At 60.4% G+C, this 115,343-nt stretch carries 89 protein-coding genes, 2 pseudogenes and 1 riboswitch; of the genes and pseudogenes, 52 read left to right on the top strand and 39 right to left on the bottom strand.

Features of this window, described 5'->3' with window-relative positions; all coding sequences use genetic code 11:
- Nucleotides 1-94 precede the first annotated feature (94 nt).
- Both glmS and ACTJKE_RS21665 read left to right on the top strand, forming a co-directional pair.
- Complete coding sequence (gene glmS / locus ACTJKE_RS21660; protein ID WP_440692306.1) at nt 95-1,918, top strand: glutamine--fructose-6-phosphate transaminase (isomerizing); 1,824 nt, start codon at nt 95-97, stop codon at nt 1,916-1,918.
- 258 nt (nt 1,919-2,176) lie between these two features.
- A pseudogene (locus ACTJKE_RS21665) lies at nt 2,177-2,296 on the top strand (IS630 family transposase); the annotation flags it as partial.
- Between the two features lie 504 nt (nt 2,297-2,800).
- Here the strand turns inward: ACTJKE_RS21665 and ACTJKE_RS21670 are convergent.
- Nucleotides 2,801-3,445 carry a methyltransferase domain-containing protein gene (locus ACTJKE_RS21670; RefSeq protein ID WP_440692308.1) on the bottom strand — a complete coding sequence of 215 codons (645 nt, stop codon included), beginning with the start codon at nt 3,443-3,445 and terminating at the stop codon, nt 2,801-2,803.
- 562 nt (nt 3,446-4,007) lie between these two features.
- Here ACTJKE_RS21670 and ACTJKE_RS21675 point away from each other — a divergent pair.
- Both ACTJKE_RS21675 and ACTJKE_RS21680 read left to right on the top strand, forming a co-directional pair.
- Nucleotides 4,008-4,244, top strand: a complete 237-nt coding sequence (locus tag ACTJKE_RS21675) for a hypothetical protein (RefSeq protein WP_113399096.1) — start codon at nt 4,008-4,010, stop codon at nt 4,242-4,244.
- Nucleotides 4,245-4,271: 27 nt separating this feature from the next.
- Entirely contained in the window at nt 4,272-6,482 is a 2,211-nt protein-coding gene (locus ACTJKE_RS21680; protein ID WP_440692310.1) for a hypothetical protein, read from the top strand.
- 213 nt (nt 6,483-6,695) lie between these two features.
- Here ACTJKE_RS21680 and ACTJKE_RS21685 read toward each other — a convergent pair whose 3' ends face one another.
- The 5 genes from ACTJKE_RS21685 to ACTJKE_RS21705 all read right to left on the bottom strand — a co-directional run bounded on the left by ACTJKE_RS21685 (nt 6,696) and on the right by ACTJKE_RS21705 (nt 16,678).
- Complete coding sequence (locus ACTJKE_RS21685) at nt 6,696-8,750, bottom strand: polysaccharide pyruvyl transferase family protein (RefSeq protein WP_440692312.1); 2,055 nt, start codon at nt 8,748-8,750, stop codon at nt 6,696-6,698.
- A 72-nt stretch (nt 8,751-8,822) separates the two neighbouring features.
- Nucleotides 8,823-11,627, bottom strand: coding sequence for a glycosyltransferase (locus ACTJKE_RS21690; protein WP_440692314.1), 2,805 nt, complete (start codon nt 11,625-11,627; stop codon nt 8,823-8,825).
- Nucleotides 11,628-11,729: 102 nt separating this feature from the next.
- On the bottom strand, nt 11,730-12,686 hold the full coding sequence (locus ACTJKE_RS21695; protein ID WP_440692316.1) for an NAD-dependent epimerase/dehydratase family protein: 957 nt from the start codon (nt 12,684-12,686) through the stop codon (nt 11,730-11,732).
- Between the two features lie 277 nt (nt 12,687-12,963).
- Nucleotides 12,964-13,767: an ABC transporter permease gene (locus ACTJKE_RS21700; protein ID WP_440692318.1), complete on the bottom strand. Its 804-nt coding sequence runs from the start codon at nt 13,765-13,767 to the stop codon at nt 12,964-12,966.
- 85 nt (nt 13,768-13,852) lie between these two features.
- Complete coding sequence (locus ACTJKE_RS21705; RefSeq protein WP_440692320.1) at nt 13,853-16,678, bottom strand: glycosyltransferase; 2,826 nt, start codon at nt 16,676-16,678, stop codon at nt 13,853-13,855.
- 1,344 nt (nt 16,679-18,022) lie between these two features.
- A riboswitch (TPP riboswitch) is annotated at nt 18,023-18,125 on the top strand.
- 246 nt (nt 18,126-18,371) lie between these two features.
- Between ACTJKE_RS21705 and thiD the strand changes: the two genes are divergently transcribed.
- Nucleotides 18,372-19,181 (top strand): bifunctional hydroxymethylpyrimidine kinase/phosphomethylpyrimidine kinase, encoded by an 810-nt coding sequence (gene thiD, locus ACTJKE_RS21710; protein WP_440692322.1) that lies wholly within the window; start codon nt 18,372-18,374, stop codon nt 19,179-19,181.
- 156 nt (nt 19,182-19,337) lie between these two features.
- On the opposite strand, the gene ACTJKE_RS21715 is transcribed toward thiD, so the two are convergent.
- From ACTJKE_RS21715 to ACTJKE_RS21755, 9 genes are all read right to left on the bottom strand, one after another.
- The gene (locus tag ACTJKE_RS21715; RefSeq protein ID WP_440692324.1) at nt 19,338-20,639 is read right to left on the bottom strand and encodes a glycosyltransferase family 4 protein; all 1,302 of its coding nucleotides are present in this window, start codon (nt 20,637-20,639) and stop codon (nt 19,338-19,340) included.
- Nucleotides 20,636-22,855, bottom strand: a complete 2,220-nt coding sequence (locus ACTJKE_RS21720; RefSeq protein ID WP_440692326.1) for a hypothetical protein — start codon at nt 22,853-22,855, stop codon at nt 20,636-20,638. Before ACTJKE_RS21720 ends, ACTJKE_RS21715 begins: the two co-directional genes overlap by 4 nt.
- A gap of 11 nt (nt 22,856-22,866) precedes the next feature.
- The gene (locus ACTJKE_RS21725; protein WP_440661804.1) at nt 22,867-23,598 is read right to left on the bottom strand and encodes a hypothetical protein; all 732 of its coding nucleotides are present in this window, start codon (nt 23,596-23,598) and stop codon (nt 22,867-22,869) included.
- A gap of 10 nt (nt 23,599-23,608) precedes the next feature.
- Nucleotides 23,609-24,871 (bottom strand): glycosyltransferase family 4 protein, encoded by a 1,263-nt coding sequence (locus ACTJKE_RS21730; protein WP_440692328.1) that lies wholly within the window; start codon nt 24,869-24,871, stop codon nt 23,609-23,611.
- Nucleotides 24,868-25,713 carry a class I SAM-dependent methyltransferase gene (locus ACTJKE_RS21735; protein ID WP_440692330.1) on the bottom strand — a complete coding sequence of 282 codons (846 nt, stop codon included), beginning with the start codon at nt 25,711-25,713 and terminating at the stop codon, nt 24,868-24,870. Before ACTJKE_RS21735 ends, ACTJKE_RS21730 begins: the two co-directional genes overlap by 4 nt.
- Nucleotides 25,710-27,962, bottom strand: a complete 2,253-nt coding sequence (locus ACTJKE_RS21740) for a glycosyltransferase family 2 protein (RefSeq protein ID WP_440692332.1) — start codon at nt 27,960-27,962, stop codon at nt 25,710-25,712. The genes ACTJKE_RS21735 and ACTJKE_RS21740 overlap by 4 nt, the downstream gene beginning before the upstream one ends.
- Nucleotides 27,963-28,029: 67 nt before the next feature.
- Entirely contained in the window at nt 28,030-28,689 is a 660-nt protein-coding gene (locus ACTJKE_RS21745) for a calcium-binding protein (protein WP_057249444.1), read from the bottom strand.
- 291 nt (nt 28,690-28,980) lie between these two features.
- Nucleotides 28,981-30,399: an HlyD family type I secretion periplasmic adaptor subunit gene (locus tag ACTJKE_RS21750; protein ID WP_440692334.1), complete on the bottom strand. Its 1,419-nt coding sequence runs from the start codon at nt 30,397-30,399 to the stop codon at nt 28,981-28,983.
- Nucleotides 30,396-32,141: a type I secretion system permease/ATPase gene (locus ACTJKE_RS21755; protein ID WP_057249448.1), complete on the bottom strand. Its 1,746-nt coding sequence runs from the start codon at nt 32,139-32,141 to the stop codon at nt 30,396-30,398. The genes ACTJKE_RS21750 and ACTJKE_RS21755 overlap by 4 nt, the downstream gene beginning before the upstream one ends.
- A gap of 232 nt (nt 32,142-32,373) precedes the next feature.
- Between ACTJKE_RS21755 and ACTJKE_RS21760 the strand changes: the two genes are divergently transcribed.
- From ACTJKE_RS21760 to ACTJKE_RS21790, 7 genes are all read left to right on the top strand, one after another.
- Nucleotides 32,374-32,946, top strand: a complete 573-nt coding sequence (locus ACTJKE_RS21760; RefSeq protein ID WP_057249450.1) for a MarR family transcriptional regulator — start codon at nt 32,374-32,376, stop codon at nt 32,944-32,946.
- A gap of 45 nt (nt 32,947-32,991) precedes the next feature.
- Complete coding sequence (locus tag ACTJKE_RS21765; RefSeq protein ID WP_440692336.1) at nt 32,992-34,245, top strand: glycosyltransferase family 4 protein; 1,254 nt, start codon at nt 32,992-32,994, stop codon at nt 34,243-34,245.
- Nucleotides 34,246-34,419: 174 nt separating this feature from the next.
- Nucleotides 34,420-35,892, top strand: coding sequence for a DUF6212 domain-containing protein (locus tag ACTJKE_RS21770; RefSeq protein WP_440636251.1), 1,473 nt, complete (start codon nt 34,420-34,422; stop codon nt 35,890-35,892).
- Nucleotides 35,879-38,560 carry a glycosyltransferase gene (locus tag ACTJKE_RS21775; RefSeq protein ID WP_440692337.1) on the top strand — a complete coding sequence of 894 codons (2,682 nt, stop codon included), beginning with the start codon at nt 35,879-35,881 and terminating at the stop codon, nt 38,558-38,560. Before ACTJKE_RS21770 ends, ACTJKE_RS21775 begins: the two co-directional genes overlap by 14 nt.
- 38 nt (nt 38,561-38,598) lie before the next feature.
- On the top strand, nt 38,599-39,777 hold the full coding sequence (locus ACTJKE_RS21780; protein WP_440636247.1) for a polysaccharide pyruvyl transferase family protein: 1,179 nt from the start codon (nt 38,599-38,601) through the stop codon (nt 39,775-39,777).
- A gap of 152 nt (nt 39,778-39,929) precedes the next feature.
- Complete coding sequence (locus ACTJKE_RS21785; RefSeq protein WP_440636245.1) at nt 39,930-41,102, top strand: polysaccharide pyruvyl transferase family protein; 1,173 nt, start codon at nt 39,930-39,932, stop codon at nt 41,100-41,102.
- Nucleotides 41,103-41,133: 31 nt separating this feature from the next.
- Nucleotides 41,134-42,222: a glycoside hydrolase gene (locus tag ACTJKE_RS21790; RefSeq protein ID WP_440692405.1), complete on the top strand. Its 1,089-nt coding sequence runs from the start codon at nt 41,134-41,136 to the stop codon at nt 42,220-42,222.
- A 47-nt stretch (nt 42,223-42,269) separates the two neighbouring features.
- On the opposite strand, the gene ACTJKE_RS21795 is transcribed toward ACTJKE_RS21790, so the two are convergent.
- Complete coding sequence (locus ACTJKE_RS21795; RefSeq protein ID WP_440692339.1) at nt 42,270-42,524, bottom strand: hypothetical protein; 255 nt, start codon at nt 42,522-42,524, stop codon at nt 42,270-42,272.
- Between the two features lie 342 nt (nt 42,525-42,866).
- Here ACTJKE_RS21795 and ACTJKE_RS21800 point away from each other — a divergent pair, with 342 nt between their 5' ends.
- On the top strand, nt 42,867-44,321 hold the full coding sequence (locus ACTJKE_RS21800) for a TrkH family potassium uptake protein (RefSeq protein WP_440636241.1): 1,455 nt from the start codon (nt 42,867-42,869) through the stop codon (nt 44,319-44,321).
- 602 nt (nt 44,322-44,923) lie between these two features.
- On the opposite strand, the gene ACTJKE_RS21805 is transcribed toward ACTJKE_RS21800, so the two are convergent.
- The gene (locus ACTJKE_RS21805; RefSeq protein WP_440692341.1) at nt 44,924-45,835 is read right to left on the bottom strand and encodes a LysR substrate-binding domain-containing protein; all 912 of its coding nucleotides are present in this window, start codon (nt 45,833-45,835) and stop codon (nt 44,924-44,926) included.
- A 44-nt stretch (nt 45,836-45,879) separates the two neighbouring features.
- Between ACTJKE_RS21805 and ACTJKE_RS21810 the strand changes: the two genes are divergently transcribed.
- Complete coding sequence (locus ACTJKE_RS21810; protein WP_440636237.1) at nt 45,880-47,088, top strand: acyl-CoA dehydrogenase family protein; 1,209 nt, start codon at nt 45,880-45,882, stop codon at nt 47,086-47,088.
- A gap of 286 nt (nt 47,089-47,374) precedes the next feature.
- Here the strand turns inward: ACTJKE_RS21810 and ACTJKE_RS21815 are convergent, their stop codons facing one another.
- From ACTJKE_RS21815 to ACTJKE_RS21855, 9 genes are all read right to left on the bottom strand, one after another.
- Nucleotides 47,375-49,696, bottom strand: a complete 2,322-nt coding sequence (locus ACTJKE_RS21815) for a polysaccharide biosynthesis tyrosine autokinase (RefSeq protein ID WP_440636235.1) — start codon at nt 49,694-49,696, stop codon at nt 47,375-47,377.
- 113 nt (nt 49,697-49,809) lie between these two features.
- Nucleotides 49,810-50,715: a UTP--glucose-1-phosphate uridylyltransferase gene (locus ACTJKE_RS21820; protein ID WP_440692343.1), complete on the bottom strand. Its 906-nt coding sequence runs from the start codon at nt 50,713-50,715 to the stop codon at nt 49,810-49,812.
- Nucleotides 50,716-50,719: 4 nt separating this feature from the next.
- Nucleotides 50,720-51,736, bottom strand: a complete 1,017-nt coding sequence (locus tag ACTJKE_RS21825; protein ID WP_113512399.1) for a glycosyltransferase family 2 protein — start codon at nt 51,734-51,736, stop codon at nt 50,720-50,722.
- Complete coding sequence (locus ACTJKE_RS21830) at nt 51,733-52,659, bottom strand: glycosyltransferase (RefSeq protein ID WP_058326909.1); 927 nt, start codon at nt 52,657-52,659, stop codon at nt 51,733-51,735. The genes ACTJKE_RS21825 and ACTJKE_RS21830 overlap by 4 nt, the downstream gene beginning before the upstream one ends.
- A complete protein-coding gene (locus ACTJKE_RS21835; protein ID WP_440692345.1) occupies nt 52,656-53,654 on the bottom strand; it encodes a glycosyltransferase family 2 protein in 999 nt (332 codons plus the stop codon). The genes ACTJKE_RS21830 and ACTJKE_RS21835 overlap by 4 nt, the downstream gene beginning before the upstream one ends.
- Entirely contained in the window at nt 53,651-54,856 is a 1,206-nt protein-coding gene (locus ACTJKE_RS21840) for a hypothetical protein (protein ID WP_058326911.1), read from the bottom strand. The genes ACTJKE_RS21835 and ACTJKE_RS21840 overlap by 4 nt, the downstream gene beginning before the upstream one ends.
- 100 nt (nt 54,857-54,956) lie before the next feature.
- Nucleotides 54,957-55,739 carry a glycoside hydrolase family 16 protein gene (locus ACTJKE_RS21845; protein WP_113512393.1) on the bottom strand — a complete coding sequence of 261 codons (783 nt, stop codon included), beginning with the start codon at nt 55,737-55,739 and terminating at the stop codon, nt 54,957-54,959.
- A gap of 2 nt (nt 55,740-55,741) precedes the next feature.
- Nucleotides 55,742-56,863 (bottom strand): acyltransferase family protein, encoded by a 1,122-nt coding sequence (locus ACTJKE_RS21850; protein ID WP_440636418.1) that lies wholly within the window; start codon nt 56,861-56,863, stop codon nt 55,742-55,744.
- A 408-nt stretch (nt 56,864-57,271) separates the two neighbouring features.
- The gene (locus ACTJKE_RS21855; protein WP_440692347.1) at nt 57,272-58,756 is read right to left on the bottom strand and encodes a lipopolysaccharide biosynthesis protein; all 1,485 of its coding nucleotides are present in this window, start codon (nt 58,754-58,756) and stop codon (nt 57,272-57,274) included.
- 122 nt (nt 58,757-58,878) lie between these two features.
- Here ACTJKE_RS21855 and ACTJKE_RS21860 point away from each other — a divergent pair, with 122 nt between their 5' ends.
- Both ACTJKE_RS21860 and ACTJKE_RS21865 read left to right on the top strand, forming a co-directional pair.
- Nucleotides 58,879-59,844 (top strand): glycosyltransferase family 2 protein, encoded by a 966-nt coding sequence (locus ACTJKE_RS21860; RefSeq protein WP_440692349.1) that lies wholly within the window; start codon nt 58,879-58,881, stop codon nt 59,842-59,844.
- Nucleotides 59,845-59,929: 85 nt separating this feature from the next.
- Complete coding sequence (locus ACTJKE_RS21865; protein WP_440661064.1) at nt 59,930-60,877, top strand: polysaccharide pyruvyl transferase family protein; 948 nt, start codon at nt 59,930-59,932, stop codon at nt 60,875-60,877.
- 42 nt (nt 60,878-60,919) lie between these two features.
- Here the strand turns inward: ACTJKE_RS21865 and ACTJKE_RS21870 are convergent, their stop codons facing one another.
- Entirely contained in the window at nt 60,920-61,930 is a 1,011-nt protein-coding gene (locus ACTJKE_RS21870; RefSeq protein WP_440661062.1) for a glycosyltransferase family 2 protein, read from the bottom strand.
- A gap of 224 nt (nt 61,931-62,154) precedes the next feature.
- Entirely contained in the window at nt 62,155-62,439 is a 285-nt protein-coding gene (locus ACTJKE_RS21875) for an exopolysaccharide production repressor protein (RefSeq protein WP_058320938.1), read from the bottom strand.
- 733 nt (nt 62,440-63,172) lie between these two features.
- On the opposite strand from ACTJKE_RS21875, the gene ACTJKE_RS21880 reads away from it, so the two are divergent.
- The 4 genes from ACTJKE_RS21880 (at nt 63,173) to ACTJKE_RS21895 (ending at nt 67,515) form a co-directional block, all read left to right on the top strand.
- Nucleotides 63,173-63,853 carry a sugar transferase gene (locus ACTJKE_RS21880; protein ID WP_058326915.1) on the top strand — a complete coding sequence of 227 codons (681 nt, stop codon included), beginning with the start codon at nt 63,173-63,175 and terminating at the stop codon, nt 63,851-63,853.
- A 73-nt stretch (nt 63,854-63,926) separates the two neighbouring features.
- Entirely contained in the window at nt 63,927-65,198 is a 1,272-nt protein-coding gene (locus ACTJKE_RS21885) for a polysaccharide biosynthesis/export family protein (RefSeq protein WP_058326916.1), read from the top strand.
- Nucleotides 65,199-65,206: 8 nt separating this feature from the next.
- Complete coding sequence (locus tag ACTJKE_RS21890) at nt 65,207-66,490, top strand: O-antigen ligase family protein (protein ID WP_113512385.1); 1,284 nt, start codon at nt 65,207-65,209, stop codon at nt 66,488-66,490.
- A gap of 23 nt (nt 66,491-66,513) precedes the next feature.
- Nucleotides 66,514-67,515: an acyltransferase family protein gene (locus ACTJKE_RS21895; RefSeq protein WP_440692351.1), complete on the top strand. Its 1,002-nt coding sequence runs from the start codon at nt 66,514-66,516 to the stop codon at nt 67,513-67,515.
- Between the two features lie 47 nt (nt 67,516-67,562).
- Here the strand turns inward: ACTJKE_RS21895 and galE are convergent, their stop codons facing one another.
- Nucleotides 67,563-68,549, bottom strand: coding sequence for a UDP-glucose 4-epimerase GalE (gene galE / locus ACTJKE_RS21900; protein WP_057249491.1), 987 nt, complete (start codon nt 68,547-68,549; stop codon nt 67,563-67,565).
- Nucleotides 68,550-68,883: 334 nt separating this feature from the next.
- Between galE and ACTJKE_RS21905 the strand changes: the two genes are divergently transcribed.
- The 7 genes from ACTJKE_RS21905 to ACTJKE_RS21935 all read left to right on the top strand — a co-directional run bounded on the left by ACTJKE_RS21905 (nt 68,884) and on the right by ACTJKE_RS21935 (nt 76,407).
- Entirely contained in the window at nt 68,884-70,521 is a 1,638-nt protein-coding gene (locus ACTJKE_RS21905) for a TIGR04028 family ABC transporter substrate-binding protein (RefSeq protein WP_440692353.1), read from the top strand.
- A 67-nt stretch (nt 70,522-70,588) separates the two neighbouring features.
- Nucleotides 70,589-71,533 carry an ABC transporter permease gene (locus ACTJKE_RS21910; protein ID WP_440692355.1) on the top strand — a complete coding sequence of 315 codons (945 nt, stop codon included), beginning with the start codon at nt 70,589-70,591 and terminating at the stop codon, nt 71,531-71,533.
- Nucleotides 71,530-72,414, top strand: coding sequence for an ABC transporter permease (locus ACTJKE_RS21915; protein ID WP_058326921.1), 885 nt, complete (start codon nt 71,530-71,532; stop codon nt 72,412-72,414). Before ACTJKE_RS21910 ends, ACTJKE_RS21915 begins: the two co-directional genes overlap by 4 nt.
- The gene (locus tag ACTJKE_RS21920) at nt 72,411-74,048 is read left to right on the top strand and encodes a dipeptide ABC transporter ATP-binding protein (protein ID WP_440692357.1); all 1,638 of its coding nucleotides are present in this window, start codon (nt 72,411-72,413) and stop codon (nt 74,046-74,048) included. Before ACTJKE_RS21915 ends, ACTJKE_RS21920 begins: the two co-directional genes overlap by 4 nt.
- A 30-nt stretch (nt 74,049-74,078) precedes the next feature.
- Complete coding sequence (locus ACTJKE_RS21925) at nt 74,079-75,125, top strand: putative FMN-dependent luciferase-like monooxygenase (protein ID WP_440692359.1); 1,047 nt, start codon at nt 74,079-74,081, stop codon at nt 75,123-75,125.
- Between the two features lie 39 nt (nt 75,126-75,164).
- The gene (locus ACTJKE_RS21930; protein WP_440692361.1) at nt 75,165-75,782 is read left to right on the top strand and encodes a CMD domain protein; all 618 of its coding nucleotides are present in this window, start codon (nt 75,165-75,167) and stop codon (nt 75,780-75,782) included.
- A 22-nt stretch (nt 75,783-75,804) separates the two neighbouring features.
- Nucleotides 75,805-76,407, top strand: coding sequence for an alkylhydroperoxidase domain protein (locus tag ACTJKE_RS21935; protein ID WP_058326925.1), 603 nt, complete (start codon nt 75,805-75,807; stop codon nt 76,405-76,407).
- A 93-nt stretch (nt 76,408-76,500) separates the two neighbouring features.
- On the opposite strand, the gene ACTJKE_RS21940 is transcribed toward ACTJKE_RS21935, so the two are convergent.
- The 4 genes from ACTJKE_RS21940 to ACTJKE_RS21955 all read right to left on the bottom strand — a co-directional run bounded on the left by ACTJKE_RS21940 (nt 76,501) and on the right by ACTJKE_RS21955 (nt 79,680).
- The gene (locus tag ACTJKE_RS21940; protein ID WP_440692363.1) at nt 76,501-76,635 is read right to left on the bottom strand and encodes a hypothetical protein; all 135 of its coding nucleotides are present in this window, start codon (nt 76,633-76,635) and stop codon (nt 76,501-76,503) included.
- A 316-nt stretch (nt 76,636-76,951) separates the two neighbouring features.
- On the bottom strand, nt 76,952-77,362 hold the full coding sequence (locus ACTJKE_RS21945; protein ID WP_058326927.1) for a DUF983 domain-containing protein: 411 nt from the start codon (nt 77,360-77,362) through the stop codon (nt 76,952-76,954).
- Between the two features lie 185 nt (nt 77,363-77,547).
- A complete protein-coding gene (locus tag ACTJKE_RS21950) occupies nt 77,548-78,945 on the bottom strand; it encodes an aminotransferase-like domain-containing protein (protein WP_192495724.1) in 1,398 nt (465 codons plus the stop codon).
- 114 nt (nt 78,946-79,059) lie between these two features.
- Nucleotides 79,060-79,680, bottom strand: a complete 621-nt coding sequence (locus ACTJKE_RS21955) for a LysE family translocator (RefSeq protein ID WP_440636207.1) — start codon at nt 79,678-79,680, stop codon at nt 79,060-79,062.
- A 126-nt stretch (nt 79,681-79,806) separates the two neighbouring features.
- On the opposite strand from ACTJKE_RS21955, the gene ACTJKE_RS21960 reads away from it, so the two are divergent.
- The 3 genes and pseudogenes from ACTJKE_RS21960 to ACTJKE_RS21970 form a co-directional block, all read left to right on the top strand.
- Nucleotides 79,807-80,676, top strand: coding sequence for a LysR family transcriptional regulator (locus tag ACTJKE_RS21960; RefSeq protein ID WP_440692365.1), 870 nt, complete (start codon nt 79,807-79,809; stop codon nt 80,674-80,676).
- 239 nt (nt 80,677-80,915) lie between these two features.
- Nucleotides 80,916-81,620 carry a pentapeptide repeat-containing protein gene (locus ACTJKE_RS21965; protein ID WP_440636416.1) on the top strand — a complete coding sequence of 235 codons (705 nt, stop codon included), beginning with the start codon at nt 80,916-80,918 and terminating at the stop codon, nt 81,618-81,620.
- A 55-nt stretch (nt 81,621-81,675) separates the two neighbouring features.
- A pseudogene (locus ACTJKE_RS21970) lies at nt 81,676-81,834 on the top strand (hypothetical protein); the annotation flags it as partial.
- 290 nt (nt 81,835-82,124) lie between these two features.
- Here ACTJKE_RS21970 and ACTJKE_RS21975 read toward each other — a convergent pair.
- The 3 genes from ACTJKE_RS21975 to ACTJKE_RS21985 form a co-directional block, all read right to left on the bottom strand.
- Nucleotides 82,125-82,271, bottom strand: a complete 147-nt coding sequence (locus tag ACTJKE_RS21975; protein ID WP_440692407.1) for a HipA N-terminal domain-containing protein — start codon at nt 82,269-82,271, stop codon at nt 82,125-82,127.
- A gap of 35 nt (nt 82,272-82,306) precedes the next feature.
- A complete protein-coding gene (locus tag ACTJKE_RS21980; RefSeq protein WP_440636201.1) occupies nt 82,307-82,537 on the bottom strand; it encodes a helix-turn-helix transcriptional regulator in 231 nt (76 codons plus the stop codon).
- A 282-nt stretch (nt 82,538-82,819) separates the two neighbouring features.
- Nucleotides 82,820-83,395 carry a nucleoside 2-deoxyribosyltransferase gene (locus ACTJKE_RS21985; protein WP_440636199.1) on the bottom strand — a complete coding sequence of 192 codons (576 nt, stop codon included), beginning with the start codon at nt 83,393-83,395 and terminating at the stop codon, nt 82,820-82,822.
- Between the two features lie 215 nt (nt 83,396-83,610).
- On the opposite strand from ACTJKE_RS21985, the gene ACTJKE_RS21990 reads away from it, so the two are divergent.
- Nucleotides 83,611-84,054, top strand: a complete 444-nt coding sequence (locus ACTJKE_RS21990; protein WP_440692367.1) for an acyl-CoA thioesterase — start codon at nt 83,611-83,613, stop codon at nt 84,052-84,054.
- Here ACTJKE_RS21990 and ACTJKE_RS21995 read toward each other — a convergent pair.
- On the bottom strand, nt 84,042-85,001 hold the full coding sequence (locus ACTJKE_RS21995) for a LysR family transcriptional regulator (protein ID WP_440636197.1): 960 nt from the start codon (nt 84,999-85,001) through the stop codon (nt 84,042-84,044). The genes ACTJKE_RS21990 and ACTJKE_RS21995 overlap by 13 nt on opposite strands.
- Nucleotides 85,002-85,143: 142 nt before the next feature.
- Here ACTJKE_RS21995 and ACTJKE_RS22000 point away from each other — a divergent pair, with 142 nt between their 5' ends.
- From ACTJKE_RS22000 to ACTJKE_RS22040, 9 genes are all read left to right on the top strand, one after another.
- Nucleotides 85,144-85,926, top strand: coding sequence for an ABC transporter substrate-binding protein (locus ACTJKE_RS22000; protein WP_440692369.1), 783 nt, complete (start codon nt 85,144-85,146; stop codon nt 85,924-85,926).
- A gap of 77 nt (nt 85,927-86,003) precedes the next feature.
- A complete protein-coding gene (locus ACTJKE_RS22005) occupies nt 86,004-86,651 on the top strand; it encodes an amino acid ABC transporter permease (protein ID WP_058326939.1) in 648 nt (215 codons plus the stop codon).
- A 14-nt stretch (nt 86,652-86,665) separates the two neighbouring features.
- Nucleotides 86,666-87,325: an amino acid ABC transporter permease gene (locus ACTJKE_RS22010; RefSeq protein WP_065375936.1), complete on the top strand. Its 660-nt coding sequence runs from the start codon at nt 86,666-86,668 to the stop codon at nt 87,323-87,325.
- Entirely contained in the window at nt 87,322-88,086 is a 765-nt protein-coding gene (locus ACTJKE_RS22015) for an amino acid ABC transporter ATP-binding protein (protein ID WP_058320917.1), read from the top strand. The genes ACTJKE_RS22010 and ACTJKE_RS22015 overlap by 4 nt, the downstream gene beginning before the upstream one ends.
- An 8-nt stretch (nt 88,087-88,094) precedes the next feature.
- Nucleotides 88,095-89,732, top strand: a complete 1,638-nt coding sequence (locus tag ACTJKE_RS22020) for a N,N-dimethylformamidase beta subunit family domain-containing protein (protein WP_440692371.1) — start codon at nt 88,095-88,097, stop codon at nt 89,730-89,732.
- 12 nt (nt 89,733-89,744) lie between these two features.
- Nucleotides 89,745-91,112, top strand: coding sequence for an aminotransferase family protein (locus ACTJKE_RS22025; RefSeq protein WP_440692373.1), 1,368 nt, complete (start codon nt 89,745-89,747; stop codon nt 91,110-91,112).
- A gap of 10 nt (nt 91,113-91,122) precedes the next feature.
- On the top strand, nt 91,123-92,067 hold the full coding sequence (locus tag ACTJKE_RS22030; RefSeq protein ID WP_058326943.1) for a 3-keto-5-aminohexanoate cleavage protein: 945 nt from the start codon (nt 91,123-91,125) through the stop codon (nt 92,065-92,067).
- A 71-nt stretch (nt 92,068-92,138) separates the two neighbouring features.
- Nucleotides 92,139-92,633, top strand: coding sequence for an N-acetyltransferase family protein (locus ACTJKE_RS22035; RefSeq protein WP_440692409.1), 495 nt, complete (start codon nt 92,139-92,141; stop codon nt 92,631-92,633).
- A gap of 30 nt (nt 92,634-92,663) precedes the next feature.
- The gene (locus ACTJKE_RS22040; RefSeq protein ID WP_440692375.1) at nt 92,664-93,689 is read left to right on the top strand and encodes a histone deacetylase family protein; all 1,026 of its coding nucleotides are present in this window, start codon (nt 92,664-92,666) and stop codon (nt 93,687-93,689) included.
- A gap of 75 nt (nt 93,690-93,764) precedes the next feature.
- Here the strand turns inward: ACTJKE_RS22040 and ACTJKE_RS22045 are convergent, their stop codons facing one another.
- A complete protein-coding gene (locus ACTJKE_RS22045) occupies nt 93,765-94,793 on the bottom strand; it encodes a LysR substrate-binding domain-containing protein (protein ID WP_440692377.1) in 1,029 nt (342 codons plus the stop codon).
- A gap of 186 nt (nt 94,794-94,979) precedes the next feature.
- Between ACTJKE_RS22045 and ACTJKE_RS22050 the strand changes: the two genes are divergently transcribed.
- The 11 genes from ACTJKE_RS22050 (at nt 94,980) to ACTJKE_RS22100 (ending at nt 113,522) form a co-directional block, all read left to right on the top strand.
- On the top strand, nt 94,980-100,919 hold the full coding sequence (locus ACTJKE_RS22050; RefSeq protein WP_440692379.1) for an Ig-like domain-containing protein: 5,940 nt from the start codon (nt 94,980-94,982) through the stop codon (nt 100,917-100,919).
- A gap of 105 nt (nt 100,920-101,024) precedes the next feature.
- The gene (locus tag ACTJKE_RS22055) at nt 101,025-102,776 is read left to right on the top strand and encodes a type I secretion system permease/ATPase (RefSeq protein WP_440692381.1); all 1,752 of its coding nucleotides are present in this window, start codon (nt 101,025-101,027) and stop codon (nt 102,774-102,776) included.
- Nucleotides 102,773-104,086 carry an HlyD family type I secretion periplasmic adaptor subunit gene (locus ACTJKE_RS22060; RefSeq protein ID WP_440636183.1) on the top strand — a complete coding sequence of 438 codons (1,314 nt, stop codon included), beginning with the start codon at nt 102,773-102,775 and terminating at the stop codon, nt 104,084-104,086. Before ACTJKE_RS22055 ends, ACTJKE_RS22060 begins: the two co-directional genes overlap by 4 nt.
- Before the next feature lie 318 nt (nt 104,087-104,404).
- Nucleotides 104,405-105,967, top strand: coding sequence for an ABC transporter substrate-binding protein (locus ACTJKE_RS22065; RefSeq protein WP_440692383.1), 1,563 nt, complete (start codon nt 104,405-104,407; stop codon nt 105,965-105,967).
- A gap of 58 nt (nt 105,968-106,025) precedes the next feature.
- Entirely contained in the window at nt 106,026-106,997 is a 972-nt protein-coding gene (locus tag ACTJKE_RS22070; RefSeq protein ID WP_113512345.1) for an ABC transporter permease, read from the top strand.
- A 10-nt stretch (nt 106,998-107,007) separates the two neighbouring features.
- A complete protein-coding gene (locus tag ACTJKE_RS22075) occupies nt 107,008-107,958 on the top strand; it encodes an ABC transporter permease (RefSeq protein WP_058326948.1) in 951 nt (316 codons plus the stop codon).
- A 3-nt stretch (nt 107,959-107,961) separates the two neighbouring features.
- The gene (locus ACTJKE_RS22080) at nt 107,962-109,155 is read left to right on the top strand and encodes an amidohydrolase family protein (RefSeq protein ID WP_440692385.1); all 1,194 of its coding nucleotides are present in this window, start codon (nt 107,962-107,964) and stop codon (nt 109,153-109,155) included.
- Complete coding sequence (locus ACTJKE_RS22085; RefSeq protein WP_440692387.1) at nt 109,152-110,636, top strand: amidohydrolase family protein; 1,485 nt, start codon at nt 109,152-109,154, stop codon at nt 110,634-110,636. Before ACTJKE_RS22080 ends, ACTJKE_RS22085 begins: the two co-directional genes overlap by 4 nt.
- Complete coding sequence (locus ACTJKE_RS22090) at nt 110,633-111,619, top strand: ABC transporter ATP-binding protein (RefSeq protein WP_058326950.1); 987 nt, start codon at nt 110,633-110,635, stop codon at nt 111,617-111,619. Before ACTJKE_RS22085 ends, ACTJKE_RS22090 begins: the two co-directional genes overlap by 4 nt.
- On the top strand, nt 111,616-112,596 hold the full coding sequence (locus ACTJKE_RS22095) for an ABC transporter ATP-binding protein (protein ID WP_440692389.1): 981 nt from the start codon (nt 111,616-111,618) through the stop codon (nt 112,594-112,596). Before ACTJKE_RS22090 ends, ACTJKE_RS22095 begins: the two co-directional genes overlap by 4 nt.
- Nucleotides 112,597-112,871: 275 nt before the next feature.
- Nucleotides 112,872-113,522, top strand: coding sequence for a DUF480 domain-containing protein (locus ACTJKE_RS22100; RefSeq protein WP_113512337.1), 651 nt, complete (start codon nt 112,872-112,874; stop codon nt 113,520-113,522).
- Between the two features lie 72 nt (nt 113,523-113,594).
- On the opposite strand, the gene ACTJKE_RS22105 is transcribed toward ACTJKE_RS22100, so the two are convergent.
- Nucleotides 113,595-114,329 carry an aspartate/glutamate racemase family protein gene (locus tag ACTJKE_RS22105; protein WP_113512335.1) on the bottom strand — a complete coding sequence of 245 codons (735 nt, stop codon included), beginning with the start codon at nt 114,327-114,329 and terminating at the stop codon, nt 113,595-113,597.
- 302 nt (nt 114,330-114,631) lie between these two features.
- Between ACTJKE_RS22105 and ACTJKE_RS22110 the strand changes: the two genes are divergently transcribed.
- Complete coding sequence (locus tag ACTJKE_RS22110) at nt 114,632-115,318, top strand: GntR family transcriptional regulator (RefSeq protein WP_058320906.1); 687 nt, start codon at nt 114,632-114,634, stop codon at nt 115,316-115,318.
- Nucleotides 115,319-115,343 lie beyond the last annotated feature (25 nt).

The raw sequence follows: 115,343 nt of genomic DNA on the forward strand, positions 1-115,343 counted from the left end.
GACAAATGCTTTACCAAGGCAGCGCAACGGGCGGGACATCCGCCCTCATCGGCTGAGGCGCCACGACGGGCGCGGGGACAAATCGGAGACGACTATGTGCGGTATTGTTGGCATCGTTGGCAACCAGCCGGTATCGGAGCGCCTGGTCGATGCGCTGAAGCGCCTCGAATACCGCGGCTATGATTCCGCCGGCGTTGCGACCATCAATGGTGGAGCGTTGGAGCGCCGGCGTGCCGAGGGCAAACTCGTCAATCTCGAGATCCGGCTTCGCGAAGAGCCGCTCGCCGGCACGATCGGCATTGCGCACACGCGTTGGGCAACCCACGGCGCGCCGACAGAGCGCAACGCCCATCCGCACTTCACCGACGGTGTCGCCGTCGTCCACAACGGCATCATCGAGAACTTCGCGGATTTGAAGGACGAACTGATTGCCGACGGCGCCAAGTTCGAGACGGACACCGACACCGAGGTCGTGGCACATCTGCTCTCCAGGTTCCGCCGCGAGGGCCTTGGCCGGCGCGAGGCGATGCATGCGATGCTGAAGCGGGTCACCGGCGCCTATGCGCTCGCCGTGCTCTTTGAGGACGACCCGTCGACGATCATGGCGGCGCGCAACGGACCGCCGCTGGCGATCGGCCACGGCAAGGGCGAGATGTTCCTCGGCTCCGACGCGATCGCGCTTGCGCCCTTCACCAACGAGATCACCTATCTGATCGATGGCGACTGGGCGGTGATCGGCGCAAACGGCGTGCATATCTTCGATCTCGCCGGCAATGCCGTCGACCGTCCGCGGCAGATCTCGTCGGCCGCCTATATGATCGACAAGGGCAACCACCGGCATTTCATGGAGAAGGAGATCTATGAGCAGCCGGAGGTGATCGCGCACGCGCTCAGTCACTACGTCGATTTTGCCGGCAACCGCATCAAGGCACTCGGCGGCACGATCGATTTTGCCAAGGTCCCGAGTCTCGCAATCTCCGCTTGCGGCACGGCCTATCTCGCCGGCCTCGTCGGCAAGTACTGGTTCGAACGCTATGCCCGCCTGCCGGTGGAAATCGACGTCGCTTCCGAGTTCCGCTATCGCGAAATCCCGTTGTCGCCGCAGTCGGCAGCACTGTTCATCTCGCAGTCGGGCGAAACCGCCGACACGCTTGCCTCGCTGCGCTACTGCAAGGAGCTGGGCTTAAAGATCGGCGCCGTCGTCAATACGCGCGAATCGACGATCGCCCGCGAGTCCGATGCCGTGTTCCCGATCCTCGCCGGTCCGGAGATCGGTGTCGCCTCCACCAAGGCCTTCACCTGCCAGCTCGCGGTGCTGGCGTCGCTCGCGATCGGCGCCGGACGCGCCCGCGGCACGCTCAGTGCAGACGAGGAGCAGGTGCTGGTTCGCTACCTCTCGGAAATGCCGCGTATCATGGGCCAGGTGTTGAATGCCATCCAGCCGCAGATCGAGCTTCTGTCGCGCGAGTTGTCGAAGTGCCGCGACGTGCTCTATCTCGGGCGCGGCACCAGCTTCCCGCTGGCGATGGAAGGCGCGCTGAAGCTCAAGGAAATCTCCTATATCCACGCCGAAGGTTATGCCGCCGGCGAGCTGAAGCATGGACCGATCGCGCTGATCGACGAAAACATGCCGGTCATCGTCATTGCGCCGCACGACCGCTTCTATGAGAAGACGGTTTCCAACATGCAGGAAGTGGCCGCGCGCGGCGGCCGGATCATCCTGATCACCGATGAAGAGGGCGCTGCCGCCTCGAAGCTCGAAACGATGACGACGATCGTGCTGCCTGACGTCGACGAGGTCGTCGCGCCGATGATCTTTTCTCTGCCGATCCAGCTGCTTGCCTACCACGCCGCGGTGTTCATGGGCACCGACGTCGACCAGCCCCGTAACCTCGCCAAATCGGTGACCGTTGAGTGAACTGGCTTGACCATTGAAGGCATCGTGGCTCAATCCATCCAACGGGCCATGAACTGTCAGTATGCGGGTTTCGGTAATTCGCGGACAGGGTTTCCATTAAATCCCGGACAGCGATTTCACTAAATCCGGGACAGCATTTCCGCTAATTCCCGGACGGCGATTCCGGTAAATCCCGGACAGTCTTTCGGCGATTAAAACATCGACTTTCGCACGCGCCGTTTTGCCATTCTGGACTCCGATTTGAGAGGGGTGCGGAGAAGGAAGGCGGCTGAGCGGACCGTGTCTGGTCTGTGGGACATGATTGGCAAGCTCGTCCATCTCGTCGCGCCAAAAGAATGCAGAAACTACTTCAACTCATGCGGATACGATCCAGCATGAAAGGGAAATGCTCTAGTGAAACGACTGTCCGGGATTTACCGGAATCGCTGTCCTGTTATTCCGAAATCCGCAGTCAGTACGCTCCCCGCAGAGCCGGCGGTACTTTTCGGGGGGCGAAACTTGGTAAAATCCGAAGGTAATCGACCTTCTTGCGAGGCATCAAAAATAGGCACCCGCAAAACGCAAGTGGCTCAACGTAAACGGTCCTCGCTAAGGGCTCGGGCGAGGTCTGCTTGAGCCGTAACCGCTTCAAGTGCGCCGAGAAGACCTGCAATGCCGTGTTCAGCGTCACCTCAGGCACCGCCCACCTGGGTCCTCCTCATGAAGTTGCGAGAGGTTATTGCTTGACGCAGGGAGGAGATGGTGCGCGACGGGGAGGTCGAGATTGACGGCAAGCACGCTAGCGGCCACATCCGCCCGGAGGACAAGGTCGAGGTCGCATCGACCGCCGCCTTAAGAAGTACCAGAACATGGCGCTTGAGGCGGCGGCTGCGCCGAACTGTACTATTCAGGTTTCTGCATAAGGGAGATAGCGTCAGAGTCGGGCTCCGCCCACGGGAATACCTGATGTTCAAGCAAATCGAGACCAGCTCTCTGAGCGAAGTGCCGAAACAAGTCGGACGTCATGTAATTTCGCCATCCTGGAGCTAGGTTGAAGTCCTCGTCAGGCTGTTTCGAATAGTTTGAATGATGAAAGAGCGCCCGTCCGCCTGGTCTAAGCACACGGCTGGTCTCTTGCAGGTATGCAAAAACCGTCACGGGCTCAAAATGCACCATCGCGTCGTAGCTGAATACCGCAGTCGCCGAACCGGTCGGAATGAACCCGAGGCTTTCGCCGCCTTCTGAATGGACGCATTCGATGTTCTTCTTTCCGCTGAAGCGTTTGCAGGCGAATTTGATGGCGTCCTTGGAGGTGTCGACCAGCACGAGTTTCCCGCATTGATCAGCGATCTGGGCCGCATGACGGCCCTTGCCACACGCTATCTCCACCACGGAGGTTAGGTCCAAAGTGTCGAACCGTTTTCTGAAGATGCTACCGGAGACCCAAAACGATCCAAGCTTATCCTCGACCTCATCGAAATAGCCAAAGTCAGGGCTCCCTTCGTTACGCCATTTGTCGATGACTTTCTCTTTGTGATCAACAGTCATGATTGTCTTCCTTCAGAAGTGCATGTGGTAAAACCAACACGTTTTAATGGTGCAATCAACTAGCTAGATTCCACAACATTGGGGTGACGAAATGGCTTGGGAAACACTTTCCATTGATGGCCCTTGAACTCATGTTTGGGGTTGTGGGCCGCTATTGTATCCGTGTATGAGCGGGGCGGCTGCCGTCGTGCGGCATCACGCTGAGGGAGCCGGCCGCGCGCGACGTCGCTTCGTTCTCAAAGCAATGACCAAGATGGAGGCCGAAGATATCTACCGTCTATTGTGACCGGGAGCGGTGGCGACCTCCAATCTCCCGGGCTCGACTAGGCCGCGTTTGACTTCGGCGTGAACCTCGGGCCGTCGCGCGACGTGAACACGCTGCAGGGCAGCGTCGGCGCTCGAGAGGATGGCCACGTCGGAGTGCAAACGCTTGCCGCAGTGGGACGCAAGGTAAACTCGGCGCTCGGTCGTGGATCTCCCTCAATTGTCCCAACAGCCTTTGCGTCGGTAGAAAGCTTCCTTGCGAATTGAATAAGTGATCCGGATCTGGAGAAAGATTCTGTTGCTCCAGGTTCGCCTGCGTCGCCTCGATCTCCCGGACAAGCGCTATCTCGCACGTTCCGAGGTCATCGGCGTCAAGTCGGGGATAGAGACCAGAACGGGTCTGCGACTGTTAGCCTTTGAAGTCCTCGGTGCTGACGAGCGTTTGGTGTTTAGAGTGGACTTAAGTGAATTATTGGGCGATTCACATAACATCGGCTTTCCCGACCATGCCGGTAGCGCCTGCTTTGGTGGTTGAAAGATCACCAGCATCTGGGGAGATTTCATGAGGCGGCGATCTTTGCTACAAATTGGCCTCCTGGCGGCTGCTGAAGGAAACGTTTCACCTTCGGACGGCAAGCCCCCCCTCTACACTGCCTTGAACGGCGATGAAGGCAGTTTCAAATGCGGTCTCTATCCAGTCCCTAGCGGCACCCGACAAACCGGCATTCTTGTCGGTGATGGCGGAGCGGTCTATGGACCCTTCGCATTCAAGATCTTCAACATTGAAGATGTGAAGGTCTATGTCCGGGCGCAAGGCGCCGAGCGTTTCGTCGAGGAGGCTGTAACGGTCGTTAAGTCGGCTGGAGAGGCCCTCGATTCATTCACGATCCAGTTTGCGGCTGACATCCCAGTGACAACGGAATTCGTTGTGTCATCCGAACGCCTGGCGGAGCGCTCCGTCGGTATCGGCGAGGGTATGCAGATCAACATCCCTGTGCTTGAAATGCAGCTTTCGAAATTAACAACTGTATTGCAGGAAGTGCGCCGGGACCTTGGCCGATCGGTGCAATCCGACATTGGAAGTCCGGCGCTACGACTGCCACATTTCAGGGCCGGGACGATCCTTGGCTGGAAGGATGACGGCACGCTTGAAAATAAGGATGCCTCGCATCTCGTCAACGGAGCCGGCCTAGCGACGGCGGCCCAGGGGGCGCTGGCCGACAGCGCGTTACAGCCGGATACGGGACTATTCTGTATAGTCAGTTTCGACGGGGCGTCGGGCTCCATTGTTCCTTCAAATGCCCGGCAGGTTTTCGTCGAGGATAGGCGCAGAACCTTCGTTAAGGTCGGGACCGAGCCAGCGCATGGTCTCAAATTCCAGAATGCTGGGGCATGGTTTGGAGTCGATGATTTGGGTATTGATCCTCTAGCGGCTGGGGCCGTTGGGGATGGGCATTTGGGCGCCACCGCTGTGGACGATAGTGCCGCATTACAATCAATTTTGAGCTATTTCAAATTCACGCGACCGTCGCTTCCCCGCCAGCGCGACAACCAACGAAGCCTTGATTTGCGGGGACGGCAGTATCGCGTAAGTAAGCCGCTATCACTCGAGGGCTGTGATGGACTGGAAATCCGCAATGGGACGCTGATTGTTGATCCATCAACACCATTTGCCCCAAACCGAGCGGTGTTGGAACATGATGTCCCGGACAGTGAGTTGTGGGGTTTTTCACTGAATAGTGTGACTATTCAGTGTAACCAAGTAGCCAATGGTGTTTTGATCAATCGTCCGCAGGAGGGCTTCTTTACAAACCCGACCGTACTCGGTTGGGGCCAGCGCGAGTATGGTATCCGGCTTGGACCCGTTGGCTATAGCGCTGACGTAAAGCTACAAAATCCACGTGTTTCGGGCTTCGCTGTCAGCTATGAAGATAATCCATGGGCTACCCGAACAGGGATTGGCGTCGATCTCCAGATCGCTGACAGCGAAATCCTTGGCGGAAGTGTCGATACAGGGCTGATACCCATTCGTATCCATTCCTCCGGATCTGTGATGAATGGCCATATCTGGAATGGCCAACCTGGAAACGAGGGTAGCGTTGGCGCGAACCCGATAGCAATCGAATTCATCGACGGACATAGGGCTCCATCGCTAATTTCCGGTAATATCGTAGACAACGCGTGCATTATCCTAAATGGGCAATCGCTATACAAGCAGATTGTTGGCAATAAGTTCTATGGCAACCGACAGAACCTCGAAGCGGGCGTGATCATCAAATCTACGGCCGTTGGGCAAGTGATCGCCGATCTGATGATTCAGTCAAACCAGTTCCATAGCTTTTACACCCGCCCAGTTCTAGTCGATGAGACCGTGGCCCCATACGCTGCGCTTAATCGCGTTCTCGTTGCCGACAACCCACTGCGCTCATTTATTCCCACGAACGCTTCATTTACAGAGAGCCTCGCCGCTACAAGAGGATCGCTGCAGATCATCGTTGAAACTGAGAATTTCGATGCAAAAAACATTGTACGATTCAACCTTGGAAAGCGCGGCCTGTTGCTGCCCGCTTATGACGCGGCACTACAGGTCAACGTTGCGCACATGCGGAACTCCCTGTTTGACCTAGAGGGTTCCAGTGTTGCCTTTCAGGGCTGGTGGTACGATAAAGGCACGGGAATTCTACATATGAAGTTCTCGGCCGCCTTCGACGGACGCCTAAAGATCGATTTCGATCAGAGCTATATGTCACGTTTCTGGAGCCCTGAGCCTTAATCAGTCAGCAGATCCCGGTCATGCGTGCTCTCGCCAATTCGACTTGAAGCGATATCCGCCGGGGCTCTAGTCGCCGCTGGATGAAAGTTCAGTGGCAGGTCATGCTGAGCGCAGGCTTGCTCGGATCATCGAGATCCCCCGGTTTCGCGAGGCCAGACATTCAGCAAACCGCGATTGACGCCCCAACGTCGGACGACGGCCGAGATGCCCAAGCTAATCGTACGCAAAGTTCGGCACCTGAATCGGTGTTTCTTGATTTTTTAGTTTAGCTACGCAGAATTGGCTCGCCTGCCGAAGATTGATTATCGTGTGCGCGACAATGTCCAAATGCTGCGACACTAGACCTGCGAACTCCGTAGTTGTCCACTCAAAAACGTGGGATGTGTTGGTCGGTGGACCCATTCTGCTAGACTGGCCGCGATCCGCTAGAATTTCTAGCGCTGGAGTGGATAAGACAAACACTTTAGCGCTCGATGCGGACATAGCACTTAGCAGGCGGTCCGGTTCAAATAAGTGCTCGATTACATCAGAGCAAATTACAAGGTCTCCGCTAAACGTATCCGGCGTTACATATTCGCCGCTAACCCATTCCCTGTCGGGATAAACAGTGCGCAGCTGCGAAAGTGCGGGTTCGATTTCTACGCCTACAGTCTCAAAGTTGGCAAAATATTTCATAAGTTTAAAGCCAGAACCGCAACCGAAATCGACAATCCGGCGAAAGTTGTTCGCCTCTGCTAAGCGCATTGCGTTAATGTAGACTTCACGTTGCCATTGTTCTTGCATGCCGCGGTCGTCGTAAGCCATCGGTGTATTTTGATGCGAGTACGCGTTGGCTACTCCTTGCCGCGCCCTCCACGATACTCGCACTTGTGGAGGCACTTCGCCCAGTCGCTCAGATCTGGGGGTGACAAATTCAGCGCGATCGACTGCTTCGCCTTCATCGCGCGTTCTTAGAGGCAGCGCGCGCCGCATGCGCTCCATACTGTGTTGTTCTGGAGTAAGTCCCAAGGCGTCGGCATCCCGATCGAACCTCCGAATTGCGGCCTGAGAATCGTGTTCTTCGCCGTGGAGGTGGGCTTCTGTAATCGACGCTTGGTCACGTAAAAACGACTCGGTTGGCTGGAGACCGTTCTTGCGCAAAAAGGCTATAAATCTTTGTTTCTTTAGAGGAAGGCTTTTCAAAAATAACGTGGGATCAGCGAGTTCGTAATATGATTCTGGAGTAATACGCGCGTCAAAGTCAGTAAAGCGCATGTGAGGCATATTATAGTATTGGGCCAACTCCTCAGTCCGCGTATCCAGAGTCAGCAACAACGTGCGTGCGCCTTCTATGGCCGCAACAACGTTTCCATGGAAACGAGAACCAATCGCTAAGTCCACTCGGCTCATCGCAGCGCGCCACGTTTGTAAATCTAAATAGAATTCCGCGCGCTCGCTCAGCCATCGTAGCAGTTTCCAAGATTGAATATGATCCTCGGAATAGTGGCGCAACCGATACTGAAGGCCAGCATCCATTTTGCGGCTATTCGCAAACTGAAGCAGAGAGACTTCCGACTGTTCGACGAAGATCGCGTCATTCTCACAACCGAAGCGAAGCAACTCATTAATGGCATCGCGATAGTGGCCGTGCCATGTAGTGTGAACCGCAAGACGAGGCGATGCGCCAGATGGCACTGACCGAAACTGGCCATCAATCATAAAAACGGAAGGACAGCCAACAACATCGACGTTTTTAACACCGAATCCGTCAAGAACTTCAGCAGTGTAGTCGCCGCGTACGCCAATTGATGTGGATCGCTCTGCGATCAGGTCGAGGAAACGACGAGTCCCGCTAGACAGGGAGATTGGCTCACCACGCGTTTGCGCTTGGGCACCGGCACCAAGCACAACGATTTTCTCAACATTGGATTGTTCTATTGCGTGTGCATGGTCCCCTAGATCATTATCAGGCGATATCCAGTTCCCCATGCTGAGGACAAGTGTCTTTACCTCGGAGGGGATGTCGTAAGCGTCCTTTATTCTGATCGAATAATTGAAAAATCCTGCCAGGGAGTCCCAGAATAGAACGTTTCCAGTATTTCCGGCAAGTCTAATAATGTGGGACGCGACATCGTCGCCCTTTGCCAAGGTCACGTCCGGATGGAAGAATGCCGTAGTGTCCACGTTACGTTGTGACTGCCGGACAACACCTGCTTCGTCAGCCTTGATGTTTGAATGTTCTGCTCCCGAAGCCGACGTTTGCCTATGGTTCGTTTGTTGTTCAATCATTGGGACGTCCTCGCTTGATACGATGAAGAGGAACCTGCGTTGAGTAGCGGAGATCGAAGGCGGATCAGCCCATTATTTTTCGCCAACCAACCGGTCAAAATCGGTGCGTAGCTGCCACGGTCGAATTTCGCGCCCATTGCGTGTGCCAACCGCAACCGCCAAACGTCGCAAGACTTCAAAACCTTCACGACCTTCTAGGAATCCGTAACCTTGGTAATGCTTTAGGCCATGCTCACTTGCTCGACTTCCGAATGCGTCCTGCAGATCCTTATATCGCTCCACATACTCTTTAGCTTCAGTCGCTGAAATAAACGCCAGGCTCGTTCTTGCTGCTTCAAGTCGACCGGCTGCAATATCAAGTGCAGTAAGTGCGCCCTGAAGTTTCAAAGCCAGGTCCTCTGTCGTTGTTATTGACGAGAGTGCATCAGACAAGCTTGCCGCCTGGCTCGCCTTCAACTCTGGCGAACTAGCGAGAGTGTGGGCGAATTCAATCGCGAACTCGTTTGCTTCACCCGTCCGCTCGAGGAAATTCGCAAGTTCAGCGGAAGCGTCATCGAAACGACGCAATGCCCAAAGCGTCACGAGTTCGGTAGTCGTAGAGATTTCGCCGGTGTCATGGCGCGCAACCCAGTGGGCAAATGTACCTGCCACTGGGCGTGCTCTTCGCTCAATCATACTTTCGCTGTTGGCCTCCGGTTTGCAAAGGGCCTGTTCCCAAGCTAGCGCGGCTGACGGAGCGCTTATCGCAATCGCATATTCACGAAGGGCCTCAACGTGGTCCGGCAAGCTGTTTCGTGTTGAAGCCACTCGGGTGAGCAAGGCAGCGTGCGGCGAACTTGAGGTCAGCCAATGCGCCATGTTTTGCTCGTCTGAGATCGCCTCGATGCCTGCAGCGAGTTCAAGCGCATCAATCCATTCGGCTGCGTGTGGGGCTACATCAATTGCGTTCGTAACTCGTTGCTTGTTCACCAACCGCGACGTGCTAGAAATCATACTCGGTTTACCGACTTCGTACAGGTACAGAGGTTCGGGTACAATAGTCAGATTTCCGCCTTGCTGCGCCGCACGCAGGTAGAACTCGTAGTCCTCGTAACCGACTCGCTTAATCTCGGTATAGCCACCAATCTTATCGAAGAACGATCTCTTAATAAGGGCCGTTGCCGCTCCAAAATGGTTCGCTAGATGCGACAACGAAATTGGGCCACCGGTGGGAACGTAGGACACCTTTGTCTTCAAGCTTTCTGGGGCAAGTTCAAACTTGCTTCTGTCGCTAGCCTCCAAGTATAGATTCAAACAATTAACGATATCGGCGTCAGTGTGGCCTGCAACCTCGACTAGCTTTTCCACCGCGCCCGGCAGCAAAAGGTCATCATCATCAAGGAAGATCACGTAGTCAGACGTGGTTTCCTTGACAATCGTGTTACGGGCGGCTCCGAGGTAGCCGTTCTCTCGCTGAATGAACCGCCCTCCGGTTCGCTCAACCAACTGTTTTAGGTGGGGTATGGCTTCTTTTGTTTCGTTGGAGCGTGAGCCGTCGTCGACGACAACGAGTTCAATATTCTCGTACGTTTGCCGCAGGACAGACATCACGGCTCCGATGACCTTTCGGGGCCTTTCAAAATGCGTAATGCCGACCACCACCTTGGGCTTCGCGGTGAAAGGACCTGCGACGCCTTCAACAGGCTGATAAGTCGAATGGAACTCCAGCCATTGTGCTGATATATCTTCCGGTGTTTCGGCGAATTGTGGAACTAGTGCTCCTTCACGGAGCAATCGTTTCAGCCGTTCGGCTATCGCCTCCGGTTCCGCGTCGACAACTGCGTCGCGATGGTAGTCCGAATGAATAAGCTCTTTTCCTCCACCAGATCGGGAGGTTAGAACGGCCCGCCCGGCGGCCAATGTTTCGACAACTGTATACGGAGAGTTCTCAGCCGAGGAAGGGATGACTACTAGTGTCGCAGGGCGGGATGCGAGAAACGCGAGTGCCTCCAAGCGGTCGAGGTCAATTCGCGCTTCGATTGGGAAGCCCCATTTGCGCGATCGTTCGCTCAAAAAGACGCCTGACGACCAGCCGTTGACTTCGCCCAGGCCACCAAGGAAGCAGACCGAAGTTCCGGTTTCAGCTAGCACCGGTTCGATCAGATCCAACGCATCACAAAAAGTAACAATACCCTTTCTGGCTTCGTGCCTTCCAAAAAAGATAAGTTGGCGTATCTTCGTGCGTTCGCCCGTGGCATGGCGATTGCGGTGAATGCGCACACTTTGGCTACACACATTTTTGATCATGTGCACCCGCTCGTCTGCGGGTAGCTTGAAGCCGTTCTCCCGGAGCCATTCGATCAGGTAGTTACTTGGGCTCACGACATGATCCGCAAGCCGAATCGCTTCACGTTCCAAATAGTCGATCAGAATCTGATTGGAGTGGGTGAAGAGTGCTCGATTGGCGTGGAGTGCCCAGCGGGTTGGGCCATGCAATTGAACAACCAGCGTTGTATCCGCAAAGGCAATACCTTGCCGTTTCGCGGAGCAAGAGAAGAACCCAAGCCCTTTATAGTCGTGGAAGTGTATAAAGTGGTAGTTTTTCTTAGCTTCCTTAATATATCTGTAAACACTGTAGGATCTATTAGCAACGTCTCCAGTATTCCAGACATATTTTGAAGGATCGATAAACTCCAGCTTTACCCCGCGATCAGCAAAGGCGTCGACAGCACGGCGACGCCTTGCATCATCGAAGTTCTCATTAGGTATATAGAGAATATCGACACGGTGTCCATTTTCGGCAAGCATAATTGCCATCTCGTAGATCGCCGCACCAATGCCGCCAGATTTTCCGTAGACGGCCAGTTCCTCGGTGACAAGTGCAATTTTGAAGGTCATCTTGGTATCCACTTATTCAATCCTCGCACGACTACATTTGTTGCAGTCACGCAGCGAAGGGTTAACTGCGTGCGATCTCTTTAAGTTTGGTTGAGCCCACAGCTATTCATTAGACTTAGATTTTTTGGCGAATGTCGCAAGCAACAGCGACAGTCCGTCTCTAAGAGAAGTGTGGCATTCATAGTTAAGCGTTCTACGTAGGTTCTTGACGCAACCCCTCGAATACTTGACCTCTCCGGCTAGGTTGCCATGATATTCGATCTTTGAGCGGGAGTTGGTTTCGCTGATCATCGCTTGTGCGAGCTCGTTAATGGATGTCTCAATCCCACTACAAACGTTGATGACGTTAGCCCCTGTGGCGGCAGCAGATGCCGCACGAATCAAGGCTTCAACGATGTCATCGACATAAACGAAGTCGCGCGTCTGACTCCCATCGCCAAAAATAGTGATGTCTCGACCATTCGTAACTTGTTCGGCAAATTTTGTGATGACGCCGGAATACGGTGACAGGGGATCTTGTCCCGGCCCATACACATTGAAAAATCTAAGACCGGTCGTGGTGATACCGAAGACCTCATAAGCTGCACGCGCGTGCAGTTCACAAGAGAGCTTGTCGACTCCGTAAGGCGACAGGGGAATGCACCTCCTTTCTTCTGAAAGGGGCAGGTCCTCAGTTCCTCCGTAAACGGCCGCCGAAGAAGCGTACACTAATGGTATGGGCTTACCCGAACGGACAATTTCTTCGACGATGCACAAAAATCCAGTAATGTTGGTCTGGTGTGAGAGTTTGAGCTGCTTGTTGCATTTTTCTACCGACGCCACCGCGGCAAGATGAATACAAGCATCGACTTCAGTAAGTGCTCTTTGGACGGCGTGGCTGTCCAAAACAGACCCCTCAATGAAAACGGCAGCTTGGGGAATCTCAGCAAGCTTTCCGGAACTTAGATTATCCAGAATTACGACATCGTATTCGAGTTCAACTAATTTCCGCACGAGGTGTGTCCCAATAAAACCGGCACCCCCTGTAACTAATATCCTCTTCAAAGTATCTTCCTTCAAATTCAAATCTCTCAACGAAATTATCTTCAAGGTGAGCGAGTACACCCAACTTTTTACTCGCGAAACGCGCCGAGCCGAAGGAACAGCAAACGCAATACCGTCGGGTGTTATCGTTCTGATGCTAGGTCGTCAACCGGTTGCTGCACTTTCGCGGAGTATCCTGCGTGGTAGGTTTGCGCAGCGGTGCTGCATGAGCGGTCGAAGGAACTCTCTCACGCGCGATTTCTGGTTGCTAGCCGACCCAGAGGTTTGTCAGCAACCCATCAGTTTATCACGGCTAGCTCTCGAGCATGATTCTTCTGCAAACTCGCTCCAACAGCAGTCCTCCGAACAAAGCTGTGAGTGCGAAGCCGACGAGATAGGAACGATCTAAGAGGCGATCAGGATATGTCTCGAAGTAAGCGGTTCTCATCCATTCCACAGCCTGAGTAATCGGATTCCATGATAGCGGAATTGCGATAAGGTCGGGAAGATAAGCTGTAACAAACAGGGTGCCCGAGGAGACGTATGCCAAGATCATCAGCAAGGCGTAGATAGTCACTGCGAAGTTGAAGAACATAGCGATCACACCGACTAAGATGCCTACGCCGACGGCGAGCAATGCGGTTGAGAGGTACGCGAGCACGGCTTCTTCCGGATTCGCGGGCCAAGGGTTCTCGCCAAGCAAAAAAAGTATGGTAAACATGAAAAAAAGTGTGAGCAACGCTGCAGTTATTTCCAAATAAGCTCGGGCCATGAGAATATCTAGCACCTGAACTACGGGAAAGGCTAACATCGGCCTATTCAAAATTACTGAAAGGGACATGAAGCGCGAAACATACATGAACAGCAATGTTGGAATTAGGCCCGTGGCAAAAAAAACGTTGAGACTGTCTCCAAAGGGAGCCTGGCGCCCAGCAAAATGATAAATGCCGAGGAGAATGATCATGTGTGCTAACGGCCATAGAGCTACTATGAGAAAACCGAGCCCGTGATCAAAAAAACGCGTCCGCATGTCCCTGAGTACAACCGCCTTCATCACGTTGTACTTTTGGCGTAACGCGTAAGACAATGTTGTGGGGTCAGTTTGATTGCTTGTCATGAATTGCACTTCTGTTCGTGACTAGAGAAGGAGGGCGCAATCGCACTGGAATCGCAAGTTCATTTCTATGCCAAACGTTGCCTGTCTAATAGAAGTAAACGTCGACGGATATGCCGAGCGGCAAAAAAATGTCGACAGCCTCTCTTCGCCGGTCCAAGCAAGGTATTACAAAGTGCTTTCTGTAAGATTGTGGTGATCCAAACTCTATCGCCTTACTATTCCACTTGACCGCTACGTCCACACCATGACCGGTGACGATTTCCATTTCTCCCTCCCAACTCCCGTCCTGAGGCAGCGGGACGCGAATTGCGTCACATGCAACCATATTATCAATGTGCCCTTTGAGTTGTGACTCTCCACATAGTAGCTTTGCATGACCGGATTTGGGCATCGCAATCTTTGCGCTTCTCGCAAAGGTAATTTTGTCTAGCAGCAGTTCACTTCGCTCTCGCTGTAGCAGTGCCTTCACCCCCAAATTAGTAGAATCGTCCAGACCCAGAGCGCGTTGCACGTCAGGTCGCTCGTAGCGCTCCACTAACAGCGGCTTGAAATATTCATGGCCAAACAACATTGCTTTTGGATTCCGTGGGTGACCGCACCGATCGACAAGCCACCCTCTCAGGATGTAGCATTGCCCGCGATCACCCGTCCGAATTGTTTCGTGTTGCAGTTCCTGCCTATGAAGGCGCGGTTTTAATTTGCCTTGCGATGCTTGGCGCACGAGCTCCTCGCGCTGCCGGCCCACGCTAATATTAATAGCATCGCGAGTCCGGCCGAGCTTCACGGCGAGTTCCGCAAGTATCTCGCGCGCTTCAGAGGAATTAGGGTCGACACTCATCAGCCTGCGGTGATGATCGGCCGCGCGTTCTTTCGAGAGATTGTGGCACGTTAGATTGGTAATCTGCTCGGATAGATCTCCGCTGATGGCGTATCGAATAATGTCGCCATCCGCTGTTGATTTCACGCCGTCGACAGCCTCAAAAATTCTTTGGAAGTTTTGGGCTGTATCGCCTGTCGCCAACATACCGCCGCTACTGACGCGGTAGTGAAATAGTGGCTCCGGGACAATCCCTAGCTTGTACCCCATCAAATGGGCCCGCAGAAACAGTTCCCAGTCTTCGAAGCCGACGCCACGCAATTCGGTAAAGCCGCCAAGCTTAGCGAAGACGCTTCTCTTAATAAGAGCATTTGCGTCACCAAAGCGGTTCCGAAAATAAGAAAAAATTCCTCCGATCCCGATTGGGTAAAATTCAATGGATCTTCTTTCTTGTCCCACAATGTCGTGTACAAATGGACCTCGCGCGTCATCGGCACGGAACACGAAAGCTTGACAGGTCAACACATCGGCCCCTGAGCTTAGCGCTGCTTTGACGAATACTTCAATTTCCTGCTTTTCGGCGACATTGTCGTCGTCATGGAAAAGCAGGTAATCCCCTTTGGCATGACGTGCCGCGGTATTGCGTGCGGCCCCTAGATATTTGTTTGGTTCCCGTAGAATTTTAACTGGGAATCGAAAATTAGTTCGCTCAATAATATCGAGTTCTTCATGTGACTCTTTTGTTCGGCTGCCATCATCAACAATAACTATTTCAACGTTGTCGTAACTTTGCGCCTCAAGCTGTTGGAGTGCCAGTCGAAGAAAATTTGGACGCTCATAGTGGGTAATGCAAACACTAACCAAGGGCCGCGAAGAATCTACTTCAACCATTTCTTCAGCATTTTGCTGCAGCGCCGCATGTATTTCAGCCCATGCTTCTTTGATCCGTCGCGGGACGAGTGTCGACTCTAGCCGATCTATCCCCAAAACTGCTGCACGCTGAATCGCCTCGGCGAGCGCCTTGGGTTCTGCTTCCGGTAGACAAGCTTTCCGGCTATCGGGCGCTATGAGTTCCGCTATTCCCCCTACATTAGTTGCGATGAATGGCGTGCCTATCGTGAAGCATTCACCTACGACGCATGGGCTGTTTTCAACCACGGAGGGCATCACGCAGAGTGCACTCTTGGCCTTCCGAATGAACCGGAGCGCGTCTTGTTGATGTAGATCGTTAACGAAATCGATTTCCCCGCCGTATCCACTTAGCTTTCTAAGGGCGGCAGAGCCAGAGAATTCCTGGTTAAGGCGATCAAAACGTCCGAGGAAGACTAAATTCGGTTGAAAACTCTTGGGGAACACCGCTGCCGCGCTAAGGAAGAGTTCAAAGCCCTTTCGACGTTCATGCCTCCCAAAGAAGATCAGGGTGTCTATACTGCCAGGGGCCACAGGTGCACAACTTAAGGGTTGTTCGCCGTCGAACCCATCATTAAACCATTGGGGTAGCAACCAATTGCACACCCTTGATTTTGGGAGCCGAATTCCTGAAGCGGTGTACCAATCTAGAAGATATTCGCTGGGGCTGATCACTAAGTCCGAATTTTCGATTTGGCTCTTCTCGATTGCTTCTGTCTCAAACTCTTCAAGGCGCGGAAGGTTCTTATTGTGCCTCCGAACCCACTCGGAACTACCGTGCAAATGGGTTACGATTACGCTGGATATGAGGCCTTGGCGACGTGCCATTGCCGTATAGAAGCCTGAACCGAGCCAGTCGTTGAAATGCACTACGTGATAGTTCTGCGATTTGATATATCGATAGACGCAATATGACTTCGATATAGCGTCAACAGGCTGTGATACAACATCATCTGCGTCAACGAGATCTCGAAGAAATCGAACTGTAAAGCTGCTGAAGTTTCTCAGCTGCTCTCGCTGTGTTGCTTGACTGCAGTCCAGATCAGTTATTAAAACGTCGACTTGGTAGCCTAGCGACCGCAGGTGTAAGCTTTGACCCAGCGCGCATGCGCCAATCCCACCAGATCTGTTTAAGCCTGCAAGCTCTTCGGTGACTATCAAAATCTCGCCAAGCCGCGATGACATACTTGATTTCCTTTATTAACGTCGGCAATTCAAATGAGCACACATAGATCAAACATGATTGACCCGCTGTTCTACGTTGAAATGCAGCTTTGGTGCTGCCAGGCTCAAGTAACTTTCGGATGCTGCAGCATTAGATAGGAAACCGAAAGGATGGCTGGGCTGTAGCTCACAATAGGCGTTGCCTGCTATTACTTGCCAGTCTCGATGGGGTAGGGGATCTGCTCCGTACAGCCCGACGGGAGTGCAGCTCGTGCAGGAGCCCGTATTCCTTGAATCGCATATCGTGCCTTACTTCGCGTTGTTTCGACGGCAAACGCGAGTCCGTTGTTGCGGCCGGTCAGCACACAACGTGAACTGATCACTTTAGTGGCTTGCAGGTACATTCTTCTCTCCGGTTTGTCCACAACACCCTGGGCTGCGTCCCCGGGGAGTTCGCCCGAGCGCGCAGACCGTGTTGTCCGGACGGCAGTTACATTTTGGGCTGCTGTGCGACGGGCTGATTGTCGGTCGAGTACTTCTGATGTTCCGTCGACATCCGAACGTAGATCGCCGCCCGAACCTTGAGTTGCTCGTCCGAGGGTGGTTGTTCGCAGCCGTTCTCAGTCCAAACGATGACCACCGGTATATATCACGTGTGAATTGAGGTCAGAATGCCGAAGTATAGACCGGGGAGGTGGGCAGTATGGTTCAGAATACGGGCACAATTGTTCCAGCATCAGCGCGCGCCGCCAGAGACGATTACGTTGCCGCGCCACGTCACGAATTGGGTGGGAGAGGCCATGCGATAAAGACGATCATGCGCTGGACAGGCGCGAGGGGCCGAACGGCGAGGTATCGGCTAGCCGGCGATCGCGGCCCCGACGGATGGCACCTCATTCTGCTGGCCAGACACTGAAGTGTTGCAGGTTGTACTCGCAATGGCGCACCGCGATATTCTGTCTGTCACACGCGAACTGCGCGCAGCCGAAGCGGCCTTGGCCCGAGAAAGTGCAAGTCTCAAAAGCATTGCGGTGACATTGATGCGATGAGGCGCCTTACATCTATCGTTCTGCTTGGAAGGCGCGTCGCCACTGAGTGAAACGCAGTGCTGCCGACCAAATCACTCCGGGATTGCATAGGCTCGCGTTCGAAATCCCCTTGCCTTAACGGCCTTCAGGTGGATAGTCTGCCAAGGTCTGTGAAGTCGAACGCTCAGACGGAAGGCTCCTTATGCTCTCGAGGCAAAAGGGGCCTTTTTGCTGGTTGTTTCCTTTCAGGTCCTCCGTCTTCCGCATCGAGCCGACGCATATACGGGCCTGCTAAACTCAAGCAATTGACATCCCCTGTCACGCTCCCATAGCATTCATGCCTGCCGAGGGGCGCACCTGACGGTGCTGAGATGGCGGTGAGCCAGACCCTTGAACCTGATCCGGATCATACCGGCGTAGGAACGGCAAGGGCCTCTCTGGCACCCCCGCGTCTCCGCCGTTCATCTGGATCTCCGTGATTTTGGTTTCGGGAGATCGTTGGTGCCAATACGCTGTTCAGAATGTAGCGACGAAGAACTGCAGGGAGCGAGGCGACCGACCCATCGGCTCAATCTATCTTCCAGGTTGCCCGGAAGACCTGCCTCAGTTTGCGCGTGTTTGAGCCGGTGGCTTGAGCGCGCTTTCGCCATCATTGGACCCGGTTCTACATTTCAGCGGAGCCAGGCATGACCACTATCGCCGTCACTATTGCGGGCTCGGATTCCGGTGGTGGTGCCGGCATCCAGGCGGATCTGAAGACGTTTTCGGCGCTCGGCGTCTATGGTGCCAGCGTGATCACGGCCATCACCGCGCAAAACACCCGCGGGGTCACGGCCGTCGAGGATATCTCTCCGGCTGTTGTCACAGCTCAGATCGATGCGGTGTTTTCGGATCTCGCCGTTGGCGCGGTGAAGATCGGCATGGTGTCCCGTCAGGAGACAATTGCGGCGATCGCGTCCGGTCAGAAGCGATACGGGCATTTGGCTGTCATCGATCCGGTCATGGTCGCTACTTCAGGTGACGTATTGTTGCGTCCGGATGCGATCGCGACGCTCAAGGAGGAGTTGCTGCCGCTTGGCCTCATCGTGACGCCCAACCTGCCCGAAGCGGCGCTGTTGACGGGCCGCGCGATTGCCGAGAACGAGACGGAAATGGCCCGCCAAGCGGAGATGCTCCTGAAGCTTGGTGCGCGCGCCGTGCTAATGAAAGGCGGGCATGCCAAGGGAGATGAAGCTGTTGATATCCTCTTCAACGGGGATACCCCCTTGCGCTTGTCGCGCCCGCGGGTCGAGACGAGGAACGATCATGGTACTGGCTGCACGCTATCTGCCGCGATCGCGGCTGGTCTCGCCCGTCGCCTCACGCTCGAGGAAGCGGTTGTAGCCGCCAAGACCTATCTGCATGACGCGCTTGTTGCCGGAGCAGCGCTCAAAATCGGGCAGGGGCGGGGACCGGTTCATCACTTCCATCGATGGTGGGCACCGAACGGCGATTAATTCCATTCCGGCGCTTGGCGCCGGTTCCACCGTTCAAGTTGACCTTTAAAAAACCAGGACATCCCATTGCCCGATAAGCAATGGAATGTCCGTCGAGTCGGGAATTCGGTCGCTTGTAAATGCGATGTGAGAGACGAGGACAGAGCGCTTTTCGGTTCAGGCCACAGCGGCGCTGGGGTGCACCGGCTGCTCCTCCTTGAGCAGTTTCCGGTAGAGCGCGACATGTTCGCGGCCGCAGTCGACATGGCTTATCGGGCGCCTGAGCGTTGCCCTGAGGTTGTCCCATGACCTTGGCGTGCTCAGCACGTCTATAAGGCGATCGGCAAGGTCTTGTGCGCTGCCGGTCCGGAAATGATAGCCGTCCAGCCGGTCGCGGACTTTTTCGGCCATGCCGCCGATGTCGGAGCAAATAATCGGCCGGCCATGGTGCAGCGCTTCCTGGATCACGATCGGCGAGTTTTCCCACCAGACAGATGGCATCACAACCCAGTCAACCGATCGCATCAGCCGCGGCATGTCCTGGTTTTGGTAGGAGCCGTAAAAGCGGACGCGGCGGCCGGCGTCTTCGATCAGTTTCGCTACGCGTTCCTGATACTCGATCGGCTGACGCTCGAGGTTGCCGCCGAAGATCATCAGCGTGGAATCGTCACCCCAGATATCGTCGGGCACGCGCGATACCGCGTCGATCAGCACATGAACGCCCTTGAAGGGGGTCATCTGCCCGAAATAGGCAAAACGATTGCGACGTGCCGTCGGCGCCTGCAAGTCACGCGAGGGCGTCTTTTCACCCAGGACGATGCCGTTTTCGATCACGAATATCTTCTCAGCAGCGATGCCCCACTCGACATAGCGATTGGCGAGAAAGGCGCTCGGGGCGATGAAGGCGTCGGCAAGGTTTAGCATGCCCCGCACGAACTGCTCGCGGCGCACGAAACGCGACACCGGGATTTCGGGGAAACACGTGTGGCAACTGATTGGCGAAGCGCCATTGCAAAGCTGGCCCGAGGGCCGCTTCACCATTTGCCCGTGGTTGTGACAGATCGGCAGGTACTCGTGGAAGGTCACGACGATGCGCGCTTTCGGCAGAGCGTCGCGCACTGCATAGAGGGCTTCCAGTCCGAACCCGATGATATGGTGGAAGTGGACGATGTCGGGCTTGATGTCTCCCACAAAGCGCAAGAGGTCGCGACGGATCGCGTCGGTATCGCCGTTGGACAGGAAGAAATGATCAAAGTCCTCGGCATGGTAGAGCACCTCGTCCATCGCCAGGCGAAGGCTCATCAGCGCCGACGCGCCGTGGCGCGGCACGGGATTGCCGACGCGGGCGAGGTAGATCGATTCGATCCCCGGCAGGCCGTTCAATGCCTTGTGCAAACCATGGGAGGCGATCTCGGCGCCGCCCAGCGAATGGATCGGGTGGCCGTGCGAGACGACCAGCACGCGGAGTTTCTCACTCATGCCGAAACCTCATTGTGGGTCGTGGTGTCTGGCTCGACGGTCTGCATCCAGCGGCCACGGAAGAGCGTCTGATCGACACGCTCCACGTACCTGGCCGTGGCTGCCGAAACGGCACCGGACGCCTCATCCGACCCGAGCATCTGCAAGGCGGGCAGCCAATAGGATTCGTAGCCCTTGCGGCTCAGCCTCAAGGCAAGATCCAGCCCATTGAGAGACGCACCGAGATAAGCCGGCGAAGGGCAGGTATCGTCGAGAAGCGCCTTGCGAGGCATGATGCAGCACTCGAGCGACGCGGTCGCCACCCGCGTCAGCTTCAGGCGGTTCACAGCGCCGACCGGATAACCGGCATACCGGCTCGACTGCAGATGATCCGCGCGATCGAGCGACGAACTGCCGGCCCAACGGATCGAATGATCCTCATAGGCAAGGGTCGGCGAAATGATGCTTCCGCTCCTGGTTTCATAGTTCGCAACAAGCGTCTGGTACCAACCGGGATTGGCGGGCGTCAGGGACGCAGACAGCAGGATGACGGTTTCATTGTCGATGGCCTGCGCCGCAGTCCGCGCAAGGTCGCTGGCATCGCCTGAACCTTCGACGGACAAAAGGCGCAGCGGCAAGCGATAGAATTCCGCAAGTCGCCGGATGCCGGCGGCGCGCCGGCGAAACTGTTCCGATTGCAGGACGAGCACGATCGGCGCCTTCCGCGTAAGTGGATCGAGCGCTAGAAGTCCTAACAGGGCAGCAAAATCCTCCTCGGCCTCCCCCGCGGCGACAAGGATTGCCGCCCCCACAGCCTCACCGAAGCGGCCAATGTCGATGACGGTCTCGATGGTCGGAGCATCAGTGCGAGCCGCAGTGATGAACGGAACAATCTGGCGATCGACGATATCGGGCAAGGCCCAACTGGTCGGATCGATTGCGTTCAGCAGCCGCAGCGCCGAATGCCTTGCCGACAGCCGTGTCGGGTGAAGCGGCATATAGGCGCGACGAGAATCGCGAAGGGTGACTTCGAGGTGAAGGGGTGCCGCCGGATCGCCGACGAGGCCATCCGCGAAAGCGATGAAACCGTGCGTACGGCGATGTCCGGATATCGCGCCCTTGAATTCCGGCCGGTCCACGAACGCTTCTTCCACGTCGAGCCGCTCGGTGCGGGTCCAGGCGCCATCAAGTCGCGCCCCGGCGCGCCCCCGGCGCAGCCGGACGCTCTGCACATGATCGTCCGGATCGAGCATCCAGCCTGAGATCAGGAAGGCGCCTTCATCGCCCTGATAGAGTGCGTCGACGCCGAGCCGGACCGGAACGGGGAGGCTTGAGATCGTTTCTGTACCGTCAAAGCCGTTGGCCGCCTCGCGCAGGCGCAACAGCACCTGCGGCGAGCTCTGGCTTTGGAGCAGCATCGCGCGAAGATGACCCGGCGTTTCTAGGGGGCCCGCAACGAACTTGCGCTCGTGGACCGGCGCATAGCGCCAGGCGCCACGCCCACGATAGAAAATGCCCTGGATGTCACGCGCCCGCGGAAGATCATCCGCAGACAGGAGGCCCAGAAAGCCGACCGCGTCTTCCGGTGCGTCGTTGCGCGGGAAAACCGCGATGCTGCACTCGGCGACCGATGCGTTTTCTGCCTTGATGATGGCGCGGCTAACGCCCGCGGCAATGTCATTCGCCCAGCCCTTGAGTGCAATCGCATCATCGTGACTTTCGCCAAGCAGTTCTATGTAGCCGTCCTTCACGGTTCCCGCCTTGAGGAGGACTGTGATCGCCGTGAGCTTCCGCGCATCGAGCGGCGGCTTCATCAACACGTCCACTAGGCGGCCAAGCACGTGAACGACCTGCGGGCCGGCGAGCTCCTTCAGCATGGCGGCGACATCACCTGTCGACACGGCACGTGGCGCAACGACGTAGCGTTTGCCGCCGCCTTCCTTTCCGAAGCGCAGCGTTGCCGGCATGCCACGCGTGCGGTCGACAGGGACGAGCGCGGCGAAACCATGGGTGGCGGATGTCTGTGGCGCGGAAAGCCGCCAACCGATGATGGAGCCGATCGCCTGGGTATCGGGGTCTTCATCGATCTCGACAGGCAACTGATCGGCCAACGGGCCGCCAGCGCCAATCACCAGCAGCAGCGCCTCGTCGATCGGGCACACCACGACCCGTCCGCTGCGCATGATCCGGGCAAGCGGTGCAGGGTTCGGCGAAAGGGAAAGCTCCTGATTGGGCATGATGCGTCCCCTTAGGTCCGCAGGAGAAGCGTCAGGATCGCACCTGCGGTGAAGCCCGCAAGCACAAAGAGAAGCAGAAATGCCGGCTTCAAGTCTCCGTTCGAGCGTTGCTTCAAGGCATTGAGGCTCTTTTCCATGCCCGCCACAACTCCATCGAGACGCATCAGGTGCACATCGAGATCGGTCAATCGTTGGGTGATTTCTGTCCGCAGGCTCGCGACGTCGTCGCTGACAGCAGCAAGTCCCGCCGCTTCGCCTTCCTCGCCGTCGTCGAGCTTCTGGCGGATGGCCGAGCGCTGAGAGACCTGGAGTTGACGTTGTGCCGCCATCAGCACATCAAGCTTGTCGAGCACTTTTGCCAACGGAGCGGCGATCAGGGCTTCGGCCGCCTGTTCGTCGGGTTTGGGAACGCGAAGCGGCAGCTCGCCGCCTTTTTCCGTCGAGGCCATGACAACCAGTTCGGCCGCGCGGGCGCTTGCCGTGTCAGGCAGGGCTATCTCGAAGGCATGGTTGCCATCGCCGATCCCGTTTCGCTTGAGATCGGATCGGTTGCGGTCAGCCAGAGCTTCGGCGATCACCTTGCCATCGAGCAGCACGCGAATGGCGAGCCGTTTCTCTGGCGTCTCGGGGTCGAATGCCCAACCGAAAACGCGGCCTTGGTCGATCGCGTCCACCCGGCCCTTCAAGGGTTTGGCGTTGTTTTGCTCCGGTGCGACATCCGGCTTGTCGGTTGCTACAGACATGGTCATTCCTCTAGGCCGCGGCGGTTCGTGCCGGCTCTATCGTGTCGATGAGCGTGAGATAGCGGCGGGCAGTGGCGTCGATATCATCGGGTTTGCGGGCGTTCGCCGAAAGGCGGCGCCTGAGATCCGGGTTTTCCGCGATGCGGCGCATGGCGGCGGCAAGCGCCCGCGGGTCGTTGGGTGTAACAGTCAGGCCGCTCACGCCGTCCTGAACCATTTCGGCCATGCCGCCGATATTGCTCGCGATCACGGGCTTGCGCTGGGATTGCGCCTCGCCGATGACGAGTGGCGCATTCTCCCACCAGATCGACGGCACGATGGTGCAATCGACCGCGGCGATGAGGTCGGTAATGTCGTCACGCCGGTAGGCACCGCGCTGCTGGACGGTGGGGGCGGTCTTCTTGAACAGGCGAGCGATCTCGTCCTTGAAGCTATCGCTCTGGAACGGTACGCCGCCATGTACCCTGAGCTCGAAGCGCAGGCCCTCGTCGATCAGTTGTCGCGCGGCCTCAAGCAGGACGGTGGTGCCCTTCCAGGGATTGAGGTTGCCGAAATAACCAAAGATCGGCCGGTCGTTTTCCTGCCGATCCTTCCGCGTCGGAAGGTCCCGCCGTGGCAAGCCATTCGCGATGACATCGATCTGCTCCCCGTCCAGGCCCCAATCGATGTATCGCTGCCTCAGGAACTGGCTCGGCGATACGAAACGGTCCACCGTGCGCAACAGGGCTTTAAGATGCTGCTCGCGAAGCACAAAGCGGTCGAGCGGGATATCCTTGAAGCAGGCGTGGCAGCGGTCGGGCGTCGACTTGTGGCAAAGCTCCTTGCCGCTGGTTCGCACCATCAGTCCGTCATGGTGGCAAAGCGGATAGTAGTCATGCAGCGTCATGACGATGCGACACTCGGGCAAAGTCCGGCGCACGATGTGCGGAAACTCGGCGCCGAGCAGCAGCAGGTGGTGAATGTGGACCACGTCCGGCTGGAAATCGCGCAAGAGCTCGGTCAGATCAGGAACGACGCCATAGAGGTCGATCTGGCTCATGAAGAAGCGGTCGAAATGACCGGACCACAACAGCACCTCGTCGCCCTCAGGGCCAATCGCCTGGAAGCTCGTGCCTGGGCGCACCTGCCGATGGGTCTGGTTGGTGGCGCCGAGGAAGAGTACCTCATGGCCGGCGCGTTGATAGGCGCGGAAGAGGTCGTGCGCGAAAATCTCCGTACCGCCCGGATGGAGCGCCGGATGATTGTGCGCCGCGACCAGAATGCGCTTCTTCATCCGTTTGCACCCCGGCGTTCGGCAACGAAGACATCCTGGTAGTGGCCGGCATCGTGCCCGCGCCAATGGCCGAGTGATTTCAGGATAGTTGAAAAGCCCGCCCGTTCGAGCGCCCGATCGAGAAAGCCGTCATCGAAACCGACAGCGGCAAGCGGCGGTAGGCCCGGCACGAACCAGCAGGGACCATCGCCGCTGCGATTGAAGCCAAGGCGCGGATCCCGCCTGCCGTTTTCATTCTTCGCCGCCACGCGATCGACCACGAACGCCGTCACGAAAAGCCGGCCACCGGGCTTCAGCATTCGGCTGACTTCGCTGAAATAGACAAGCACTTCGTCCGGCGGGAGGTGCGTGACGATCGATGTCATGATCGCGAAATCGAACGTTCGATCCGGATAGGGGAGCTTCAGCGCCTTGCCGTTGATCTTGCCCATGGGATTGTAGAGCTCGTGGGCAATGTCCACATGCTCGAAAGTGAAATTTGGGTAGACCGGCGTGACGGACTTGCGGCACCACGCGACACCGCCTTCCACGGGATCGACGCCGACGTAGCGGGCGCGATCGGCGTCGAGATACTGTGTGAGCGGAACGGCCATCCGGCCGATGCCGCTACCGATGTCGAGCACGCTGCTTTCCGGCTGCAATCCGCCCATGCGGATGAAATGGCCGAGAAACTCGGCGCCAACCGCCCGGTAGTTACCGTCTCCGACGAACACGCTGTTGCTGTCGGGCTGTGGCAGGAAACGATTGCTGAGAACCGTTTGAAGCATCCCGTCGATGCGGTCCTCGTTCGGCTGCCAGGCCGTTTGCAGGCTATCTGCGTGGCGAAGTGCGGGTTGGTTCATGCGGCGCTCCTGGCGGCAGTCTTGTGACCGCTCGGCGCTGCCGCCTCTTCGGCGCCGAGGTAGGCTGGCATCAGCGCGCTGATGTCGTCGTTCCAGCGTTCGGTGTGCAGCCATGCATTGTACTGGCTCGCAACACCGCGCGTGTAATCCTGGCTGCGGCTGATCGATCGCCGCTCCAGATGATAAAGGCAGGCAGCCGGCTCATAGACGATGTCGAAGCCGGCCTGCCGGATCTTGAGGCAGAGATCGCTGTCTTCGTAGTCGCCGATCACGAAGTCCTCGGCATAGCCGCCGACGAGTTCCCAGACCTCCCGGCGCATGACCTGACAGGCACCGGTGACCCCAGGCACGACGCGCGTTTTTTGCGCGGGCGCATAGGCACCGGGCATGCCCTTGTAGAAATGATGGTTCAGCCAGATGTCCTGCTTGTTGCGGGCAAAGTAGAGACCCGCGTGCTGCAGCGAACCGTCCTCAAAGAGAAGCTTCGGGCCGATCGCGCCGAGCGACTTCTCTCGGAGCACCGGGAGTGCAAGCGTCTCCAGCCACCCCGGCCCGCAGGGCACGACATCCGAGTTGAGCATGACGACGACGGAACCGCGGGCATAGCGTGCGCCTGCATTGCATGCACGGGCATAGCCACCATTGCGGTTCATCACCACGAGCTTCATCGAAAGCCCATGCAACAGGTGAAAGCCGCCGAGCAGGTGCTCAGTCTCGTCGTGGATTTCAGGGGAATCCAGCACATAGATGATCTCGGCATTGGCGGCGACAAAGGGGTCGGTGGCGAGGCCTGAGAGCTGAAAGCGCAGGAAGTCGAGAACGCGGTAGAGTGGCACGACGATCGAGACCAGAGGCGCCTCCAGCATAGGACCGAAGTCCTTCGTCTGATCGACCCTGATCGTCTTTCCCAGTCTTTGCTCCACGTCCTTAAGCGCGGGCGCGAGGATCGTGCGGAACGCCGCATCGATGGCGTGCTGTGGCGGAACGGCCCGCAGGATGCGGTTGCGTTGTGTCGCGGGATCGAAGGGCTGCGGCTTCGGCACCAACGGTTTGACGGCGCCGGAGGCAAGCCGCATCTGGAAACGGGGCTGAAGTAGGGCGCCGAGCGGTTCTCGCATCGGCAACCAGCTGACGAAGCCTGTCACATCAGTCTTCGAGCCTTCTTCCGCGCCACGGGCCCAGCCGGGGAATTCATACCAGTTGCCGTCAAGCGGTAACGCAGTGCCGTCTTCCTGAAGATAGTCGATCCCCGAGAGCACGCCGGACGGGTCACGGGTCCAACCGCCGACCAGCAGCCCATCGGGTAGCGCGAGCGCCAGATCGATCTCTGCACCGGGGTGGAGAGGGGATTTTCCGGCCTGGCGTGCCGGCAAGGGCGAACGAAGCTGTAGGTCGGTTGCGAGCGCCGTCCCGCTTTCAGGGATCGCAGAGAGGCAACGGACGACGAACTCCCTGAGGCCCAGCGCGGCGCCGTGTTCGGGCCACCATTCCTGGATGTTCTGGTAGCGCGAGCCGCGATGGGCGACCTCGCGGATGGCAACGCCACGCTTGCCCATGATCATGAGAGAGAGCGACTGCGGCGCCCGTGGCGTTTCGAGCACGAAGTGGCAACGGCGCCAGCCGCGCTCCGCCCGACCGGTGATGGCAAACTGCTGCGGCAACGGCAGGACCGCGTCGGCGCTCAGCGCATAGATTGCACTGATCTCGCCAAACTCGGCGCTGACGGTCGTTTCCGCAAGGTATCGGCCATGGGCAAGCCGGCAGGCGATCGTCGCGGGGCGCTGGCCAAGGTTCAGGGCATGGATCGCGTCGTCGACCAGACCGGTAAAAAACTCGTCGCGGGAAAGCCGGAATGCGCTCCGCCAGACGGTGAGCAGGGTGTTGAGAAACTTGAATCGCCCCTCGGGCATCAGACCGGCGAACTGTGCCGCCATATCGAGGAACGGAAGCCGGCCAGTCGGTTCGAGGACGACGGTCTGAAGGACATCGCGATCGACTGCGATTTCCGCAAGCTCGCGCTCGTTTCCGGGCCGCATTGCCCAGAAGACGCGTTGCCCGCCGTCGGCGCGCGGGAGGGTCATGCTGACAAGAGGAACGAGGGATCGCGATGCAGAAAGCGCATATTTGGTTTTCGCCGGCAGGTCTGCGGGGGCGTCCCAGATCAGCACAGCAACATCAAGGCTGAGCCTGAATGCCACAGCAGTTGCGAATTCGTCGCTGAGGCTCCTGATGCGGTCGTCTGCCGTCACGCGCTACTCCTGAAGGACGAAAAGGGAGGGCGCCCCACCGGGAGGAAGTGGGGCGCGCCGGTCAATCTCAATGGATCGTGAAGTAGTGGTTCGGGTTTGCCTGGATGTCGTCGGCATCGGCATTGACAAGCGTCAGCGTGTCGCCATGGCCGAAGTCGATCACGACGTTGCCGCCAACCTGGGTGACGCGCGATGCCAGATCTTCCGGAGAAGAGATGTCGAGGCCGTTGATGTCCTTCGAAACCTGCAGCAGGTCTTCGCCGGGCGTGAAGTCGAGGATAACGTCGTTACCGCCACCGCCGTCAAAGACGAACACATCGCTGCCTTCGCCGCCGCTCAAGACGTCGTCGCCTTGGCCGCCGTTGATAACGTCGTTGTCGGCGCCGCCGAACAATACGTCGTTACCCCTGCCGCCGAACAGCAAGTCACTGCCGCCGCCGCCAAGGAGAATGTCGTTCCCATTGTCGCCGTTGAGCACGTCATCACCCTGGCCGCCGAACAGGACGTCGTTCCCGTTGTCGCCATGGATGAGGTCGTCGCCCCAGCCGCCAAACAGGGCATCGTTTCCGTTGCCGCCGAACAGCAGATCATCACCTTCGTCACCGAAGATGGTGTCGTCGCCATTGCCTCCGTTCACGAAGTCATCGCCGCTGCGTGCATGGATGAAGTCGTCGAAGCGTGAGCCAAAAAGGGCGTCATCATACGCGCCGCCTTCCAACGTGGCCATATGCTACTCCTCTGAGTTGTTGCTTACGCCCATCTCTGGCCTCAAACCTTGGATGAGCGCCGCGACATTGCACTGCAAAAAAACATATGGCAACAGCAAAGACAAAATAAATACAGATGTACTGTGCTGTTTCCTGCTACCTCAGATGTATATTGTGTGTCGTTTTGATGATTATCCCTGGGATATAAGGGGTAAGTATCTTCGTTATTACTTGGAATTCAATTCAAATTTAGAAATAAATTGCCGGCGAAATTGAATTTCGCCGGCTTCGTATAGTGGTTAAGTTCTAGTTCAGTCTTCGCGGAAGGCACGGTTCAGGCTATCCGCAATCGGCGAGACCATGTAGTCAATCGCCGAGCGTGGCTTGTGGACGATCAGGACCTCGGCAGGCATGCCGGGATAGAGCCGAATGTCGGGGTTGGCACTGAGCGACGAAGCCGCGATGCGGGCACGCGCCACGTAGTAGGAGACATTCGATTTTTCATCGACCGACTGGTCGGCCGCAACATAGCTGATCTCGCCGTCAAGAGGCAGGTGCGTGCGTTGGTTGTAGGCCGTCAGCCTGATCTGCGTCTTCGAACCGATACCGATGCTGTCGATGTCACGGGTGCCGACATGCATTTCTACGAGCAGTGGCTCGTCCTCGGGCACGATATCGAGAAGCGGTTGCCCCGCCGAGACGGCGCTGCCTGCTGTGCGTAGCTGAATGTTGGTGACGATCCCGGCCTGTGGTGAGCGGATGTCGAGGCGGGTCAGGATGTCTTTGGCGGACACCAATCGTTCTTCGACATCGGAAAGCTCAAGGCGGGCCGTGGTGATTTCGCCGGCAATCTCGGATTGGAACTCATTCTCGATACCGGTCAACCCGAGTTCTGCTCCGGCTTCCGCCTTTTCGGCCTGGGCCTTATTACCGGCGAGCTCGCCACGGGTTGCCGCCAGTTCGCTCAGCTTGGCATCGATCTCGATAAGCTTCGAGCGCTGGGCGAACTCCTTCGCGACGAGAGTGGCGATCGCAGTCCGCTGCTCGGTAATCAGTTCGATCTGTCGATCGGTCGCGCGGATCTGCTCGGCGAGCGATTTGGCTTTCTCCGAAAATTCTTCGATGGTCTTGCCCTGAACATCGAGGCGACCGGCTTTTGCTTCGCGCCGGCGCTCGAAAAAGTTCGTTTCGGCCTTCACCGCATCATCGGCTGCCGGATCCGGCGCGCCCTTCAGATCATCGGGGAACGTGATTTCTTGTGAATCCGTCTGCTCCGCCCTCAGGCGGGCAAGCTTCGCAATCAGACCGAGGCGACGGCTTTGCAGCGCCTGCAGGTCGGAGCGGGCGCGAGTATCTTCGAGCTTGACGAGTGGCTGTCCGGCCGCAACGCGATCACCCTCCTGGACGAGCAGGCGCTTGAGAATGCCCCCCTCGAAGTGGCTGACAGTCTTGCGCTTCGAATCGACCACGATCGTGCCGCTTGCGACCGAGGCGCTGCTGAGCTCCGTCGAGAAAGCCCAGCCGAAAAAGCCGCCAAAGGCGACGAGGATGGTCGTGAGACCGGCAAGGACCACGCCACGCAACGGGGCGGAGGCGCTGCCTTCCGCATCGACATCCAGCCCATGCAGGGGATGAGGCCGGTCGATGATGGCAGGTAGGTTCTCCCCGCCACGCGTTGTCACCGCGTTCTTTGCATCGCGCGCGATCGGTAGATTGGGTTTCTTTGTCATGCGGAAACGCCTTCCCGTCTCGGTTCGCCCGGGGTCATGGATGCGACCACGTCGGTGCGCGGTCCGAACTGGGTGATTCGGCCGTTTTCGAGGACGAGCAGCTTGTCTGCCGCCTGCATGATGGTTGGCCGGTGGGCGATCATGATGACGATCGCGCCGTCGTTGCGGGCACGCTCGATCGCACGGATCAATGCTCGCTCGCCGATCGCGTCGAGGTTGGCGTTCGGCTCGTCGAGAACGATCAGGCGGGGGCGGTCATAGAGGCACCGGGCAAGTGCGATGCGCTGCCGCTGGCCACCGGAAAGCGTCAAATGGCCGTCCCCGACGGGCGTATCGTAGCCAAGTGGCAACCGGCCGATCATGTCGTGCACGTCGGCAAGGCGGGCGGCGTCGAGCACTTTTTGAGGCTCGCCTTCCTCCATGCGCGAAATGTTATCGCGGATGGTGCCTTCGAGCAGCGAGACCGATTGCGGCAGGTAGCCGGTCATCTGCCCGAACGAAGCGCGCTCCCAGAGATAAACGTTGTTGCCATCGAGGAAGACGCCGCCCGTGGTCGGTTTCAAAATGCCGACAAGGAGGCGGGCAAGCGTCGACTTTCCCGCAGCCGACGGCCCGACGATGCCGAGCACCTCGCCCGGCGAAAGCGAAAATCCGATGCCCTTGATGATCGGCACATCGAGGCCGGGGGCGGCATAGACCAGTTTGTCGACGACGAGATCGCCTTGCGTGCGCGGCTGCGGCATCGTTTGGCGTACGGCGAGATCTTCCTTGAGTGCCGCCTCGATCCGTCGCCAACTGGCGATGGCCAGCACCCATTGGCGCCAGTTTTCGATCATCGAATCAAATGGGGCGAGAAGGCGTCCGACCAGAATGGTCGTGGCCATCATCGCGCCGGGCGAGATCTCCTGCTTCATCACGAGGATAGAACCCGTCGCCAGCGCTGCCGCCTGGATCATGAAGCGCAGCGAGCGCGTGATGGAGGCCATCGCCTTGCTTCGGCTGCCGCTGACTTCGAGCGCATCCAGCGCATGCAGTTGCGCCGCGCGCCAGCGGCGGGCGAGAGCCGGGAGCATTCCCATTGCCTCAATCGCCTCGGCGTGGCGCAAGCTCGCACCAATTTTCGAGACGGCCTCGATATTGGCTTGATTGGCCTCTTTCATCAGCCGGCGAGTCAGCAAATCAGTCAGCAATCCACAACACACGAGCAGGGCAATGGAAATGGCGCCAAGAAGGCCGAACATCGGGTGCAGCGCAAAGAGCACGCCGAGGAAGATCGGCGACCAGGCGGCATCGAGCGGTGCACTGACGGCGGAGGTCGTGAGAAAGCTGCGCAACTCAGCCAGGTCTCGTAGAGACTGGGTCGCGCGGGTCAGCCCTTGATCGGCCGCCGCCTGCACTGCCGCGGTCAACACTGGCAGGTTCAGCCAACGCACGACCGCGCTTCCCATCGCCTGGAACGTCAGCGCACGGATATATTCGAGCACGCCATAGATAATGAGCGCCCCGATCACCAGAATCGTCAGCATGGTAAGCGTGTCCATGCTCTGGCTATTCAGGACGCGGTCGTGGACCTGCATCATGTAAAGCGGCGTGGAGAGCTGCAAGATGCCGATGCAAGCGCTCAGCAGCGCTGCATAAATAAGTGCCAAAACGAACACGCGGCGCGCCTTCAAAATAAGCAGCCGTGGATCGTTTGCTCCATTTTGCGCCGTCTTTGGCCCAATTTGGTTCTTGCTAATCATATTGCCTCGTTTGCTGTCACGCGTGGCGAATTTCTGGATAAGTTCGTTGGGGTCTTGAGGAAGCTATTTTGTTTGTTATCACTTAAATCACAGTGTTGCCGTGATAAGTGTGACACAATAATGGTGGGATGCTCAAGATAATCATATTCGGGGGGAGTAAAGGGGGCGAAAAATTGCTTCAAAATTTGAAGTAATTTTTGAATATCGTAGTAATGCTTAGTTGGAGAGAGGGATGAATCAAAAGATTCTCTATCCGTTCGCAGATTTCGGCGGCGCTGTTGCCATCCGCCCCGGGGATGACGCAGTTGGTAGTGCCGCTGAACACGAAGATATTGGCCAGGAGAGCGAAGCCTCCGTGGTCTCGTATTTCGAACTGGCGCGGATGATGGAGCGAGCAAGCAGACGGTTTACCGGCCTGTTGCGCGCCGAATTGACAAAGCTTGGCGTCGACGACATTGGCCCGGCGCAAGCCATGGTCTTGCTCGCGATCGGCGATGCAGAGGTGTCCGTGGCTGAGCTTTTGGATCGCGGCCACTATGTCGGTTCAAACGTGTCCTACTATCTGAAGCAACTGGGCGATGGGGAATATATCGACCGGGCTGCATCGCAGCGCGACCGGCGCTCGGCTCGCATTCGGCTTTCGGAAAAGGGCAGGCAGCTCTGCGATTCGCTCAGGAAAGCTGCCGGTGCCTATGAACGGGTGCTCAGCCACGGCGAGCAGGACCGGCGCAATCTCGAAACCGCATTTCAAACGCTGCACCGGCTTGAGCTGGTTTGGGGGAATGCAACGCGTTACGGCATCTGAGCCGCGGCGCGAACGCTGTCCTTTCATCGGTAAAAGGCTAGGAACATGCACGTAGCATTTGTACACCGGCGCGGCTTCTGCCAATTCGCCGCTCTCGCGGCCCATTTGGCGCAGACGGGAAATGAAGTAACCCTCGTGACGGAAACCGTCGATCAGCGGATTCCGTCCACGCGGGTCATCCGCCACAGGGCGGAACCGGGGCCGCAGGCCAATGCGCAAATGGCAAGGCATTTGGGCGTCCCGGACCATCACGTCCGCATAGGTCACCGGGTCGCAGAGACCTTCGAGGCGATGGCAAAGCAGGGCCAGGTGCCCGACGTCATCGTCGGACACACGGGCTGGGGCAGCATGATGTTCGTCAAGGACGTGCTGCCGAACGTTCCAGCGCTCGGCTATTGCGAATTCTTCTATCGCGCTGAAGGGGCGGACATCGGTTTTGCCCCTGACGACCAACCCGATTCGGACACGCGAAAGCGGCTGCGTCTGCGAAACATGGCGCAGCTGCTGTCGCTGGAGGCAATGGATGGCGGCATCAGTCCGACCCATTGGCAAAGGAGCCTCTATCCGACTGAGCACCGCGGACGCATCGCCGTTTGCCATGAGGGTGTCGATACGCGCGTCTTCCGTCCGGATGCATCGGCCTCCCTCAAGCTTCCGGATGGGCGGGTGCTGAAAGCCGGCGATCCGCCGATCGTCACTTTCGTGGCCCGCGACCTCGAACCATATCGCGGCTTTCCACAGGCGCTTGCGGCGGCGGCGAAAGTCGCGCGGGAACATCCCAATGCGCTCTTCGTGTTCGTCGGAGGCGATGGCGTCAGCTACGGCGCTCCGCCGCCGGGCGGAGGCTCCTGGAGGGATCACCTGCTGCAGTCCCTGGAGGTGCCGGCGGACCGGTTCCTGTTTCCGGGCGTCGTGCCACATGCCGTGTTGCGACAGCTCTTCCAGATCTCGGCGGCGCATATCTACCTGACCTATCCCTTCGTGCTTTCCTGGTCGGTGCTGGAGGCCATGGCCTGCGGCGCACTTGTCATCGGGTCGGATACCGCCCCCATGCAGGAAGTCGTGAGTTCCGGTCGCAACGGCCTGCTTGTGCCATTCTTTGATACGGACGCGCTCGCGGGCGCGCTTTCCGATGCGTTGCGTCACCCGGAACGGTATACCGAGATGCGTGCAGCCGCCCGCCGAACGATCGAACAGCGGTTCCGGTTGGGTGATTGCATCGCGCGACAGATGATGTTGTTAGACAAGGCAACAAACAGTGCCAAGACCTCTAATATCTCACTGGTTTCATCTGCATAATACTTCAAAATCCGAAGTATTATTTCACGAAAAACACAAATATCACTTATTGTGCAGTGCAAATAACCTTGATATGATTTTCGTATGAGCTTGAATTCGCCGATGTATTTCATTTCGGCGAATTCAACTTCAGAGGGAACTTGTTCATATTGAAGGTGGCGCGTGCAAGAGTTGATGTCTTCTGGCGTGAGGTATTCGCAAACGAAGCGAAAGCTGGTGGTGGCATCTGATCATGACAGGGCGAGTGTCGAAGGTAGCGGCATCGAGCACCTGGTTCATTTCCTTCCCAAGGGCGATCGGGCCCAAACCACTCTCGAAAACGTATTCCCGCTGATCGGGCTTGCCTTCTCAAAAGAGGGTGAGGAGGATCTTGCGGAACGGCTCGTGTCCTTGCGTGCGCTTGGCACCGTACCGGATTTCCCGGTCAAGCGGTTGAGTGCACACACGGCGGCAGAAAGTGCCGTAATCATTCAGGCGCTGGTCGACGGCGGTGTCGGGCGTCTTGCGCGGTTTTCGAGTGCGATCACTTCGGAGCTCGCGCTATTGCGCCGCGAGCGCGAAACGCTGCTCGAGAATTATCGTGCGCTCGAAGACGCCTTCCAGGCGCGCAACTGGGAGCCGGTCACCGAGGTCTTTGCGCACGATCCCTATGTCGACCCCAAGGACGAAGGCATCGGCCATCTGATTGCCAATGCTTTCGTCGAGCAGCTCCTGCCGGTGTCCAGCCATGGCGTGGCAGGCATCGCGCTACACTTCAATTCCGTTCCGAGAGACGGTGGCGAACTGGTCGTCGTCCTGAGCTATGTCGAAAGCGGCGAAGGCGTGGCCGAATGGTCTGTGCCGTTTTCACAGCTGGTACCTACCTGGAACTTCTTCGCCTTACCGCGCACATGCGGAGGCGGAGCGAGGACGTTGCGGGTGAGGGTGTCGACGACGGGCTCGGAAACCATTGGTCTTTCGCTCGGCTACCCCATTGCCAGCGAGCACTACACCGCGCGCTCTGAAACGCGTCATGCCGACCTCGATCTGCGTCCGCTCGCGTTCCGCATCTATACGGGCCTTCCCGGCGTCAAGCCAACGCGCATGCCCAACATGATTGCGCCAACGGCTCTGCTCGACGGTCACTTCATCGAGGATTACCGGCTGTCGGTGGATCTCTTGAGCCAGATCGTCGACGTTTCGGTCACGCCGGTGGTTCCGGAGTTCCAGACCGTGCGCTACCTCGAGCACGAACACGCAGTCGTCTGCCACCCGCTGCCGAGCGGCGTGTCGGCCGGTGCCATCGGTCGGGCGGTCGAGCCCGGAACCATATCGTTCTCCGCAAGTGCCATCGTCGATCATCCGAAGGGGGCGCCTGCCGCCGTCAGCTTCCTGCTCGCGCCAGCCAATTCGAACGCGCGCTCGGAAGTTGCCGAACTCGCCCGCAAGGGCTCGGTCAAGCCTTCGGCCTTTTTCAGCGGCTGGCGCGAGGTCACGAACCAGCAGCCGATTAATATCAATTTCCAATTGGACGAGCCGGTGCGCCATCCCATGGATCTGGTGATCCTCAGCCGCGCGGTCACCGACTCCGTCGATTTTTCCTGGCTCAAGGTGTCGGGCTTCCGGATGGTAAAGCAGTCGGGTGGTGCATCTCATGTCCAGCAATAGCGATCCACGCGATCTGATCGCGATTGCCATGCCGCTCTACGGGCACGCGGCGTTGGCACTCGAGGCAATCGAGTCCGCACTGGCTTCGGCGCTTTCGGATTGCCGGATCGCCATCGTCGTCTCGGTCGATGGTGACCCACGGCACGAGACCTTCGATCAACTGCTGTTGTTTTCTGCGGCTCATCCGGACATCCACGTGGTCTTCGGCCGCAATGCAGGGCCGGGCGGCGCGCGCAACCGCGCCATCGACTATGTGCTTGAAAACCTGTCTGAAGCGAAGGCCGTCTATTTTCTCGACGCTGACAATCGCGTTCTGCCGGGCACGATCGAAACCCTTTACCGCCAACTGCGTGAGAGCGGCGCCGGCTGGGTCTATACCAATATCGACACCTTCTCGGTGAGCTGGCGGGCGCACTACGGCAACCACTATTCCAGGTTGGTTCACTGCATCACCGACAACATCTGCGACACGGGCTCGATGATCTCCATCGATGTCTTCCGGGAGGGCGTTCGTTTCAACGACGACCGGCAGAACGGTTTCGAAGACTGGGAATTCTGGCTCTCCTGCGTGGAACATGGCTTCGTCGGCACGCCTTGCCACGAGACGACCTTTGAATACCGCCTGCGGGCGGAAAGCCGGTTCAAGGAAGCCAACCGCGATCGTGCGACGTCCGTAAGCTTCCTCAGGAAGCGCCACAGAGCCCTGTTCCAGCGGCCGATGCTCGTCGACTTCGAGCACGAGGAGTGCCCGCGCTATCTCTTCGCGCGCACAGAAGACGCGGCGATCTCGTTCTTCACCGACCCGACCAAGCAGCCGAAGCGGCTGCGCCTCGACGATATCATTCCGGCCTTCTGGGCAAATACCGGTGAGCCGGACAACGTGCACTTTCCGCCATTCGTGATGGCTGGCAGCGGGGCGACGATCGATTTGCTCTTGCGCTCGCGCATGTTGCCGAACGTGCTTTGCCACCTGGAGCGGCTGAGCGAGAAGGCGAATGTTGTCTTCGTCCATCTCGGCAATGACGCCACGCAGCGCAAGATCGAGCCGACGTTCCTCGATGCCGGATCCGAGCACCTCGGCCAGCCGGATCTCATCTTCATTTCGACGGCGCTTTTGCGCGATGTCATCCGCAACAACGCGCTCGACTGGTTCGCCTCGATCGGCAGCCAGCAAGTCTGGCCGACGTCGGCGGTCCTCAATGTGCGGTTCCCGTTCCCAAGGGCCCTGCCGCGCCGGACGCTCATCACGCCGCAACAGGTCATGATCAACTGCGTCAACGCGATTGCCACGAGCCCGCTGCGCCGCACCGCCGGGCGCCGCTGGACGTGGCGCCCGCCGCGGCTCATGCCCTATTCCGATCTGCATAAAGCCTTGCGCACGGAAATCGGCGGTTCGCCGGTGCTGCCGCTCGGACACAGCGAGGCCGGAAAGAAAACGGCAGCACTCCTCGTGCCGAACGCCTCCTTCGGTGGCGCCGAGAAGGTGATCTATGCTGCGTCCCGCGAACTGCGGGCCGCCGGCTATGAGACGCACCTGTTCGTGCTCGGCACCAGCCGGATGGACGTGATCGACGAATTCGATGCGAGCTTCGATTACGTGCATTTCTGGGATCAGGGCATTCCGGCCTGGGGCGGCTCCGGCTCGTTCCTGGGACACGACTTCATCGCCGAACATCATGAGGTCGATTGGGGCGCATTGAAGGGCCAGCTTTCTGGCTTCGATCTGGTCATCAACAACCACGTCATGGCGATGCACCCGCTGATCGCCCGACTGCGTTCTGAAGGTACGCGCACAGCCTGCTATCTGCATGTCGTCGACAACACGCCGTTCAAGCGCCCGGCCGGCCAGCCTTTCGCAGCGATCGCGCACGAGCATTGCTACGACGCCTTCCTGACCTGCTCGGAACAGCTCAAGTTCTATCTGCACAGCTTCGGCGTACCGCTTGAAAAGATATTTGCGGTTCCGAACGGCGCAAGCTTCTCGGTCCCGCCGAAGGTGCTTGCGGAGGTGCTGCAGGTGCGGCGGATCGAACGCAAGGACGATCGGTTGAGGCTTCTCTACATGGGCCGCCTCGACCAGCAGAAAGGCATCGACCGGCTCGCCGCGACGATTTCGGAGCTGCGCGCGGCACGTGTGCCGTTCGACGCCCGGGCGATCGGCGGCGAGATCCTGGCTGACGCCAGCTTCTCCTGGACCGACCGGCTGAAAGAGCTCGGCGTCGACGTGCGTCCGCCTGTCTTTGCCAGCCGGGATCTGATCAAGGCGCTCGGTTGGGCCGATGTGCTTGTCATGCCGTCGCGCTGGGAAGGTGCGCCCTTGATGATCGCAGAAGCGCAGCAGCTCGGCTGTGTTCCAATCGCGACCGCCGTCGGCGCAGTCGACGAGCTCATCGTTGATCGTGAGGACGGCATCCTGATCGACGCCCCCTCCGACCCGCAGGTGGTGCGAGACATGGTGAAGGCAATCGCTGAGGTCGCGCGCGACCGCAACCTGCTTGCCCCCATCATGGAAGGCTGCCTCAGAACGGCGGCGCGCCGGGCCTGGCCAAACTCTTTCGCGGAGTTCCTTGGCTGGTGTGACGGCTCCGTGAACAATTCATCTCTTTCGCGCGCCAAGGTTATTCGTGCGCGTGAGACATCCAATACCGGCGTTGCAGCAGCAGTTTGAGCGCGCCGGGCGACTTTTCAACTAGAAGGGACTTACGCATGCGTCCAAGAATCCTCCTGACGGGCATTCCTGGCCATTACACGCGCCTCGCCAATGGCGCGAATGGCCTGTCGGTTTCCTATTCGGAACGGCAGAAACAGCCCGAATCCAAGGACGAGTTTCTTCAGGAGCTTCGCAACATCAGCAACACCGGCAACTATCTGATCGGTGAGGGAGCTCTACGTGCGATCGCGCCGCATGCCAAGCAGATCCCGTTCTGGCATCTCTACAACAGCCACAAGAACGGCAGCGGGTTTGACGAGTTCAACAACAACTTCGACATCTGCGTCTTCACCTGCGCAAATCTCCTGCGCAAGGGGCTGTCGGCGGATGCTGAAGCCGATGTCCTGAGCAAGCTCAAGATGCCGATCGTCATGCTCGGCATCGGCCATCAGAACCGCAAGGATCTGGAAACGGGCCTGCCGGAGGGAACGAAGCGTCTGCTCGACGTGCTCAAGGACCGCGAACACTATTTCCTGACCCGCGGCTATGAGACGGCTGGTTACCTGAAGGACCAGGGCTTCAAGTACGTTCGACCGACTGGCTGCCCCTCGGTCTACTTCGCGCCGAACAACATGCGCGCGTCGATGAAGAAGCTGCCGAGCGTCAAGATCGGCCAGGCAAAGACGATCTTTTCGGGTTATCTCGGCGCCAATCACGATTGCATCGTCGATGCGATTGCGCTGAACCCCGAGGGAGCCAAGCCGCAATACGTTATCCAGGACGAGTTCCTGCACTTCGACATGAAGGTCGAGCCGGATGCCGATGGCAGAGTTTTTGACTCCTGCTCTGGAAAGATGCTCGGCGATCTCGCCTTTCCGGGCGCTGAGCGCCAAAAGGTCCCGTTCGACGTGCGCACCTTCTTCGATACCAACCAGTGGCGCGCCTGGGCCTCGCATATGGACTTCAATTTCGGCCGGCGGTTCCACGGCTCGATCATCGCCATGCAGGCGGGCGTACCGAGCCTGATGGTGGCAGTTGACGACCGGATGCGCGAAATGCTGGGCTTTACCGGCCTGCCGTCGGTCGAGGTGCAGGAACTCGAAAAAGCCGAAAACCGCGCGGAATTCGTCGCCAGCCATCTGGCCGGGCTGAATGCATCCGAATTGGTCGACCGCTACTCCGATCGCGAGCGCAATTTCCGCACGGTGCTGCGCGAAATCGGCATCGGCCAATAAATCGCTGACGCCTCGGGTGCGTACAACCCGAGGCACGAATGCGATCGATTTCACAATGTTCGGGCGGGATGAGGAAGACCCCACACACATCTCCTCATCCCGCACTTGCTCTTCGTCAACTCTGTCGGCCAGCCGATTAATCAGGTGTATCGATGCGTATCCTGCTCACCGGAATCCCTTCTTATCTCCAGCGTACCGTCTCGCGTGTTTCCGGTGCGACGGTCCTTCACAAGCCTTACTTCGACGATATCCGAAGCAAGAAGGAACTGATCGATCAGGTCAAAAAGATCGCCAACACCGGTAACTACCTGATCGGCGAGGGCGCAGCTTACGCCTTGCGCGGACATGACGTGACCTATGTGCCCTTCTGGCACCTGGTCAACAGCCGCGGCGCCAACGATGTCTATGATGCCCTGAACAAGGAATTCGACATGTGCGTGTTCGCCTCGGCGAACCTGTTGCGCCCGGGATACTCCGCCGATCTCGAAGCCGATGTCTTCGAGAAACTGAAGATGCCCGTGCTGGTGATGGGCATCGGTATCCAGAAGCGGGAAGGGCTCAAGGAGAACCTGCCGGCCGGCACATTGCGGTTCCTCGAGGTGCTGAAGCAGAAGGAGAGCTTCTTCCTGACCCGGGGTTACTTCACCGCGGAGTTCCTCAGGACAGAGGGCATGAAGTTCGTCAAGCCGACCGGCTGCCCGTCGCTCTTCTTCGCACCGAACGAGATGCGACGCTCGCTGACGTCTCTTGCCAATGCCGACCTGGCATCGGCCCAGAAACTCGCGCTCGGCGGTTATCTCGGCAGCGTCGCCGACACGATCGTCGATGCCCATGCGCTGCTGAAGCCCGATAGCGTCGCAAGCTACGTCATCCAGGACGAGGTCGTTGCCTATAACCTTACGCTCCCGGTGGACGACAACGCTCCGGTCTACGACCGCTCAAGCGGTCGCATAACCGGCAAGACCGAATACAAGCATCAGGAGAAGTGGCAGAGAGAGAACGAGCTCATGGTGTTTTTCGACACCAACCAGTGGCGCGCCTGGTCGTCGTCGAGAGACCTCTGCATCGGCCGGCGGTTCCATGGTTGCGTCATCGGCATGCAGGCGGGTACGCCGTCGCTCATGATCGCCGTCGACGACCGCATGCGGGAGATGCTCGAATTCATCGGCTTCCCCTATATCGAGGCGGGCGTGTGGAACCGCGAAAGCGACAAGCGCGCCCATCTCGCCAACTTCCTGTCAAAGATCGATGCCCAGGCCGTCACTGAGCGGTACTCTGCTTGCGAGGCGAACTTCCAAAGTGCGCTCAAACAGGTTGGGATCTAATCGCCTCTTGACGAGAGCAGCGCCATGGGCGCTGCTCCTTGCCGCCCAGCTTTCCCTGGCGGCGATCTTTGGCGCCCTGCCAGCCCTGGCCGGGGACGCCGCTTTTGCGCGCTACGGGGTCAATCGGCTCAATCTCGCCTGGCTCGACCGCGCCGAGCAGGAGCGTGTGCTCAAGGAGATCGCCGATAGCGGCGCTACACATGTGCGGCTCTCCCTGTCTCGGCCGGTCGAAAAGAGCATCGACGCGGTCGGCATAGCCAGCCGGCTCGGATTGCGTATCCTGCTCGAAATTCAGCTTGCGAACAAAAGCTACTATGCGGATGCGGTGCTTCCCCGCAGTGGCCAGGGGCGCATCTGGGACATCAACCGCCTGTCCGATCTGGATCTCGATCGATACCGCTTGGGCCTTCGCGAAGCGCTCATGCGCCTGGATGCTCTCGGTGTTCGCCTCGAAGCTGTGGAGCCTGGAAACGAGATCAACCTTGCCGGCTACAACGGCGACCTTGCCGTCTATCAGAAGCCCGGTGAGCCGACGCCGCGAACCGTCGCGGATCTCAAGGATCGCGCAGCTTTCGAAGAGGGCCTCGACCGCTACATAGAGGTGCTAAGGATCACCCGTGATGAGGTGCGCAAAAGCGCCAAGAGCAGTGGCGCCGCCATTGTCTCCGCCGGGCTCTCTGACATGGGCGCCAAGGAAGCGGACCGGCAAGGCATGGAGCGGCTCGATCCAGCTGAGGTGATAATGCTTCTGCGGGAACGGGGAATGGACAAGCATGTCGACGCCTACGGCATCCACATCTACCCCGCCCGCAAGGATCCGAAAGCGATCACATCCGTCGTCACCAAGCTCCTCGGTTTCTGTGAGCCATCGGAGAGCGGCCGGCCATGCTGGGTGACGGAATGGGGGATCGCCAACACGGCCCGAACCTGTCCCGTCGATGATCGTCAGCGCGAGGGGGCGATGGCTGCCATGCGCAGCGTCTTTTCCGACTACGCGAAGACAAAGCGACTGGATGCGGCCTACTACTATGACTGGGATACACAGCAATCTTACCGGCTCTGGCGCTGCGGTACGCTCAGCCCTGCCGGTGCCTTGGCAATCGCCCCGGAGAAGCATTGACCTACCCCGCGCAGAGCTCCGCTTGGATCAGCGCCCGGCTGCGTCGGTTAACGGCGCGTAGCGCGGCTTGTTGCCGGTCCAAGGCCTTTGCCACGATATGTGACGGGGATGCCGAGTTCCTCGTGGGTGCGTGCCAGCGTCTCCAGCCAGGTCGCCAATTCGTCCGGCACCTGCTCTTCACCGGTCTCCATCGCCTCGATCCACGCCAGGTTGCAATGCAGGGCGCTCGCCAGATTGATCGGCGTCCAACGAAGAACGAGAAGGCATTGGGTGAAACGGGCGGGTGTCGTCGGTTTGCTCAAGGTTGCATGTGGAATGGATGCAGCAGGCTTTACACGCTGAAATAAGTCAAGGTGATGACTTGTCGCGCCCGAAAGGCCTGATCTTTTCGTGAGTTAGAGTTGAATGGGCAAAATGCCGCAGAACGGCTGTGGAAACCGCAGCTTATCGGCTTTTGCCGGTGCTGCTCGTCCCGCCGGCAGTGATGAAACGCGCCGAATGTAAGATAGAAAGCGGGCTCTCGGCCTGCGTCCGATGGACTTGCCGGCAGCGGCGGGTGCGAATCGCGCGTCTTTCGGATTGAATGGCGCCGATCCCAACAGCCGATTCGGGCTTTCGGACAACTGCGCTGGGGCCGTCGACCATTGCATGCATCTCTCTACCAATCCGCTATCAACATTGCCGCGAAGGCAGCCTTCTACCTGTCGCTCACGATGCTTCTTCCGGCGGCGGTGGACCTGTTCTATGGGCATCCGGATTGGCGGATATTTGCTGTGTCGGCCTTCATTACCGGGGGCGTCTCACTTCTGACGATGGCCGCGACGCAGGGCGGCCCTCCGCCCTTCAGCCGCAAGATGGGCTTCCTCGTCGTCAACTTGCTCTGGCTCGTCATCTCGCTCGTAGGTGCGGTGCCTTTCTGGTTCTCGTCGCTGGAACTCGATTTTGCCAAGGCCCTGTTTGAATCCGTCTCGGGCATTACCACGACTGGCTCGACGGTGATCACCGGTCTCGATTTCGCTCCGCCGGGCATTCTGCTCTGGCGCTCGCTGCTGCATTGGCTGGGCGGCATCGGGATCGTGGCGCTCGGGCTCTTCGTCATGCCTTACTTGCGTGTCGGCGGCATGTCCTTCTTCAAGATGGAATCCTCGGATACGACCGAAAAGCCCTTCGCCAGGATCGTCACCTTTACCCGTGCCTTCATCCTCATCTACGTGGTGCTGACGGTCACCTGCGCGATAATCTACTCCTACCTGGGCATGAGCCGCTTTGACGCGCTGAACCATGCAATGTCGACGATCGCGACCGGAGGCTTCGCCACGCACGACGCCTCGCTCGGCTACTTCAAGAGCCTGCCGATCCTGTGGGTCGCTACGTTCTTCATGACCTTGAGCAGCCTGCCGTTTTCGGTGCTCATTCTCTTCATCGTTCGCGGCCGGCTCGATACGCTGAAGGATCCGCAGATCATCGTCTTCCTGTCCTATCTGACCATACTTGCGCTTGCCGCAAGTCTTTATCAGCGCCTTGCCAATGGCGTCACAGCGAGCGATGCGCTTGCGCATGGGTTCTTCACGGTCTCGTCAATCCTGTCGACGACCGGCTTTGCCAGCGACGATTACATGCTGTGGGGGGAGTTCATCGTCGCCCTTGCTTTCGCCGCCACCTTCATGGGCGGGTGCTCCGGCTCGACGGCCGGCGGCATGAAAGCCTACCGTTTCATCATCATTTTCAATTCCATTCGGGCGGGCCTCTTCAAGCTGATCTATCCGAATGCGGTCCACACGGTGCGCTACGGCAAGGGCCTCGTCGATATCGATGTCCAGCGCACGGTCTTCATGTTCTTTACCGCCTATATGTTCATCTGGGCGTTCGGCAGCCTGGCGATGGGCGCCATAGGCTACGATCTCGTCACTGCTGCCTCCGCCGTTGCCACAGCGCTCTCCAATGTCGGCGCCGGGCTCGGGCCGATCATCGGACCGGCTGGAAACTTTTCGACCTTGTCGGATCCAGCCCTATACCTTCTGTCGGTGATGATGCTGTTTGGCCGTCTCGAAATCCTGACGGTGCTGGTCATCCTGACCCCGCTCTTCTGGAGGGATTGAGCTGCGCGGATGGAACCAGTCGTTGATAGCGCACTTCTCGCGATCGCCGCAGGCATCATCAACGCGTGAGTACGGCGATTGAAACCCGTCACCTAACTACCGGCGTTTCGTATTTCTCTGGCCACGCCGCTGTTTTCTCCGCAGCATTCGGTGGCGATGGCCAAGCAGCGTTGCCGCTCCAACGCAATCGCCTCGGCAATCATCATCGTAGGGTCGCGTTGTCCGCGTGCGAGATGCCTGGCTGAAATGGTCCACGCCGCCGCGGTAATTTCGTCTGGAATCATAACTCGCCTCAAATGTTATTCAACTGAGCGTAGGCGTACTCGCTTTCGTGAAACGTGTGCGTGATCCTAGCTAGTGGTCAGACTCAGACACTTCGAACCCTCAGAGCGGCTGACGCGGGGCGGCTTGCGTAGGGCAGCTTTGCGGACGAACCTGCCGTAGGACGATACGCCGTTCAGACCTACACCGATCATTCACTGGGAACCGACTTGCTGCAGCACCACTGCGGCATTCCTGCCATTCGGGGTCGGCGCGAAGTATCGATTGAGGTCATCTTCTGTGCGTGGGAGCCGGCGCACGCGCATGTTTGACAATCGGCTTCACGCGGAGGCTTGTCGCTGCATCCAGCGAAGCAGGGCTTCCAAGGCCCCGCGCCTCGGGTGCTCGGCCCGATAGACAAAGTAGAAGCCGTAGCCGGGCAGAACGATATCGCTGACTCGCAGAAGACGGCCATCGCGAAGCTCCCGTGCAACGAGCACGTCACTACACAGCCCAAGACCCTGTCCGGCTACGATCGCTTCGATCCCGTGGTGCTCTTCGTGGATTTTCAGTTGCGGTGGCCGGACGGTGCCGCTGATTCGGTAGCCTGCCGCTCGGGCCGCAGTCTCCCAGTGACGCCAAGTGGGCGCACCTACGTCGGCCAGGGGCCAGCCGACCTCGACACGTGGCAGATCGAGGATCGCCTGAGGCTCGATCATGCGGACGCCTTCCTGAAGAATCGACGGCGCCGCAACGACGTGGAAGGTATCGCGAAGTAGCTCCACCGCGACTCCGTCTGTCGGGGATCGCCGCGCATAACGGATCGCAACGTCAACTTCGCCCGTGCGAAGGTTCAGTACCGTATCCGTTCCCACAAGGTCGAGCGTCGATCCCGGCGCTTCCGCTCGCCAGCTTTCCAGGCGCGGCAGCAGCCAGCGCGCGGCGAAGGCGCTGGTTGTCGTCACCCGAAGATGGCCGATCGGGCTGCCAGGGGTAAGGCGCGCAAGCTCGTCCGAGATCGACAGAAAAGCGTCCCGGACAACCGGCAGAAGCTGTGCGCCCGCAGTGGTGAGTTGCAACGGCCTCGGCTGGCGCTGAAAAAGGGGCTGGCCGCAATAGCGTTCCAGTAGCCGTATCTGGTGGCTGACGGCTGTGGGTGTGACGGACAGTTCCTCGGCCGCCTTCCTGAAGCTCAGAAGGCGGGCCGCGGATTCGAAGGCCTGAAGCTCTCGAAGAGGCGGAAGGCGGTGCATGCGTCGAATTCTAGATGAATTGTACTCACCTTGCCCCGAATTCTTTGCTGTTGCCGCGCATCTCATCGAGTCCGATCATTCCGGCATTCTGGAAGGAGATCATCATGCTGGACGGACAATCGGCATCGACCGCTGCAACCATGATCGAAAGGTTCGAACAGATCCGCCCTTTGCTGGCAGAGCAATCCGGGCGCTTTGACGCGGATCGAAGGCTGTCGGACGAGGTGTTTGGTGCCTTGAGCGAAACGGGGTTCTTCCGCCTCCTGCTGCCAGCTCAACTGGGCGGATGCGGGCTTTCGCCCCTCGACTTCATGACCGTGGTCGAGCATGCCGCAGCAGTTGATGGAACAATCGGCTGGCTCGTCGGAAACGGAGGCGGCATTTCGCGCGCTGGCGGCTATCTGCCGTTGGACGCCGCACAGAAGGTGTTCGGGAAACCGTCGGCCTTCGTCGCCTCAAGCACAGGCGCGATTGGCAAGGCGGTCCCTGCTAAGGGTGGATACCGCATCACTGGCCGGTGGCCTTTCGCCAGCGGCGCGCCACACGCCACGACCTTTGCCCCGCTTTGTGAAGTGAACGAAGGAAGCGGGCGGATCGTTCTAGCGTTCTTGCCCCGTGAGGCCGTCAATCTGATCGACAACTGGCATGTGTCAGGGATGAGAGGCACCGGAAGCTGGGATTTCGAGGCAGACAACGCGTTCCTGCCAGCCGAATTCGTTTGCGACTTTCAGCCAAATCCTACCCACGCCGGTGTCGTCTATCGCCTTCCGGGCATTTCCGCCTTTGTCTGGACTGTTGCCACAGTGCCGCTTGGGATCGCGAAGGGCGCAATCGACGCGCTCATCTCGTTAAGCTCCGGCCACCGTCGTCAGGGCATGACCGTCCCCGTCGCAGAACGCGAACTGGCTCACGCAGAGATCGGGCGCTGCCTTTCGCAGTGCAGGGCGGCTGGCGCCTACATGCGGTCAGCCATGTCGGACTTGTGCGCGTCCGTCGAAAGCGAGGGCTCTGATCTGGTTGCGGCCCGGATCAACTATCGGCTTGCCTGTTCTCACGCCGCTGAAGTCGCAGTGAGCGTCGTACTGCGGGTGAACGATCTGATCGGAGCCCGGGCCCTTGCCGAGTCCCAGCCCTTCGAGAGGCGCGAACGCGACGTTCGCGCGGCGGCCAAACACATCGCCATAAGTGCCGAGCAGTTTGTGATCGGTGGCCGCTACGCTCTTGGCGGCGATATCAGCGGCGCAAGCTTCTAACGATTAGCGCGCGCTGGTCCCGACGTAATCCGCCGCGTCGGTCCGCTATAGAGCTGCCGGGGCCGGCCGATCTTCGTCGGGTCCGTGATCATCTGTTTTCACTGGCTGATCCAGCCCACCGTCCGTCTGATCGCGAGGATCGCCGTGCCGTGCAATCATCTTTTTCGGGCTTTCGCTCGACAGTGGATGGCATTCTCAGCCCTGTTGGCCTGCGACCACCCACAGTGAGAGGCCTCGGACCGTTTCCGGTCCGAGGCTTCGTGTCTCGATGAGAAAGGCAGCGCGGTCAGGCCGCCTCTGTCCTGCGGTAGGTCCCGGCGTTCTCGACGTAGTACTTCTCGAAACGATGGCGATAGTGCTCAGCGCCGCCGAAGTCGCTGTACTTCGCCAATTCGTTCATGTCCGTCTTGTTGAGGATCACGCCAAGGATCTTGCCGTTGATCTGCGGTTCGGAGTTGAGCAGATCACGCACCAGACGCGACGGCGTGCGACCCCACTCTGCAACGTAGATGAAGCCATCGGCGAGCGGCGAAAACGCCTTGCCATCGACCACCGGGGCGAGTGCTGCAAGATCGACAATCACGTAGTCGAACGATTTGCGGGCATTGTCGATAAGGTCGGCCATCGCCGGGGAGGCGAGCAACTCGTGGCTGTCATAGGGCTCGCTCTTTGCCCCGGCTTCCCCGCCAACCGGGAAGATTGCCAGTTTTGTCTTCTGGTCGATCTTGATGCCGGCGGGCCAGGAAGATTCGCCGATCAGCGCCTCGACGAGGCCGGTCTTTGGCGGCGGATTGATCATCTTGCTCAGCCCCGGCTTGCGGATGTCGGCGTCGATCAACAACGTTTTCTTGCCGCTCGCCGCGAGCAGTGCGGCAAAGTTTGCCGCGATGATCGACTTGCCCTCGTCCGGAACGGCAGAAACGATGCCGATCACCCGCGAACCGTTGCCGTGCAACATCCGGTCACAGGCGAGCTTGGCGTTTCTGAAGGTCTCGGCGAAAGATGAGCGCGGCGCGTCGAGCACGATGCGACTGACCCGTTCAAACGGCAACGGCTCTGCGGCCTGTGTCGTCGGCTGGGGCGTCTTGCCCTTCATCAGCCGCGCGCGAACCCGGTCGGTCGTGGTCAGTTGACGTGGGCCGATCAGCGGAACATAGCCGAAAGACCTGTGTCCGAGGATTGAACGCACGTCGCTTTCGAGCCGGAAGGTGCGCTCGCGGAACTCCTGGAAAGCTGCGAACGCACCGCCTGCCATCATGCCGAGCACCGCCGAAAGTGCCAGAACCAAGGTTTTCTTCGGACTTGAGGGCGAGGTCGGAACGCCAGCGGTGGAAATCACTCGGGCCTTGGCGATCGGGAAGGAGCGCTGCTGCGAGGCCTGCTCATAGCGGTTCAGGTAGGTCTCGTAGAGGGTCTTCAACGCTGCCGACTTCTGCTCGAGCTCGCGCAGATGCACGAGCGACAGGTTCGCATCGGAGTTGCGGCCCGTTGTGCCTTCGATGTTTTCCCTCAGCGAAGCCTCGCGCGAGCGGGCGACCTCATATTCGTTGCGGTAACTTGCGGTGAGTTGCTCCAGTTCCTGGAAGATCTGGCGGCCGACATCGGACTTTTCCTTGCGCAGCGATACTGCCTGCGGATGGTCGGCGCTGAAGCTCTGCGTCACTTCCTGCTCACGCTTGCTGACGGCCAGGTAACGGGTACGCAGTTCGCGGATGACAGAGTTGTCGCCCTCCTTGGCGGAAATCGTTGCGTTCTTGACCGCGGTTTCAGGCCCTTGGTCGACGATCGCCTGGAACTGCTTGAAGCGGGCGGACGCGCTTGCCGTGTCGGCTTGAGCGATGATGAGCTGGCTGTTGAGATCTGCCAGTTGCTGTTCGGACATGAGCTCGCCGCGGGCGAGCGTCAGGCCGTTCTCGCTGCGGTATTTCTCGACCTCGAGCGAAGCCACCTGCGAGCGTTGCCTCAGATCGGCAAGACGCTCCTGCAGCCAGACGGAGGCGCGCTCCGTCGCATCGAAATTGGCGTTCAATTGATCGTTGAGATAAGCATCTGCATAGCCGCGCACGATAGCGGCGGCGAGCTGCGGATCGCTGGAACGGTAAGCAAGCGCAACAACAGAGCTTCGGTTTACGCGCTCGACGGCCAGCCCCTGCTGGATGAGCGCGGCCGCCTTCTGACGTCGGCCATTGCGGGCCGCCTCTTCGGAAATATCGGATCCAAACGAAAAGACGCCGGTCACGGATCGCAGCCAGTCCTTGAAGACGCCGAAGGGCGAGCGTGGCGGATTGAGGACCGTGTCATTATCATCGAGTTTCATCTTGTCGACGACCCGCAAGGCGAGCTCGCCAGACTTCAGGATCTCGACGGCGCTTGCCATCTGGGTGTCGAGCAGCTGGCTGTTTTGTGGCGTTGCTTGCTCCTCGGCATATTTCGAGAGGTTCTCGTCGAGCAGGATCTGCGTCATCGACGTATAGAACGACGTCGCGAAAACGAGGTAGACCGCGCCAAGTGCCATGAACAGCACGACGAACGCGCCAACCAGCCTGGCGCGGCGAACGATGACCGAGAAGAGCCGGTCAAGGTCGATGAACCTATCGGGTTCCTCCATTTCCCTCGGCACAACGCTATTGAAGGGGAGACTTCTTTGGTTCATTGGGTCGCTCTGTCCGTTTCCCTTTTGGTCCGAAGGCTGGAGCCTCGATAAGAGGCGCCAAACCAGCTTTATGCCGCGCGGATGCGGCCTTCATGAGACAGAACCATGTCCTTGACCGCGGCATAGACCATGTCGCCGAGGTCAGAGCGCGCGAGCGCGAAGGCGACATTGGCGGCGATGAAGCCTTCCCTGGAACCGCAGTCGAAAGTGCGCCCTTCATAGGGATGGGCGTGAAACGCTTGATTTTGCGAGAGTTTCAGCATCCCGTCGGTCAACTGGATTTCGTTGCCGGCACCCCGTTGTTGGTGCGCGAGAATGTCGAAAATCTCGGGCTGAAGGATGTAGCGGCCGTTCAGGTAAAAATTCGACGGTGCTTCGCCGGCACGCGGCTTTTCGACCATTTTCGTGACTTCGAAACCGTGGGGAACGGTGGCACCCTTGCCGACGATGCCATATTTCGACGCATCTTCCGGAGCGCATTGCTCGACCCCGACGACGTTGCCGCCGGTCTGGCGATAGAGATCGACGAGGCCGGCCATGCAGCCGCGTGCCCCGTGACACAGCATATCCGGCAGGAGCAGCGCGAAAGGCTCGTCGCCGATCACGTCGCGCGCGCACCAGACGGCGTGGCCAAGGCCGAGCGGCGCCTGCTGCCGCGTAAAGCTGACCGAGCCGGCACGAGGCAGCATCTCCTCCAGTTCGGAAACCTGGGCGTTCTTGCCGGAACGGGTCAGCGACGAGATGAGCTCCGGCGTGTCGTCGAAGTGGTCCTCGATTGCCTGCTTGTTGCGGCTAGTAACGAAAACGATGTGCTCGATGCCCGCCTGGCGGGCTTCATCGACCGCATATTGCACGACCGGACGATCGACGATCGTCAGCATCTCCTTGGGTATCGCCTTTGTCGCGGGGAGGAACCGCGTTCCATTGCCGGCGACCGGGATCACAGCTTTCCTGACGGTCCTGATACGGTCCATGGCTTTATCCTTTACGTACGTGAGGGCTATTGCCCGAGGTGGATCGTTCAGCCGCCACCGTCGGTGTGGCGGACTTCAATTGTGCGAGCGGCGCAAGCAAACGGCGCAGCCGCACGGCGATCGGCATTCTGAGGTGCCGAAGCGCTCGGGGGTCGGACAAGGCCACCTGGGCGGCCCCAACCAACGATCTGGATTTCAGATGACCGACGAGGCGCAGGAAGGCATGCGCCTCGCGCAGGCTCCTGTCGCGGCGACGCTGCATTGTCATCGCTTCGGCATCGATCGAGTGGTTTGCGAGGAAATCCTTGTCGGCTGCGATCATCGCCTCGATATGGCGAAGTTCGAGCACCCGGGAGATCGAGCCCTCGCGAATGTGGTAGCAATAGCCGGCTGAGGGATCGACGATGCAGCGTCCGCCATGGGCGAGCGCAGATGCGAGCAGGATGTAGTCTTCACCAATCCGGATGGACTGCTTGAAGCGAAGGCCGTGCTCCTCCAGGAAACGGCGCTCGAAAATCGGCTTCAGATAGCCAAAATTATAGGTCGAGCGGAAAAGCACGTTGGATTGAATGAAGGCCGCAAGCGTCAGCACCCGGTGATGTTCGAGCAATGTTTCCGGAAACATGCGCTCGACGCGCCCGTCGAGGTTCGCGACGTCGATGTTGTCGACGGCAATCTGGGCGCCAGCTGTCGACGCCAGCGCGATCATGCGGGAGAGCCGTCGGGGGCCGATGGTATCGTCCGCGTCGAGAATGGCGATCCAGTTACCGCGTGCCGCTTCAAGCCCGGCATTGCGCGCTCCGCCGGGCCCACGGTTTTTCGCAAGCCGCAACAGCCGCACACGGGGATCCGCGATCTCTTCGACCACGGCACAGGTGTCGTCGGTGGAGCAATCATCAACGACGATCACTTCCAGGTCGACGTTCTCCTGCGCCAGCGCACTCTCTATGGCGCGGCGGATCGTGTCGGTGGCGTTATAGGCCGCGACGACAAAACTGACGTCTGGTGCTGGGAGCGTCATCCGGCGGTCGCGGCCCCATACTGCTGGAGTTCACGCACACCGAGAAGCCCACTGACGACACCCGCATGCATGATGGCGCGCAGGGCGTAGCGCGAACGGGCGACCGGCGATCCAAGAAGAAGCAGGCTCGCTGCAGCGCAATAGCCGGATTTGGCCATCGCTCGGGCGATTTCCACCACCTGCCTTGTGGGTTGGCCCGGCCCGCTTAACAGGCGCCCGTGGGTCTGGCCCGAACGGAAGCGGCGCTTGGCAAGCCAGGCAAGGCGCGCGCGTTTTTCCGGAACCGGTTCGAAGACCAATGCATCCGGGGCATAGGCGAGACGTCCGCCGGCCGCATGCATATGGCGGAAAAATTCTGTGTCCTCACCACCAGTCCGCCCAAGAGCCAGGTTGAACCGTCTGTCGAAAAGAACCGGCCGCGTGAGATCGAGCAGCACATTGCAGGTGTAGCCCGTGCGGATCTCGCCATCGACCCATACGGGGCGGGTCGAATGAAAGTCGCCGCGGCGCATCCAGTTCGGCGCGGACAACGCGTATTCGGCGCGAACCGGGCCGAGCACGACATCGGCCCCGGTCGTAGCGGCCGTGTCGAGCAATTGCAGGAGCCACGTCCTCGATACGGTCTCGTCGTCATCGACGAAAGCGAGATAGTGACCGGCGCTATTGTCGAGACAGGCATTGCGGGCGATCGAGATGTTCGACGCCGGGCAATGCACGTAGAGGATCTCGAAGGGCATGGTCGGGCGCATCTGGTTGACCAGCGCCTCGGCACTCGGCGTCGTGTCGTTGTCGGCGACGATGACCCGAATGTCGACATCGGCGGGCACCGTGATGAGCGCCAGCGAATGCAGCGTTTCCGCAAGTTCCGGACGGCGGAAGGTGCAGACCGCAATATCGATCCGTTTTCTCGCGAGATCGGTCATGGCGCCAGCCTTCGGTTTCGCGCGGTAAGAAGCTCGCGCCAGAAGCCGGCCGACCAGGCGAAATGCATCACCATCGCCGAAAGGGCTGCAAGCGGGCCGTAGGGGTTCCTCTGTCCAAGCGCCATCCACATTCCGTAGCCGATGCAGGCGGCGGCCCAGAGCGCCACCGGCACGACGGCGAGCCAGTTGATGACGGCGAGCAGAGCGCCAATGGCGACAGGCGCCACGGCGAGCGGCAGAAGCTGTCGGAGGTTCGGCCAGGCGCGGTGCTTCAGGACATTGCGCGCGCGCCCCCGTCCATAGGCGAAGTATTGGCGAAAGAGCGGGCCGACCTTGGCGCGCGGATAGTAGACCATGCTCGTCCGGTCGGTCATCCAGATGCGATGGCCCGCCTGGCGGAAGCGGTAGTCGAACTCCGCGTCTTCGTTGTGACTGAAGATTTCGTCATAGCCGCCGATTGCCTGAAAAGAGGAGATCCGCATCAGCGCATGGTGCCCATGATCGGCCCAGTGGCTCGTCGCGCCGATCCGATGCTTGGCGCCGCCATTGCCGAGCTTGGAATTCTGGGCGTAGGCCGTCGCCTTCTGGAAAGGCGTGAAGCCGACCGTCTGCATTGCGACGACGACGGAGTCCGCACCGGTCTCAAGCGCCTCTTCGATAAGACGCTCGCAGTAGTCGTCTGGATAGGTCCCGTGAGCATCGATGCGGATCAGGTAATCGTAGGACGCTCCGTATTCGGCGACGGCAAGATTGATCGCCGCACTCTGGATGCGCTTCGGATTGTCGAGGGCAAGCACCGAGGCATGCGCCTTGGCGAGGCGAGCAGCAATCTCGCGCGTGCCATCCGTGCTGCCGCCGTCGACAATCAGAATGGCGCCGTTGAGATGCGCCGCTGCCGGTCGCAGCCCCTCAACCAGGCCTTCGATATGCTCAGCCTCGTTGAGGCAGGGAATGACGATAAGGGTTCGTGTCGAAGCCAGCGTTTTGTTGTTCATGACAATCCGCCTTCGTTCTGGGGAGTTGGGGAGAGGTTAGGCGCGATCCGCGGCGGAGCCTCCGCCGTGACCGCCGAAAGCCGCCGGACAAGGCTTTCGCAGTCGCTGCGGCTGAATATCCAGGTATCGGTCGCGCAAGTCGCGATCCGGCCGGATGCCTCAATGTAGCGCTCGGGGTCGATCGAGCCGAGCAGGGCGGCAAGCGCCTCCGGCTCCGCTTCGTCGAGCAGCATGCCGAGGCCGCGGATGGCAAGGAACCGTGCCGTCTCGGTACCGCGGAGCGCAATCGGCACACGGCCGAAGCGGCAGCCCTCGTAGAGCCGGTTCGGCAACAGCCATTTCGAGTTCTGGCCTTCCTCGAAGAAATCGATCGCCCAGGTGAAGTGCACGTCGGAATAGATGTCGCTCAGTTCTTCCGGGCTGCGGTAGGGCCCGTGGAACTGCATGAAGGGTTCATCGCGCACGAAGCCCTCGAAGTCATCGAACTGCGAATAGGCCGGCCGACCGCGTAGCACGATCTCGAAGCGTCCTTCCATTTTGCGGGAAAACGCCGACAGCAGCGCCAGCGATTTGCGGCAGCGCAATGCGCCGAACCACCCGATCCGCCACCGACCATCCTTTGGCGGCGACGCTGCGGGAACCAGCGGTCGCACCATGGTCTCGTTGAGCTCAAGCACCTTGTTTTCCAGCATCATTGTCGGCGCCGAGATGCCGGAAAGCGGGCGGAAATAGTGCTCGACGAAGGCTGGAGAACTGGTGATCAGGAGCCGGGCATCACGCCCGAGGAACGCTTCACTCGCCCGCAACGTCTTGCCAGCGATGTCAGGGCGCAATAGCAGGCGGTGAATGTCGAGACATTCGTAGACGATTGGCACGTCACCGCCGAACACACTCACAGCCTTCTTGGCGATCGCCAGCATGTCGAGATTGCGCGCGATGATCAAGTCCGGGCGTTCGACATTGCGCAGCGCCTGCCTGAGCGAGAAGCAGCCCTTGGCAATCGCGCCGATTCGTTGAACGAAACGCCCGTCATGCGTTGTTCCGAGCTCGATGGGCTCGATGCCTTCGATCGCCGCCAGCGGGTTTGCGTCGCGCCTGAACCCCGCAAGCTTGACCCTTGCGCCCCCGGCAAGGAGCATCAGGACGCGCCGGCGAACGGCGGGGTCAGCAAGATCCTGTGCGAAATAAAGTACCTGCAGCATGTTTATCCGGTTCTCTGCTCGGCCGTCGCCGAGCACGGTTTGAAACGTTGGGCGTCGCGGTTTGAACGCGTCGCTTAGGAATGCGGCTCCTGGCCGCCGCTTAGTTCGTTCGGCAGGCGATCGATTCGGCAAACTGGCATTCGTCTCCCGGCGCGGTGTACGCGATCCGGTCGACCTGCATGGTCGACGGTCCCTTGTAGGAGAAGGCGCCCATCCAATCCGAAAGCGTGTCGGTTCCCCAAAGGCTGAAGAAGATCTTCTGCGGGTTGGCGGGGATCTTCGCAGGATCGGTCACTTCGTGGACCAGTTCGCCATTGACGTAGTAGCGGATACGCTCCTTCTCCCAGACAAAGGCGTAGTCGTTGAAGCCCTGGTTGGCGCCGCCGGGTACGTCGACAAGCTTTTCGTTGCCGCCCTTGGCAGAGACATATTGGTTGATCTGAACCTTTGCCGGGTTCTTGCCGAGGACTTCGAAATCGATCTCGTCGTGCGGCTTTTTGTCGGCCGGGCCGATATAGGTGAAGAACGCCGAATTCAGCCCGGAACCATCGGCCGTCTTGATGCGGGCCTCGTAGGTCCCGTAGCTGAAGCGCTTGCGTGTCTGGATCTCGCCGCAGGCGTAGTTGCGTTCGCCAAGCTTTCCTTCGGTGAAGGAGAGTTCCGCGATGCCGTCCTCGACCTTCACCTGCTTCTTGGACCAGGTGCAGTTCTGGTGGGCACCATTGTTCCAGCCATCGGAGACGTACCAGATGCCGGTGTCGAGGGTATCGAAGTCGTCGATGAAGGACTTTGCCTTCGCTGTGTCCCCGGCGTTTGCCGGGCCGGCAAGGCCAATCGCGACAAGGCTCAACAGGGCGAGGCGGTGAGGTCCAGAAGATCTCATGGTCAGGTCCTTTGCTGTGGTGAAAGTTCGGCGCGCTGTTCCGCCGGCCGCACCTTCGCGCCTCGGGCGGCGCCCGCTCGGCTGCCGGTCAGGATTGCGGTCAGGTTCGGAAGCCAGCGCCCGGCGAGACCGTAGGCGGCGACAAGGATTGCGATCGTGATGAACGGAACCGTGTAATAGAAGGCCGGGTAATATCCGAAGCCTGCGCGGTTCCAGATCATCCAGAAAAGAACCAGCAGCGGATAGTGCGTACAGAAGATCCAGAAGCTGAGCCCGCCACCGCGCGCCAGAGATGCCCCGACGTTCGTTCGGACCAGCAGCTCGGAGACCGCCCAGGAGCCGAGAATGCCAGAGAGGGCGGTCAGGCTGCGCAGCATATCGACCCAGACCGGGAAGTCGGGTCCGTACTGATAGAGCACGAGCGAAAGCAGCACCGAAGCGCCAAGGACGGCGATGGTAATCGGCCAGGAAAAGCGATCGAGACTGCGCACGTCAACGCGATGCAGGCTCATGTATATGCCGGCGCTGAAGCCAAAGAGGATCGACTTCTTGAGGAAGATGCCGTTTGGCAGCGGCAGCACGGCATAGGCGAGCAACAGGGCGAGCGTCTGCATCGGATAACGCTTGATCAGCCAAGCCAGTACCGGCGAAAGTACGATGCAAAGCAGCAGATCCCGCAGGAAGTAGAGCGGCACGTTGATCGGCAGATCCTGGAGCGCCACGGCGAGGTTCAACCATTCCCGTGCGCTTGCGCCCACGATATCTGGCAGGTAGCCGAAGCTGATACCCTTGCTTTGCGCAACGAAGGCCAGTGCGAGAAAAGCAATGTTCCAAATCAGGAAGGGCAACAGGACGGTTCTGGCCTTGGTCTTGAGCGTTTTGCCGTAGTCGAAACTGTCGAGGCCACGCCGAAACAGGAGATAGCCGGAGATCGCGCTGAGGCACGGGACGCCGACACGAAAAAGGCTGTCGCCAAGAAAGACGCGCAGCCAATCCAGCACACCATAGGTGCCGACATACGGGCTCGTCGCCGGATCATGCGGCACGTGCACGAAGACGATGCCGGAGATCAGCACGATGCGCATCAGATTGATCCGCGACGAGATGTTCGCGTTCACATCCACGATGTCCGTCACCCCTATCTGCCAGCGCCATTTTCCAGGCGACCGTTTCAACAGAGCAGACCAGAGCCCGCATTCATTGTGCTAAAGCTAGGCCGGGGCACGGATGAAAATATGGCGCTGCAACAAACGAATCGGTCGCACTTTGTTGCAATGCAGCATCCGATCTTCAATAATGTCTAGGAAGATTTACCCATTTGCGCGCCGGCGTCGGGAAAAAAGCCTATGCATGGGGCATTTACGGAATATTATCAGCCGCTTATTTGCTGATGCTTTTACTTGTGTTTGATGTCGCAAGTCGCGATAAAATTGTGATATTTTTCGCTCTTGTCTCGCAACAAACGGCCAATACGGACCCGAGCCAAGCCGAAATGCGGCGAGGATGAGGCAGTTTCCGGCGCCTGAAATCGGTTATTCAGCCGCCGCGGGCACACCAGGCGAAGCGTCGCGCTTGCGGATCATGCCGTAGAGTTTCGCCAACAACGGGCGCTCGACGAGCAACATCAGCGCGAGATAGATCAATCCACCGATTGCCGTGCCAATCAGCACCTGGAGAACCGCGCTCGGTATGAGAGCGCCATAGAAGTCCAGCAATAGCCTGACGGCAACCGCCATCGCGAAAGCCGCGATCATCGGCCTGATCGAGACCAGGAAGCCCCGCAAGAATGGCAGGCGATCGGCCCGGAACACGACCCAGGAATAGCCGAGCAGCGTTGCCAGGTTGACGATGCACAGCGCAATCATCGCTTCAACAAGTGAGCCGCCCATTGCCCCGTAGGCGACAGCCGCGGTCGTCACGACAGCGCGGATGACCGCCCACCAGAAGAGGACGGTCCCCTGGCCGATGCCTTTCAGGTAGGGGACGTAGGTGCTGCAGGGCGTCAAAAGTCCCTTTGACAGCGCAAGCAAACCAAGGACCGGCCAGGCGGCCGCCCATTGCTGGCCGAAAAGCACCAGCATCGCCGGCTCGGCGAGCGCCCAAAGGCCAAACATCATCGGTGCCAACAGCACGGTGGTGACCTGCGTGCTCAACATCAACGCTTGAGACCGCCGCTGGCGATCCTCGCCCATATGGCTGAAGGCGGGAAAGAGCACGCCCATGACCGCCGAAAGCACGATCTGGTTGGGAATGCTGGAGAAACGGTTCGCCGCCGAATAGGCACCGGCGTCCGAAAGGCCGAGGTACCGGCTGATCACCACCATCGGCGATTGGAAAGTGACGAAATTGGCAATCTCCGACCCCATCATGCCGAAACTGAACCGGCTGAGCGTCAGAACGCGGCGTGGGGAAAAGACGAGCCGCGGCACATAGCCGGACACAGCATAGAGACCGGCTAGGCGGATGAATGCGGAGACGAAAAGCTGCGCCAGCAGCGACCAGACGCCGAAGCCAAGCAGTGCTGCGCCGACGGCAACAAGCGCTCCGACGGTCTCGGAGACCATGGTCCAGACCGCATCCTTGCTGAAATTCATCCGCCTTGCGAGGAGAGAATAGGCGACGTCTCCGCCAAGCTGCAGCGGGATCAGCACGCTCATGATCCGAAGCAGGTACCCCGCTTTGGGTGCCCCGAGCAGGCTTGCCAATGGATCGGCGAAGACGAAAAGTGCAAGCGCCATCAGCAGCGCGACCGCGAGATTGGCCCAGAAAGCGGAGTGGATGAGCTCCATGTCTTCGTCGCGCTGAATGATAAGCGCGGAGGCGAGACCAGCACCGCCGATCATCGCCAAAAACTGGACGACAGTGAGCGCAACGGCCACCGTCCCGAACTCTTCCGGCGTCAGGATACGCGCAAGAATTGGCACGGTGACAAATTTCAGCCCGAAAGTACCTGTCTTTGAAAGGACGCTCCAGCCGACATTCCGTGTCACGGACTTGGCATTTACGGTTGAGGGCATAGCGAGCATCCTATGATGCCTTTGAAGGATTTCCGACAAAGGACTAGGGCTAGATGAAAGGCCGCGACCCGGTGGGAGGAGACCACGCAAGACTCTTTTAGAGAAACCGCAGGGGCAAAAAGATGGCGAAGCTGACTGTTATTATTCCGTACTACCAGAAGGAACCGGGTATTCTTCGGCGGGCGCTTGCCTCCGTCTTTGCCCAGACGTTTCAGGACTTCCACATTCTGGTGATAGACGATTGCTCCCCCTATCCGATAGATGAGGAGTTGGAGCCGTTAAGTGAGCAGGAACGAGCGCGACTGACCGTGATAAGCCAGCCCAACAAGGGACCTGGCGGCGCGCGCAACACCGGACTGGACCATGTTCCCGACGATTCCGAGTTCGTGGCATTCCTCGATTCTGACGACGAATGGACCCCGGATCATCTGAAGAATGCCTATGGAAGCATGAGCCGCTTCGGCGCCGACTGCTATTGGGCGTCGATCACAGGCGGCGAGGCGTTCTACTACCATTTCGATGTTGCCGAACTGACGGAAAGCCACAGCGTCATTAGACTTCAGGAAGCGCCGCTCGTCGTCGAAATTCCTGACCTTATCAATGTGATGCTCAGAAACTGGAGCTTCCTGCATCTCTCCTGCATGGTGATCGGGCGCAGCCTTTTCGAGACGGTCCGCTTCGATGCGGCGCTGAGACTGGCAGCCGAGGACGTCTTGTTCTTCTGCGACTGCATTCTTGCCGCCAAACGCGTCGTGCTTTGTGATGAAGCTGGCGCCGAGCGCGGCGAGGGCATCAACATCTTTCACTCGATCGACAACGATTCGCCGCAGTTCCTGCAGCAGCAGTTCAACACATTTGTTGCTCTGGAAACGCTCGAGGGCCGGTTCTCACGCAAGCCTACGGCAATCGCCTCGATCCGGTCCTATCAACATACGGCACGGCGGCAGGCGCTGTGGAGCCAGGCGCGTCGGCTGAAGCGACGCAAGTCACCGCAATTCCGCCTGTTGGCGCGTTGGGTCCTGCGTGATCCGAGGCTCTTGCAAAGCGCGCTGGCACTCGCTGTCGGCAAGTTTTCTCGCGCGCATTGATCAAAGCACTCCTTCGAGGAGGAAGAACAAGACCGCCTGGCGCGGCATCCGGACATATCCAGCATTTTGAAAGAAGGGACTGCCCATGAAGCCCTATTACTGGGAATCTCAGCACGGTAATTTTGGCGACGACCTCAATCTTTGGCTTTGGGATTTCCTGCTGCCTGGGTTCCGCGACGTTCACGAGGAAATACTGCTGGTGGGGGTCGGCACCGTGCTCAACCGTGCACTTTTGCCTGACGGTGTCAGAAAGCTCGTTATCGGCAGCGGCTTCGGCTACGGCATCTTGCCAGACATGCGCGATCCGAAGGAATGGGATATCCGCTGTGTTCGAGGTCCGCTGACCGCCGGGAAGATCGGCATCGAGCCTGAACTCGGCATCGTCGATCCCGCCGTGATGGTCGCGGAGATGCCGGAGTTCCAAAACCTGCCGAAGATCCACAAACGCAGTTTCGTTCCGCATTGGGAAAGCGCCATTGCCGGTATGTGGCCGGTCACTTGCGGTACCGTTGGCCTGCACTATATCGACCCGCGGGGCGAAGCCAAAAGCGTGATCCGCGAGATTGCCCAATCCGAACTCATCATCGCCGAATCGATGCATGGCGCCATTCTCGCAGACGCCTTTCGCGTGCCATGGGTGGCCGTCACCACGTCCGAGAGCATCAACAGCTTCAAGTGGAACGACTGGGCAAGCACCGTCGGCGTTCACTACCAGCCCCGCCACGTGCCGGTCTCGAGCCGTGCCGAAGCCATGATCAAGGGCGAGCGCTTCTGGGGGATGGGCTTCGAGGCACAGACGCTGGCTGATGTGCCGAACCTGCGTCCCGTCGATCACAATGTTATGGTGGCGGCGGCTGAGCCGAGACAGACCTTTTTGCGCAGCGCTGCCAAGCAGGTCCTCGCCGCCCCTTCGACGCTTGCACTTTGGCAGGCAATCCGGGCGGCGCCGCAATTGAGCAGCGACGGCCGACTTGCCGAGCGTAAGGACCGTTTTCTGGAGGCTCTTGCGGCCGTGCGTCGCGCGTACTTCTGACGATACGGCCACGGCACCCAAAAAGTGCCGTGGCCTAAATGACTATTGGCGACCGTCCGCAGTGGGGGAAAGCAGGTAACGCAACCCACCGGAACCACCGAGCGCGGCCGGCGCATCCGAGTGAGGCCGTTTGAACCGCTCGGTCTTGTCGGCAAGGATGCCGGCCGTGACCGCAGGAACGGCATCGGGTTCACGCAGGAGGTAGCCTATCGCGGCCGCCGCGCCGCGTTCTCTCTTCAGATCGAGAAAGTGCCGGTGCTGATAACGGTCCTTGATATGCCGCTCATGCCTTCGGATGGCGGCCGCAGCCTCGCTCTCCAATGTGTTTGCGGCCAGGATAATCCGGTCGGCCTCGTAGAGGCGCTTGAGATCGTCGGTGCGGTGGCTGCCGCTCAACGAATTGCTGCGGACGGTGGCCGCATAACCACAACTGCGGATAACCTTGTAGCGCGCGCCCTTTGCCAGGGCGCGGAGATAGAGATCGTAATCCTCGCCTAATCGAAGCGTTTCCCGGTAGCGGATGGCGTGGCCCTCCAGGAAGTGGCGGCGCATCAGCGGCTTTAAAAACCCGACCTCGCCGCGCTTCACGCCGCGCCGGGAGATGTTGCCTTCAACGAAGTCGATCAGGCTGAGCAGGCGGGGCTGCGGTTGGAACTCATCGATCTTCTGGGCGACGTCGGTCGCTGCGGCCTCGTCGATGAAGGCGATGTTGTCGGCAATAAAGTCCCAATCGTCTTCCGCAAGCAGCCGACCGAGACGACCCGGCAGGAAGAAATCGTCCGCGTCGAGGATAGCAAGCACCGGTGAATGGCTGATCGAAATGGCATGGTTGCGGGCGGCCGAAGGCCCACGATTGCTTTCAAAGCGGACGATCGTCAGGCGCCCGCTCAGATCGTCGGCAGAGCGCGCGGCCGCCTCGGTGTCATCCGTCGAGCCATCGTCGATCACTACCACCTCGGCGCTTTCCGGTTCTGCCAGGGCCGATGCAACGGCTCGGGCAATGGTTGCTTCGGCATTCTTTGCGGCGATGATGACGCAGACGTCTGTGGTCATGAGGGCCTCCAGCATCGTGTCTAACGGGCAGCGCGCTTGTCTTTGCGAGCGCTGCGGTATTTCGGTTCCAGCGCGGCTCCGCTTCTTGGGTTAGCCGCAGCCACACGACGTCGCCAGGGTGGCAACGGCCGAACCATGCAGGGCGATCGTGTCGCAAACGCGTCAAATCTGAGATTTTCTCGAGTACCGCCGTGTGGCCCGCCGAGCGCGGAGACCAGCCTTGATCAGCGATTAAAGTGGCCGGGTCGATGGAGGCGGCGCGGCGCGGTCTTGGCGGCCGACTTGTCGTCGCCGGCCAATTGCGCCATCTCGGCGGCCTGTCTTTCCTTCTCCCGCGCCTTCTTCCACACCAGGTAAAGCACGGCGAAGAAATAGCCGACCTGCATCAGGACGGCGCATATGACGGTCTGGATAAGCGTCGACGCCAGTGAGCCGTTTAGGAAATAGGTAACGATCGCAAACACGGCCAGGGCGCCGAGCATGCTCACAAGAACGCGCGGTGCGTACATAGCGCTACCTCGCGCTCGGTTCTGTCGTCGATGTCGTCATCGGAGTTCGGCCTTTCCTCCTCAGGATTCCAATATATTGGCAGCGCCCTTTCGCTTCAACCGCCAAAAGCCCGCACCCTGCTGCCACTGTGCCTCCAAAGTCTTTATGTCGCGTTTAGAGCATTCGAATCAATCTGGCCGTTTTTCGATGCCGCATCGGTTCGACCGTTGCGACTCCATGGCAATCCAAAGGCAATTCCTCCACCATCCGGCGTCTTGTCGTGACCGCACCGCCCGCTGGTTGCTGTTTGGGCAACGATTGCGATCACCTTTTGTTACGAAATTAACTTTTGGTGTCCCGCCGCGCGTGCAGCGCAAAATCTTGCCGCATTGCAGCATTTCATTGGAAAGACTGGCGCCTGTCAATTTTCATCGGCGCCAAGACACGTGCTTGCAGGTGAACGCAAACATAACAGATACAAAGATATATTCGTTTTACGGAAACGTAGTTGCGCGCCAACAATACAATACACGAAAGCTCCGAACGTAAGACTTTACCGTCTCATAATATATCGGCTGGCTGGATGGAAATATTACATATCAGAAATCAGTGATATTCGTCATTTAGGCGCCCACCGGGTACCCGCCATTATTTCGCCCTCAAAAGACAAATTCTCACCACACACTCTTTCTTGAATAAGAGCGCCCCCTTTCGAGGGACCGACCAATCGCCAACCTAAATGGAGTTATCTCTATGAAGTCTGCGACCCGATCGGCCAGTTCGCCGTTTTTCAGTGCCGCAGAGACTGCAGCGCTCCCGCCCGTGGGTGGCATTTCGAAGCGAGGCTTCGATATCTTTGCCGCTTCACTGGCGCTCGTCTTTCTGAGCCCGCTCTTTTTGATGCTGGTTGCGCTCGTCAAGTTTTCCGACGGCGGCAGCATCTTTTATGGCCATCGCCGTATCGGTCATAACGGGAAGTCTTTCCGTTGCCTGAAGTTCCGCACAATGCGGCCGGACGGTGATCGGATTCTGCAAGAGTATCTTAGAAGCAATCCTGCGGCCTATGAGGAGTGGCGCGCGACGCGCAAGCTGCAGGATGACCCCAGGGTCACCGTCGTCGGCAGCGTTTTGCGCAAGCTGAGCCTCGACGAACTGCCGCAGCTGATCAACATCGTCCGCGGTGAAATGAGCATCGTCGGCCCGCGGCCGGTGGTGCAGGATGAGCTGGAGCTCTACGACCAAGCTGCTGTCTACTACCTGCAATCGCGCCCCGGTCTTACCGGCCTGTGGCAGATCAGCGGACGCAACGACGTTTCCTACGCGGCACGCGTCGCGTTCGATACCCATTATGTCCAGAATTGGTCCTTGCTGCGCGACTTCTCCATCGTCGCGAAGACCATTCCGGCCGTTTGCTTCTCACGCGGCAGCTACTGACGGATCAGCGCCCTCGCACCCGCACGACCGATAGGTCGGCCGCGGGATCGGCGTCTTTTAACGGGAACCTCATATGAACAAACACGCTCCGTCAGGGAAGTCCTGGATTTCCCGCAACGTGTCTCGTTTCCTTTACCACACGGTCCTGGTTGCCGCGGTGGTCCTCGGCGCCACTCAAGCCGGCGCCGAGGAATATCAGCTTGGCACCATGGACAAGCTCAAGATTCGCGTCGCCGAGTGGCAAACCGCCGAAGGCGCTGTGCGCGATTGGTCGGTTGTCACTGGCGAATACACCGTCGGGCCGTCCGGCGCGCTGTCGTTACCGTTCATCGGCGATCTGCCGGCTGCCGGCAAGACGACCACCGAGGTCGGAGAAGCGATCGGCGAGAAGATGCAGACCCTGTTCGGTCTGCGCGATCGCCCGTCCGCCTCCGTCGAACTTGCACAATACCGCCCGCTTTATCTTTCGGGCGAAGTCGAAAAGCCTGGCGAATATCCCTTCGCACCCAATCTGACGGTGCTGAAAGCGATAAGCCTCGGCGGCGGATTGCGTCGCTCCGAAAGCGGGCAACGTTTCGCCCGCGACTATATCAACGCTCACGGCGATTCGAGCGTGCAGACGGCCGAACGCAACCGGCTGCTGATCCGGCGTGCCCGGCTTCAGGCCGAGATTGCCGACAAGCAGGGCATCGAATTGCCGAAGGACCTCCAGGGCGTACCCGGCATCGACAAGCTTCTTGCAAACGAGACGGCCCTGATGAGCTCGCGCGACAGGAGGCAGAAGCTGCAACTGAAGTCGCTCGCCGACTTGAAGGCATTGCTGGAAAGCGAAATCCAGTCGCTGGCAAAGAAGTCGGAAACGCAGAACCGCCAGATGGAGCTCGCGGCGGAGGACCGCGAGAAGGTCGAGAGCCTGGCCGAAAAGGGGCTGGCGCTCAGCCAGCGCAAGCTCTCGCTGGAGCAACGGGTCGCCGAACTGCAATCTGCGTTGCTCGACATCGACACGGCCTCGCTCAAGGCGAAGCAGGATGTCAGCAAGGCGGCGCAGGACGAAACCAATCTTCGCAACGATTGGGATGCGCAGCTGGCGCAGGATCTCCAGAACACCGAAGCGGAACTCGACACGCTGCAGATCAAGCTCGGCACCAGCCGCGACCTGATGGCCGAAGCACTGCTGCAATCGGCGGAAGCGGCACAATCGAAGGACAATACGGCAGACGCCGTCATCGCCTATTCGATCATCCGCGAGCGTGACGGCAAGCCGACCGAGATCACTGCCGATGAAAACACGCCGGTGTTGCCGGGCGACGTGATCAAGGTTCAAGCCAACCTCGCGACGCAGTAGGATCGACCGTGAGAATTGCGAAGTCGAGCTTGATATCGCCTGACCGCAATGGTGCCTATGGCACCGTTGCGATTGCGCTGTCGTTCTTCGTCTTCGCCTATTCGTCTCGCTTCGGGCAGGCGTCGATCCTGCTTTACTACGGACTGTGGCTGCCGCTGGTGCTTGTCGATTACCGTCGAGTGCTCGGCAACTACGGCAGGCGTCTGTGGATCCTCGGCTTTGCCGTCTTTGCCTGTCTGTCGGTCTTCTGGTCGGCAGCACCCTCGATGACGGCCCGCACCGGGATCCAATATCTGTCGCATGTCGTTTGCGCCCTGATCGCCATGAGGCTCATCGACATCAGAACGCTAACGCGCGGTGCGATCGCGGGCATCGGGATCGTGCTCGTCTATTCCCTGCTTTTTGGTGTCTACCATCTCGATCCGCTCGACGGCACATACAGCTTCGTCGGCGCCTTCGCCTCGAAGAACCAGCTGGGTTTCTACGCCTCGCTCGGCATCTACTTCGCTTTCATTGCGCCTGTCGCTCTTGGGGAGCGGCGCTTGTGGCTGCTGGCATCCGGCGCGCTCGGGCTGCTTGCGGCCTATTCGCTGCTCGCTTCGCAATCGGCCACATCCGTATTGACCACCGCCGTAATCATCGGGCTCTGGCTTGGCATGCGCGTCGTCGGTCTGCTCTCGCCCGGCCACCGCAAGGGTCTGTTTCTTGCAGCTGTCATCTGTGGGGCGTTGGTTGCTGTCGCGGGCATCTACGGCGGCGGCGTCGATCTGGTGCTTGGCCTTTTCGGCAAGGATTCGACGCTGACCGGGCGCACCTATCTGTGGCAGCAGGGCATCGAAGCGGCCATGGCATCGCCGGTGGTCGGCGTCGGTTATCAGGCCTATTGGGTTCAGGGCTTCTCTGAGGCCGAACGCCTCTGGGAAGAATTCTTCATCTCGACGCGCTCGGGCTTCCATTTCCACAACACCTTCATCGAGGCGATCGTGGAAACAGGTGCAATCGGGCTTGTCCTGCTATCGGGCATTCTGCTGACGACCGTTCTCGGCCATATCAAGCGCCTCTTGACGGAGGACCACGATACCCAGTCCTCGGTGCTCTTCGGTATCGCGATGTTGCTGCTGGTGCGCTCTTTCGTCGAGATCGACATCATGAACCCCTACCATGTCGGGTCGTTCCTGCTCTATTTCGCCGCCGGCAAACTGACCTTGTCGCAACCCCGACCGGATGCGCGCTCGGCTGAGGTTCGCAGAGCGCGGATCGTGCCGCAGGGCATGCCGCAGCTGAGGTGCTGATGGATCGGACCAACGGGGGCGCGATGACCACAATCTACGGGATCCAGTACCTGCGTGCCGTTGCAGCGCTCGGCGTCGTCGTCTTTCATGCGGCCGAGCGCACCGGGCATTATTTCGCGATCGGCGCTGCCGGCGTCGACATCTTCTTTGTCATCAGCGGTTTCATCATGTGGGTGATCAGCGAGCGCAAGCCAATGTCGCCGATCTCTTTCCTGCGTGACCGCGTTCAAAGGATCGCGCCGGTCTATTGGCTGGCGACAGCCGTCATGGTTCTTGGCGGCCTTGCCGGACTTTTCCCCAATCTCGTTCTCAGCCCCAGCCACGTGGTGGCGTCGCTCTTGTTTGTCCCAATGGCCTCTCCAAGCACCGGCGAGGTGTGGCCGGTTCTCGTCCAGGGCTGGACATTGAACTACGAGATGTTCTTCTACGCCGTCTTCGCCTTGACCCTCTTGCTGCCCCGGTCGCGTCGATTGCTGGCGATCACCACATGCTTCCTGCTGCTGGTCGGCTTGGGTTTTGCCATCGACAGCGACATTGCGCTGTTGGCCACCTATACGCGGCCGATCATCCTCGAATTCGTGGCCGGTATGATCATTGCCGAACTGTGGCTGCGGGGCAGGGTACCGGGAAGCAATGCCGGCCTAGTGCTCGTCGCAATCGCGTTTTCAGGTTTTTCGGCGCTGGCCGTGTTTCGTTTGCCTTTCGACGAATTCGTGCTCGGGCCCTTGGCCGTCATGCTTGTCGTCGGCACCTTGGCGCTCGAAAGTCGTGGCTGGTTTCGCCCGCGTGGATTGCCGATGCTTCTCGGCGATGCGTCCTATTCCATCTATCTCTGGCACACCTTCGCCATATCGGTTGTGGTGAAGATCTGTGCCAGGGCGGGTGTCGACCTCGCTCTATCGGCGTTCCTCGCCGTCGTATCGGGAACTGCATTGGGCGTTGCCGCCTATCTGCTTCTCGAAAAGCCGCTGACGCGACGTTTGCGCTCGCGTATCGTACCGAGGCCGTTGCGGCAGGCGGCGTAAGTCTTTTCGGTGCGGCGCCTGAAACGCCGCACCGATTCAGCAATTCATCAGGCGCCCTGGTTGCGACGCGAATGCCAGTTCCAGGCGGTGCGGGTGATATCCGACAGATCGTATTGCGGGACCCAGCCGAGAATGTCGCGTGCCTTGTCGTTGTTGGCGACGAGCGTCGTGGAATCGCCCTCGCGACGTTCGACCCGGTCGATATTGAACTCGCGGCCGGAGACGTCGGCAATCGCCGTCAAGAGCTCCTTGACGGTCGTGCCCGTACCCGTGCCGAGATTGAGCTCGACGCTGTCGCCGCCGGCAAGCAGATATTCGACAGCGCGCACATGCGCGTCGGCCAGATCAAGCACATGGATGTAGTCGCGCACGCAGGTGCCGTCGCGCGTGTCGTAGTCCGTGCCGAAGATCTTGAAGCTTTGCCGGCGGCCAAGGGCAGCGTCGATCGCAAGCGGGATCGCGTGCGTCTCGGGCTCGTGCCACTCGCCGATGCGGCCTTCCGGATCGGCGCCCGCGGCGTTGAAGTAGCGAAGGATCACCGAACGAAGACCCTTGTACTGGCCATAGTCCTTCAGCGCCTGCTCGCACACCCATTTTGTCCGGCCGTAGGGGTTGATCGGCGCCTGGCGGTGCTGCTCGTCGATCGGCACGCTTTCCGGCAGGCCGTAGGTGGCGCAGGTCGATGAGAAGACGAAGGCCTCGACGCCGGCGGCGAGCGCGGCCGAAAGCAGGGTGAGGGTGCCGATGACGTTGTTGTCGTAGAAGGAGACCGGATCCTTGACTGATTCACCGACCTCGATCATCGCGGCAAAATGCAGGATGGCGCGCGGCTTGTGGCGGGCGAGGACCTCGTCGAGCCGCTGGCGATCACGGATATCACCCTTTTCGAGCACGCCCCATTTGACGAATTCCTCGTGACCGTTCGACAGGTTGTCATAGACGACGGGTTCGAACCCCTTGTTGGCAAGTTCGAGGCAGGTGTGCGAGCCGATATAGCCGGCACCGCCGACGACGAGGACTTTGTTACTTTCCATGATGCTTTTCGATCCCTGGGAGGTTCAAAGGAATTGCCGAGTTTTTTCAACGGATAATGACAGGCTTGTCAATGCCGGCCGCAATCAAGCACGTGTCCATGTCGCGTGTGTGGCGTGTCGGCGCAGGGGCGGCTTTTCCACAAAGACGAGATGCTCGGAGCATGTCGAGATCGACGTGAATTTGCACGTCGGGGACAATTATCTCAGCCTTGCCTGCGAGCGAGATGCTTCTTTCCCATCCGTCGAAACATATAGCATATTAATTTCCTAGATTTAATTGATAATGACGCTGGCAGTCGTACCATAGCCTTCGGATTTTCGAAGGAAGGCTCTCATGACGATGAAACTGAAACGGCTTGCGCTCACCCTCGCGACGCTGGCGGCGACCGGCCTGACCCACGTGGGTGCCCACGCCGAAGGCGCGGAGCCGGTAAAAGGCGGGACGCTGATCTATCTGGAGCAGCAAGCCCATACCAATCTCTATCCCCCGGCAGGCGGCTTCTATCCGAACGGCGGTATCCTCAATCAGATCACCGACAAGCTGACCTATCAGAACCCAAAGACGCTTGAGATCGAACCTTGGATCGCCGAATCCTGGACGGTCAACGCGGATGCGACCGAATACACGTTCAAGATCCGTCCGGGCGTCACCTTCTCCGACGGCACGCCACTCGACGCGGCGGCCGTTGCCAAGAATTACGACGTGTTCGGTCTTGGCAACAAAGCACTGAAGTACCCCGTTTCCGAAGTCATCAACAACTATGAGCGCAGCGAAGTCATCGACCCGCTGACCGTCAAATTCTATTTCAAGCGACCTTCGCCGGGTTTCCTGCAAGGAACATCGGTCATCGGCTCCGGGCTTGTCGCCGCCAGCACCCTTTCGCTCCCCTTCGAAGAACTTGGCGATGCGACCAAGATCATCGGCTCCGGCCCCTTCGTGGTCGAGAGCGAGACGATCGGCAAGGAGCTGAACCTAAAGGCGCGCGAAGACTATGTTTGGGGTCCCGCGAAACTCGAGCACCAGGGCCGCGCCTATCTCGATGGCATCACCTATATCATCACCGGCGAAGACAGCGTGCGCATCGGTGCCCTGCTTGCGGGCCAGGCGGATTTCATCCGTCAGGTCCAGGCCTATGACGAGAGCCAAGTCGAGGCGCAGGACTACCAGATCTATGCACCATCGACACGCGGCGTGAACAACAGCGTCGTTTTCCGGCCGGACAATCCGCTCGTGGCTGATGTGAAGGTGCGCCAGGCACTGCTGCACGCGACCGATGCCAAGGAAATCGTCACGACGCTGTTTTCTGCCAACTATCCGCAGGCGACCTCGATCATCGCGTCCTCCGCGCTCGGCTACAAGGATATCTCGGCAAAGCTCGCTTTCGATCCCGATAAAGCCAAGGCGCTGCTCGACGAGGCCGGCTGGTCGGTCGGATCCCACGGCCTGCGCCAGAAGGATGGCAAGGATCTTGTGCTGACCGCTTACGAATCCCTGCCGCAACCGCAGAACAAGGAGACGCTGCAACTGGTCGCCCAGCAATGGGGCAAGGTTGGGGTGAAGCTCAACGTGCTTGCCGGCGATAGTGGTAGCAGGACGGTCGACGATCTCGATCCCCTGAAGACGCCCGTCTCTCCGGCGATGGTCGGTCGCGCCGATCCCGATGTGATCAAGAGCCAGTACTATCCGAAGAACCGCGACGTGCTGCGTCAGAAGGGAGGTCTCAGCGACAAGGTCCAGAGCTTCGTCGACGACAAGCTGAACGGCCTGCTCGACTCCCTGGCCTCCGAGCCGGACCGCGCAAAGCGCCTCGCGATCGCCGGCGAGATCCAGGACTACGTCGTGGACCAGGCCTATGCGATCCCGATCTTCGAGGAGCCGCAGGCCTACGCCGGCGCCCCTTACGTCCAGGGCGTCGCCTTCGAGGCGGTCGGTCGTCCGAGCTTCTACAGCACCTGGCTCGCCGAGCATTGATCGACACGCGGCCACTGCGCTTGCGGTGGCCGCCACTCCCCGAAATTCGCGTGCAGAGGATTGGATCATGTCCGCCTATTTGCTCAATCGCGTCGGACAGGCGCTCTTCGTCCTGTGGGCCGCATTCACGATCTCCTTCGTGCTGCTGCAGGCGATGCCCGGCGACGCAATCCTCATCAAGTTCCAGAACCCCGATCTGGGGTTAACCGCGCAACAGGTCGCCGAAATCCGTGCGTCCTATGCCGGCGACAGCCCCGTACTCGTTCAGTACGTGCAGACGATCGGCAAATTCCTGACCGGCAGCTTCGGTTACTCCGTTCAGGCGGGTGTTCCGGTCAGCAGCTTGCTCGCAGCCCATCTGCCGGCAACGTTGAAGCTTGCCACGCTTGGCTTCCTCCTTGCCTCCGTGCTGGCGATCCTCATCGCCTTCCTCTCCAGCTTGACGCCGTTCACCTGGCTGCGCGGCGCGCTGCAATCGGTTCCTTCGCTCTTCATCTCGATCCCCACCTTTTGGCTTGGGATTATGCTGATCCAGATCTTTTCATTCCGCTTGAAGCTCGTTCCGGTCATCAATCCCGGGCCCTGGCAGGAACTGATCCTGCCCGTCTTCACGCTCGCGGTGCCGATTTCTGCGCCGCTCGCCCAGGTGCTTGTGCGCAACATCGACGAGGTAATGACGCGGCCCTTCGTCGGCGTCGCCCGTGCCAAAGGCGCCAACCGCCAGTGGATTCTCTGGCGGCATGTGGCGAAGAATGCGCTCCTCCCGACACTGACCATTGCGGGCGTGCTCTTCGGTGAACTGATCGCCGGGGCCGTGGTGACCGAAACCGTCTTCGGGCTCAACGGCATCGGCGGCCTTACCGAACGGGCCGTCGGCAGCCAGGATGCTGCCGTCCTCCAGGCCATCGTCGTGCTCTCGGCGCTCGCCTTCGTGATCATCAATCTTGCCGTGGATCTGCTCTACCCCGTGCTCGATCCGCGCCTCAGGACAAAAGTCGGAGCTGCCCCATGACCACCGTCGATACGCTTCACGACGACATTGCTGCGGATGCAAGGCGGCAGACTGAAGGGCGGCGCTCTCGCATGGCCTCAACGCTACGCCGCGTGCCTCCGGGACTGGCCTTGTCCTGGTTCATCCTGGCGACGGCTTTCCTCTGGGCGGTCGCCCCCTCGCTCTTCACAGGCTACCACCCGCTCGAGGGTGTGGGTGGCGCGCAGTTGAAGCGCCCCAGCGCAGAACATCTGCTCGGGACCGATGCTCTCGGACGCGACCTCTACGCACGCATCGTCCATGGAGCCGTGCATTCGCTCACGGGTGCCTTTGTTGCCGTTGGCCTCGGCCTTGTCGTAGGCACCGGGCTCGGCGTGGTCGCCGGCTCCGCCCGGCGTCGATTTGACGATGCGATCATGCGGCTTGTCGACGTTTTCCTGTCGATCCCGCCACTGCTGCTTTCGCTCAGCATCATCATCCTGCTCGGCTTTGGCACGGTGAACGCAGCCATCGCCGTAGGTGTGACTTCGGTCGCCGGTTTCGCCCGGCTGGCGCGGGCCGAAGTTGTTCGCGTGCGGCGCAGCGATTATGTCGAGGCGGCCTTCGGCAGCGGCGGCACGTTTGTATCGGTGCTTTGGCGGCACATCCTGCCAAACTCGCTGACGTCGGTTCTCGCCTTCGCATCGCTGCAGTTCGGCTCGGCGGTCCTGCAGATCTCGACACTCGGATTTCTCGGCTATGGCGCGCCACCGCCGACGCCCGAATGGGGCCTGCTGATCGCAGAAGGCCGCAACTACATCTCGACGGCCTGGTGGCTGACGACGGCTCCCGGCGTCGTGGTTGTTCTCGTCGTATTGGCTGCCAATCGGGTCAGCCAATCCTTCGGAAAGGCCCCAGCATGACCGTGATCCCCAAACAGGTGCCGCCCGTTATCGAAGTCGAGGGACTATGCATAGCCTATGGTGATGGGACTGCGGAACGACGCGCCGTCCACGATGTTTCCTTCAGTATCAATCCTGGTGAAGTCGTTGCCCTGGTTGGCGAATCCGGCTCCGGCAAGACGACGACAGCGCAGTCGATCATCGGATTGCTTGCCGCGAACGGTCGCGTCGAACGCGGCAGCATCAAGCTCAACGGGACGGACATTGCCCGATGGACCGATCGGCAACTGGAAACGGTGCGTGGCGCCAGGATCAGCCTCGTGCCACAGGATCCGGGAAACTCTCTCAATCCGGTCAAGACCATCGGCGCGCAGGTGGGCGAGATCTTCCGGATCCACGGTGCGCTGCGCCCTGACGAGATCGACGATCGCGTCATTTCCCTGCTTGCCCGTGTGGGCCTGAGCGAGCCGGCATTGCGGGCGCGGCAATATCCGCACGAGCTTTCAGGCGGCATGCGCCAGCGCGTGCTGATCGCGATCGCCATCGCCCTGAAACCGCAGTTGATCATCGCCGATGAGCCGACGAGTGCGCTCGACGTCACGGTGCAGAAACGCATTCTCGATCTCATCGATGAATTGCGAGCCGAGTACGGTACCGCCGTGCTTCTGGTGACCCACGATCTCGGCGTTGCCGCCGACCGCGCTGATCGCATCGTCGTTCTCAAGGACGGGCGAATTCAGGAACAAGGCGCAGCCAGCGTCGTTCTCGCCGCCCCGCGCAGCCCTTACACACGACAACTACTTGCGGCTGCACCGTCTTTCGCAAGCCCCGTGTCCAGGCCGGCGGCCAGTTCGGCAGAATCAGGCGCTCACGACGATATTGTCGTCGTCGACGGTCTTGTTCGCGAATTTGCGGGCGAGGGCAAAAGCCGGTTTCGCGCGGTCGACGATCTGAGCTTTCGTGTCCGTCGCGGGTCGACCCATGCGATCGTTGGTGAGTCCGGTTCGGGAAAGACGACGACCATCAGAAGTATCGTTGGCTTCGAAAAACCGACCGCTGGGCGTATCGAAATCGACGGAACAGATCTCTCCCGTCTTGTCGGGGAGGATCTCCGGCAGTTCCGGCGCAAGATCCAGCTCGTATACCAAAACCCCTACGGATCGCTCGACCCACGCCAAAGCATCCTGCAAATCGTGGCAGAGCCGCTGATCAATTTCAGCCGGCTCAAGCGCAGCGATCGCGAGGAGAAGGCGAGGGCGATCCTCTCCCGGGTCGGGCTGCCCGAAGACGCGTTTTCGCGACGACCGCACGCACTTTCCGGTGGTCAGCGCCAGCGGGTCGCGATCGCCAGAGCACTTGTGCTCGATCCTCAGGTTCTGGTGCTGGACGAGGCGGTATCCGCTCTGGATGTGAGCGTCCAGGCGCGCATTCTCGCCCTGCTCCAGGAACTGCAGAGCGATCTCGGCCTGACCTACCTCTTCGTGTCCCACGACCTCGCTGTTGTGCGCCAGATCTCCGACACCGTTTCCGTCCTGAGGGATGGGCGCCTCGTCGATGGTGGGGTGGTTTCTGATGTCTTCGAACATCCCAGCAGCGACTACACCCGCGAGTTGATCAACGCCATTCCCGGGCAAAGCCCCCGGGCCGCTGCCTGATGTGGCGGGAATTATGAACAGGACTGATCCATGACACAGACCACCCCACGCAAGCGCCTTGGCTTTTTCACACGCCTGCTCGACGACGTTCCCGCCGGCACCCGTTATTACTACGCCAAGGAGCAGATCGTGACCGCCGAGCGCTTCGGCTTCGATACGGCCTGGGTGGCCCAGCATCATTTCCATGCGGATGAAGGCGGCTTGCCGGCCCCGTTGGTTTTCCTCGCTCATGTAGCAGCCGAGACGACGCGCATCCGCCTCGGCACGGGTGTCATCACCTTGCCGCTCGAAAACCCGATCCGGGTGGCGGAAGATGCGGCGGTTTTCGATTTGCTTTCCGGGGGCCGCCTAGAGGTCGGATTCGGCACAGGCGGAACGCCGTCGTCCTTTACCGCCTTCGGCCTTGAGAGCGCGGAGCGTGGTGTGGTCTTCGGTCGGCATCTCCAAACCGTGCTCGATGCCTGGGCCGGCCGAGCGCTTGCCGGCGGGGATCGTCTCTATCCCGCAGCGCCGCAACTGCTTGATCGCATCTGGCAGGCAACCTTCTCGGTCGCTGGCGGCGAGCGTGCCGGTCGCGCTGGCGACGGTCTGATGCTGTCGCGCACGCAGCCGCGGTCGCAGGACAAACCGAACGCCTCGTTGGCGGAACTACAGAACCCGATCATCGACGCCTATCTGCATGCGCTTCCCTTCGGTCGCGCGCCCCGCATTCTCGGGTCCCGTAGCCTGTTTGTCGCCGATAGCCGTGCTGAAGCGCTGCGCCTGGCGGAGATCGGGCTGAACCGCGGTGCAGAGCGCTTGATCGCCGCCGGTCACAAGGTTGCCGGCAACTCCCTTGCCGATCTGATCGCCGCATTCGACGTCCATGTCGGATCGGTGGACGACGTCATCGAAAGCCTCAGCCGCGACGAGACCCTGGAGCGCGTGACCGACCTCGTGTTTCAGGTTCACTCCGTCGATCCGCCGCACCCTTTGATCCTGCGTTCGATCGAATTGATCGCGACCAAGGTCGCGCCGGCGCTCGGCTGGTCGCCGCAGGAGAAGCTCCACGCGCGCCGCTTTGGTGCCGTCGGTTGAGACTGAGCACCGATTTCACCCAGTAGAGGAGACAAAGCCATGACCCAAGTGTCGCCAGACATCATCGATCTGCTCGCCGGCATCACCCCGGGATCGAGCCTCGACCGCATACGCGCCCAACGACCGGAAACGCGAGAACAGGCGCAGCAAAGCTATCTCGCGCTTTTTCGACCCAAGGCACCCGGCGAAGTCTCCCTGGAGGAGCGGCAGACAATTGCGAGCTTCATCGCCGGACTTCACCGTCAGCCGGATATCTATGAATTCTACGTCAACCCCCTGGAGGAAAGCGGTACGGACCGGTGGCTTGTCGAGGTGTTGAAGGCGGAGATTGGGGCGGGGCAGGCGACGGGTCCCTACGGCGATTACCCCAAGGGGCCGTTGCGCGTCGAGAACAAGGCAGGTCTGCTTTATCGCGTCTCGGACCCAAACCGCGACGTGCTCGGCGAAAAGCTCTCAGCGGCGCTGGAACATGCCCATCTGCTCGTCTTCCGCCCACGCGAGGCCAGTTCGCAAGCGTTGCAGGCGCTGCTCGACGCCGGCTGGACGACCGATGGCATCGTCACGCTGTCGCAACTCGTCTCGTTTGTCGCGTTCCAGATCCGGGTGATCGCCGGGCTCAGCCTGCTTTCCGCCGCATCGAAGCGTGCCGCCGCATAAGACATCGAGAGGAACCGCGACAATGACTGAACTTGCCATCATACCGGGCGTAGAAAATCCTCCCGTAACCTTCACTCAAGCCGAGATCGGCTGGACGCCGTGGCTCCAGCCCTTGGCCGAGGACGATCTGACCGATCGACATTTCCGCGGGCTTGTCGAGGCAGCGCGCGCAAAGTCTCCCTACTTTCGTCTGCTGGTACGCGATCCGGAGGTACTGGAGGCACGTACGAAGACGGACAAGGACATCTTTTACAATACCCGTACGGGCTTGCCACGCGCGGAGCGCGAACTCGCGGCCACGGCCGCCTCACGGTCAAACGGCTGCATCTTCTGCGCGTCGGTCCATTCGCGCTTCGCGTCTCATCATTCGAAACGAGGCGACGATGTGCAAAAGCTGTTGGATGAGGGGATCGGCGCCGACCTTGGCGAGCGATGGAATGCGATCGTTGCCGCCTCAGTCGCGCTGACTGCGACACCGCCCGCCTTCGGCGATGACCATGTCGCACGGCTGGCTGCGGCCGGCCTTGATGAGTTGGAGATCGCCGATGTGATCCACGGCGCCGCCTTCTTCAACTGGGCGAACCGTCTGATGCTTTCGCTGGGCGAACCAACCCCAGCCAATTGATCAGCGCCGGATTCGGCGGCTAACGTATTTCGCTGGCAATAAGAAAGCCCGCACCCTCGATAGAGGTTGCGGGCCTTTTCATCCGATGTCGGATTAGAAGTTACGCTGCAGGCGGACGAAGCCCGAAACGTAGTCGCGGTCGGTCGTAGCCGTCAGGTCTTCCTGGTTGTACGGAACCGATATACGGGCCGCCAGACCTTCGGTGATCGCGTAGTCGAGCGTAGCCAACGCGCCACTTGTCGAGGTCGTTGTTGAAGTCGTTTCCGGTGCGCAGGCTATGTCTGCGCGCGGTGACGGAGGCAGTTACCGTTGGCGGATTGGGGACGAGTTCGGCGTGTTGACTTGGCTTGGCCCCGAAGCGGATGCCAAGGAGAACGTTCTGTTCGACCAGTGCTGGCCTGTATCGAACAGGTGATGGGCTCTCCTGGCGGATGCGGGTGGACGGGATCTGCCGCCTGATAAGGCGCGCCGCCACATGAAGACGGTCGCCGCACTATCGGCCACCGGTAGCCATTTTCTCGCCGTGAGGCGCGGTCCGGGCGGCCTACTGCGTTGTCGCAACCGGAGGGTCCGCACTGCGCCTAACGACCTTGCCCTCCTCGGCCTTGTAGAAAAACTGGCTTGAGACGAGCCATCCCTTCAGGGGTCGAAGCGGTGGAATACATGTCAAAAGCATGAACGGGCCGGTGACCAGCAGATGCACCCAGAGCGGCGCGCTATACTGAACCTCAAGCCAGACGCCAAGAAGCACGCTTGGCACACAGGCAAAGCAGATGACGAAGAAAGCGGGGCCGTCGGCTGGGTCTGCGAAGGAATAGTCTAGACCGCAGACTTCGCACTCCTTGCGCATCTTCAGGAACCCTTGGAAGAGGTGTCCTTGTCCGCAGCGCGGGCAACGGCCGCGCAGACCGGTCTGCATGGGTGGGATGGGTGGCCAATCGTGATCCGAAGACATAGTCGTTCCTTTCAGGCGTCTCGTCCGGCGCTTCCTGATGTTCGCCGATGTTGCCTGACTATGCGGCCGGCCGTTCCAGACGCCGCCTCAGGTCCAGAGGATTAAGCGCCTGAAAGCATACATTGTCAATTTATTGTATGCATACATTGCTGCGACAATTTCGCCCGCCAGCAGCGCCCTTTTCCTTAGACCACGAGGCTGGATGCCGCGGGGGATTGGCCGAGGAGGTCAGCGATGGTCAACAGGCTGCGGCGCAATTCTTCTTGTGTGGCTGCCGCGCCCAGCCCCAGGCGTACGGCTTCCGGGGCCGGGCCGACGGCAAAGGCGTCACTCGGAACGACCGCGATGCCTGCCGCCTGCAGCCGACCGCTGAACTCGCCGCGGGTCCACGGCCGCGGCAGGCGCAACCAGACATGAAAGGCATGAGGGTCGCTGACGGCCGTACCTTTGGGAAGGACGTTTGCGGCTATCTTTTGCCGAGCGGCTGTTTCGGTGCGGATCGCGCCCAGAACGGCATCGGCCGTTCCGTCCTCGATCCAGCGGGTCGCGATAGCGGCTGTGAGGGGCGAAGCCAGACCGGCGGTTGCCCGGATGGCGCCCTCGATCCGGACCGAACTGCGGCTATCCGGTACGACGAGATAAGCGATGCGGAGCGCCGGCGAGAGGCATTTCGCCAGACCCCCGATATAATAGACGAGATCCGGCGCCAGCGCAGCAAGCGCGGGCGGCGGTGCCACCGGGAGGGCGCCATAAGCGTCATCTTCAATGATCGCCACGCCATGTCGTCTGGCGACGGCGACGATCGCTTCGCGGCGCTCCAGCGAGAGCGTGGCGGTCGTCGGGTTGTGAAGCGTCGGATTGCAATAAAGGGCCTTTAATGTATGCGTCGAGCAAAGCTCCTCAAAGGCTTCCGGAATAAGGCCTTTCTCGTCGATGGCGACCCCCAGCAGCGTGATGCCGAGATGTGCGGCGAGTGCTCGAAGACCCGGGTAAGCAATCGCCTCGGCGCATATGGTGTCGCCTGCCTTGGCCAAACTGCTGAGCGCGGCAAGCAGCGCGCCTTGCGCGCCAGGGCAGACCAGCATGCGCTCGACTTGTACCTCGCCGAGGCGCGGTCTCAGCCAGGCGGCGCCGGCGGCTCTGTTGTGCAGTGTGCCGGCGGGCGCCTGGTAGCGCATCAGAAGGTCGAGTCCGTGCTCAGCCTGAAGCGCTGCCACGTCATCCCAAAGCCGCACAGAAAGGGCGTGATCGTCAAACAACGGTGGCAGATTCATGCTCATGTCGACAATGCCGCTGGTCGCCGGACGGGCGATCTTGGCCCGCCGTGCCTTAACATAGGTGCCCTGGCCGACGCGGCCTTCCACAAGGCCACGGTGCCTCGCTTCGTTGTAAGCGCGGCTAACGGTGGTGAAGTCGATCCCCAGCGCTTCTGCCAGCACACGCTGCGGCGGCAGTCGCATCCCGTCCGCAAGCCGCCCGTCGGTGATGTCCGCGGCAATCGCATCCGCGATCGCGAGATAGAGAGGTCCATCAGCCTTGCGAATGGTGGGGCTCCACGAAATCTGCAAGCGGTCGTCGTTCATCGTAACAATATCCAGCCGTGATAATTGTATGGATATTGCATGTTTCTGCGTTCCAGGCAAGGCATATGGCTGATCAATGACAGGAGATAGGCGCCTGTCAAAGCTCCGGCGCCGCTAGGGTCTGGTGACACTCGTCGTGGCCAGCAGAAGGCCGAAACCCACCAGCAAGGCGCCGAAGACGCGATCGATCCAATGCCGCAGTCGAAGGAGGCGAATACGCACGACACCGGAGGAAAAGAACAAGGCCACCAAGGCGAACCAGACGATATGGGCGGCTGCGATGAAGCCGCCATAGCCGATCTGCGTGAGCGCCGGGGTCGTTGGCTCGACGACCTGCATGAAGAGGCTGACGATAAAGACCGTCGTTTTCGGATTGAGCGCATTGGTGAAAAACCCAGTGCGCAGGGTACCGAGATCGGAAAGCGCCGGAACGTCGAGCTTTTCCAGTAAGCCAGCAGGCTTGGCGCGCAACATCTTGAACCCAAGCCAGATCAGGTAGGCGGCCCCACCAAGCTTCAGGATGCTGAAGAGAAGGATCGATTGCCGGATTAGAAGCCCGACACCCAGGATGGTATAGGCGACATGAACGCAGACACCTGCGCCGATGCCGAGCGCTGTTAAAACGCCGGCCCGTCGGGACAGCAAAAGACTGTTGCGTGTGACCATCGCGAAATCGGGGCCGGGGCTAATGACAGCCAAGATCGTAATGGTGACTACGGCTAACAGTTCCGTCATTGCGTTTCTCGCTCGTTCCGCCGATGTTGCAGAAGCAATAGGCGACAAAGGGCGCGGCGACTAACGATGAATCCTGACGATATTGGTGAGCCTAGCTCACAGATTAACGCCGTTCGCCTGCCACCCATGGCAGCGCTTCGCTGCTTCGAGGCGGCGGCGAGGCTCGAAAGCTTCAGCCGCGCTGCGGAGGCGTTGCATCTAACCCATGGCGCGATCAGTCGGGCAGTCCGTCTCGTGGAGGACGAGTTGGACGTGGCGCTGTTTGAAAGGCGGAGCCGACGCGTCTTCCTGACGGACGCCGGCCGCAAGCTCGCGACCGCCGTGCGCGAGGGTTTTGCTCTCGTCGAGGCGGCCGTCCGGGAGATCAGGGAAGAGGCGAGGGGGCCCGCCCTCGTAGTTTCCTGCGAGCCGACGCTTCTGATGCGCTGGCTCATCCCGCGATTGCCGGATTTTCAAGGGCGGCACCCGGATGTCCCTGTCCATCTCGTTGCCGGGGGCGGTCCGGTAACACTGGGGCGCGGCATAGATCTCGCTATCCGGCGAAACGATTTCCTGCAGACGGGCGCGGTCCATGCGACCCCGCTGTTTCGTGAACGCACCGGCCCGATCTGCCGTGTCGACAAGGTTGCATCTTTTTTTGACCCGCCTGACGCACACCGCCTGCCGGAACTGCGCGCCGATGCGGTACTCCTCCAGTCGCGTAGCCGCCCGGACGCGTGGGAAACCTGGGCAAGGCTCGCCGATTGCCGCACGCTCGGGCGGCGCTCACAGAGTTTCGAGCATTTCTACATAAGCCTTCAGGCCGCGGTCGCCGGAATCGGTGTCGCGATCGGTCCTTGGCAACTTGTACGTGATGACATCGATAGCGGCATTCTCGCCGCACCCGCGGGATTTATCGATGACGGAACGGTCTACCAACTGCTCGCACCAGCAGCCATTATCGAGGAGAGCCCCCACGCCAAACTGCGTGACTGGCTGTTGGAAGCCGCTATCTGAAACGAAGCGTTTTCAATTCTGTTATTTGCATAAAGGGCAACAACGTCATACGTTTACCAGCGAAGCACGCACAACCGGTGATGCCGATCATCCAAAGGATGTGTATGCCATCTGAAATGCAAACCATTCGACCCCGCGGGTCCCGGAGCGGCGCCATGACTATCCTCAAAACCGATCTCGACCACGGGTGCGGCGCGATGCGCCAGTCCACGGTGCTGCGCCGGAAAGCGCTGAACGGGATGGCTCGCACGGTGAAAAAATTGCTGGCGCCGGCAATCACGGCTGGCCTTGTCGCCCTGGCGGCGCCGGCGGTCGGCCACGCCGCGAGTTGCAAGGACTCGGCGGCACCCGGCGCGGATTGGACCGACTGCAACAAGAAAGCGCTCATGCTTGGCGGCAGCGATCTTCAGGGTGCCAATCTGGTCAACACTGATTTCACGTTGACGGATCTGCGGGGCGCGAACTTAACGGACGCCAACCTAGAGAAGGCAACGCTCGTGCGTTCATCCGTGGCGGGAGCCACTGCAAATGGTGCGAATTTCGCAAAAATAGAGGCCTATCGCTGCAACTTTGCAGGCGTCTCGGCCGAGAAGGCTTCCTTCGTCAATTCCGAACTGCAGCGCGCCAACTTTAGCGGCGCGCAGTTGACAGGCACCAGCTTTGAGAAGGCCGAACTCGGACGCGCCAATTTCGATAAGGCGGAACTGACGGGGACCCGCTTCTCGCACGCCAATCTTTCCCGTGCCGATTTCACCAATACGAGCTTCACCGGGCCGATCGACTTCAATGGTGCTTTCATGTTTCTGACGCGGATCGAGGGCGTCAATTTGTCCGAGGCAACAGGACTGGAACAGGAGCAGGTGGATATGACTTGCGGCGACAGTTCGACCAAATTGCCGGCAGGTCTGAGCACGCCGACAGGCTGGCCCTGCGCCTCCGATTAGGACTTTCGCTGCCCTTTGAACACTCGCGGGGTGCGTTTGACCTGAACTTCGGCGAAAGCTCTTAGCGATGACGGCGGGACGGCAGTTTCGCGACTCCGCCGCGCGCGTGCTTCGCGAAATCGACCGGGTCCGCGACGAAAGTGGCACACCTGAAAACGAGCCACTGCATTCCGATCTGGCGTCCGGAAAGCCGTGGCTTATTTTTTGTGCCTGATCCGTACGTGGAAGGCAGCGGCTGATCTATCAACGCTGGGCTGGCAGGGCGGACGGTGCAGATACAGGGCGGGGATGCGTTGCCGCAGCGTTAGCTGTAACAAGCAGTTAATCTGATCTCGGAATTCGTGGTGGCGGTGAAACAAGGCCTTTTAGGATTGCACTGCGTAGTTCGGCTAAATCGACAACCTGACGAGTTTGGCGCGGCCCGCGATCAAGTCCGCAAAGTGATTTATCGTAGCGGAATCGATGCATTGGTTTGAGAGGTCTTCCAATACTCTCGCTACCGCTTCAGCGGTGGAGTCGACCAAGTCTGTAATCCGGGGCGCGCTTCGGAAGGGAGGCTGAAAGCGGAAGTGTGCTTTCATCATCAAGCCAAGCTTCAGCGTAGGCGAAGCCGATATCGCCGTGCCGATCCTGGGTGAATTGCTCGACAATTCGACTATCCCATCAGATGTTGAGAACCGTTGTCATCATTGTCTGCGTTCACCAGGAACCAGAATATCGATCGAACAGCCGAGCGTTTGCAGAACCTGCAACACCTTTCCTATCTGTGCTGTCGGCTTGCCGGCCTCAAGATCGACAATGAACCGGAGCCCGACGCCAGCAACGCCGGCGAGTTCGTCCTGCCGCAAGTTTTGCTCCTTGCGTGCGCTTCGGACCAGGGCGCCGATATCAGATGGAGTTTTAACCCGTTTTGCCATCATTATTTTACCGCTCGGGAAAGTATCAGCATATTGGGTGCTCTGTCGAGATTAATTTTCCCGAACGGGAAAATCAACGCGGCCGCATGATGTTTTTCCGCAGATAATTTCCCGATCGGTAAACTCTATGGCGCTCGGCGCGGCCAATCGATCGATGCGGTTGAGCGGCGCTTCTGGCCGCAACGATATCAGAGATATAAGTTTCGGCGACCGGGCCGTCACGGTCGATGATTTCTTCGAATTCGGCAGGCACCTCGCCGGACAACAGGACCAACCGTAACACTACGACAAGTGCCGCTTTGCGGCGATGGCCAGGCATTCCTTGAAAGCCTCGAGGTCGGTAAAGCGATCGGCCTCAGGCACTTCGCGTTTGATCAGCGCGCCCTCGCGGCGAACGATGCCACCATCCAGCATCAGGTTATCGGCCATGTCGAAATCTTCGATGCTGAGGCCGTCGGCGCCTGCCATGCGTCCGTCGGGGCGCAGTGCAGCTTGGCCTCTGTAATAATCATTCAGGATACGTTCGTAGTAGCTGCGCGAAGTGTTGGTATAGGCATAGACGTGCTTGCCACGGCCGCACATGAAGCCGAGTTCGAACACCGTGCCGACATCGGCACTGATGCCGCGAAACGGCGTCAGGTTGGCGATGATCATATCCGAGGCGAGCATCATGCCCTCGTCGACCGCATAGATTGCTAGGCCACGTTCATGTTTGGTGGGGGCCGGAGGGATTTCGAGATCGCCCGGCACCAGCGGCGTGAAGCCGGCCCTACGCGCCAGAGCCGCCTTCTCCTTCTGGATCTCGACCGCATTGGACAGAAAAACTTCCGGGCCAGCGAGATAGACTTTCACGCTCATTTCTCCTCACGTCTGAAACGGCCAATCTAGGAGTGCAACGCAGCCGCGCCTAGCTGCCGACCAAAACAGGCGCGCTTACCCACGGATTTTTCTCACTTTTTGCCAAACCGATATAGGCGTGGCCGCCGATGTGACGTTGTTCCGGATCACCATGGACAGAAGCGCCGGGCGTCCGCTATGTCTGGCAACCCATCCTACGCAACGATCGAGGCACCATGTCCATCCAAGCTTTGACAACCTATGTCGGCGTCGCTCACCCCTGGATGTGCGACACGATGGGACACTTGAATGTGCGCCACTACGCCGCAATGTTCGACGATGCGAGCTTCCAGCTTCTCGGCCACATCGCCGGCGTGGAGACGGAATCGGGCAGGGGGTGGGCAGACGTGCGCTCCGAGGTCGAGTACAAACACGAAACCAAGGCTGGCGCGCTGATCTCCATCCGGTCGTGCGTCATCAAGCTTGGCCGCTCGTCGGTCACCTTCGAGCAGATCATGTCCGGTACGCTCGACGGCATCGTGCATGCGGTCAACAGGACCACGACCGTACGTTTCGATCTTGAGGCACGCGCGGCCATTGCGTTGGAGCCAGACGCGCGGGCGCGCGCCGAGGCGCTCCTGTCGAGCAACGAGCCTGCACGCGCAGATCAATCGGCATAGACGCGATCTTCAACCGGCGTTTCTGCGATCAGCGTCTGCAAGCCGGCGATCAGCGCCTTCTCGGCGCGGTTGATCGCTTTCTCCGGGTTTGTCAGCATGAAGATGTCGATGGCGGGCGGATTGTCGTAGGGCGGCAGGCGCCACAGAAGCCCGTCCGCCACATCGCGGCGGGCGACATGCAGCGGCAGCGAGCCGACGCCGAGACCCGCGAGCGTCATCCGGCGCACCTCTTCGAGACTTGACGAAACGCCGACGACATTGGCGTTAAGCTTTGCTTCGCTGCGAAGCAGCGCCACAGGCCGGAGCGCGTCGGCGATATGGTCGGTGTGGAACGAAACCGACGTTTCCCCCTTGAGGTCGGCAAGTTTCAATCCGTCCCTGCCGAACAGTCGGTGATGCGGGCCGCAGAAGAAGCCGAAAAACTCCCGGAAGACCATCAGATAGTCGAGCGCCGGATCCCGCACACTGACGAGGCAAAGGCCGAAGGAGGCCCGTTTCTCCCGGACCTGGCGCGTCACCTCGCCGCTCGGCCCGACGTTGATCGTCAGCGTGGCGCGCGGATAGCTACGGTGAAACTCCATGAGCGCACGATCGAAGAGCGGTGAGACCACGTGGCTCGCAACTGCGATCGTAACATGTCCGGTGACGTCGTCGCTGACGCCGCGCACGAGTTGCGGCAGTTGCGAGATCGTGCCGAAGACCTCGACACTCTGCTCATAGAGCAGCTGTCCAACTTCAGTGAGATCGAAGCGAGTCGCGTCGCGCTCGACGAGGCGGCGACCAACACGATCTTCCAGCCGCCGGAGCGCGTTGCTGACGCTCGGTTGCTTGAGGTTCAGCCGCTCGGCCGCGCGCGTGATGCTTTTCACTTCGGCAATCACCACAAAGGTGCGCAGAAGGTTCCAGTCGAGCTCCCAGACGAGCCGTTCCAATCGCGGTGAAATCATTTCTGAAATCTATGCCCTCTATTTCCATTATCTATTTGCGCAATGCTGAAGCAGAAGCAATCATGAAATTCGGAAGGCGCCCCTTGCCAATCCCAAGCGCACAAGAAGGCGCGCCCCAATCCAGAGGAACAAGGAACATTTCATGAAGACCCTATTCTCCGGCCTGCTGGCCGCGACGCTCACCATTGCTGCGACTTTTTCCGCCGTCACGGCTCGGGCTGACGACCTAGAGAACGTCAAGTCCGCCGGCGAACTGAAGATCGCCATGTCGGGCCAGTACCCGCCCTTCAATTTCGTCAACGAAGAAAACCAGGTCGTCGGCTTCGACGCCTCGATCGGTCAGGCAATTGCCGAGCGCGTCGGCGTCAAGGGCACGCTGGTAACGACGGCCTGGGACGGCATCATCGCCGGCTTGCTTGCCAACAAATACGACACCATCGTCGGCTCGATGACGATTACCCCGGAGCGGGAGAAGGTCGTCGACTTCGTCGGCCCCTATTACCATGCCGGCCGCGCCGTCTTCGTCAGCGAAGCATCTGGTGCCCAGAAGCTCGACGAACTCAAGGGCAAGACGCTTGGCGTAACGCTCGGCGAAACCCATGAGAAATGGGCGCGCGAGCAGGGCGGTTGGGATGTCCGCACCTACAAGGGTCTGCCCGAACTGCTGATGGAACTGAAGAGCGGCCGCGTCGATGCGATCGTCGTCGACAACATCCCGGTGATGGTTGCCGTCAAGGAGACCGGCGAGAAGGTCCGCCGTCTCGAAACGCCTGATATCGAAGGCGGCAGCGTCGCGATCGGTATCGCCATCCGCAAGAACAATCCGGAACTGAAGGCGGCAATGCAGAAGGCACTCGAGGACATGCTGGCAGACGGCTCCTACGAGAAGATCGCGATGCAATGGGTCGGCAGCGACATCCGCTGATCCCCTACGCTTCCGTCTCTCCGGCCGCCGCATGAGCTGCGGCCGGAGATCATGAGTTTGCCTTCCGGAGTTTCCCCATGGACGTTTCGCTGGTGCAGCGCGTCTTCCCGTTTTTCGTGGAAGCGGCGTGGATCACGATCGAGATCTCGGTACTTGCGCTTGCGCTTGGCCTCGTCGTTGCGTTCCTGATTTCAGCGGCGAAGATGTCGCGCTCGTTCCCTTTGCGCGCCTTCGGCACCGCCTATGTCAGCTTGTTTCGCGGCACGCCCTGCCTCATCCAGCTTTTCGTGCTCTACTTCGGTGGCCCGCAGATCGGTATCAATCTGGAGCCCTTCGCGGCCGGCGTCATCGGCCTCGGCCTCAACATCGGCGCCTATATGGCAGAATCCATCCGCGGCGCCATCCTGTCGGTTGACCGTGGGCAAACGGAAGCCGCCCGGTCGATCGGCTTCAGCCGGTTCCAGACCATGCGCAAGGTCGTGTTGCCGCAAGCCGCGCGTCTCATGATCCGCCCGCTCGGCGTCAATGCCGTGGCGCTCGTCAAGGGATCGGCGCTGGTCTCGACGATCTCGGTGGTCGAACTCACCTACACCGCGCAGCGCTACATCGGCTCGACCTACAAGCCGTTCGAGATCTTCGGCGTGGCCGCCGTGCTCTACATGCTTATCGTCTATGTCGTCGCGCGGATCGTCGATCTGCTTGATCGACGCTACGCCATAGCCTGAGGGAGGTGCGCCATATGCAAGGTCTCGATTTCAGCGTCGTTCCACCCTATGCCGATATCCTCTGGATGGGTGTCTGGTGGACGGTCGTTCTGACCATTTCCGCCGCAGCGATCAGCTTCATCTTCGGCATCGTTTTCGCCCTCGTCGTGCTCTATGCCCCGAAAACGGTCGCCCTTCCGGTGCGCGGCTTCATGTGGCTGTTCATGGGCACGCCGCTGCTGTTGCAGCTGTTCCTGATCTACTACGGCCTCGGGCAACTGGGCTTCAAGATACCGGCACTGATCGCCGGCATCATCGGCCTTGGCCTGCACTTCGCCGTCTACAATGCCGATATCCTTCGTGCCGGCATCGTGGCGGTCGATGCCGGGCAAACGGAGGGGGCCCGCAGCCTTGGCTTTGGCCGGATGCAGACGTTGCGCTACTTCATCGTGCCGCAGGCGATCCGCAACACCATTCCAGCCATGGGCAACAACCTGATCGTGCTCCTGAAGGAATCCTCGCTCGTCTCGATCATCGGCATTGCCGAACTGGTGCACGCAGCGCAGCTCGCGATCAGCGAGACATTCCGGCCGTTCGAATTCTACATCACGGTTGCCGCCCTCTATTACATCATCAATCTCGTCCTCGAAGCGGGTCTGCGCCAGGTCGAAAAGAACGTGGAGGTCTCCCGATGACCGCTCTAAAACCCATGGTCGAAGTCAAGGGCGCCCGCAAAAACTACGGCGCGCTGGAGGTCCTGAAGGGCATCGACCTCTCCGTTGCCCGAGGGCAGATTGTCGCGATCATCGGCCCGAGCGGGTCGGGCAAGAGCACGCTCTTGAGATCGATCAATCACCTGGAGACGCTGAATGGCGGCGAGGTCTGGCTCGATGGCGTAAAGGTCAACCAGAACCTGAAAGGCCAAGCCTTCGAACGGCACATCAATGCGGTGCGCCAGCAGATGGGTATGGTGTTCCAGCACTTCAATCTGTTCCCACATCTGACAGTGCTACAGAACATCACCATGGGCCCGATCATCCTGAAGGGCATGGGAAAGGCTGCGGCGCGTGAACTCGCCATCGAGCTTCTGTCGAAGGTGGGGCTCAAGGATAAGGTCGACGCCTTTCCGTCGCGGCTTTCCGGTGGACAGAAGCAACGCGTCGCGATCGCCCGGGCGCTCGCCATGCAGCCGAAGGTAATGCTCTTCGACGAGGCCACCTCGGCACTCGACCCGGAACTGGTCGATGAGGTCAACGCCGTCATGAAACAGCTCGCAGCCGAGCACATGACCATGCTGATCGTCACCCACGAAATGCGCTTTGCCGGCGAGGTCGCCGATCGCGTGCTGTTCATGGATGGCGGGGTCGTCGTCGAGCAGGGGGCGCCAAGCGAGATTTTCCGCCAGCCGACGCAGGAGCGCACCCGGGCGTTCCTCAAGAAATACCTGGCAGCGTGATGGGTGCCATGATGGAAAAAAGCAACCACTACCCGGATTTCGGCCTGACGCCGCAACAGCGCCGCGAGGCGGTGCTCGGTCACTATTACGAATATCCGGGCATGGACGGCGAGCGCGGTGAGATCTGGTGCTACACCGATGGCTATGCCTATCCGCCCGGTGCCACCGCGCGGCTACAAGTGAGCTCTTCAGCTTCACGGTTCTCGCTCGAAATTACGCGCGATGGAGCGACGGAGACGACGGTTTTCAAGCGCGACGGCCTTGCGGCCCGCTGGCAGGAAACGCCGGACCAATGTTCAGTCATCGGCTGCGGCTGGGAAACGAGCTTCGAATTCAAGATCGCCGAAGACTGGCCGTCAGGCGCCTATCGCATCACGCTGAGAGCCGAGGGCAGGGATGGCGCGCCGATCCATTGCCATCACCTCTTCATCGTCCGGCCACTCGCCGGTCGCAAGCCGGGCCGCGTGTTGCAGGTTGCTGCCACCGGCTCCTGGACCTCCTACAATACCTGGGGCGGGTCCAACCACTATCAGGGCATCACCGGCCCCAACCGCGATCAATATGCGACGACCGTCAGCATCGAACGTCCGTTCTGCCGCGGCTTCGTCGTGCTGCCCCCGGATGCTCCGCGGGTGCCTTTAGAAATCTATGCGCCGATGGCGGTTGCTCCGCGCTATCCGCACATGGAATGGGCCTATGCCAACGGCTATTCCAAGAAATATGCCTCGTCCGGCTGGGCGAGCTATGACAGCCACTTCTTCCGCTGGGCGGAACGTCAAGGTTATGCCGTCGATCTCGCCAGCCAGCACGAGCTTCATTTCAACCCGGAGATCCTCGACGGCTACGATTGCGTCGTCTTCGTCGGCCATGACGAATACTGGACTTGGGAAATGCGCGATGCGGTCGACAACTATGTCGAACGCGGCGGAAAGGCGGCCCGCTTTGCCGGCAACTTCATGTGGCAGACGCGCCTCGAAGACGGCGGCAAGCGCCAGGTTTGCTACAAATACCGCTCACGGGCCGAAGACCCAGCCTATCGCTCGGCAGATCCGACGCGCACCAGCGGCTCCTGGGAAGCAGCCGAGATCGGCCGGCCTGGGGCGGCGACATTTGGGCTCAACGCCACCCGCGGCCTTTATGTCGGCTGGGGCGGTTGCGCCCCGCGTGGTGCGCGGGGCTTCCCGGTCTATCGGCCCGAGCATTGGGCCTTCTCCGGAACGGGCATCTATTACGGCGATATCCTCGGTTCGGAAGGCCATGCGTTTGGTTACGAGGTTGATGGCCTCGACTATATTATCCGTAACGGCCTGCCGGAGCCGACGGAGGACAGCGGCGCGCCCGAGGGCCTCGAAATCCTCGCGCTCGGTATGTCGTCGCTGAAGGAAGAAAGCGCCGACATTCCCGCAGACGACCAATTCCTTTCGGATGCCGACGCAAAATTCGTCGCCGAAACGCTGATCGGCGACACTGCCCCTGCGGCCGTCGAACGCGTTAAGCGCGGCTGCGGCATGATCGTAAACTTCCCGCGCGGCAAGGGCGAGGTGTTCCACGCCGGTAGCTGCGAATGGGTGGCGGCCCTCAAGCGCGGCGATGCGATGGTCGAGCGCGTCACCGCCAATGTTCTCAATCACTATCTCACTCGCTGACAGAGATTTGCCATGCTCAAGACGACAGCTTCCAACGAACGACCTGCCTCGCATCTCTTCTACCAGTCGCGCCTACGTCGGCCGCTGGTCGATCGGGCCGAAGGCATCTATCTCTGGGACCAGGACGGACGCCGAGTAATCGACGGCTCAAGCGGCGCCATGGTGGTCAATATCGGTCACGGCAACCGCAATGTGCTCGATGCCATGAAGCGCCAGATGGACCGCGTCACCTTCGCCTATCGGCTGCACTTCGAAAACGAGCCGGCCGAAGATCTGGCCCGCCGCGCGGCGGAAAAGCTGCCCGAGGGCATGGACAAGATCTTCTTCGTTTCCGGTGGTTCGGAAGCGGTCGAATCCTGCCTCAAGCTCGCGCGGCAATGGGCGGTTGCGACCGGTCAGAAGGACCGCTGGAAGGTGATTTCGCGCTTTCCGTCCTACCATGGCGGCACGCTCGGGGCGCTGGCTGTCACCGGTTATGCGGCGCTCTCCGATCCTTTCTCGCCGATGATGCGCGAAATGCCGAAGGTGCCTGCGCCGACCGCCTATCTCGATCGGGACAACCTGACGATGGAGCAGCGCGGCATCAAATATGCCGACATGCTGGAGGAGCGGCTCCAGGCGGAAGGCCCGCAGAGCGTGCTCGCCTTCATCATGGAGCCGATCGGCGGCGCTTCCACCGGCGCGCTCGTGGCACCCGACAGCTACTATCCGCGCATTCGCGAGATCTGCGACAAGTACGGCATCCTATTGATCCATGACGAGGTCATGAGTGGTGCTGGCCGCACCGGAAAATTCCTCGGCGGCGACCACTGGAATTGCCGCCCGGATCTGATCGCGCTCTCGAAGGGCTTCGCCTCGGGTTATTGCCCGCTCGGCGCCATGGCAGCTCCGTCGCGGATCGTCCAGCCGGTGCTCGATGCCGGCGGCTTCCAGCACGGCTTCACCTATGCAGGCAATCCGCTCGCTTGCGCCGCTGGTCTCGCCGTTCTCGACGAAATCGACCGCCTTGGCCTGATCGATAATGCCGCTGCCATGGGCGATGCTTTGAAGGCTGAACTCGTGGCGCTCTCCAATCGCTTCCCCTTCATCGGCGATGTGCGCGGCAAGGGTCTGCTACTGGCGGCCGAATTCGTCTCCGATCGTGAGACGATGAAGCCGCTGCCGAAGGAGTTGAATGCGCACCAGCGCATGGTCGATCTCGCCTATGAGCGCGGCCTGATCATCTATTCACGGCGTACGCGCGGCGGTGTGGAGGGCGACCATTTCCTCGTCTGCCCGCCGATGATCATCACCCGTGAGCAGATCGGCGAGATCGTCGCCATCCTTGGCGACGTACTCGAAGTGCTCGCCGAAGAACTCAATCTTCCCGTCAACCGCTGAGGGCTTGACCATGACGAAGTCCAAAACATCGCGCAGAGTGATCATCACCTGCGCGGTGACGGGATCGGTGCATACGCCGACCATGTCGCCTTACCTTCCTGTTACCCCCGACCAGATCGCCTCCGAAGCAATCGCTGCAGCCGAGGCCGGCGCTTCCATCTTGCATCTCCATGCAAGGAACCCGGAAGACGGCCGCCCGTCGGCCGATCCGGCGCTGTTCATGCAGTTCCTGCCGCGCATCAAGCAGTCGACCGATGCGGTAATAAACATCTCCACCGGCGGTTCGTCACTGATGGCGCTGGAAGATCGGCTTGCGGCTTCGCTGCGCGCCGAACCGGAAATGTGTTCGCTGAACATGGGGTCGATGAACTTCGCTTTGTTTCCGGCGCTCGACAAGCCGACGGAGTGGAAACACGAATGGGAGCCGGAGCTTCTTGAAGCAACGCGGAGCTCCATCTTCAAGAACACCTTCGCCGACATGGAATTCATCCTGACGCGGCTTGGCCAGGGCTGCGGCACACGCTTCGAGTTTGAATGTTATGACGTCGGCCATCTCTATTCGCTGGCGCATTTCCGCGACCGCGGCCTGGTGTCCGGGCACCTCTTCATCCAGTTCGTCTTCGGCGTGCTCGGCGGCATCGGTGCGGATCCTGAGAACTTGACGCACATGAAACGCATCGCCGACAAGCTCTTCGGTGACGACTACAGCTTCTCGGTACTGGCCGCCGGCCGCCATCAGATGCCGATGATCACCATGGCCGCCGCCATGGGCGGAAACGTCCGCGTCGGGCTGGAAGACAGTCTCTACAACGGCCGCGGGACGCTTGCGGCCAGCAATGCCGAGCAGGTCCACCGCATCCGCACAGTTCTCGACGCCTTGTCCCTGGAGGTTGCAACCCCTAAGGAGGCGCGCGCGCTTCTCGGCCTCAAGGGCGGAGATCAGGTGGCATTCTGAGGCCGGCGACACGGGCATGGTAAGACTTGAGCCTTCGCCTGCTGGCAGTGAACGGGAAAACAGTGACGATGATGCAGCACTCAACGGCCGATGTCCGAATTCGCGCAGGCGAACCAGGGGATGCCGACACCATACACAACGCGATCCTGGCTATGGGGCGTGGGCTCGAAATGGCGGACAAGGTCACCTGCACGGTCGATGACTATCGCCGTTTCGGCTTCGGTCCGAACGCCGCCTTCCACAGTCTGATCGCCGAGGCGGGTGCAGATCTTGCCGGTCTTTGCCTGTTCTTCCCGATCTTTTCGACCTGGCGCGGGAGGCCCGGCGTCTTCGTGCAGGATCTGTATGTCGACGATCGTTTCCGTGGCCTCGGTATCGGCGAGCGCCTGCTTCGCGAAGTGGCCACATGGTCGAAGGCGCGGGGCGGCGACTATCTGCGGCTGGAAGTCGACGTGGAGAACTTGCCGGCGCAGCGCCTTTACGAGCGTATCGGCATCACCTGGCAGACGAAAGATCGCGCTCATGCCGCGTATGGCGAGGCGTTCGGGGCTCTGGCCCGGGACTGAAAGTTTGACGACGCAGGAAAGGGAGACAGCATGAAAGCCTTCTATGCAGCCGAACAGAAGCGCCATAACCCGAAGGCCTTTCTGTCGAGCGGCGCGCCGCAGCCCAATCCGGAGCAGCCGGAACGGGTCGAGCGCCTGCTCACCGGTGCCCGTGCCGCCGGCTGCGAGATCCTGCGGCCCCGCGATCACGGGCTCGGCCCGATCGCCGCGGTGCACACGCCGGAGTATCTCGATTTTCTCGAACATATCTACGCGCGCTGGCAGCGTATCGCCGAGGCTTCGGAGGAGGTTATCCCGAACATTCATCCGCTAGCGCGTAACGGTCGCTACCCGGCGTCCGCCGTTGGCCAGGCCGGCTACCACATGGCCGATACCGCGTGTCCGATCTCGGGCGAAACCTGGGAGAGCGTGTGCTGGAGCGCCTCGAGCGCTGTTGATGCCACCGATGCGGTCATGGCGGGCGAACGGGCGGCCTATGCGCTCTGCCGGCCACCGGGCCATCATGCCTTTGCCGACGTCGCCGGCGGCTTCTGCTTCGTCAACAATTCGGCGGTCGCCGCGCAGCGCTTCCTGACAAATGCTGCCCGCGTGGTGATCCTCGACATCGACCTGCACCATGGCAACGGCACGCAAGGCATCTTCTACCAGCGCGCCGACGTGCTCACGATCTCGATCCATGCGGACCCGGTGCGTTTCTACCCGTTCTTCTGGGGCCATGCGGACGAGCGCGGCGAGGGGCTGGGCCTCGGCTACAACCTCAACCTGCCGCTCGAACGCAAATCCGGCGATGCGGAATTTCTCGCCGCGCTCGACGTCGCCTTCCGCCGCATCCGCGCTTACGCGCCGGACGCGCTGGTTGTCGCGCTGGGCCTGGATGCCTTCGAAGGCGATCCTTTCGGGGGGCTCTCGGTCTCTACTCCGGGCTTTGCCCGGATTGGTGAGGCGATCGCGGCCCTCGGCCTTCCGACCGCGATCGTACAGGAAGGCGGCTATCTCTGCGATGCGCTGTCGGACAACTTGACGTCCTTCCTCACCGGCTTTGGCGGCGCGGCATAGCGCTCGAGCAATTCCGGGAAAAATGTGAAGCGGTTTTCCGCCCGGAATCGCGTGATCCAAGTGCGCTGACCGTCACTATTGCGTGGTCGGCCGGGTCGTTTTGCGATCGCGCGTGTCGGGAAATGCGCCCGGCAGCGGCGTCGCGAAGACCGCCTCGCTGTCGTCCGGCCGCAATCGGCCCGCCTCGTCGATAAATCCGCGGATCAGCGGCAGGTGCCGGCGCTCGGCAAGGCAGATGGCATATTCGTCGATGAGTTCGCGGGCGTCGTCGATCGGCACGAAGGCGAGACGGGCATCGTGGCCGAATTCGAGGTCGGCGACGACGCCGCAACCGACACCGTTGGCGATCGCTTCGCGCACCCCTTCGCGCGACGAGATCTCGACGATCTGCTGCACGGTGGTGCCGTGTTCGGCGAGGTTCCTTTCGAAGATCTCGCGTGTGCGTGACCCCCTTTCGCGCATGATGAAGGACATGCCCTCCAGCTCCCTCATCTTCACGCCGTCGCGCTCGGCAAGCGGATGGCCGACGGGTACGCATAACCCGATCCGCATGCTGAGGAAATGAACACCATAAAGGCGCGGATCGTCAGGCGTCTGCGCGGTGATCGCAACATCGGCCCGGTAGTCGAGGATCTGGTCGATGACGCGGGCGGAATTGTCGACCGCGAGCGAGAAGGTCAGTTTCGGCCGGTCGACTTTTAGCCGCGACAGGATCGGCAAAGCCAGGATCGGGCCGTCGGCCGCGACGCGCAAATGCCCGCCATTCGAGCCCGCTTCGCCGCGAAGGAATGCATTCGCCTCCTTCTCGGCCGTGAACAGGCGCGAGGTGATTTCGAACAGGCGCTCGCCGTCGGCACTGAGGCTGACACCGCGTGGCTTCCGCTCAAAGAGGTTGAGACCGCAATGGGCCTCGAGTTCGCGGACATGGGACGAGAGGGTGGACTGGCTGATCGCCATGTCGCGCGCGGCCTGAGAAAACCCGCCGGATTTCGCGACGATATGAAAGGCTCTCAACTGGGTGATCGACATATGGTCCGTTCTGCTGCTTGTGATTGCCGCCACCTGACGGCGCCGCACATCATTGTCGGCAAAGCTGACAGTCACGTGACATCCGCTCATGTTTTGCACGCTGATCAGGATGGCCCACGGACAAAACCGATGGCAGGCATGGGAAAACGCTATGGCCGTTTTACGCTTTGTTAAGCAACTGTCATCTGGCCGGTAAGCGACCTCGCTAACGGTGACGCACGGCCCAGAGCCGATCCCGTTCACCTTAGAGAGAAAGCCGACATGACTTCCTCCCCCAACTCGCTTGCAACGCCAATCCAATCGTCTTCCGATTGGCTTCTGAACATCCCACGCCTGTCGCAACAGCAGGGTATCCTGGTATCGCCGGGCGGCACCGGCACGGTCTCGTCCTACAGCCTCGTCTATGACGTCTACTTCCCATCCGCAGGCTCCAGCGGCTGGATCCCCTTCCTGCAGACGGATGCGACCAACGCGTCGGACGGCGACGTTTTCGGCAAGGTCGGTGGCGACAGTTTCGGCCTCGGCATCAACAGCGACTATCGCGGCGCTGCCAAGCTCGATGCCTGGAACCGCATCGGCCTGACGATCGAAAGGGACGCCAGCGGCGGCGTCTCGATGAAGAAGTACATCAATGGCGAGTTCGCAGCCGAACAGAAGATGACCGGCTCGCTCGCTGCCCGCTTCACCATCGACAAGGCCAAGGGCTTCCTGATCTTTGCCGACGACGACGGCGAAACCTCCTCGGGTTATCTCAGCAACTTTCTGTTCATCGAAAAGGTCTTGAGCGGTGACGAACTCTCCGCCCTCGGCAAGGCCAAGCCCGAAGACATCGTTCCGGACGCATTGAAGCCCGACGCGTTGCTGTCGAACGGCACGGAATTCCGCTTCGGCGAAGGCTCGACGACGCCGACCTTCGGCCAGGGCAGCCTCAGCGGCAAGGGCACCACGGTGACCACTACGACCCCGGCAACTGCCGGCATCCCGGCTGTCGGCCAGGATACGACGACGCCGAACCCGGGTTCGGTCACCAAGACCCTCGCCATCAAGGACATGATGGTGACACCGGACGCCGGCGACGTGACGATCGATCTGTCGCAGCATTTCTCCGGTGAAAGCCTGACCTACACTGTGCAGAACACCAAGGGCGAAGTGCTGAAGGCGGTTCTCGTCGACGGCAACAAGCTGGTGCTCGACTTCGCCGCCCTCGGCCATTCCGATATCCGCGTCACCGCGACGGATGCCGCCGGCAACGCGGTGATCGACGACTTCCGCGTCCGCGTCGCCGGTGCGAACGCCTATACGATCGCCGTCTTCCCGGACACCCAGGATTACACTTCGAACGACGGCCTCAAGCATTTCTTCGGTGACATGACCCAATGGCTGGTCGACAACCGCCAGGGCCACAACATCGTCTTCATGACGCATGTCGGTGACATCACCCAGAACAACCTCTCGGGCCAGTGGGATATCGCCGAGGCAGCGCTACGCAAGCTCGATGGCAAGATCCCCTATGCGCTTCTGCCGGGCAACCACGACCAGGCGAACGGCGGCAGTGCTGCCGACCATACGTCGATCTATCTCGACCAGCGCTTCTCGCCGGACAAGCAGAAGGTGACCAACCCGGGAACGTTCGGCGGCGCCTATGACCAGGAGCTGATGAGCGCCCGCAACACCTATAGCACCTTCACTGCCCCGGACGGCACCAAGTGGCTGTCGATCTCGCTCGAATTCGGCCCGCGCGACGACGTGATCCGCTGGGCCGGCGACGTGATCGAGGCCCATCCCGACTACCGCGTGATGCTCGCAACCCATTCGCTGACGAGCTATGCCGGCCGCCAGGACAATCTGGCCCTGCCACTCTACGATGAAGGTGCCGGCTACGACTACGGCATGCGCACCGACCAGCGCGGCGCCAACGACGGCGAATATGTTTCGCGCGAACTGCTTTCCCGCTACCCCAACATCGTCATGACCTTCTCCGGTCACATCTTCGGCGATGGCGCCGAAACCGACATCACCTACAACCAGTATGGCGAGCCGGTCTTCCAGTTCCTGGTCAACTACCAGAACGGCGTCTCGCGCGAGATCACCGGCAACGGCAATGAGGCGAAGGGCAACAATGGCGGCAACGGCGCGATCCGCCTGATCACGATCGACCCGGACAACAACCGCGTCTCGACCGAGACCTACTTCACCGGCTTCGACGACTATCTTGACGGTTTCCGCTCCAAGCCGGAACTCGATCGCGACGGCCTGACCGGCTATTACCGGGGCCATCAGGAAGTCTTCGAGAACATCGATGTCAGCGGCGGCAAGGCGCGCGCAATGGCGGAAGCGGGCGACGACATCCTCGCCGACGCCGCAACCGGCACATCCTCGGCGAACGTTTCGCTGTCGGGCGGGAAGTCGCTGCTGCCGGCAAACGTCAAGAGCTGGCTCTGGACCGATGAAAACGGCGATGTCGTCGCCGAAGGCAAGGAAGCCAAGGCCGAACTTGATTTTGGCAAGCACAAGCTGACGCTGACCACCACCGACGTCAACGGCGTCAAGACCAGCGACACGGTTGACGTGATCGTGCGCGGCGACCGGACGCTGCTCGTGGAAACCTTCAACGACGGCAATGCCAATGGCTGGGCGACCGAGATCGGTGCTGCCAACGGCAACACCGGCAACTTCCTCCTGAAGGGCACCGTCTTCTCCCGGCCGACAGGCACGGTAGGCCTCGCCGCCCCAGAGGCAGCGCTCTTCGACCAGAGCGATGCGGCCCGCAACAAGCTCGTGTACATCGGCGAAGGCTCGGCCAGCTGGAAGGACTACGTTTTCGAAGCGTCGCTGACGCAGCTCGACAACGACACGATCGGCGTTCTCTTCTACTATAAGGATGCCGACAATCACTACCGCTTCACCCTCGACGGCGAAACCAACCGCCGCCAGCTGGTGAAGGTCGCAAACGGCGTCGAGACGATCATCGCCTCTGTCAACGAGGGCTCGCCCTACAATATGGAAATTCCGCTGACCGTTGCCGTGACCGGCAATGCGATCAACGTCTTCCTCGGCGACAAGAACGTCTTCGGCGGTCCGGTCGTCGATGCGACCCAGCCGCTGCAGGGCGGCACCGTCGGCCTCTATTCCAGCGGCCAGCGCACCTCGGTCTTCGACGATATCGTCGTCACCAAGGCCGACACCACCGCCAAGGCCGGCATCGACCAGCGGACCTATGACATCGACGGCGACGGCAAGGCTTCGGTCGTGCTCGACGCTTCCGGCTCCTTCGGTCCGAAGCAGCTCGTCGACTATGTCTGGACCGACCTCGCCGGCAATGTTGTCGCCACAGGCAAGACTGCCAACGTCAACCTCGACGCGGGCGTCAACAAGCTCCTGCTCAAGGTGACTGCTGCGGATGGTTCGGTCTCGACCGACCGCATCGACGTAACCGTCGTCGACCGCACGAAGATCCTCGTTTCCGAGGACTTCTCGAACGCCAACGCTCTCACTCGCTTCAACATCATCGATGAGGGTGAGTTCGGCGGCATCGGCCCGAACGGGAAGTCGTCGGAATGGCTGGTGAACAATGGCAAGCTCATTCAGACGACCGACCTGCAGAGCCGCGAGCTCACCTGGTCAGGTGCCACCGCTGCCGACTACTGGAAGCGCGGCTGGAGCCCGCTCGGCGACGGCGTCAATGTGCTGCGTCTCGGCACCTATGCGCTGTTCAAGGATCCGGCGGCCCTTGCCTGGACCGACTATGCGGTCGAGGCGACGATCCAGACGCCGGACAAGGACGGCCTCGGCTTCCTGTTCCGCTACAAGGACAACAAGAACTACTATAAGCTCGAGCTCGACGCTGACGGCATTCTTGACCGCAACCCGGGCAATGGCGCCGGCAGCATCTTCAACCTCATCCGTATGAAGAACGGGGTTGAGGAAATCCTCGCACAGGTTCCGGGCAAGTACGAACCGGGCCAGGCGATGAAGCTTCGGGTCGAAGTCGTCGGTGACAAAATTACCGCATTCCTGAATGACGAGGCGCTGTTTGCCTATCCGGTCGGCGACCGTGGGCTCGATGCCGGCACCTTCGGCCTCTATTCCTGGGGCAATGCAGGCCTTACGTTCGATAACCTCACGGTTGTCGATCTGAAGTCCGGCCTCGAAGGCGGCCAGATCATCAATGGCACCAAGGCCCGTGACGTGCTCGCCGGTACCGATGCTGATGATACGATCTATGGTCTCGGCGGCAACGACACGCTGCTCGGCAATGGTGGCAACGACCGTCTCGACGGTGGCGATGGCGACGATACTCTGCTTGGCGGCGCCGGGCGTGACGCGCTCGTCGGCGGCAAGGGTGCCGACGTCCTGATGGGCGGCGACGACGCCGATATGATCGCCGGTGGCCTCGGGGACGACGTCATCGAAGGTGGAGCCGGGAACGACGTGCTGATCGGCGGCGACGGTTCCGACAACTATGTCTACGGACGCGGCGAAGGCTCTGACGAAATCGTGGAAACGGCGACGACGTCGGGCGGTCGGGACGTTCTCGTCCTGCACGACATCGCCCACGGCGAAGCCGTGCTGCACAAATACGGTGAAGCCGTCGCGGTCGAATTCGCCAATGGCGAAAAGCTGACCTTGAAGGGCCAGCTTGCCGGCGGTGGCGTCGAGCTCGTGACCTTTGCCGACGGCACGGTCTTGAACCGTGCGGCGATCGCTAACGGCCTTGTCAACCGCGGCCCGGTTGCCGTGGCCGATACGCTGGCGGCAGTCGATGAGGATGCGACCTCCTTCCTTATCCCGTTATCGAGCCTCATCGGCAACGACGCCGATGCGGACCTCGACAGCCTGACGGTGACCGGCGTCACCTCAGTCGCAGGCGGTACGGCCGTCCTCGAACAGGGCGGCATCCGCTTCACGCCTGCCGGCAATTTCAACGGCGAGGCTTCGTTCCGCTACCAGATCTCCGATGGATGCGGTGGTTCGAGCGAGACGGCTGCCTCCTTCACGGTCAAGCCGGTCAACGATGCGCCGACGGCATCGCCGCTCTCGGTCGAGACCAACGAGGATACGCCGATCAACGGCCAGATCGTCGCTGCGGATGTGGACGGCGATGCCCTGAGCTATGCGGTCAAGGATGGCGCCGGCACCGCCAATGGCCAGGTACAGCTTGACGCAGCGACCGGTGCCTGGACCTACCGTCCGAACGCCAATGTCAACGGCTCCGACAGCTTCACGGTCGTCGTGTCCGACGGCAAGGGCGGAAGCACCGAAAGCACGGTCAGCGTCACGGTAAAACCGGTCAACGACGCGCCGGTCGCGGTCGTCGACACGGGAACGGTCGCCGAGAACGAAACGGGCAGCTTCGATCTCGTCGCCAACGACACCGACATCGAGGGAGATCGCCTGACGCTCGTCGGGTTCGCGGTCACGGCAGTCGCCGGCCTTTCGCTGACGATCGCTCAAGCCGCTGCCGCCTTCTCGATCGTTGACGGCAAGCTGGTCGCCGACCCGTCCTCGGCCTTCGTGGCTCTCGAAGACGAGCAGAACGCGCTCGTCACCGTCACCTACACCGTGCGCGACGCTCAAGGCGGAGAGTCGTCCGGCACGGCGACGATCCGGGTCGACGGCTACACCGAGTACAATGTGGTCGAAGGCACCGACGGCAACGACACGCTGGTCGCCACCGACCGCAAGGACATGATCGAGGCCGGCAGCGGCAACGACACGGTGCTTGCCGGTGACGGCAACGACATGGTCGACGCCGGTGCTGGCAACGACCGGGTGGTCGCTGGTGACGGCAATGATGTCGTCGAAGGTGGCGCCGGCAATGACGTGCTGATGGGCGGTGGCGGCAACGATGCGCTCAATGGCGGTGCAGGCAACGACCAGCTCAATGGTGGTACCGGCAACGACACGCTGAATGGCGGCACGGGCAATGACGTGCTGTCGGGCGGTGCAGGCAACGACACCTTCGTCTTTGCTGCCGGCGATGGCCGGGATGTCGTCCTCGACTTCGAAGCCGGGGCGCAAGGTGGCGACGTGGTCGTGCTCTCCAAGGACCTCTTTGCCGACTATCAGGCACTGATGGCCTCGGGCGCCATCACTGACGGTGAGAACGGCGCGCAAATTGCGCTTAACGACGGCTCGTCGATCACCTTCAACGGCGTCAAGACGGAGAACTTCGTCATCGACGATTTCCGCTTCGCCTGATGAAAGACGAGGGGCGGGCACCGTGCTCGCCCCTCTCACCAACATCCCTGTCATTTCCCTGTGATGGCTGACTGCTACCGCCGCGATCTCAACGGACCACGGACCATGCGCGATATCTCCTCGACCAAAAGTGCCAATCAATTCAAAGGCGTCTTTGCCGGATGCATGAACGCCTTCGTCGGCATCGGCCTGCTCAGCGCCGTCGTCAACATCCTCTATCTCACGGGCTCCCTGTTCATGATGGAGGTCTATGACCGGGTGCTGCCGAGCCGAAGCCTGCCGACGCTTGCGGCTCTGCTTGCCATCGTCGCGGTCCTCTATAGCTTCCAAGGGCTGTTCGACGCCCTACGCGGGCGTCTCCTGGTGCGCATTGCCGATCGTCTCGATCTGGCAATTTCGCCACGCGTCTACGATGCGATCCTCGGCCTGCAGCTTCAAGCGCCGATGAGCGCCCGCTACGCCCAGCCCCTTCGCGATCTCGACGCCATCCGCTCGTTCCTCTCCGGAAATGGCCCGACCGCGCTCTTCGATCTGCCCTGGCTGCCCTTCTACATTGCCATCTGCTTCGCCTTCCATTTCTGGCTCGGGGTCACGGCACTCGGCGGCGCAATCGTGCTTGCAGCCATCACGCTGCTGACCGAGCTTGTCTCCAAACGACCCGTCGAGGAAGCCGCCAAGCATTCTTCCAAGCGCAGCCGCATGGCCGAAAGCGCGCGGCGCAATGCCGATGTCATTTCGGTTCTCGGGATGGGGCCGCACCTGCGTCGCCGCTGGCAGGATGAGAACCGCGCCTTTACCCGCGAGCAACGCCGAGCAAGCGATATCGCCTCCGGTTTCAGCGTTTTCAGCAAGGTGCTGCGCATGCTGCTGCAGTCCGGCATTCTCGCCGTCGGCGCCTGGCTGGTGATCAACCAGCAGGCGACCCCCGGCATCATCATCGCCGGCTCGATACTCTCGGCGCGGGCGCTGGCGCCCGTCGACCTCGCTATCGCCAACTGGAAAGGCTTCATCGCGGCCCGCCAGAGCCGGGTGCGTCTGCAGAAGACGCTGTCGCTTCTGCCGGAGATGCAGGGCCGCATGGATTTGCCCGCGCCGAAGGCGATGCTTTCGGTCGAGCGCATCACGGCGGTTCCCCCGGAAACCAGTGAATCCGTACTTCAGGACATCGTGTTCTCGCTGGAAGCCGGTACCGGCCTCGGTGTCATCGGCGCCAGTGGTTCGGGCAAGAGTTCGCTGGCGCGCATTCTCGTTGGCATCTGGAAGCCGGCCCGCGGCGCGATCCGTCTCGATCGCGCCACGCCCGACCAATGGCCGGCGGCAGCGCTCGCGCGACACATCGGCTACATGCCGCAGGCGATCGAGCTGCTTGACGGCACGATCGCGGAGAACATTGCTTCCTTCGAGCCCGACGCTCAAGCCGACGATGTGATCGCAGCAGCGCGTGCGGCGCGAGTTCACGACCTGATCGTCAGCCTGCCGGACGGCTATTCGACGGAAGTCGGCGAAAATGGCCGCGCGCTTTCCGCCGGCCAGAAACAGCGCATCGCGCTGGCGCGGGCGCTCTATCGCGATCCGTTCCTTGTCATTCTCGACGAGCCGAACTCCAATCTCGATTCCGAAGGGGAGGAGGCGCTGACCGCGGCAATCCTCGGCATCCGGGAGCGCGGCGGCATCGCCATCGTCATCGCCCATCGCCCGAGCGCGCTGATTGCGGTCGACAAGGTGCTGATGCTGGCCGCCGGCAAACAGCAGGCCTTCGGTCCGAAAGATGAGGTTCTCTCGAAGGTCTTGAGGCAGGCGCCGGGCAATCCCGGTGCGCTCAAGGTCGTGCAAACAGCAGAAGCAGCAAAGGCATGATGGACATGGACGATTGGCAGAATCTGCGGCGCTCGATCCGCACGCATTTGATCGTCGGCGCGCTCGGCTTTGCCACGCTCGTTGGGCTTTTCGGCGGCTGGGCCATTGGAACTGAAATCGTCGGCGCCGTGATTGCGCAGGGTTCGGTTGTTGTCGAAAGCAGCCTGAAGAAGGTACAGCACCCGATGGGCGGCGTCGTCAGCGAGCTCATGGTTCGTGACGGCGATCGGGTTCGGGCCGGCGACGTGGTCATGCGTCTCGATGCGACGATGACGAAAGCCAATCTTTCGATCATCCTGAAAAGCCTCGACCAGTTCGCGGCGCGAAAGGCAAGGCTCGAAGGCGAGCGCGACCGTAGTGAAAGCGTGGCATTTCCCGAGACCCTGCTTGCACGCGACAATGAGCCGGAGATCGCAGCTATGATGCACGCGGAGGAACAGCTTTATCAAAACCGGCGCGACGTTCGCGACAGCAAGAAGCGCCAACTCGAACGGCGCGTGCAGCAGCTGAACGACGAAATCCGCGGTATGGAGGCGGAGCGCGCTGCAAGCGAGCGGGAGCGGGTGTTGATCAAGGACGAACTCGACCGCTACGTCTTCCTGCATGACATGGGCCTACTGGAGAAAAGCCGCATCAGCACGCTCGAGCGTCAGGCAACCGACATTGACGGAGAGATCGGCCGCCTCACCGCGGGGATCGCCGGCGTTCACGAAAAGATCGCCGAGACGGCGCTGCAGATCATTCAGGTGGACGAGCAATGGGCGGAAGAGGTCGGCAGCGATCTGCGCGAAATGGATGCCCGCATCGGCGAATATGTCGAGCGCAAGGTGGCGGCCGAAGACCAGTTGAAACGGGTCGATATCGTGGCGCCGCAGAACGGGATCGTGCATCAGCTCTCGGTCCACACGGTGGGTGGCGTCGTCGCGCCTGGCGAACAGATCATGATGATCGTGCCCGACATCGGCAAGCTGGTGGTCGAAGCCAAGGTGGCGCCGCAGGATATCGACCAGATCTTTTCCGGCCAGCGCGCTATTTTGCGCTTCTCTGCCTTTAGCCAGAAGACGACGCCGGAGATCGATGGTTCGGTGGAACGCGTCTCGGCCGACGTTACCGTCGATCAACGGACTGGTGCGAGCTACTACGTCGCGCGCATCGCGATATCCCCCGACGAGATCCGTCGTCTCGGCAATGTGTCCCTGATGCCAGGCATGCCGGTTGAGACATTCATTACCACCGGTGCGCGCAGCGTCGCCTCCTATTTCGTCAAGCCCCTGATGGATCAGGTCAACCGGGCGTTCCGCGAGACCTGACGCGCCCAAGCACCGAGTAATCTGACAAATCGCATTCGCCCGTCGGTATCGAAAGATATCGGCGGGCGTGCCGTTTCAGGCGCTCCGACGGATTTTATTCGCCTCATAGTTGCTGCGCGACCACCGTCTTTCAGGCTGTTTGTTGGGGGAACCGATCCCCACTTTTTACACCGTATGCGACTTAAAACATTTATGCATACAAAATTGTCGACAAAATAGTTGACATTGTCGCCAACAGCTTCAAATCTAGGGTCGCTTGCTCACGAGTGGGCGAGAGCGCCGGCATAGGGCGACTGACGAGAAAACAGAGGGAACGACATGAAACTGAGAAAGCATCTCCTCGCGGGGTTGGCATTTACCGTCCTCGCATCCTCGGCATCCGCCGAAACGCTGCGCTGGGGAAGCCCGCGGGATATCTTCTCGCTCGACCCCTATTCCTACGGCAGCACCTCGAACCTGGCCTTCCTGAACCATGTCTATGAGGGCCTGACGCGCTATACGCCGGAATTCAAGGTCGAGCCGGCGCTCGCCACGAGCTGGGAGATGGTGAAGGACAAGGTCTGGCGCTTCCATCTGCGCAAGGGCGTGAAGTTCCAGAACGGTGCCGATTTCACCGCCGACGACGTCGTTGCCTCGATGGCCCGCGTCAGCCACCCGACCTCGCCATTGCGCGGCAACATCCCCGCCTATGTCTCGACCACCAAGGTCGACGACTACACGGTCGACATCGAAGTGAATACGCTGAACCCGCTGTTCCTCAACGACATGACCAACATCTTCATGTTCGACAAGGACTGGCTGGTCGACAACAAGTCCGAGCTGCCGACCGACGTCGGCGCCAAGGTCGAAGGCTACGCCACCTACAACACCAACGGTACCGGCCCGTTCAAGGTCGAGTCCCGCGTTCCCGACAGCAAGACCGTGCTGATCAAGAACGATGGCTGGTGGGATACGCCCAAGCACAATCTCGACCGCATCGAATTCATGCCGATCACCTCGGCAGCCACCCGGGTCGCGGCGCTGCTTTCGGGCGAGATCGACCTCACCGATGGTGCCCCGGTACAGGATCTGGAGCGCCTCAAGAGTTCGCCGGATATCAAGGTCGTCGAGCGCACCGACCTGCGCACCGTGCATATGGTCTTCAACCGCCACGAGACCTTCGCCGACGGTCGCGAAAACTTCTTCAACAACATCAAGGTACGCCAGGCGATCGACCATGCGATCGACCGCCAGCTCATCTTCAAGCGCGTGATGCGCGGCAAGTCGCATGTTGCCGGCACCATGGTGGCGCCTGAGATCCCCGGCTACACCGCCGAGCTCGATGTGCCGACCGCTTACGATCCGGAGCTCTCCAAGAAGCTACTTGAAGAGGCCGGCGCCGTCGGCAAGGAGTTCACGCTCGTCTGCATGAACGACGAGAGCGTCAACGAGGAAGACGTCTGCAGCGCGCTCGTTTCGATGCTGTCGCGCGTCGGTCTCAAGCCGACCCTCGACATCGGCCCGCGTGCGGTTCAGGCGCCGAAGCGCGCCGGCGGCAAGTCCGACGCCTACATGATCGGCTGGGCCAACGAGCCGACGCTCGATGCCTATTCGATCCTGGTTCAGGTTCTCTCGACACGCGAAGGTGCCGCCGGCGTCGCCAACTACGGCGGCTGGTCCTATCCGGAACTCGACGCCATGGTGAAGAAGGCCGCAGTCGAGATGGATCACGACAAGCGTCTGGCGATCGAAACCGAAGCGCTGAAGTTCGCCAAGGACGAGGTCATCATGATCCCGCTGCACCAGCAGCCGATGGCCTGGGCGATGTCCAAGAACGTCACGGACGTCACCATTCGCGCCGACAACAAGCCGCGCCACTGGCTGACGCGCATCGGCGACTGAGTTTCCTTGCCCCGGCAGAGCCTGCTCTGCCGGGCTTTCTCATTCAGCGAGAAACCCAATGATTGTCTTTCTCATCAAGCGACTGGCCAATGCCGTGCTGGTCATGCTCGCCGTTGCGCTGCTCGCCTTCTTGATCTTCCGCTTCGCCGGCGATCCGGTGGAGTTGATGGCCAACGAGCAGATGTCGCAGGCCGACCGCATCGAGCTGCGCGAAAAGCTCGGGCTCAACGATCCGTTCGTGACCCAGTTCGGCCGGTTCGTCGTCAACGCCGCACAGGGCGATTTCGGAATCAGCTACCGCAACGGCCAGGACGTCATGAAGCTGATTGCCGAACGCTTCCCGGCGACGATGGAGCTGGCGCTGGTCGCAACCGTGCTGTCCCTGCTGATCGGTATCCCGCTTGGCGTCATCACCGCGATCCACCGAGGACGATGGTACTCGGAGGGGCTACAGTTCGTCAGCATCATCGGCGTCTCGTTGCCGAGCTTCGTCGTCGGCATCCTCTTGATCCTCGTCTTTGCCGTAACGCTTGGCCTCGTACCCGCCTTCGGCCGCGGCGACGTGGTGCAGCTTGGCTGGTGGAGCACCGGTTTGCTGACAGCCTCGGGTCGCGCGTCCCTGCTGTTGCCGTCCCTTGCGCTCGCGCTTTACCAGATCACTCTGGTCATGCGCCTTGTCCGCGCCGAGATGATGGAAGTGCTGCGCTCGGACTTCGTCAAATTCGCACGTGCCCGCGGCGTGCCGCGCTGGCGGATCTATTTCCGCCATGCACTCCGCAACTGTCTGATGCCCGTCGTCACCATGACGGCGATGAACTTCGGCTCGCTGATTGCCTTCGCGCTGATCACCGAAACCGTGTTCCAGTGGCCGGGCATGGGCATGCTGTTCATCCAGGCGGTGACCTTCCTCGATATGCCTGTCATGGCGGGGTATCTCTGCATCGTCTCCTTCATCTTCGTCACGCTCAATACGCTCGTCGATATCGCCTATGCGGTCATCGATCCGCGGTTGCGTGATGCCACCCGCTGAGGTCGCTGCCATGACAGATCACGTCCAGCAAACCACACCACCACGCCGGCCCTCGCGGCTTGCCCGCTGGCGCCAGAGCGATCTCTGGTGGTCCTTCACCCACAAGCCGTCGGCGATCATCGGCGCGGTCATCCTCACCTTCCTGATCGTAACCGCCTTTTCCGCGCCGCTGATTGCGCCGCAGAACCCGTTCGATCCGGCCCAGCTCGAGCTCTGGAACTCCGAGCTGCCGCCGATCTGGGAAGCCGACGGCCAGTGGCCCTACGTGCTCGGCACGGACACGCAAGGCCGCGACATGCTTTCGGCGATCCTCTACGGCTCGCGCATCTCGATCCTGATCGGCGTCGCCTCGGTCGTCCTTTCATTGGCCGTGGGTTTGAGCCTCGGGCTCGTCGCCGGATATTTCGGCCGCTTCATCGACAACCTCTTGATGCGCATCGGCGACGTGCTTCTGTCGATCCCGACCATTCTGATCGCGATCCTCGTCAGTGCCGTCGCACGTCAGATGCTGCCGCCGGAACTGCGGGACGTCGGCTCGGCCGCCGTGCTGGTGCTCGCGATCACGCTCAGCGCCTGGGTGCAATATGCTCGCACCGTGCGCGCCCAGACGATCGTCGAACGCGGCAAGGAATATGTTCAGGCCGCCCGGCTTTTGAAGACACCGGCGCGGCGCATCATGTTGAACCACATCCTGCCGAACACGCTGACGCCGATCATGGTCGCCGCCACGCTGAACTTCGGCATGGCGATCCTGACCGAGGCGACGCTCTCCTTCCTCGGTATCGGCATGCCGCCGAGCCAGCCTAGTTTGGGAACACTGATCCGCCTCGGCAACCAGTTTTTGTTCTCGGGCATCTGGTGGGTCGTGCTCTTCCCCGTCGTCCAGCTTTGCCTTCTCGTGGTTTCCGTCAACCTGCTCGGTGACTGGCTGCGCGATGCGCTCAATCCGAAATTGAGGTGAATGATGTCCAATCTCCTGCTCCGTAACGTCAGGCCCAATGCCGGCGAAGCGACCGACATCCTCGTGCGCGACGGCAAGATCGCGGCCTTCGGTAAAGGACTTTCCGCTGAAGGCGTAGCAACCGAGGACGGCAACGGCCATATCGTGATCTGTGGTCTCGTCGAAGCCCATACGCATCTCGACAAGTCGGTCTGGGGCATGCCCTGGCATGTGAACGCCAAGTCTGCGAGCTTGCGCGAACGCATCGACTTCGAGCGCGAGCAGCGGCTTGAAATCGGCATCGAGCCGCACCGCCAGTCCATGCGCCAAGCGATCATGCTTGCCGCCAACGGTGCGAGCCACATCCGCAGCCACGTCGACATCGACACGACCCACGGTCTCAGGCTGATGGAAGGCATCGTCGAGACCCGCAAGGCGCTTGAGGGCATCATCGACATCGAGATCGTCGCCTTCCCGCAGTCGGGCCTCGTCACCCGCCCGGGCACCGTCGAACTCCTCGACAAGGCTCTCAGCAACGGCGCGGAAGTCCTTGGCGGCATTGATCCTTGCGGCATCGACCGGGACCCGAAGGGACACCTCGACGCGATCTTCGGCCTTGCCGACAAACATGCAAAGCCGATCGATATTCACCTGCACGAGCAGGGCGAACTCGGTGCCTTCAGCATGGAGATGATGTTCGAGCGCATCCGCGCCCTCGGCATGCAGGGCAAGGTGGCGATCAGTCACGCCTTCGCGCTCGGAGCACCGGATTATCTGCGCGTCGCCGGCCTGATCGAACAGATTGCCGAGCTCGATATCCGCATCGTCACAACCGGCTCGCCGTCGTCGACCGTGCCGTCGATCCTTCGATTGAAGGAAGCCGGCGTCAAGGTCGCGGCCGGCTGCGACGGCATCCGCGACACCTGGGGTCCGTGGGGACAGCCCGACATGATGGATCGCGCCCGCATCCTCGGCATGAAGAACGGGCTTCGCCGTGATGTCGATCTCGAACATGCGCTGCATGTCTGCTCCAAGGGGGGCGCCGAGGTCATGGACATTAGGGGATACGGCCTGGATGTGGGCTGCGACGCCGATTTCACCCTGCTCACCGGCGAGACGCTGGCCCATGCCGTCGTCGACGTCGCGCCGCGGCCGCTGGTCGTCAAGCGCGGACGTGTCATCGCTCGAAACGGCATTGCGGAGGTAGCAATCCCATGAACACCATCAAGGATTTGACACTTGGCCAACGTCCCGAGGGACGCACGCTTCTGACGGCGCAATGGGTGCTCGGTCACAGTGACGGCTCGCACCGGCTGATCCCGAACGGCGAAGTCGTGATCGAAGGCGGCACGCTGCTTTATGTCGGCCCACGCTTTGAGGGAGAAGTGGCGCGCCGCATCGATCTCGGCGCGGCGATGATCAGCCCCGGCCTGATCGACCTCGACGCGCTCTCGGATCTCGATACGACGGTCCTCTCGATCGACCATCAGCCCGGTTGGGCCAAGGGTCGCGTCTGGCCGCGCTCCTATATCGAGCGCGGGCCCTATGAGATGTACACGCAGGAGGAACTGGCGTTCCAGAAGCGCTTTGCCTTCGCCCAGCTTCTCCTGAACGGCATCACCACGGCAGCCCCGATCGCCTCGCTCTTCTACCGCGAGTGGGGCGAGACCGTCGCGGAGTTCGCCGCCGCTTCCGACGCGGCCGGCGATCTGGGTCTGCGCGTCTATCTGAGCCCGGCCTATCGCGCCGGCGGCATGATGGTGACGGCGCCGGGCCAGCTCGAAGCGATCTTCGACGAAGCAAGGGGCCTGAGGGGCCTCGAGGATGCCATCGGTTTCATCCGCGAGCATGAAGGGCGCCACGGTGGACTGGTCAAGGGTTTGCTGGCTCCGGACCGGGTGGAAACCTGCACCGAGAAGCTTCTCATCCGCACTGCCGACGCGGCGCGCGACCTTGATTGTCCGATCCGCCTGCATGCGGCGCAGGGCACCATGGAAGTCGATACCGTTCGCCGCTTGCACGACAAGACGGCGCCGGAGTGGTTGGCAAGCTTCGGCTTCCTCAGCGACCGGTTGATTGCGCCGCATGCGACGCAGGCGACCGACAACGATCTGCGCCTTTATGCCGAAAACGGCGTCAGCATCGTCCATTGCCCGCTGGTTTCGGCTCGCGGCGGCAGCACGCTGAACTCGTTCCGCTCCGTCAAGTCCCGCGGCGTCAACATCGCCATGGGCACCGACACGACACCGCCGGACATGCTGATGAACCTTCTGGTCGGCCTAATTACCTGCCGCGTGGTCGAAAACGATCCAGGCGCCGTCAGCTGTGCCGATCTCTTCGACGCCGCGACACTTGGCGGCGCCAAGGCCCTCCGCCGGTCGGATCTCGGCCGCCTGGAAGCGGGGGCTCGGGCCGACATCGCCGTCTTCGATCTCATGGATCACCACATGGCCCCGGCGGTCGATCCGATCACCACGCTGGTGGTCGGCGGTTCTGGACGCGTCACCAAGGCGGTCTTCGTCGATGGCCGTCTGTCGATGCGTGACGGCGAAGTGGCAGGCTTCGATATGAACGAGGCGCGCGCAAAGGCGCAGGTACAGTTCGATGGCCTGATCGCCAAATATCCCGAAAGAAGCTGGGGTCACCCGCCGGTCAGCGAGATCTTCCCGCCGAGCTACCCTCTGGAGATGCCGCGATGACGGAACATGTTTCATCGGCCGTGCTTGACGTTCGCGGCCTCTGCGTTGAATTCCCCGGTCGCCATGGCACTGTTTCGGCACTGTCAGACGTTTCGCTCAGCATTCGCCCGGGTGAGATCCTTGGCGTCGTCGGCGAATCCGGCGCAGGCAAGTCAATGACCGGTCTTGCGGTCCAGGGACTGCTGGAGCCGCCCGGCCGTATCTCCGGCGGAGAGGTCTGGCTCGCCGGCCGCCGCATCGACCAGCTCGGCGACAAGGAGATGCAGAACGTGCGTGGCCGGCAGATCGGCGCGATCTTCCAGGATCCGCTGACCTCGCTCAACCCGCTCTTCACGATCGGAGCGCAACTTGTCGAGACCATTCGCCTCCACCTGAAGCTCTCCAAGGCCGACGCCAAGGCGCGTGCCATCCAGTTGCTGAAGGAGGTCGGTATTCCGGCGCCCGAGGCGCGCTACGATCACTATCCGCATCAGTTCTCGGGCGGCATGCGCCAGCGCGTCGTCATCGCCTTGGCGCTCGCCGCAGAGCCGAAGCTGATCATTGCCGACGAGCCGACGACGGCACTCGACGTCTCGATCCAGGCGCAGATCACCTCGCTGCTCCGCCGTCTTTGCGACGATCATGGAACCGCGGTCATGCTGGTCACCCACGACATGGGCGTCATCGCAGAGACCGCCGACCGTGTCGCAGTCATGTATGCCGGACGGCTGGTTGAGATCGGTCCAGTCGGCGACGTGCTGAAGAATGCGCGTCATCCTTATACCCGCGGTCTGATGGGCTCGATCCCGGCACTCGGCCGTCGCGTCGAGCGCCTGAACCAGATCGACGGTTCGATGCCGCGGCTGAACGCAATCCCGACCGGCTGCGCCTTCAACCCGCGTTGCCCGGAGGCGGGGCCGCGCTGCCGCAAGGATCGTCCCGAGCCGGCCCCGGTCGGCTCCGGCGTCGCCGCATGCTGGCTCAATGCAGGAGGAGTTCTATGAGTGATGCCCTGACGGTCAACGACCTGACCTGCAATTTCGATGTTTCCGCGCCCTGGCTCAACCGGGTGATCGAGCGCAAGCCGCGGCAGTTCGTGCGGGCGGTGGACGACATCAGTTTCAGCGTGCCGATGGGCGGCTGTCTGAGCCTCGTCGGTGAATCCGGCTGCGGCAAGTCGACGGTGGCAAGGCTTGTCACCGGTCTCTACCGGGCGAGCGAAGGCGAGGTGCGATTTGCGCCCGGCAAGAACGGGCAACCGCTTTCGGCGCAGATGATCTTCCAAGATCCCTATGCCAGCCTCAACCCGCGCTGGCGCGTGCGCAACATCATCGCCGAGCCGCTGCGCGAGCTGAAGCTTCGCAATTCGGAAGCCGAGGTCATGGAGCGTGTCGGCGAACTGCTGACGATCGTCGGCCTCGCGCCTTCGGACGGAACCAAGTTTCCGCACGAATTCTCCGGTGGCCAGCGCCAGCGCATATCGATCGCACGGGCACTTGCCGGCGAGCCGGAGTTCCTCGTTTGCGACGAGCCGACCTCTGCACTCGATGTGTCGGTCCAGGCCCAGATCCTGAACCTCATGCGCAAGCTGCAGGACGAGATGGGGCTGACCTATCTCTTCATCAGCCACGACATGAGCGTGGTGCGCCACATGTCGGACCGTATCGCGGTGATGTATCTGGGGCGCATCGTCGAAGAGGCGGACACCGAAACGCTCTTCGCCAATCCGCGGCATCCCTATACGCAACTGCTGCTGGAGACGATTCCGGACATCACCCATCCGAAGCGTGGACGAAGCATCGCTGCCAGCGAGGTGCCGAGCCCGCTCAATCCACCGTCCGGCTGCACGTTCCATCCACGCTGCCCCTTTGCGGACCAGCGCTGCAAGAGTGAGCGGCCGGAAATGCGCAATTTCGCCGACGGTTCGCGTGCCGCCTGCCACCGCATCGAAGAAACGGTGAAGGCTACCCACGCGGCCTGACACATCTAGTTCCCTGAAGCCTTGGGCTCCGTGTCGTGCCAGTCGCGGAGCCTCTTTTTTTGGGGCGATGTTCAGGCGAACCGTATTGTGAGCGAACATGTTTCGCATCCCTGTCGTCAGGCGAATGCTACGGTGCTAACCGGAATTCAACGAAATAAACCGATGACCATTTCCGGGCTTCGACACTCACGTTAGGGTAGGGGCCGAAAGCCGGGCAGCATTCCGTTTGGGGGGGCTCGGTTGGGATCGAATGCGTTGATTTGAAGAGTTGGCTTATGAACACGACCTCCGACACCGATTTCCCCGTCCTCAATGCCGTTGAAGCCCGCATTCTCGGCTGCCTGATCGAAAAAAAGGAAACGACGCCCGACGTCTACCCGCTGACGCTCAATTCGGCGCATGCAGCCGCCAACCAGAAGACGGCCCGCGATCCCGTCATGGCGGTCGAACAGGTGGACGTCCACCGCGCGCTCTCGTCGCTGGCGCAGAAGGGGTTGGTCCGCCAGGCGTTTGCGTCCAGGGTCGAGCGCTACGAGCATCTGGTAGCCAACCGCTTCTCGCTGACCTCGCCGCAGATCGTCATGCTGGGTCTTCTGCTTCTTCGCGGTCCGCAGACCGCTTACGAGCTCTGGGCACGCAGCGAGCGCATGGCGCGGTTCTCCTCGATCGAGGAGCTGAAGGACAATCTCGATCTGATGATAGGCCGCCGGCCGCCACTGATCGTTCAATTGAACCGAGGCGCCGGCCAGCGCGAGGACCGCTTCGCGCATCTGCTGTGCGGTGAAGTCGAGCAGCCGGCTGCCGAAAGGGTGGCGATGTCTTCGGCTCCGAGTGGCTCAGCGCTATCCGCCCTCGAGGAACGACTGGAAGCGCTCGAGCAGAAGGTGGCGACGCTGCAGGAGCAGCTTGACGCCTTGATGCGCTGATCTAGCCAATCGGCATTAGCGCGAGAGCTACCGGACGGAGGTGCCGCCCGGTGGCCCGTAAAGGCTTGAGATTTAGCCGGCGACGTCAGCCAGCCTGCAGGCCGGGTTTTCTTTGGCACGGGGATAGTCATAGGCGCCGACCTTTGAGGTGGCATAACCGCCACCGACCAGGGCTTCGGCTAGCTTCACCGCAGCGGTCACGCCGTCGATAACAGGCATGCCGGTGCGCGCCTTCAGGCGGTCGCAAAGCTCGGACATGCCGGCGCAGCCGAGAATGATTGCTTCGGCACCATCTTCCTGCCGCGCCTTGAGGATCTCCTGCACCAGCATCTCCTCGGTATGGGCGAGGTCCTCTTCCAGCGCCAGCACCGGCATGTCCACCGAACGGACCTTGCGGCAGCGATGACCGGCGCCATAGGCGTCAGCCAGATCCTCTATGATCGGCACGGAACGGGGCAGGGTGGTGATGATCGTAAAGCGGGTCGCGATGTTCATCGCCACTTGCACGGCCGCCTGACAGATGCCGATCACCGGACCACGGGCGATCTCACGCGCAGCACCAAGGCCCGGGTCATCGAAGCAGGCGATGACATAGGCGTCGATGCCGCGCATCTCGCCCTTACGAATCTCTGCGAGCATCGCCGGTACGGCCATGGCTTCGTCGGCATGCCCTTCAATGCTGGGCGGGCTTGACGTTGGGTTAACGGACTCCAGTAGGGTATGAGGGGCTGCGACGCGCTCGGCACTGCGATGCGCCTGTTCGGTCATGGAGCCGGTAGAATTCGGGTTAATGAGCAGGAGGCGCATGGATCAGCTCGTCTTCCGAAGGCCGGCAATCAAGGGGGCGTCGGCGGTGATATCGGGAGAGCGCGTCACGCTCAACTCCTGGTCCGGCAGTTCTGTGAATTCAAGGTCCATCGGGGCTCTCAAGTGGCATCGCGCCCCGGTTTCGGGCCGGTGGCACGGTCGTGTTTAAGCAGTTGCCATTGCACATCAAGTTGCGGTACACAATATTGTCTACAATTTTGTAGTCAATATCTAACTGCAGCTGATGGAATTGACTTTGAGCGCCGCACGGCGAGAGTAAGCGAACGGCTAAGGGAGATTTCATGTACAACGCGGACGAAGCCGCCGGTGCTCCGACGGCGATCATTTGCGAGAAGATCTGGCTTGCGATTGCAGAGCGGCGGTTACGACCGGGAACGCGGCTGAAAGAAGAGCAACTTGCCGAGATATTCTCCGTCAGCAGAGCCCGCATCCGACAGGCACTGACCGCGCTGGAGCGCGATGGCCTGGTGACGATCATGCCGAACCGGGGCGCCTTCGTCTCTGAGCCCTCCGTCGATGAGGCGCGCGATGTCTTCGTTGCCCGCCGGGCTATTGAGCAGCGCGTCGTCGAGCGCCTGTGCGAACGCGCCAACCCCAAGGATATCGTCCGGCTGCGAGGCCATATCGAGGAAGAGCGCATTGCCGGCCGATCCGGAAATCTTTCTGATATCGTTCGGCTTTCCGGCGGTTTCCACCTCTTGCTTGCGGAACTTTCTGGTTCTGCCTTTCTCTTCGGCATCCTGCGCGACCTGGTCTCCCGTACATCCTTGATCACCGCGATGTACCGTTCGAACCATCTTCACAATTGCGGGCCGGACGAACATCTGGCTGTGGTTGAACACATTGCAGCGCGCGATGTCGCCAGCGCGATCAAGGAAATGGCCGAACACCTGAACCATGTGGAAGCGGAACTGGATCTGGACGAGGAGAAGGATCAGCCCCGCGATCTTCGCACCGCCTTGCTTTGACGCTCAAACGAACCAATTGCACCGC

This window comes from Ensifer sp. 22521 (assembly GCF_052044795.1).
Classification (GTDB): Bacteria; Pseudomonadota; Alphaproteobacteria; order Rhizobiales; family Rhizobiaceae; genus Ensifer.

Coding starts and splice junctions, on each gene's coding strand:
- ACTJKE_RS21690 (WP_440692314.1), bottom strand. CDS start 11,627: ATGACCTTCAAAATTGCACTTGTCACCGAGGAACTGGCCGTCTACGGA.
- ACTJKE_RS22030 (WP_058326943.1), top strand. CDS start 91,123: ATGACGAAGTCCAAAACATCGCGCAGAGTGATCATCACCTGCGCGGTG.
- ACTJKE_RS22005 (WP_058326939.1), top strand. CDS start 86,004: ATGGACGTTTCGCTGGTGCAGCGCGTCTTCCCGTTTTTCGTGGAAGCG.
- ACTJKE_RS21720 (WP_440692326.1), bottom strand. CDS start 22,855: ATGCCCAATCAGGAGCTTTCCCTTTCGCCGAACCCTGCACCGCTTGCC.
- ACTJKE_RS21875 (WP_058320938.1), bottom strand. CDS start 62,439: ATGTACGCACCGCGCGTTCTTGTGAGCATGCTCGGCGCCCTGGCCGTG.
- ACTJKE_RS22050 (WP_440692379.1), top strand. CDS start 94,980: ATGACTTCCTCCCCCAACTCGCTTGCAACGCCAATCCAATCGTCTTCC.
- ACTJKE_RS22105 (WP_113512335.1), bottom strand. CDS start 114,329: ATGCGCCTCCTGCTCATTAACCCGAATTCTACCGGCTCCATGACCGAA.
- ACTJKE_RS21945 (WP_058326927.1), bottom strand. CDS start 77,362: ATGTCTTCGGATCACGATTGGCCACCCATCCCACCCATGCAGACCGGT.
- ACTJKE_RS22035 (WP_440692409.1), top strand. CDS start 92,139: ATGCAGCACTCAACGGCCGATGTCCGAATTCGCGCAGGCGAACCAGGG.
- ACTJKE_RS21990 (WP_440692367.1), top strand. CDS start 83,611: ATGTCCATCCAAGCTTTGACAACCTATGTCGGCGTCGCTCACCCCTGG.
- ACTJKE_RS21960 (WP_440692365.1), top strand. CDS start 79,807: ATGGCAGCGCTTCGCTGCTTCGAGGCGGCGGCGAGGCTCGAAAGCTTC.
- ACTJKE_RS21980 (WP_440636201.1), bottom strand. CDS start 82,537: ATGGCAAAACGGGTTAAAACTCCATCTGATATCGGCGCCCTGGTCCGA.
- ACTJKE_RS21815 (WP_440636235.1), bottom strand. CDS start 49,696: ATGGAGGAACCCGATAGGTTCATCGACCTTGACCGGCTCTTCTCGGTC.
- ACTJKE_RS22020 (WP_440692371.1), top strand. CDS start 88,095: ATGATGGAAAAAAGCAACCACTACCCGGATTTCGGCCTGACGCCGCAA.
- ACTJKE_RS22095 (WP_440692389.1), top strand. CDS start 111,616: ATGAGTGATGCCCTGACGGTCAACGACCTGACCTGCAATTTCGATGTT.
- ACTJKE_RS21895 (WP_440692351.1), top strand. CDS start 66,514: ATGACCACAATCTACGGGATCCAGTACCTGCGTGCCGTTGCAGCGCTC.
- ACTJKE_RS21915 (WP_058326921.1), top strand. CDS start 71,530: ATGACCACCGTCGATACGCTTCACGACGACATTGCTGCGGATGCAAGG.
- ACTJKE_RS21725 (WP_440661804.1), bottom strand. CDS start 23,598: ATGTCTGTAGCAACCGACAAGCCGGATGTCGCACCGGAGCAAAACAAC.
- ACTJKE_RS21860 (WP_440692349.1), top strand. CDS start 58,879: ATGGCGAAGCTGACTGTTATTATTCCGTACTACCAGAAGGAACCGGGT.
- ACTJKE_RS21670 (WP_440692308.1), bottom strand. CDS start 3,445: ATGACTGTTGATCACAAAGAGAAAGTCATCGACAAATGGCGTAACGAA.
- ACTJKE_RS21870 (WP_440661062.1), bottom strand. CDS start 61,930: ATGACCACAGACGTCTGCGTCATCATCGCCGCAAAGAATGCCGAAGCA.
- ACTJKE_RS21840 (WP_058326911.1), bottom strand. CDS start 54,856: ATGCTGCAGGTACTTTATTTCGCACAGGATCTTGCTGACCCCGCCGTT.
- ACTJKE_RS21755 (WP_057249448.1), bottom strand. CDS start 32,141: ATGATTAGCAAGAACCAAATTGGGCCAAAGACGGCGCAAAATGGAGCA.
- ACTJKE_RS21770 (WP_440636251.1), top strand. CDS start 34,420: ATGTCTTCTGGCGTGAGGTATTCGCAAACGAAGCGAAAGCTGGTGGTG.
- ACTJKE_RS21805 (WP_440692341.1), bottom strand. CDS start 45,835: ATGCACCGCCTTCCGCCTCTTCGAGAGCTTCAGGCCTTCGAATCCGCG.
- ACTJKE_RS22110 (WP_058320906.1), top strand. CDS start 114,632: ATGTACAACGCGGACGAAGCCGCCGGTGCTCCGACGGCGATCATTTGC.
- ACTJKE_RS21930 (WP_440692361.1), top strand. CDS start 75,165: ATGACCCAAGTGTCGCCAGACATCATCGATCTGCTCGCCGGCATCACC.
- ACTJKE_RS21925 (WP_440692359.1), top strand. CDS start 74,079: ATGACACAGACCACCCCACGCAAGCGCCTTGGCTTTTTCACACGCCTG.
- ACTJKE_RS21820 (WP_440692343.1), bottom strand. CDS start 50,715: ATGGACCGTATCAGGACCGTCAGGAAAGCTGTGATCCCGGTCGCCGGC.
- ACTJKE_RS22065 (WP_440692383.1), top strand. CDS start 104,405: ATGAAACTGAGAAAGCATCTCCTCGCGGGGTTGGCATTTACCGTCCTC.
- ACTJKE_RS21825 (WP_113512399.1), bottom strand. CDS start 51,736: ATGACGCTCCCAGCACCAGACGTCAGTTTTGTCGTCGCGGCCTATAAC.
- ACTJKE_RS21985 (WP_440636199.1), bottom strand. CDS start 83,395: ATGAGCGTGAAAGTCTATCTCGCTGGCCCGGAAGTTTTTCTGTCCAAT.
- ACTJKE_RS21745 (WP_057249444.1), bottom strand. CDS start 28,689: ATGGCCACGTTGGAAGGCGGCGCGTATGATGACGCCCTTTTTGGCTCA.
- ACTJKE_RS21835 (WP_440692345.1), bottom strand. CDS start 53,654: ATGAACAACAAAACGCTGGCTTCGACACGAACCCTTATCGTCATTCCC.
- ACTJKE_RS22085 (WP_440692387.1), top strand. CDS start 109,152: ATGAACACCATCAAGGATTTGACACTTGGCCAACGTCCCGAGGGACGC.
- ACTJKE_RS21750 (WP_440692334.1), bottom strand. CDS start 30,399: ATGACAAAGAAACCCAATCTACCGATCGCGCGCGATGCAAAGAACGCG.
- ACTJKE_RS21715 (WP_440692324.1), bottom strand. CDS start 20,639: ATGAGTGAGAAACTCCGCGTGCTGGTCGTCTCGCACGGCCACCCGATC.
- ACTJKE_RS21700 (WP_440692318.1), bottom strand. CDS start 13,767: ATGACAAGCAATCAAACTGACCCCACAACATTGTCTTACGCGTTACGC.
- ACTJKE_RS21760 (WP_057249450.1), top strand. CDS start 32,374: ATGAATCAAAAGATTCTCTATCCGTTCGCAGATTTCGGCGGCGCTGTT.
- ACTJKE_RS21935 (WP_058326925.1), top strand. CDS start 75,805: ATGACTGAACTTGCCATCATACCGGGCGTAGAAAATCCTCCCGTAACC.
- ACTJKE_RS22060 (WP_440636183.1), top strand. CDS start 102,773: ATGATGGACATGGACGATTGGCAGAATCTGCGGCGCTCGATCCGCACG.
- ACTJKE_RS21845 (WP_113512393.1), bottom strand. CDS start 55,739: ATGAGATCTTCTGGACCTCACCGCCTCGCCCTGTTGAGCCTTGTCGCG.
- ACTJKE_RS21885 (WP_058326916.1), top strand. CDS start 63,927: ATGAACAAACACGCTCCGTCAGGGAAGTCCTGGATTTCCCGCAACGTG.
- ACTJKE_RS21865 (WP_440661064.1), top strand. CDS start 59,930: ATGAAGCCCTATTACTGGGAATCTCAGCACGGTAATTTTGGCGACGAC.
- ACTJKE_RS21685 (WP_440692312.1), bottom strand. CDS start 8,750: ATGATTGAACAACAAACGAACCATAGGCAAACGTCGGCTTCGGGAGCA.
- ACTJKE_RS22025 (WP_440692373.1), top strand. CDS start 89,745: ATGCTCAAGACGACAGCTTCCAACGAACGACCTGCCTCGCATCTCTTC.
- ACTJKE_RS22080 (WP_440692385.1), top strand. CDS start 107,962: ATGTCCAATCTCCTGCTCCGTAACGTCAGGCCCAATGCCGGCGAAGCG.
- ACTJKE_RS22015 (WP_058320917.1), top strand. CDS start 87,322: ATGACCGCTCTAAAACCCATGGTCGAAGTCAAGGGCGCCCGCAAAAAC.
- ACTJKE_RS21910 (WP_440692355.1), top strand. CDS start 70,589: ATGTCCGCCTATTTGCTCAATCGCGTCGGACAGGCGCTCTTCGTCCTG.
- ACTJKE_RS22090 (WP_058326950.1), top strand. CDS start 110,633: ATGACGGAACATGTTTCATCGGCCGTGCTTGACGTTCGCGGCCTCTGC.
- ACTJKE_RS21965 (WP_440636416.1), top strand. CDS start 80,916: ATGGCTCGCACGGTGAAAAAATTGCTGGCGCCGGCAATCACGGCTGGC.
- ACTJKE_RS21680 (WP_440692310.1), top strand. CDS start 4,272: ATGAGGCGGCGATCTTTGCTACAAATTGGCCTCCTGGCGGCTGCTGAA.
- ACTJKE_RS21785 (WP_440636245.1), top strand. CDS start 39,930: ATGCGTATCCTGCTCACCGGAATCCCTTCTTATCTCCAGCGTACCGTC.
- ACTJKE_RS21730 (WP_440692328.1), bottom strand. CDS start 24,871: ATGAAGAAGCGCATTCTGGTCGCGGCGCACAATCATCCGGCGCTCCAT.
- ACTJKE_RS21905 (WP_440692353.1), top strand. CDS start 68,884: ATGACGATGAAACTGAAACGGCTTGCGCTCACCCTCGCGACGCTGGCG.
- ACTJKE_RS21735 (WP_440692330.1), bottom strand. CDS start 25,713: ATGAACCAACCCGCACTTCGCCACGCAGATAGCCTGCAAACGGCCTGG.
- thiD (WP_440692322.1), top strand. CDS start 18,372: ATGACCACTATCGCCGTCACTATTGCGGGCTCGGATTCCGGTGGTGGT.
- ACTJKE_RS22070 (WP_113512345.1), top strand. CDS start 106,026: ATGATTGTCTTTCTCATCAAGCGACTGGCCAATGCCGTGCTGGTCATG.
- ACTJKE_RS21995 (WP_440636197.1), bottom strand. CDS start 85,001: ATGATTTCACCGCGATTGGAACGGCTCGTCTGGGAGCTCGACTGGAAC.
- ACTJKE_RS22010 (WP_065375936.1), top strand. CDS start 86,666: ATGCAAGGTCTCGATTTCAGCGTCGTTCCACCCTATGCCGATATCCTC.
- ACTJKE_RS21855 (WP_440692347.1), bottom strand. CDS start 58,756: ATGCCCTCAACCGTAAATGCCAAGTCCGTGACACGGAATGTCGGCTGG.
- ACTJKE_RS21880 (WP_058326915.1), top strand. CDS start 63,173: ATGAAGTCTGCGACCCGATCGGCCAGTTCGCCGTTTTTCAGTGCCGCA.
- ACTJKE_RS22075 (WP_058326948.1), top strand. CDS start 107,008: ATGACAGATCACGTCCAGCAAACCACACCACCACGCCGGCCCTCGCGG.
- ACTJKE_RS22040 (WP_440692375.1), top strand. CDS start 92,664: ATGAAAGCCTTCTATGCAGCCGAACAGAAGCGCCATAACCCGAAGGCC.
- glmS (WP_440692306.1), top strand. CDS start 95: ATGTGCGGTATTGTTGGCATCGTTGGCAACCAGCCGGTATCGGAGCGC.
- galE (WP_057249491.1), bottom strand. CDS start 68,549: ATGGAAAGTAACAAAGTCCTCGTCGTCGGCGGTGCCGGCTATATCGGC.
- ACTJKE_RS22000 (WP_440692369.1), top strand. CDS start 85,144: ATGAAGACCCTATTCTCCGGCCTGCTGGCCGCGACGCTCACCATTGCT.
- ACTJKE_RS21955 (WP_440636207.1), bottom strand. CDS start 79,680: ATGACGGAACTGTTAGCCGTAGTCACCATTACGATCTTGGCTGTCATT.
- ACTJKE_RS21920 (WP_440692357.1), top strand. CDS start 72,411: ATGACCGTGATCCCCAAACAGGTGCCGCCCGTTATCGAAGTCGAGGGA.
- ACTJKE_RS21775 (WP_440692337.1), top strand. CDS start 35,879: ATGTCCAGCAATAGCGATCCACGCGATCTGATCGCGATTGCCATGCCG.
- ACTJKE_RS22100 (WP_113512337.1), top strand. CDS start 112,872: ATGAACACGACCTCCGACACCGATTTCCCCGTCCTCAATGCCGTTGAA.
- ACTJKE_RS21950 (WP_192495724.1), bottom strand. CDS start 78,945: ATGAACGACGACCGCTTGCAGATTTCGTGGAGCCCCACCATTCGCAAG.
- ACTJKE_RS22055 (WP_440692381.1), top strand. CDS start 101,025: ATGCGCGATATCTCCTCGACCAAAAGTGCCAATCAATTCAAAGGCGTC.
- ACTJKE_RS21830 (WP_058326909.1), bottom strand. CDS start 52,659: ATGACCGATCTCGCGAGAAAACGGATCGATATTGCGGTCTGCACCTTC.
- ACTJKE_RS21705 (WP_440692320.1), bottom strand. CDS start 16,678: ATGTCATCGCGGCTTGGCGAGATTTTGATAGTCACCGAAGAGCTTGCA.
- ACTJKE_RS21765 (WP_440692336.1), top strand. CDS start 32,992: ATGCACGTAGCATTTGTACACCGGCGCGGCTTCTGCCAATTCGCCGCT.
- ACTJKE_RS21780 (WP_440636247.1), top strand. CDS start 38,599: ATGCGTCCAAGAATCCTCCTGACGGGCATTCCTGGCCATTACACGCGC.